At 64.6% G+C, this 114,152-nt stretch carries 107 protein-coding genes, 1 tRNA gene, 1 other RNA gene and 1 riboswitch (2 of these 110 only partly in view); of the genes, 35 read left to right on the forward strand and 74 right to left on the reverse strand.

The window, feature by feature from the left end; genetic code table 11:
- Together nucS and AC6CH3_RS04335 are read left to right on the forward strand one after the other, a co-directional pair.
- On the forward strand, positions 1-28 hold the 3' portion of the coding sequence (gene nucS, locus AC6CH3_RS04330; protein WP_494036357.1) for an endonuclease NucS. Its footprint begins 668 nt before the window's first position; only the last 28 of its 696 coding nucleotides appear in the window; its start codon lies beyond the left edge, outside the window; it ends in the stop codon at positions 26-28.
- Between the two features lie 287 nt (positions 29-315).
- Positions 316-519 (forward strand): cold-shock protein, encoded by a 204-nt coding sequence (locus AC6CH3_RS04335; RefSeq protein ID WP_011692441.1) that lies wholly within the window; start codon positions 316-318, stop codon positions 517-519.
- A gap of 89 nt (positions 520-608) precedes the next feature.
- Here the strand turns inward: AC6CH3_RS04335 and AC6CH3_RS04340 are convergent, their stop codons facing one another.
- From AC6CH3_RS04340 to AC6CH3_RS04405, 14 genes are all read right to left on the reverse strand, one after another.
- Positions 609-3,152, reverse strand: coding sequence for a phosphatidylglycerol lysyltransferase domain-containing protein (locus tag AC6CH3_RS04340; RefSeq protein WP_498131275.1), 2,544 nt, complete (start codon positions 3,150-3,152; stop codon positions 609-611).
- Complete coding sequence (locus tag AC6CH3_RS04345) at positions 3,149-4,447, reverse strand: alpha/beta hydrolase (RefSeq protein ID WP_498131276.1); 1,299 nt, start codon at positions 4,445-4,447, stop codon at positions 3,149-3,151. Before AC6CH3_RS04345 ends, AC6CH3_RS04340 begins: the two co-directional genes overlap by 4 nt.
- Positions 4,448-4,452: 5 nt before the next feature.
- On the reverse strand, positions 4,453-4,884 hold the full coding sequence (locus tag AC6CH3_RS04350) for a DUF2550 domain-containing protein (protein ID WP_498131277.1): 432 nt from the start codon (positions 4,882-4,884) through the stop codon (positions 4,453-4,455).
- A gap of 10 nt (positions 4,885-4,894) precedes the next feature.
- Positions 4,895-5,179, reverse strand: a complete 285-nt coding sequence (locus AC6CH3_RS04355) for a F0F1 ATP synthase subunit epsilon (protein WP_205653639.1) — start codon at positions 5,177-5,179, stop codon at positions 4,895-4,897.
- Position 5,180: 1 nt separating this feature from the next.
- A complete protein-coding gene (atpD, locus tag AC6CH3_RS04360) occupies positions 5,181-6,635 on the reverse strand; it encodes a F0F1 ATP synthase subunit beta (protein ID WP_309106540.1) in 1,455 nt (484 codons plus the stop codon).
- Positions 6,636-6,716: 81 nt separating this feature from the next.
- The gene (locus tag AC6CH3_RS04365; protein WP_205653637.1) at positions 6,717-7,607 is read right to left on the reverse strand and encodes a F0F1 ATP synthase subunit gamma; all 891 of its coding nucleotides are present in this window, start codon (positions 7,605-7,607) and stop codon (positions 6,717-6,719) included.
- A 76-nt stretch (positions 7,608-7,683) separates the two neighbouring features.
- Positions 7,684-9,321, reverse strand: a complete 1,638-nt coding sequence (atpA, locus tag AC6CH3_RS04370; RefSeq protein WP_498131370.1) for a F0F1 ATP synthase subunit alpha — start codon at positions 9,319-9,321, stop codon at positions 7,684-7,686.
- Positions 9,322-9,404: 83 nt separating this feature from the next.
- Positions 9,405-10,232, reverse strand: coding sequence for a F0F1 ATP synthase subunit delta (locus tag AC6CH3_RS04375; protein ID WP_498131278.1), 828 nt, complete (start codon positions 10,230-10,232; stop codon positions 9,405-9,407).
- Complete coding sequence (locus AC6CH3_RS04380) at positions 10,232-10,789, reverse strand: F0F1 ATP synthase subunit B (protein WP_498131279.1); 558 nt, start codon at positions 10,787-10,789, stop codon at positions 10,232-10,234. The genes AC6CH3_RS04375 and AC6CH3_RS04380 overlap by 1 nt, the downstream gene beginning before the upstream one ends.
- Positions 10,790-10,841: 52 nt before the next feature.
- Positions 10,842-11,060, reverse strand: a complete 219-nt coding sequence (atpE, locus tag AC6CH3_RS04385) for an ATP synthase F0 subunit C (protein WP_011692451.1) — start codon at positions 11,058-11,060, stop codon at positions 10,842-10,844.
- Between the two features lie 80 nt (positions 11,061-11,140).
- Positions 11,141-11,941 (reverse strand): F0F1 ATP synthase subunit A, encoded by an 801-nt coding sequence (gene atpB / locus AC6CH3_RS04390; protein WP_498131280.1) that lies wholly within the window; start codon positions 11,939-11,941, stop codon positions 11,141-11,143.
- Positions 11,942-12,032: 91 nt separating this feature from the next.
- Positions 12,033-12,362, reverse strand: coding sequence for a hypothetical protein (locus AC6CH3_RS04395; protein WP_498131281.1), 330 nt, complete (start codon positions 12,360-12,362; stop codon positions 12,033-12,035).
- Positions 12,355-12,852: a Cg1360 family ATP-synthase-associated protein gene (locus tag AC6CH3_RS04400; protein ID WP_498131282.1), complete on the reverse strand. Its 498-nt coding sequence runs from the start codon at positions 12,850-12,852 to the stop codon at positions 12,355-12,357. The genes AC6CH3_RS04395 and AC6CH3_RS04400 overlap by 8 nt, the downstream gene beginning before the upstream one ends.
- A gap of 92 nt (positions 12,853-12,944) precedes the next feature.
- Complete coding sequence (locus tag AC6CH3_RS04405; protein WP_498131283.1) at positions 12,945-14,057, reverse strand: MraY family glycosyltransferase; 1,113 nt, start codon at positions 14,055-14,057, stop codon at positions 12,945-12,947.
- 343 nt (positions 14,058-14,400) lie between these two features.
- On the opposite strand from AC6CH3_RS04405, the gene AC6CH3_RS04410 reads away from it, so the two are divergent.
- Positions 14,401-15,297 (forward strand): glycosyltransferase, encoded by an 897-nt coding sequence (locus AC6CH3_RS04410; protein ID WP_498131284.1) that lies wholly within the window; start codon positions 14,401-14,403, stop codon positions 15,295-15,297.
- On the opposite strand, the gene AC6CH3_RS04415 is transcribed toward AC6CH3_RS04410, so the two are convergent.
- From AC6CH3_RS04415 to argS, 10 genes are all read right to left on the reverse strand, one after another.
- Complete coding sequence (locus AC6CH3_RS04415; protein ID WP_498131285.1) at positions 15,278-16,075, reverse strand: WecB/TagA/CpsF family glycosyltransferase; 798 nt, start codon at positions 16,073-16,075, stop codon at positions 15,278-15,280. The two genes, AC6CH3_RS04410 and AC6CH3_RS04415, sit on opposite strands and share 20 nt — an antisense overlap.
- Positions 16,072-16,764, reverse strand: a complete 693-nt coding sequence (locus AC6CH3_RS04420) for an L-threonylcarbamoyladenylate synthase (RefSeq protein ID WP_498131286.1) — start codon at positions 16,762-16,764, stop codon at positions 16,072-16,074. Before AC6CH3_RS04420 ends, AC6CH3_RS04415 begins: the two co-directional genes overlap by 4 nt.
- 15 nt (positions 16,765-16,779) lie before the next feature.
- Positions 16,780-17,679 carry a peptide chain release factor N(5)-glutamine methyltransferase gene (gene prmC, locus AC6CH3_RS04425; protein ID WP_498131287.1) on the reverse strand — a complete coding sequence of 300 codons (900 nt, stop codon included), beginning with the start codon at positions 17,677-17,679 and terminating at the stop codon, positions 16,780-16,782.
- Between the two features lie 19 nt (positions 17,680-17,698).
- A complete protein-coding gene (prfA, locus tag AC6CH3_RS04430) occupies positions 17,699-18,772 on the reverse strand; it encodes a peptide chain release factor 1 (RefSeq protein WP_498131288.1) in 1,074 nt (357 codons plus the stop codon).
- Positions 18,773-19,037: 265 nt separating this feature from the next.
- Positions 19,038-21,176 (reverse strand): transcription termination factor Rho, encoded by a 2,139-nt coding sequence (gene rho, locus AC6CH3_RS04435; RefSeq protein WP_498131289.1) that lies wholly within the window; start codon positions 21,174-21,176, stop codon positions 19,038-19,040.
- A 400-nt stretch (positions 21,177-21,576) separates the two neighbouring features.
- Positions 21,577-22,542 (reverse strand): homoserine kinase, encoded by a 966-nt coding sequence (gene thrB, locus AC6CH3_RS04440; RefSeq protein WP_498131290.1) that lies wholly within the window; start codon positions 22,540-22,542, stop codon positions 21,577-21,579.
- Between the two features lie 11 nt (positions 22,543-22,553).
- Entirely contained in the window at positions 22,554-23,660 is a 1,107-nt protein-coding gene (gene thrC, locus AC6CH3_RS04445) for a threonine synthase (RefSeq protein ID WP_498131291.1), read from the reverse strand.
- Complete coding sequence (locus AC6CH3_RS04450) at positions 23,661-24,977, reverse strand: homoserine dehydrogenase (protein WP_498131292.1); 1,317 nt, start codon at positions 24,975-24,977, stop codon at positions 23,661-23,663.
- Positions 24,978-26,444: a diaminopimelate decarboxylase gene (lysA, locus tag AC6CH3_RS04455; protein ID WP_498131293.1), complete on the reverse strand. Its 1,467-nt coding sequence runs from the start codon at positions 26,442-26,444 to the stop codon at positions 24,978-24,980.
- A gap of 5 nt (positions 26,445-26,449) precedes the next feature.
- Entirely contained in the window at positions 26,450-28,099 is a 1,650-nt protein-coding gene (gene argS, locus AC6CH3_RS04460; RefSeq protein ID WP_498131294.1) for an arginine--tRNA ligase, read from the reverse strand.
- A 187-nt stretch (positions 28,100-28,286) separates the two neighbouring features.
- Here argS and AC6CH3_RS04465 point away from each other — a divergent pair, with 187 nt between their 5' ends.
- The 6 genes from AC6CH3_RS04465 to AC6CH3_RS04490 all read left to right on the forward strand — a co-directional run bounded on the left by AC6CH3_RS04465 (position 28,287) and on the right by AC6CH3_RS04490 (position 32,931).
- Complete coding sequence (locus AC6CH3_RS04465) at positions 28,287-28,751, forward strand: FMN-binding protein (RefSeq protein ID WP_498131295.1); 465 nt, start codon at positions 28,287-28,289, stop codon at positions 28,749-28,751.
- Positions 28,752-28,802: 51 nt separating this feature from the next.
- Positions 28,803-29,675 carry an FAD:protein FMN transferase gene (locus AC6CH3_RS04470; protein ID WP_498131296.1) on the forward strand — a complete coding sequence of 291 codons (873 nt, stop codon included), beginning with the start codon at positions 28,803-28,805 and terminating at the stop codon, positions 29,673-29,675.
- A 10-nt stretch (positions 29,676-29,685) separates the two neighbouring features.
- On the forward strand, positions 29,686-31,245 hold the full coding sequence (locus tag AC6CH3_RS04475; RefSeq protein ID WP_498131297.1) for a ferredoxin--NADP reductase: 1,560 nt from the start codon (positions 29,686-29,688) through the stop codon (positions 31,243-31,245).
- A 105-nt stretch (positions 31,246-31,350) separates the two neighbouring features.
- A tRNA-Arg gene (locus AC6CH3_RS04480) sits at positions 31,351-31,423 on the forward strand.
- 109 nt (positions 31,424-31,532) lie between these two features.
- Positions 31,533-32,576 (forward strand): M4 family metallopeptidase, encoded by a 1,044-nt coding sequence (locus AC6CH3_RS04485; RefSeq protein WP_498131298.1) that lies wholly within the window; start codon positions 31,533-31,535, stop codon positions 32,574-32,576.
- 61 nt (positions 32,577-32,637) lie between these two features.
- Positions 32,638-32,931, forward strand: a complete 294-nt coding sequence (locus tag AC6CH3_RS04490; RefSeq protein ID WP_400578460.1) for a protealysin inhibitor emfourin — start codon at positions 32,638-32,640, stop codon at positions 32,929-32,931.
- Here AC6CH3_RS04490 and AC6CH3_RS04495 read toward each other — a convergent pair.
- The 6 genes from AC6CH3_RS04495 to AC6CH3_RS04520 all read right to left on the reverse strand — a co-directional run bounded on the left by AC6CH3_RS04495 (position 32,928) and on the right by AC6CH3_RS04520 (position 37,872).
- Positions 32,928-33,347, reverse strand: a complete 420-nt coding sequence (locus AC6CH3_RS04495; RefSeq protein ID WP_498131299.1) for an arsenate-mycothiol transferase ArsC — start codon at positions 33,345-33,347, stop codon at positions 32,928-32,930. The two genes, AC6CH3_RS04490 and AC6CH3_RS04495, sit on opposite strands and share 4 nt — an antisense overlap.
- On the reverse strand, positions 33,344-34,015 hold the full coding sequence (locus AC6CH3_RS04500; RefSeq protein ID WP_498131300.1) for an arsenate reductase ArsC: 672 nt from the start codon (positions 34,013-34,015) through the stop codon (positions 33,344-33,346). The genes AC6CH3_RS04495 and AC6CH3_RS04500 overlap by 4 nt, the downstream gene beginning before the upstream one ends.
- A gap of 35 nt (positions 34,016-34,050) precedes the next feature.
- Positions 34,051-35,442 (reverse strand): FAD-dependent oxidoreductase, encoded by a 1,392-nt coding sequence (locus tag AC6CH3_RS04505; RefSeq protein WP_498131301.1) that lies wholly within the window; start codon positions 35,440-35,442, stop codon positions 34,051-34,053.
- A gap of 176 nt (positions 35,443-35,618) precedes the next feature.
- The gene (trxB, locus tag AC6CH3_RS04510) at positions 35,619-36,596 is read right to left on the reverse strand and encodes a thioredoxin-disulfide reductase (protein ID WP_498131302.1); all 978 of its coding nucleotides are present in this window, start codon (positions 36,594-36,596) and stop codon (positions 35,619-35,621) included.
- A 25-nt stretch (positions 36,597-36,621) separates the two neighbouring features.
- Positions 36,622-37,044 carry an arsenate reductase ArsC gene (locus tag AC6CH3_RS04515; RefSeq protein ID WP_256247991.1) on the reverse strand — a complete coding sequence of 141 codons (423 nt, stop codon included), beginning with the start codon at positions 37,042-37,044 and terminating at the stop codon, positions 36,622-36,624.
- Between the two features lie 144 nt (positions 37,045-37,188).
- Positions 37,189-37,872, reverse strand: a complete 684-nt coding sequence (locus AC6CH3_RS04520) for an arsenate reductase/protein-tyrosine-phosphatase family protein (protein ID WP_498131303.1) — start codon at positions 37,870-37,872, stop codon at positions 37,189-37,191.
- 45 nt (positions 37,873-37,917) lie between these two features.
- Here AC6CH3_RS04520 and AC6CH3_RS04525 point away from each other — a divergent pair, with 45 nt between their 5' ends.
- Positions 37,918-38,658: an aquaporin gene (locus AC6CH3_RS04525; RefSeq protein WP_498131304.1), complete on the forward strand. Its 741-nt coding sequence runs from the start codon at positions 37,918-37,920 to the stop codon at positions 38,656-38,658.
- Positions 38,659-38,721: 63 nt separating this feature from the next.
- Entirely contained in the window at positions 38,722-39,069 is a 348-nt protein-coding gene (locus tag AC6CH3_RS04530) for an ArsR/SmtB family transcription factor (RefSeq protein WP_498131305.1), read from the forward strand.
- A gap of 144 nt (positions 39,070-39,213) precedes the next feature.
- Here the strand turns inward: AC6CH3_RS04530 and AC6CH3_RS04535 are convergent, their stop codons facing one another.
- A complete protein-coding gene (locus AC6CH3_RS04535) occupies positions 39,214-40,182 on the reverse strand; it encodes a helix-turn-helix domain-containing protein (RefSeq protein ID WP_400578474.1) in 969 nt (322 codons plus the stop codon).
- Between the two features lie 81 nt (positions 40,183-40,263).
- On the opposite strand from AC6CH3_RS04535, the gene AC6CH3_RS04540 reads away from it, so the two are divergent.
- Together AC6CH3_RS04540 and hrpA are read left to right on the forward strand one after the other, a co-directional pair.
- The gene (locus tag AC6CH3_RS04540) at positions 40,264-40,431 is read left to right on the forward strand and encodes a hypothetical protein (RefSeq protein ID WP_309986925.1); all 168 of its coding nucleotides are present in this window, start codon (positions 40,264-40,266) and stop codon (positions 40,429-40,431) included.
- A gap of 181 nt (positions 40,432-40,612) precedes the next feature.
- On the forward strand, positions 40,613-44,602 hold the full coding sequence (gene hrpA / locus AC6CH3_RS04545; protein ID WP_498131306.1) for an ATP-dependent RNA helicase HrpA: 3,990 nt from the start codon (positions 40,613-40,615) through the stop codon (positions 44,600-44,602).
- Between the two features lie 23 nt (positions 44,603-44,625).
- Here hrpA and AC6CH3_RS04550 read toward each other — a convergent pair whose 3' ends face one another.
- The 3 genes from AC6CH3_RS04550 to AC6CH3_RS04560 are packed head-to-tail and all read right to left on the reverse strand — an operon-like array spanning position 44,626 to position 47,143.
- The gene (locus AC6CH3_RS04550) at positions 44,626-45,054 is read right to left on the reverse strand and encodes an HIT family protein (protein ID WP_498131307.1); all 429 of its coding nucleotides are present in this window, start codon (positions 45,052-45,054) and stop codon (positions 44,626-44,628) included.
- Positions 45,051-46,244 carry an NAD(P)-dependent alcohol dehydrogenase gene (locus AC6CH3_RS04555; protein WP_498131308.1) on the reverse strand — a complete coding sequence of 398 codons (1,194 nt, stop codon included), beginning with the start codon at positions 46,242-46,244 and terminating at the stop codon, positions 45,051-45,053. The genes AC6CH3_RS04550 and AC6CH3_RS04555 overlap by 4 nt, the downstream gene beginning before the upstream one ends.
- Positions 46,241-47,143, reverse strand: coding sequence for a sulfurtransferase (locus AC6CH3_RS04560; RefSeq protein WP_498131309.1), 903 nt, complete (start codon positions 47,141-47,143; stop codon positions 46,241-46,243). The genes AC6CH3_RS04555 and AC6CH3_RS04560 overlap by 4 nt, the downstream gene beginning before the upstream one ends.
- 89 nt (positions 47,144-47,232) lie before the next feature.
- Between AC6CH3_RS04560 and AC6CH3_RS04565 the strand changes: the two genes are divergently transcribed.
- Positions 47,233-48,315, forward strand: coding sequence for a PLP-dependent cysteine synthase family protein (locus AC6CH3_RS04565; RefSeq protein WP_498131310.1), 1,083 nt, complete (start codon positions 47,233-47,235; stop codon positions 48,313-48,315).
- Here the strand turns inward: AC6CH3_RS04565 and AC6CH3_RS04570 are convergent.
- On the reverse strand, positions 48,312-48,968 hold the full coding sequence (locus AC6CH3_RS04570) for an MBL fold metallo-hydrolase (protein ID WP_498131311.1): 657 nt from the start codon (positions 48,966-48,968) through the stop codon (positions 48,312-48,314). The genes AC6CH3_RS04565 and AC6CH3_RS04570 overlap by 4 nt on opposite strands.
- A 94-nt stretch (positions 48,969-49,062) precedes the next feature.
- Between AC6CH3_RS04570 and AC6CH3_RS04575 the strand changes: the two genes are divergently transcribed.
- Complete coding sequence (locus AC6CH3_RS04575; RefSeq protein ID WP_498131312.1) at positions 49,063-49,563, forward strand: Fur family transcriptional regulator; 501 nt, start codon at positions 49,063-49,065, stop codon at positions 49,561-49,563.
- An 83-nt stretch (positions 49,564-49,646) separates the two neighbouring features.
- On the opposite strand, the gene AC6CH3_RS04580 is transcribed toward AC6CH3_RS04575, so the two are convergent.
- The 5 genes from AC6CH3_RS04580 to AC6CH3_RS04600 all read right to left on the reverse strand — a co-directional run bounded on the left by AC6CH3_RS04580 (position 49,647) and on the right by AC6CH3_RS04600 (position 54,912).
- Complete coding sequence (locus tag AC6CH3_RS04580; RefSeq protein ID WP_498131313.1) at positions 49,647-50,522, reverse strand: metal ABC transporter permease; 876 nt, start codon at positions 50,520-50,522, stop codon at positions 49,647-49,649.
- Positions 50,522-51,337, reverse strand: coding sequence for a metal ABC transporter ATP-binding protein (locus AC6CH3_RS04585; RefSeq protein ID WP_498131314.1), 816 nt, complete (start codon positions 51,335-51,337; stop codon positions 50,522-50,524). Before AC6CH3_RS04585 ends, AC6CH3_RS04580 begins: the two co-directional genes overlap by 1 nt.
- Positions 51,334-52,260: a metal ABC transporter solute-binding protein, Zn/Mn family gene (locus AC6CH3_RS04590; RefSeq protein WP_498131371.1), complete on the reverse strand. Its 927-nt coding sequence runs from the start codon at positions 52,258-52,260 to the stop codon at positions 51,334-51,336. The genes AC6CH3_RS04585 and AC6CH3_RS04590 overlap by 4 nt, the downstream gene beginning before the upstream one ends.
- 175 nt (positions 52,261-52,435) lie before the next feature.
- Positions 52,436-53,506: a hemolysin family protein gene (locus AC6CH3_RS04595; RefSeq protein ID WP_498131315.1), complete on the reverse strand. Its 1,071-nt coding sequence runs from the start codon at positions 53,504-53,506 to the stop codon at positions 52,436-52,438.
- Positions 53,503-54,912 carry a hemolysin family protein gene (locus tag AC6CH3_RS04600; RefSeq protein ID WP_498131316.1) on the reverse strand — a complete coding sequence of 470 codons (1,410 nt, stop codon included), beginning with the start codon at positions 54,910-54,912 and terminating at the stop codon, positions 53,503-53,505. Before AC6CH3_RS04600 ends, AC6CH3_RS04595 begins: the two co-directional genes overlap by 4 nt.
- Before the next feature lie 562 nt (positions 54,913-55,474).
- On the opposite strand from AC6CH3_RS04600, the gene AC6CH3_RS04605 reads away from it, so the two are divergent.
- The 5 genes from AC6CH3_RS04605 to AC6CH3_RS04625 all read left to right on the forward strand — a co-directional run bounded on the left by AC6CH3_RS04605 (position 55,475) and on the right by AC6CH3_RS04625 (position 61,774).
- The gene (locus tag AC6CH3_RS04605) at positions 55,475-59,284 is read left to right on the forward strand and encodes a multifunctional oxoglutarate decarboxylase/oxoglutarate dehydrogenase thiamine pyrophosphate-binding subunit/dihydrolipoyllysine-residue succinyltransferase subunit (protein WP_498131317.1); all 3,810 of its coding nucleotides are present in this window, start codon (positions 55,475-55,477) and stop codon (positions 59,282-59,284) included.
- A 172-nt stretch (positions 59,285-59,456) separates the two neighbouring features.
- On the forward strand, positions 59,457-60,056 hold the full coding sequence (locus AC6CH3_RS04610; protein WP_494035112.1) for a GDSL-type esterase/lipase family protein: 600 nt from the start codon (positions 59,457-59,459) through the stop codon (positions 60,054-60,056).
- Between the two features lie 89 nt (positions 60,057-60,145).
- Positions 60,146-60,973: a DUF4097 family beta strand repeat-containing protein gene (locus tag AC6CH3_RS04615; protein ID WP_498131318.1), complete on the forward strand. Its 828-nt coding sequence runs from the start codon at positions 60,146-60,148 to the stop codon at positions 60,971-60,973.
- Positions 60,973-61,590: a PadR family transcriptional regulator gene (locus tag AC6CH3_RS04620; protein WP_498131319.1), complete on the forward strand. Its 618-nt coding sequence runs from the start codon at positions 60,973-60,975 to the stop codon at positions 61,588-61,590. The genes AC6CH3_RS04615 and AC6CH3_RS04620 overlap by 1 nt, the downstream gene beginning before the upstream one ends.
- Before the next feature lie 109 nt (positions 61,591-61,699).
- Positions 61,700-61,774, forward strand: a complete 75-nt coding sequence (locus AC6CH3_RS04625) for a 50S ribosomal protein bL37 (RefSeq protein ID WP_369299106.1) — start codon at positions 61,700-61,702, stop codon at positions 61,772-61,774.
- Positions 61,775-61,866: 92 nt separating this feature from the next.
- Here AC6CH3_RS04625 and rsrA read toward each other — a convergent pair whose 3' ends face one another.
- On the reverse strand, positions 61,867-62,127 hold the full coding sequence (gene rsrA, locus AC6CH3_RS04630) for a mycothiol system anti-sigma-R factor (protein ID WP_205655327.1): 261 nt from the start codon (positions 62,125-62,127) through the stop codon (positions 61,867-61,869).
- On the reverse strand, positions 62,124-62,852 hold the full coding sequence (locus tag AC6CH3_RS04635; RefSeq protein WP_498131372.1) for a sigma-70 family RNA polymerase sigma factor: 729 nt from the start codon (positions 62,850-62,852) through the stop codon (positions 62,124-62,126). Before AC6CH3_RS04635 ends, rsrA begins: the two co-directional genes overlap by 4 nt.
- A gap of 478 nt (positions 62,853-63,330) precedes the next feature.
- Between AC6CH3_RS04635 and AC6CH3_RS04640 the strand changes: the two genes are divergently transcribed.
- The 11 genes from AC6CH3_RS04640 to AC6CH3_RS04690 all read left to right on the forward strand — a co-directional run bounded on the left by AC6CH3_RS04640 (position 63,331) and on the right by AC6CH3_RS04690 (position 72,110).
- The gene (locus tag AC6CH3_RS04640) at positions 63,331-63,879 is read left to right on the forward strand and encodes a DoxX family protein (protein WP_498131320.1); all 549 of its coding nucleotides are present in this window, start codon (positions 63,331-63,333) and stop codon (positions 63,877-63,879) included.
- 6 nt (positions 63,880-63,885) lie between these two features.
- On the forward strand, positions 63,886-65,280 hold the full coding sequence (aroA, locus tag AC6CH3_RS04645; protein WP_498131321.1) for a 3-phosphoshikimate 1-carboxyvinyltransferase: 1,395 nt from the start codon (positions 63,886-63,888) through the stop codon (positions 65,278-65,280).
- Positions 65,264-66,379: a ribosome small subunit-dependent GTPase A gene (gene rsgA / locus AC6CH3_RS04650; RefSeq protein WP_498131322.1), complete on the forward strand. Its 1,116-nt coding sequence runs from the start codon at positions 65,264-65,266 to the stop codon at positions 66,377-66,379. Before aroA ends, rsgA begins: the two co-directional genes overlap by 17 nt.
- 66 nt (positions 66,380-66,445) lie before the next feature.
- Positions 66,446-67,258, forward strand: coding sequence for a histidinol-phosphatase (gene hisN / locus AC6CH3_RS04655; protein WP_498131323.1), 813 nt, complete (start codon positions 66,446-66,448; stop codon positions 67,256-67,258).
- A 169-nt stretch (positions 67,259-67,427) separates the two neighbouring features.
- Positions 67,428-67,541, forward strand: a riboswitch (SAM riboswitch).
- Between the two features lie 34 nt (positions 67,542-67,575).
- Positions 67,576-68,985 carry an aminotransferase class V-fold PLP-dependent enzyme gene (locus tag AC6CH3_RS04660; protein WP_498131324.1) on the forward strand — a complete coding sequence of 470 codons (1,410 nt, stop codon included), beginning with the start codon at positions 67,576-67,578 and terminating at the stop codon, positions 68,983-68,985.
- Positions 68,986-69,078: 93 nt separating this feature from the next.
- Entirely contained in the window at positions 69,079-69,837 is a 759-nt protein-coding gene (locus AC6CH3_RS04665; RefSeq protein ID WP_498131325.1) for a class I SAM-dependent methyltransferase, read from the forward strand.
- Between the two features lie 31 nt (positions 69,838-69,868).
- A complete protein-coding gene (locus AC6CH3_RS04670) occupies positions 69,869-70,591 on the forward strand; it encodes a metal-dependent transcriptional regulator (RefSeq protein ID WP_498131326.1) in 723 nt (240 codons plus the stop codon).
- 43 nt (positions 70,592-70,634) lie between these two features.
- A complete protein-coding gene (locus AC6CH3_RS04675; RefSeq protein ID WP_498131327.1) occupies positions 70,635-71,084 on the forward strand; it encodes a fluoride efflux transporter FluC in 450 nt (149 codons plus the stop codon).
- On the forward strand, positions 71,081-71,461 hold the full coding sequence (locus tag AC6CH3_RS04680; protein WP_498131328.1) for a fluoride efflux transporter FluC: 381 nt from the start codon (positions 71,081-71,083) through the stop codon (positions 71,459-71,461). The genes AC6CH3_RS04675 and AC6CH3_RS04680 overlap by 4 nt, the downstream gene beginning before the upstream one ends.
- Before the next feature lie 36 nt (positions 71,462-71,497).
- Complete coding sequence (locus AC6CH3_RS04685) at positions 71,498-71,860, forward strand: hypothetical protein (protein WP_498131329.1); 363 nt, start codon at positions 71,498-71,500, stop codon at positions 71,858-71,860.
- A 112-nt stretch (positions 71,861-71,972) separates the two neighbouring features.
- Positions 71,973-72,110, forward strand: coding sequence for a hypothetical protein (locus AC6CH3_RS04690; RefSeq protein ID WP_494035101.1), 138 nt, complete (start codon positions 71,973-71,975; stop codon positions 72,108-72,110).
- 102 nt (positions 72,111-72,212) lie between these two features.
- Here AC6CH3_RS04690 and AC6CH3_RS04695 read toward each other — a convergent pair whose 3' ends face one another.
- From AC6CH3_RS04695 to galE, 15 genes are all read right to left on the reverse strand, one after another.
- Complete coding sequence (locus AC6CH3_RS04695) at positions 72,213-73,196, reverse strand: trypsin-like peptidase domain-containing protein (protein WP_494035100.1); 984 nt, start codon at positions 73,194-73,196, stop codon at positions 72,213-72,215.
- A gap of 184 nt (positions 73,197-73,380) precedes the next feature.
- Positions 73,381-73,749: a transfer-messenger RNA gene (gene ssrA / locus AC6CH3_RS04700) on the reverse strand.
- A gap of 76 nt (positions 73,750-73,825) precedes the next feature.
- Positions 73,826-74,296 (reverse strand): SsrA-binding protein SmpB, encoded by a 471-nt coding sequence (gene smpB, locus AC6CH3_RS04705; protein ID WP_400478720.1) that lies wholly within the window; start codon positions 74,294-74,296, stop codon positions 73,826-73,828.
- 106 nt (positions 74,297-74,402) lie between these two features.
- Positions 74,403-75,839, reverse strand: coding sequence for a peptidoglycan DD-metalloendopeptidase family protein (locus AC6CH3_RS04710; protein WP_498131330.1), 1,437 nt, complete (start codon positions 75,837-75,839; stop codon positions 74,403-74,405).
- Between the two features lie 24 nt (positions 75,840-75,863).
- Entirely contained in the window at positions 75,864-76,778 is a 915-nt protein-coding gene (gene ftsX, locus AC6CH3_RS04715) for a permease-like cell division protein FtsX (protein WP_498131331.1), read from the reverse strand.
- Positions 76,775-77,533 carry a cell division ATP-binding protein FtsE gene (gene ftsE, locus AC6CH3_RS04720; protein ID WP_498131332.1) on the reverse strand — a complete coding sequence of 253 codons (759 nt, stop codon included), beginning with the start codon at positions 77,531-77,533 and terminating at the stop codon, positions 76,775-76,777. Before ftsE ends, ftsX begins: the two co-directional genes overlap by 4 nt.
- Before the next feature lie 186 nt (positions 77,534-77,719).
- The gene (gene prfB / locus AC6CH3_RS04725) at positions 77,720-78,835 is read right to left on the reverse strand and encodes a peptide chain release factor 2 (protein ID WP_494035096.1); all 1,116 of its coding nucleotides are present in this window, start codon (positions 78,833-78,835) and stop codon (positions 77,720-77,722) included.
- Positions 78,836-78,914: 79 nt separating this feature from the next.
- Positions 78,915-79,322 (reverse strand): pilus assembly protein TadG-related protein, encoded by a 408-nt coding sequence (locus AC6CH3_RS04730; protein ID WP_498131333.1) that lies wholly within the window; start codon positions 79,320-79,322, stop codon positions 78,915-78,917.
- 71 nt (positions 79,323-79,393) lie between these two features.
- Complete coding sequence (locus tag AC6CH3_RS04735; protein ID WP_498131334.1) at positions 79,394-79,918, reverse strand: hypothetical protein; 525 nt, start codon at positions 79,916-79,918, stop codon at positions 79,394-79,396.
- Positions 79,899-80,291 carry a TadE family protein gene (locus tag AC6CH3_RS04740; RefSeq protein ID WP_498131335.1) on the reverse strand — a complete coding sequence of 131 codons (393 nt, stop codon included), beginning with the start codon at positions 80,289-80,291 and terminating at the stop codon, positions 79,899-79,901. The genes AC6CH3_RS04735 and AC6CH3_RS04740 overlap by 20 nt, the downstream gene beginning before the upstream one ends.
- Before the next feature lie 6 nt (positions 80,292-80,297).
- On the reverse strand, positions 80,298-80,549 hold the full coding sequence (locus tag AC6CH3_RS04745; protein ID WP_498131336.1) for a hypothetical protein: 252 nt from the start codon (positions 80,547-80,549) through the stop codon (positions 80,298-80,300).
- Positions 80,550-80,645: 96 nt separating this feature from the next.
- Positions 80,646-81,587 carry a type II secretion system F family protein gene (locus AC6CH3_RS04750; RefSeq protein ID WP_498131337.1) on the reverse strand — a complete coding sequence of 314 codons (942 nt, stop codon included), beginning with the start codon at positions 81,585-81,587 and terminating at the stop codon, positions 80,646-80,648.
- On the reverse strand, positions 81,584-82,438 hold the full coding sequence (locus AC6CH3_RS04755; protein ID WP_498131338.1) for a type II secretion system F family protein: 855 nt from the start codon (positions 82,436-82,438) through the stop codon (positions 81,584-81,586). The genes AC6CH3_RS04750 and AC6CH3_RS04755 overlap by 4 nt, the downstream gene beginning before the upstream one ends.
- Positions 82,438-83,661 carry a TadA family conjugal transfer-associated ATPase gene (locus AC6CH3_RS04760; protein ID WP_498131339.1) on the reverse strand — a complete coding sequence of 408 codons (1,224 nt, stop codon included), beginning with the start codon at positions 83,659-83,661 and terminating at the stop codon, positions 82,438-82,440. Before AC6CH3_RS04760 ends, AC6CH3_RS04755 begins: the two co-directional genes overlap by 1 nt.
- 128 nt (positions 83,662-83,789) lie before the next feature.
- Positions 83,790-84,809, reverse strand: a complete 1,020-nt coding sequence (galE, locus tag AC6CH3_RS04765) for a UDP-glucose 4-epimerase GalE (RefSeq protein WP_498131340.1) — start codon at positions 84,807-84,809, stop codon at positions 83,790-83,792.
- Positions 84,810-85,160: 351 nt separating this feature from the next.
- On the opposite strand from galE, the gene AC6CH3_RS04770 reads away from it, so the two are divergent.
- Positions 85,161-88,415, forward strand: a complete 3,255-nt coding sequence (locus tag AC6CH3_RS04770; RefSeq protein ID WP_498131341.1) for a GH25 family lysozyme — start codon at positions 85,161-85,163, stop codon at positions 88,413-88,415.
- 64 nt (positions 88,416-88,479) lie between these two features.
- On the opposite strand, the gene AC6CH3_RS04775 is transcribed toward AC6CH3_RS04770, so the two are convergent.
- The 10 genes from AC6CH3_RS04775 to AC6CH3_RS04820 form a co-directional block, all read right to left on the reverse strand.
- Entirely contained in the window at positions 88,480-90,600 is a 2,121-nt protein-coding gene (locus AC6CH3_RS04775; protein WP_498131342.1) for an acyltransferase family protein, read from the reverse strand.
- 120 nt (positions 90,601-90,720) lie between these two features.
- Complete coding sequence (locus tag AC6CH3_RS04780; protein WP_498131343.1) at positions 90,721-91,311, reverse strand: hypothetical protein; 591 nt, start codon at positions 91,309-91,311, stop codon at positions 90,721-90,723.
- Between the two features lie 181 nt (positions 91,312-91,492).
- Positions 91,493-92,878, reverse strand: a complete 1,386-nt coding sequence (locus AC6CH3_RS04785) for a lipopolysaccharide biosynthesis protein (protein ID WP_498131344.1) — start codon at positions 92,876-92,878, stop codon at positions 91,493-91,495.
- Positions 92,879-92,921: 43 nt separating this feature from the next.
- Positions 92,922-94,076 (reverse strand): aminotransferase class I/II-fold pyridoxal phosphate-dependent enzyme, encoded by a 1,155-nt coding sequence (locus AC6CH3_RS04790; RefSeq protein ID WP_498131345.1) that lies wholly within the window; start codon positions 94,074-94,076, stop codon positions 92,922-92,924.
- A gap of 21 nt (positions 94,077-94,097) precedes the next feature.
- Positions 94,098-95,114, reverse strand: a complete 1,017-nt coding sequence (locus AC6CH3_RS04795) for an SDR family NAD(P)-dependent oxidoreductase (protein ID WP_400578558.1) — start codon at positions 95,112-95,114, stop codon at positions 94,098-94,100.
- Positions 95,111-96,169 carry a sugar phosphate nucleotidyltransferase gene (locus tag AC6CH3_RS04800; protein WP_498131346.1) on the reverse strand — a complete coding sequence of 353 codons (1,059 nt, stop codon included), beginning with the start codon at positions 96,167-96,169 and terminating at the stop codon, positions 95,111-95,113. Before AC6CH3_RS04800 ends, AC6CH3_RS04795 begins: the two co-directional genes overlap by 4 nt.
- 5 nt (positions 96,170-96,174) lie before the next feature.
- Positions 96,175-97,329: a UDP-N-acetylglucosamine 2-epimerase gene (gene neuC / locus AC6CH3_RS04805; protein WP_498131347.1), complete on the reverse strand. Its 1,155-nt coding sequence runs from the start codon at positions 97,327-97,329 to the stop codon at positions 96,175-96,177.
- A gap of 1 nt (position 97,330) precedes the next feature.
- Positions 97,331-98,383 (reverse strand): N-acetylneuraminate synthase family protein, encoded by a 1,053-nt coding sequence (locus AC6CH3_RS04810; RefSeq protein ID WP_498131348.1) that lies wholly within the window; start codon positions 98,381-98,383, stop codon positions 97,331-97,333.
- Complete coding sequence (locus tag AC6CH3_RS04815) at positions 98,380-99,081, reverse strand: LbetaH domain-containing protein (protein WP_498131349.1); 702 nt, start codon at positions 99,079-99,081, stop codon at positions 98,380-98,382. The genes AC6CH3_RS04810 and AC6CH3_RS04815 overlap by 4 nt, the downstream gene beginning before the upstream one ends.
- 2 nt (positions 99,082-99,083) lie before the next feature.
- Positions 99,084-100,133, reverse strand: coding sequence for a hypothetical protein (locus AC6CH3_RS04820; protein WP_498131350.1), 1,050 nt, complete (start codon positions 100,131-100,133; stop codon positions 99,084-99,086).
- Positions 100,134-100,337: 204 nt separating this feature from the next.
- Between AC6CH3_RS04820 and AC6CH3_RS04825 the strand changes: the two genes are divergently transcribed.
- Positions 100,338-101,102 carry an acylneuraminate cytidylyltransferase family protein gene (locus AC6CH3_RS04825; RefSeq protein ID WP_498131351.1) on the forward strand — a complete coding sequence of 255 codons (765 nt, stop codon included), beginning with the start codon at positions 100,338-100,340 and terminating at the stop codon, positions 101,100-101,102.
- Positions 101,103-101,192: 90 nt separating this feature from the next.
- Here the strand turns inward: AC6CH3_RS04825 and AC6CH3_RS04830 are convergent, their stop codons facing one another.
- The 3 genes from AC6CH3_RS04830 to AC6CH3_RS04840 are packed head-to-tail and all read right to left on the reverse strand — an operon-like array spanning position 101,193 to position 103,059.
- Positions 101,193-102,017, reverse strand: coding sequence for a glycosyltransferase (locus AC6CH3_RS04830; protein WP_498131352.1), 825 nt, complete (start codon positions 102,015-102,017; stop codon positions 101,193-101,195).
- A 1-nt stretch (position 102,018) separates the two neighbouring features.
- Entirely contained in the window at positions 102,019-102,372 is a 354-nt protein-coding gene (locus AC6CH3_RS04835) for a DUF2304 domain-containing protein (RefSeq protein WP_498131353.1), read from the reverse strand.
- A gap of 3 nt (positions 102,373-102,375) precedes the next feature.
- Positions 102,376-103,059: a glycosyltransferase family 2 protein gene (locus AC6CH3_RS04840; RefSeq protein ID WP_498131354.1), complete on the reverse strand. Its 684-nt coding sequence runs from the start codon at positions 103,057-103,059 to the stop codon at positions 102,376-102,378.
- Between the two features lie 95 nt (positions 103,060-103,154).
- Here AC6CH3_RS04840 and AC6CH3_RS04845 point away from each other — a divergent pair, with 95 nt between their 5' ends.
- Positions 103,155-105,218: a DUF6541 family protein gene (locus AC6CH3_RS04845; RefSeq protein WP_498131355.1), complete on the forward strand. Its 2,064-nt coding sequence runs from the start codon at positions 103,155-103,157 to the stop codon at positions 105,216-105,218.
- Between the two features lie 103 nt (positions 105,219-105,321).
- Here AC6CH3_RS04845 and AC6CH3_RS04850 read toward each other — a convergent pair whose 3' ends face one another.
- The 4 genes from AC6CH3_RS04850 to glf are packed head-to-tail and all read right to left on the reverse strand — an operon-like array spanning position 105,322 to position 110,110.
- On the reverse strand, positions 105,322-106,047 hold the full coding sequence (locus AC6CH3_RS04850; protein ID WP_309986771.1) for an ABC transporter ATP-binding protein: 726 nt from the start codon (positions 106,045-106,047) through the stop codon (positions 105,322-105,324).
- Between the two features lies 1 nt (position 106,048).
- Positions 106,049-106,924 carry an ABC transporter permease gene (locus AC6CH3_RS04855; protein WP_498131356.1) on the reverse strand — a complete coding sequence of 292 codons (876 nt, stop codon included), beginning with the start codon at positions 106,922-106,924 and terminating at the stop codon, positions 106,049-106,051.
- A complete protein-coding gene (locus tag AC6CH3_RS04860; RefSeq protein WP_498131357.1) occupies positions 106,914-108,926 on the reverse strand; it encodes a glycosyltransferase in 2,013 nt (670 codons plus the stop codon). Before AC6CH3_RS04860 ends, AC6CH3_RS04855 begins: the two co-directional genes overlap by 11 nt.
- Positions 108,923-110,110: a UDP-galactopyranose mutase gene (gene glf, locus AC6CH3_RS04865; protein WP_498131358.1), complete on the reverse strand. Its 1,188-nt coding sequence runs from the start codon at positions 110,108-110,110 to the stop codon at positions 108,923-108,925. The genes AC6CH3_RS04860 and glf overlap by 4 nt, the downstream gene beginning before the upstream one ends.
- A gap of 194 nt (positions 110,111-110,304) precedes the next feature.
- Here glf and AC6CH3_RS04870 point away from each other — a divergent pair, with 194 nt between their 5' ends.
- Positions 110,305-114,152 carry the 5' portion of an FtsK/SpoIIIE domain-containing protein gene (locus AC6CH3_RS04870; RefSeq protein ID WP_498131359.1) on the forward strand. 235 nt of this gene lie beyond the right edge of the window, so 3,848 of the gene's 4,083 nt are visible here — the first part of the coding sequence; the start codon lies at positions 110,305-110,307; its stop codon lies off the right edge, out of view.

The following is a 114,152-nucleotide window of genomic DNA, read 5'->3' on the forward strand; positions in this document are numbered from 1 at the left end:
GGACGACATCGAGTCACGGCTTTTCTGACCCCTGAGTTCGGCAGTGGCGAACCCGGGCACGCGTTTACTTTCGTTTCACCCGAAATTTATCGGATTCTGTGTTTTGCCCGTTGACCAGACCGTGCTGTCATGAAATTCTTAGACCAGTCTTTGTGTAGGTGTTTTTCATGCTCGCAAGACCAAGTTGCGAGCGCGAAGCTCCTGCAATGCTTTCCGGCCCAGCCGGAGCTGCAAGCCAGGATTCTTCTCGCAGAGTGACCAAGACCAGTACGAAGTGTGCTGGCCTTAAATTAGTTCCATAATGAGGAGAAATAAATGGCACAGGGAACCGTCAAGTGGTTCAACGCTGAAAAGGGCTTCGGCTTCATCACCCCGGACGACTCCGATGGCGATGTCTTCGTTCACTACTCTGAGATCCAGACGGGCGGCTTCAAGACCCTCGACGAGAACCAGCGCGTTCAGTTCGAGATCGGTCAGGGCGCCAAGGGCCCCCAGGCCACCGGTGTAACGCTGGTCTAATAGCAGCATCTGCTAATAATGATCCCCGGTATTCAATACCGGGGATCATTTTTGTTGCGTTGCTTTGCAATTGCAGGTCATTGAAATTTCTAACGCACGAGCGTCCTCAGCAGACGCGCGCTTTGCTGAATGGAAAGTCCCGGCAGATATGCGCGGCTCAGGGCGCGGCCGATGGCGGGCAACTGCAGCGGGTCCTGGTAGTACAGATAGAGGGTTCTGTACTCGGGCTTGAAACGTGACTTGAACGTCGCCAGAGACCTGAATCCATAGATCGGTTCGAGTGCCCGCCCCACGACGTCAAGGATGCCGGCCAGCACTTCAGTCTCCTGAGCCCGTCCGCCGCCGCCCGCGGGAACAGCAGGGTCCTGGGCCAGAGGCGAACCGGAGAGCGAGATGACCTCGACTGTTTTCCGTAATTCCAGGACGGCGGATGCAATCAGGAACTCCATCACGCCGGGGAAGCCTTCGCCGCGCCGCCGCATGAAGTCCAGCGTCCAGCTCACCACGTGCCCGCCTTCGTACGCCGGCAGCCAGCTCGTCACGCCGTGCACCAGTCCCTGCCCGTCGACGGCGAGGCAGCACAACACGTCCTCGTCCATCAGCTCGTCGACGCCGCCCAGGGTGAACCCCATCTCCGGAACGGTTTTCTGTGCTGCCCACTCCTCGGAAACTTCACTTAGCTGGGTCCGCAGGGACTGTGGGAGGCTGCTGTAGTTGCCCCATCTCGCGTTCACCCCGAGTTTCTTGGCACGGTTGAGCGCAGTGCGGACGTTTTGCCATTCCTTGCCTTTGAACTCCAGTTCGCGCACCGAGAGCCTCGTCTCCTGGGCTACCGAAACCCGGGAGAAACCACGGTCGCTCAGCATTGGCCATAATCCGTCGGTGCAGGAATAGAAGCACGGGATCAAGGCATGGTCGGCGCAGAAGCGCAGAAAGCCTTCAGCAGCCGCCTCACGCCGGAAAGGGTCGCCGAAGGGTCCTCCAAGGGTCAAGGCGACACTGCCGTGCTGTTGGTACGCGATCCCGGCACCTCCGCCCGGCAGAAACCAGTACTTGTTGGGTTCCCACAGGGCCATCCACGAGAGGGAATCGCCGCCTTGCCTCACCAGTTCCCGCGCCGCCTCCCGGTCGTCCGCCCCCGCGTCGGAGTGATCATGGCTCCCCAGCAGCACCATCCAGACGCCTGCGAGTGCAACAATCCAGAAGATGACTCCCGAATAGGCAAACAGGACGGTTTCCAAGGCACTGTGGTTCTCGAAAACCCGCCGGTAGAGTCCGGGCAAGGGTACCGGAAGGTATTGCCGTGCCAGTTCGCCGGCCAGGACCAGCAGCCCTCCGTCCCTCCGCGGGCCACCGGCGGCGTACCAGGACGCGCTATACAGCGAGGCCAGTGCCAGCCAGGTTCCCCCGACCGTAAACGCCAGCGCCCTCAGGGCTCGGGATGAGGTTTGGATGCGGAAGTGACGGCGGTACGCCAGCAGCAGCACCACCAGAAGTACCGGCACAGCGACCAGCGGCAGAACGTGCACGAACTTTGATTCCAGCGCCGAGGTGTCCTGGGGGGATACGGAACCGGCCATCTGGGCGAAGAGCGCCAGGTACACAGCGGAGAGGGCGGCCACGCTCAGCTGGACGACTATGGCAATCCACAGCGCCAGTTTCCGGCCGCGGCGCATCCCGTCGGCGCAGATCAGCAGCAGGATCACCGGTACGACGGCGAGAGCCAGGCCCAGTGGTCCCCCGAGCCCCTGCCTGTCCAGTTCCAGGCAGCCTGCGTCCAGTGTGCCGCCGCAGTTCTCCTCAAGCTGGCTCAGGGTGGGCAGCGGGTTGAGGACAACGTTGCGCAGCAGGGCAAGCGGACCGGCGGGACTCTGTGCAGCGGCGGTGAGCATTGGCCCGATGGCGAAAATGGCGACCGTCAGGGCGAGGAGGTTGCGGGTTTCGCGCCCGGTGGAACGGTGCCGGTGCAGAACTCCCTGGTCACTCTGGATCCACCATCCTGCGGCCAGCCCCAGCAGTGCCCCGAGCAGCCCCACCACGGCTTCGGGGTGTCCCACGTAGAGCACCAGCAGCAGCGCGCTGGACAGCACTGCAGTGCGCAGCCGCCGCTGCCACAGCGCCGGGAACAGGCCGCTGGCTGCGAGGGAGGCGGCGAGGACAGCGGCGTACGGCCCCATCAGCAGTGCATTCGCCATGGACCCGAGCCACGGGTCACCGGCCTGCTCGGCAACCTGGGTGATCAGGAGGAAGAGTGTCACCGAGGCGAACTGTCCTCCGAAATAAAAGACGGCCGTGCGCACCGGGCCGAGCTTCCTCTCGGCAAACCCCAGCAAAAGCAGGATCATGAGCCCGGCGGCCAGGTAAGCCGCGGGATTGCTGGCGAAGAACATGGAGGTGAACAGCGACCACCAGCGCCCGGCTTTGATGCCCTCAGCATTGACGGCCGCGAAATCAAGCATTGATTCGGGCGGCCCCGCCAAAAAGCTGCCGGTGACAGCACCGGCCGCGACGAAAGCCGTCAGCACGGCAAGAGTCAGTGGTGTGGTCCTAAAGTGCTGCAGGCACACCTTCGCAGCCTGCCGGAGCACCTTGGTGAGAGTGTCACCGGCGCCGGCTTGGGATACTGCCGTCAAGGCGCGATGCCCCAGCGCGGGGCGAAGAAATCGAGCGCATCCTGCATGCCCCTGGACACGGTTTCCCAGGAGTGGCCGGAGTTGGCGATGCGGCGGACTTCAACCTCGAATCCTGCTTCGCGGGCGGCAGCCGAGAGCACGTCCATGTAGCCCGTAAACTCGGGGTCGGCGTCTCCGGCAGCAAAGTACACCGCGCTGCCTTCGAAGGTGTGCTGTTTCATCAGATACAGAGGGGTCTGCGCTTCGAAGGCCTTCGTGTCACCGCCGAAAGAAGCCTCCACTGTCTTCTCCCGTTCCTTGGCCAGCGCTGGTTCCTGTTCACTGGCAAAAGCGAGGATGGAACTGTAGAGCTCCGGATGCCTGGTGCCCAGTTGCATGGCGCACGTGCCACCGAACGAAAACCCTCCGACGCCCCAGTTTCTGCGCTCCGCACCGACGTCGAGCGTCTCACTGATCCAGCGGGGAACATCGACGGACAAGTACGTGTCCGCCTTGGCGATACGGCTGTCCATGCAGAGCGAGTTCCCGGAAGAAGAACCGTTGGGATCCACCACCACCACGACCGGGGCGACTCCATTGTGCTTGGCGGAGAACCTGTCCATGTGGCTGCGCAGGGCTCCCCCGGTCAGCCAGTCGGCCGGCCCGCCGGGCTGCCCTGAAAACAGCACCAACACTGGAAGTACGGGCCGTTCCGGGCTCTGGTACGCGGGCGGCAGGTAGATATAGGCCTCGCGGGCGTCGAAACCCGAACTCGTGCCCGGAATGTCGGCTTTCCGAAGCACCCCTTCGGAGGGCAGGCCTTCGGGCCTCACCCATTCTGCGAGCTGTACCGGCACGGCCCCTCCGGCCTGGCGGGTCAGCCCGGCCTCGAGCGGAGGAATGCGGGCAACGGCTGTGCCCAGAAGGTCCCCCACCGTGCGGTTCAGCCCGAAGTAGGCATTCATTTGCACCGAGGACAGCAGGACGACCCCCAGCATGGCTGCCGTGGCGGCGGCCCTGCCTTTCCAGCCGGCACGGGCGAGCCTTGTGGTCCAGAGCAGCACGCCGGCTACTGCCGGGACGGACCACCCGAGCACCTCGCGCGGGAGCTCTTCGGGGAACGTGGAGAAAACGTAAATCAGCAGCCAGTGAACGGCTGCCACAAGGAGGGCGGCCGAGGCCACGGCAAGAACGGGCACCAGGGGCCAGCGTCTGCCGCGGCGCCAGAGCAGGTGAACCGCACCAGCGGCTCCCACAGCCCAAGCGGCCCAAAAAAAGGGCCCGTCCACGAGCCGGATATCGGCAAGGGCGTCCATGCCGGTTAGCGCCAGGTGCCGATGCCAATAACCGGGCCGGCCTCCAGCCAGGAGGAAAGCCCGGTATACGCGTCAAACTTCATCGCGAGCAATACGTCCTGACCCTCGTACTTGAGTTCGACGATCACGACATCCGGCTGTACCTTGACCAGCTCGGCTTCGGTCGGCTGCCGCCGTCCCACGAGCTCCAGCGAACTGCGCGTGAAGCGGTGCTTGGGCCGCACGCTGAGCGAGAGCAGCCTGAACCACTCCAGCTCCGTGTCCTGATAACGACAAACCCCCATCTGCCAGCTCTTTCGAGCCGTGCAAATGGAGGCGTCAACCGTGCCCAGGGCGCGCCGCAGGTTGTAGCGGCGCACCCCCAAAAGGCACAGTGTAAAAATCAGCAACCCAAACGCGGCTGCTATGGCGATGAACGGAAAACCAGTAACGTCCATCAAGGTCGTGCTAGCGGATCCCCGCAGTGGCCGCGTCGCCCAGCTGGGCGTTGTCAGCAACAATAACCACCCGGTTGTTGTCGACGGAGAAGAATCCCCCGTCAACAACTACAGCGATACGGTCACCGGAAACCGGCTCGATTGCCATTTCACCTTCGGCCAGAATCGCCAGCAGGGGCGAGTGGCCGGGCAGGATTCCGATTTCACCATCGCTGGTGCGGGCCTTGACCATCTTGGCCGCTCCGGACCACACGAAGTGGTCCGCTGCGACAATCTCAACCTCAAGCTCAGCCATATTACTTGGTCTGTTCCTGGATCTTGGCCCACTGGCGCTCAACGTCATCGAGGCCGCCGACGTTGAAGAACGCCTGCTCTGCGATGTGGTCCAGCTCGCCGTCGCAGATGGCGGTGAAGCCCTCGATGGTGTCCTTGATGGAAACCGTTGAGCCTTCGACGCCGGTGAACTGCTTGGCGGTGTAGGTGTTCTGCGAGAGGAACTGCTGGATGCGGCGTGCACGCGACACGACGATCTTGTCCTCTTCGGAGAGTTCGTCAACGCCGAGGATGGCGATGATGTCCTGGAGTTCCTTGTTCTTCTGCAGGATCTGCTTCACACGGACAGCCGTGTTGTAGTGGTCCTTGCCGATGTACTGGGCGTCCAGGATTCGTGACGTCGACGTCAGCGGGTCCACAGCGGGGTACAGACCACGGGAAGCAATTTCACGGGAAAGTTCCGTGGTTGCATCGAGGTGTGCGAACGTGGTGGCGGGTGCCGGGTCGGTGTAGTCATCTGCGGGAACGTAGATGGCCTGCATCGAGGTGATGGAGTGGCCCTTGGTGGACGTGATGCGCTCCTGGAGGAGGCCCATCTCGTCAGCCAGGTTGGGCTGGTAGCCCACAGCCGACGGCATACGGCCGAGGAGGGTGGAAACCTCGGAGCCTGCCTGGGTGAAGCGGAAGATGTTGTCGATGAAGAGCAGCACGTCCTGCTTCTGGACATCGCGGAAGTACTCCGCCATGGTCAGGGCAGACAGTGCAACGCGCAGTCGCGTTCCCGGCGGTTCGTCCATCTGGCCGAATACAAGGGCGGTGTCCTTGAGGACGCCTGCCTCTTCCATTTCAACCCAGAGGTCGTTTCCTTCACGCGTACGCTCGCCTACGCCGGCGAAAACGGAAGTACCGCCGAAGTTGCGGGCAACACGGGTGATCATTTCCTGGATCAGCACGGTCTTGCCGACACCGGCGCCACCGAAGAGGCCGATCTTTCCACCCTTGATGTACGGGGTGAGAAGGTCGATGACCTTGATGCCGGTTTCCAGCATTTCGGTCTGGCCTTCAAGCGAGGCGAACGAAGGCGCCTTGCGGTGGATCGGCCAGCGTTCCGTGGTCTCCAGTTCGGACTCAGCAATGTCCAGGGGCTGGCCCAGAACGTTGAAGATGTGTCCCTTGACTCCGTCGCCGACGGGAACTGAAATCGGAGCGCCGCTGTCAACCACAGACGTGCCGCGGACGAGTCCGTCGGTTGCCTGCAGGGCAATGGCGCGAACAAGGTTATCGCCCAGGTGCTGGGAGGTCTCGAACGTGATGGGGCGGGTCTCACCGTTGAGGGTAATCTCGGCGGTGAGGGCGTTGTAAATCGAGGGGATTGCGTCAGCCGGGAATTCGACGTCGACAACCGGGCCAATAACACGTGCAATACGGCCGGTGGCACCGGACGTTGCGGCTACGTGTTCGGTAGCGGTGGCAGTCATCTCTCTCACTTCACTCAGTAGATGGCGTGGGGGTTAAGTTTATCTGTGGTGCAGGTCGGGCTGGGTCCGAGATCCGGCAGGCTAGGACGCGAGGGCGTCGGCGCCGGCCACGATTTCGGAGAGCTCCTGCGTGATTTCCGCCTGGCGGGCGGTGTTGCGCAAACGCGTGTACTTCTTGATGAGGTCCGTGGCGTTGTCGCCCGCGGACTTCATGGCCCGCTGGCGGGCAGCGAGCTCCGAAGCCGCCGCCTGCAACATGGCTGCGAAAATCCGGGATTCGATGTACCGCGGCAGCAGAGCATCGAGAACCTGCTCTGACTCCGGTTCGAACTCGTACAAGGGCAGCAGGTCCGATTCGGAGGCAGGCTGCTCATCTACAACTTCTAGCGGAAGAAGACGGATGACCGTCGGCTCCTGGGTCACCATGGACTTGAAGCGGGTGTACACAACGTGGATCTCGTCCACGCCGTCCTCTTCGTAGTCCGTTGCGAAATCCTTCAGCAGTGTCGCGCCGATTTCCTGCGCCGTAGCGAACTCCGGTGCGTCGGTGCCGCCGGTCCAGACCCCTCCGTAGGAGCGGCCACGGAAGTCGAAGTACGCCTGTGCCTTGCGGCCCACCAGGTAGGTCTTGACTTCCTTGCCCTCGGCACGGAGAAGCTCATTGAGGCCCTCGGCCTGCTTGAGCACGCTTGCCGAGTAGGATCCTGCCAGGCCGCGGTCAGAGGTAATGACCAGCACTGCGGCGCGGCGGATGTTCTCCGGCTCGGTTGTCAGAGGGTGGTCGATTTCGCTCTGGCTTGCAACGGCAGAAACGGCGCGCGTGATCGCGTTTGCGTAAGGCAGTGAAGCTGCTACGCGTGCGCGGGCCTTGCCGATGCGCGAGGTAGCGATCAGTTCCATCGCCTTGAAGATCTTCCGCATCGACGTCGTCGAGGCGATCTTCTGGCGGTAGACCCGAATCTGGGCTCCCATACTTATCCTTTCCTAAGATCCCGATGGCCGGGACTGCCGGAACCCTGCGGGGTTCCGGCAGTCCCTGCCAACGAAACTAGCGCTTCTGCCTGACGATTTTTTCCTGGTCGACCTGGCCCTCGGAGATGGCTTCATGCTCCTCGTGGCCGGCGCCTACCAGATGGTTGTCGCCTTCGCCGAAGAAGCCCTTCTTGAAGTCGACGATCGCGTCCTTCAGCGCTGCTGCGGTGTCATCATCCAGGACGTTGGTCTGAGCCAGCGTGGTGAGGATGGACGACTTGCGCTTCAGGTGCTCAAGGAACTCGGACTCGAAGCGGCTGATGTCCTCGACGGGAACGTCGTCCAGGTGGCCCTGGGTTCCTGCCCAGATGGACACAACCTGGTCCTCGACCGGGAACGGCGAGTACTGGCCCTGCTTGAGCAGTTCCATCAGGCGTGCGCCACGGGTCAGCTGCTGGCGGGAAGCGGCGTCCAGGTCGGATGCGAACATCGCGAACGCCTGCATGTCGCGGTACTGGGCAAGGTCCAGCTTCAAGGTACCGGAGACCTTCTTCATGGACTTGACCTGTGCCGCACCGCCGACGCGGGAAACGGAGACACCAACGTCAACAGCGGGGCGCTGGTTGGCGTTGAAGAGGTCCGACTGCAGGAAGATCTGGCCATCGGTAATGGAGATCACGTTGGTCGGGATGTAAGCCGAAACGTCGTTTGCCTTGGTCTCGATGAGCGGCAGGCCGGTCATCGAGCCGGCACCGAGCTCGTCGGAGAGCTTGGCACAACGCTCGAGAAGACGGGAGTGCAGGTAGAACACGTCGCCCGGGTAGGCTTCGCGTCCCGGCGGGCGGCGGAGCAGCAGCGAAACTGCACGGTAGGCCTCGGCCTGCTTGGAGAGGTCATCGAACACGATGAGGACGTGCTTGCCGCCGTACATCCAGTGCTGGCCGATGGCGGACCCGGCGTAGGGAGCCAGGTACTTGAAGCCGGCGGGGTCAGAAGCCGGTGAGGCGACGATCGTGGTGTATTCCAGTGCGCCGTTGTCTTCCAGCGTCTGGCGGATGGCCGCGATGGTGGACGCCTTCTGGCCGATTGCCACGTACACGCAGCGAACCTGCTTGGTCACATCGCCGGAAGCCCAGTTGGCCTTCTGGTTGATGATCGTGTCGATGGCAATGGCGGACTTACCGGTCTGGCGGTCGCCAATGATCAGCTGGCGCTGGCCGCGGCCGATCGGAATCATGGCGTCGATGGCCTTCAGACCGGTCTGCATCGGCTCGTGCACCGACTTGCGCTGGGTCACGCCGGGAGCCTGGAGCTCCAGTGCGCGGGTGGTCTCAGCCTTGATCTCGCCGAGGTCGTCGATGGGCACGCCCAGCGGGTCAACGACGCGGCCAAGGAACGCGTCGCCAACCGGCACGGACAGAACCTGTCCAGTGCGGTGGACTTCCTGGCCTTCTTCGATCCCGGTGAAGTCACCGAGGACGATGACACCGATCTCGCGGACGTCGAGGTTCTGGGCCAGGCCCAGGGTGCCGTCTTCGAAGCGAAGCAGCTCGTTCGCCATGACCGAGGGAAGGCCCTCAACACGGGCGATGCCGTCACTTGCGGTGGTAACACGGCCGACCTCTACGCGCTCTGCGTTTCCGGGTTCGTAGGACGCCGCGAACTCGTTCAACGCATTACGGACGTCGTCGGCGTTGATGGTCAATTCGGCCATCTGCAGTCCCTGCTCTCCTGTTTTCGTGATCATCGTTGCTCACGATGACCGGGGTTTCTATCAGTTAAGTTGTGCTTGTCCGGCTAGCCGGCCAGTTGGCGTTGCAGCTCGCCCAGACGGGTGAGGACAGAAGCGTCGAGCACTTCGTCGCCCACCTGTACGCGGATGCCGCCGATCAGCAAAGGATCAACCTTGACGTTGATCTTGAGCTCGCGTCCGTAGAGGGAGTTGAGCCCCGCCTGCAGACGGCTGGCCTGCGTCTCCGTCATGGGCCGCGTGACACTGACCGTTGCAATCCAGCGCTGCTGGCGCTTTGCGGCGAGCTCGGCAAACCGGGCGACGAGCCTGGTTGCCTTGATACCGCGCGGCTGCGACACTGCCTGACCGATCAGGACCTTTGCTTCCTCGCCTACGCCAGGAACGATCCTCTCGGCCAGGGTGATCTTTGCTGCGGCGCTGGCCTGCGGTTCAGACAGAGCACGCTGCACCTCGTGGCTGGAAGCCACAGCCTGGTTGAATGAGAACAAATCGTTCTCGAGCTCTTCCAGTCCGGTGATGCCGGAGGCAGAAACGGCCGACTTGTTTTCTGCAACGGCGATTACCACCGTTGCGGCAAGCGTCTCGAGTGCATCGCCGATGTCTCGCGCCGATGCCCAGCGTGAGCTGGCCAGTCCGGCCGCGATCTCCGCAGCCTCAGTGGAGACCTTCCCGCTGAACAGCTGCCTGATCAGCGCTGACTTTTCCTCACCGCTGCGGGACGGGTCCGTCAGGGCACGGCGCAAGCCAGCCGAGCTGTCCACCGTTCCCAGGATTCCGAAGAGTTCCTTTGCCAACTGCAGCGATGCAAATGGAAGCCTGGCTTCCAGCCCGGTCAGCGCTTTGGTCAGCGATTCGCTCGATACACCTGCCATTACTTTGCTACACCTGCGTTCTGGTTCTCCAGATCAGCCAGGAAGCGGTCAACAACACGTGCCGCGCGCTCGTCGTCGCTCAGCGACTCACCGACGATGCGGCCAGCCAGCGTGGTGGCAAGGGTGCCCACCTCTGAACGCAGGGAGACCACGGCCGCCTGACGCTCGGATTCGATCTGTACGTGTGCCTGCGCCGTGATGCGCGCAGACTCGGCAGCAGCCTTCTCCTTCAGCTCCGCAAGGATCAGGGCGCCTTCGGCACGGGCCTCCTCGCGGATGCGGTTGGCCTCTGCGCGTGCGTCGGTGAGCTGCTGCTTGTACTCCTCGAGCGCTGCGGAAGCCTCGGCCTGGGCCTTCTCAGCCTTGGCGATGCCGCCTTCGATGGCCTCAGCACGCTCTGCGAACGTCTTCTCGAACATCGGGACAACAAACTTGACCACGATGAAAAAGAGGACAGCAAAGCCGGCGAGGACGACGCCCATTTCCCAGACATTGGGAACGAGCGGGTTAGCCGCCGCTGCGCCATCTACGGCGGCTGAGATGATCAGCTGATTCATATTTCACCCGTCCTTATCTACTCGGTTCTGAATGTTCGCTAGTTCTGCTGGACTAGCTAAGAACGAATGCGAAGACCAGACCCAGGATGGCGAGGGCTTCAGTCAGCGCGAGGCCGAGGAATGCGATCGGCTGCAGGACGCGCTGGGCTTCCGGCTGACGTGCCACACCGTTGATGTAAGCAGCGAACACGAGACCCACACCGATACCACCGCCGATGGCGGAGAGGCCGTAGCCGATGAGGTTGAGGGAGCCGTTGATGGAGCCTTCCATTTTTCTTCCTTTCAAGATGCCAACTCTGTGGCAGGTTGTTTGGGTTGCTTCATCCCCGCGAGGGGGAAGTTTAGGGGTGCCTAGTGGCTGTCGGCGTGAATAGCGCCTTCGATGTAGATAGCCGTCAGCAGGGTGAAGACGTAGGCCTGCAGTGCCATGATCAGCGCTTCGAGCATGTACATCGCGATTGCACCGGCCAGGACCAGAACAGAGGTCCCCTTCAGAAGAACGTTTTCCTGCATGACGAGGAACTCAATCCCCGAGCCGGCGATCATGACGATCAGGTGGCCTGCCAGCATGGTGGCGAACAGACGGAGGCTGTGCGTGACAGGACGGACCAGGAAGTTGGAGATGATCTCGATCGGGATGACGATCGGCAGGATGTAGACCGGGACACCGGAGGGAACCGTGGCAAGCTTGAAGTAACGCAGGCCGTTCTTTTTGACGCCGATGGCGATCCAGGTGATGTACACGATGGCGGCCAGGACGTAGGCACCGCCCACGTGGGAGAAGCTCGGCAGCTGGATCAGCGGGATCGCGCCGTAGATGTTGTTCACCAGGATGAAGAAGAACAGCGTGAACAGCAGCGGGACATACTTCATGAAGTCCCTGCCGCCGATGATGTCCTTGGCGATGCTGTTGCGGACGAAGCCGTAGGCCATCTCGCCGGCGAACTGCAGCTTGCCAGGAACCATCTGCTGCTTCCGCGCAGCTAGCATAAAGAATGTAGCGATAATGACGACGGACAGGATTACCAGCAGCATCTGCTTGGAGAATCCGTCATGCGCACCGAACGGCAGGATCGCCGGCAGGTGCATTTCTTCAATTCCGGGAGGCGTGAAGACTCCTGAATTTTGGGCCGGGAGCGCAAGCGCGATCAACGCGTTTCCTCTCTGCAGTGTCCATCGTTGGGCGTTGGTTGGGTTCCGGCGTGACTCATGCTCGCCCTCCCCCTTGTAAAGTTATTTGGCATTACTGGTCCCCGTCCTCGGACGGGCCGCTGGCTGCACCATTCCCACCAGTCGGTTTCTTCGAACTGGTGAGGCCGTGCATATGGGATAAATAGAATCCTCCCGCAGCTCCAAGCAGAGCGCCTGCGAGCACGATCCAGCGGGTTCCCCACAGATAATCCAGACCCCACCCTATCAAACTCCAGACCATGATTCCGCCAATAATGTAGCTGAACACGGCGATTCCAGCGTTGTAACCGCCGTCACCATTCCTGGTGGAGTCGCCAGGGGTGCCGGCCGGTTTGCGGGCGTCGTCGGCAGGGTTGTTTTCGGAGTGGCGCCGCTTAGACATCAGTGGTTCCCCCGTCCGATTGTGGTTTTGGCTGTGGGTCATTGAAGATCTGCAGGCGCGCCTTGCTGAAGCCATAGATTTCGGCACCCTGCCAGAACACCACAGCCACGACAGCCCCGATCAGGAACCAGCGTTCGTGCAGCCATGCCGGCGCTCCGAGAACGAAAAGCACGACCGCAAAGCCTATGACTTTTACGAAGTAAGTCGCGACGAACAGGCCGACGGCGCCGGACGGATTGTTTTTGCCGACAAAGTGGCCGATCAGCAGGCTGATGGCAAAAAATGCCATCACCAGCAGGCCGCCGAACGTGCTCGAAAGCAGCCCGACCCAGCCGTTCAGAATCAGGGCAACGATGCCCGCGAGCAGCAGCGCTCCGCCGGCTGTTGCCGAGCTCAGGCCCAGCAGACCGAGCCACAGCGACTGTCCGGGACCGGATGCGCCAACGGATCCGTTGCCGGACAGAGGTCCGGGCTCGGCGTCGGAGGTCATGCGGTCCCAATCGTTGGAGGCAGGTGAATTAGGTGCAGGACATACCTGCCCCTGAATTCTACACGAGATAGAAATTATTATGGAACCACCGGCTACTGCGGCGTATCAGCGCTGCGGCGGCTCAAATACGGCCAGGCCGTGATGAGCCCCATGCCCAGTGTTGCCATGAGATCGAGGGCCAGCACAATCTGCCACGGGTAGACAGCAAATGCGAGGCCTCCGAACGACAAGACGGCCGCCCACAGGTAGAGCAGCATCACCGCGGTGCGGTGGGAGTAGCCGATATCCATGAGCTTGTGGTGAAGATGCCCGCGGTCAGCGGACCAGGGCGAACGGCCGACGGCGGTGCGCCGGACCACCGCGAGGCCCAGGTCGAGCAGCGGCAGGAAGAGGACGGCAAACGGCAGCAGGATGGGGATGATCGTGGGGATACCGTTCACGCGGTCATAGAGGCCCGAAGTGATCTGTCCCGTTGAGACCACACCGGCGGACGCCATCAGCAGGCCTATCAGCATGGCTCCGGAGTCGCCCATGAAAATCTTCGAGGGAAACCAGTTGTGCGGCAGGAAGCCCAGGCAGCTGCCCACCAGGACTGCCGTGAGGAGGGTTGCCAGGTCGGAGCGGTCCAGGATGGGCGCGTTCCGGTGGACCCAGTAGGCGGTCAGGAAGAACGCGGACCCGCCGATGACCGCAACCCCGGCCGCGAGCCCGTCCAGGCCGTCGATGAAGTTGAATGCGTTCATCGTGACGACGATGAGGCCTGTGGTCAGGAGGATGTTCACAGGGTCCGAGTTAAAACTGATCGGCTCCGGAACGAATGGAATGACGGTCATCCGCACGCCCCAGACAGCCACGACGAGCGCCGCCAGGCTCTGCCCGATCAGCTTGACCCACCAGCGCAGATCCAGGAGGTCGTCAGCGACGCCGACGAGCACGATGACGGCCGCACCCGCCAAGACACCCCAGGGCGCCGCGTTTCCCCGGAAGATGTCCTTCACGAAGAAGGACTGGCTGGCCACAACCAGCGCCACGAGCACCCCGGCAAAGATCCCCAGCCCGCCCAGTCGCGAGACCGGGCTGGAATGCATGTCCCGGCTGCGGATCGGCGCGAACAGCTCAAGCCGGTTGCCGACCAGCCGCGCGCCCCAGGTTGCCGCATAGGACACGGTGGCCGCTGTCAGCATCATGCTCAGGTACATGATCATGGGTTCATCCCCGCCCGGCCGGCGCTCAGGGAGCCTGAGCGCCGAGCCTGGCGGCCGCTCCCGCGGAGGGAGCGCGCAGCGACGCTGTGCTGCATTTTATACCGACGCAGATTCGGGGTCCGGCTGGGGGGACTGTAGGGGCTCGATAGCTGTGGATCTGACGTGCAATAAATGAAACTTCTCCGTCGCCATGCGCACAGACAGGCACTGCATGAGTGCCTGACAGGGCTGTATTACAGTGGACTCTAGTCAAGATACTAATGCCAACGGGTACATCGCTTCGCGTCACACGGCCTCATGCCGGCGGGAAACTTGCCGACGGCCGCGCTGAAAGGATCCCGTAATGCCAGTGTCCGTCGCCGTTGCTGCCGTGACGTTTGACCGTCCCCGTGAACTCGCCGTTCTCCTTAACGCCATCAACAGCCAGACGGCTCCGGTGTCGTCGATCTGCCTTGTGGACAGCGGCACCGTTCCCGCCAGGGAGGTGGCCGAGGGGCACCACAACGTGGACTACATCCGCTCGGAGGCGAACCTCGGCGGAGCCGGCGGGTTCTCGCTGGCCGTCCTGAAGGCCGTGGCCAGCGGTGCTGACTGGATCTGGATGATGGACGACGACGCCGAGCCGGCGGACACCGAATGCCTGGCCACCCTGATCCGGGAGGCCGAGGCCCGGGACCTTGAGGCCGTGGTTCCGCTGGTCGTGGCGCCCGGGCACCCCGACCGGCTGTCCTTTTTCTTCCGGCTGGACGGCAAAGTGACCCACGACCGCGCCGCGCTGGAAAAGGTGGGTTTCCTTCCCCAGGACGGGCATTTCTTCAACGGGGCACTGATTCGTTCAGACGTCTTCTTCAAAGTGGGCCTGCCCGACATGCGCCTCTTTATCCGGGGCGACGAGGTGGACTTCACCATCCGTCTGCGCAAGGCGGGGATCCGGTTCGGCACCGTCACCACGGCGGCGATCAGCCATCCCCACGCCTTCTCCGAAACCCAGCACGTCTTTGGCCCCCGGTGGCACGTCATCGTTCCGGAGTCGGCGTTCAAGCGTTACTACTACTACCGCAACCGCGGCTACCTGATCCGCCGCTACTTCCGCATCAAGTCCCTGACTGCCGACGTCGGCGGCTACCTGGGATACTTCCTGCGCCGCGGTGACTTCCGCGGCCTGGCCGACTGGTTCAGGGCATTTTCGACGGGCCTTCGCGGCAAGGGTTTCGGCCCGCTCAAGGACCAGAAGTTCTAGAGCTCCCGTGGTTGCCCGCTGCCGTCCGGCGTTGCAGGCGGCGCCGGACCAGCAGGCCGAGCAGCACCCACGGTTCACCCAGAACGCGGTACGCAACGCGCCGCGGGTGAAGCACGAGCCGCCAGGCCCATTCAAGACCAAGCCTGCCGAGCCAGCGCGGCGCCAGCTTTTGAATGCCGGCAATCTGCTCGATGGCACCGCCCACGGCGCAGTAGACCGCCGGAGGCAGCGAGCCGAGGCGGCGCCGCAGCACTTCTTCCTGCAGGGGCATGCCCAGGCCAACGAGCACCAACTGGGGCCGCTGCTCCGCAAGCCACGCCGCCGCGGCCTCTTCAATGTCGTCGTTCCAGCCATCGCCGGGCATGCCGGAGACCGTAGCCCCGGGAACGATGCCCTGCAGCTTTGCCACAGCGCGCGCATTGGCCACAGGTCCTGCCCCGAGGACTGCGATCCGCTCCAGTCCGCGGACCTCTCCCAGCGCCGGAATCCAGTCGGTCGAACCCAACCGGTAGTCCATGACGGGCATGGCGTGGTTCTTTCCCCGCCCCCACAGCCACAGCACAGGGGCGCCGTCGATCAGGACAACGTCGCTGTCCTCGTAGAATTTGCGGAATTCAGGTTCGGAATGGAACAGCGTGACGCTGTGGAGGTTGTGTCCGACGACGGTCCGCGTGGTGCCGTCAGCAATGAACCTGTTGAGTACTCCGGTAAGTCCTGCCACGTCCAGCGGAGTGGCTTCGACTCCCAGGACGGGTACCGCCTGGCGCTGGAGCATCATTCGGCTGCAGCGTCCGCACCGGCAGCATGGCCGTTGATGTCGAGCAGCCCGGGCACCACTTCCCTGAGCCGTTCCAGGCTCACGGCGCCTTCCCGCACCACTCGCAGCGGCCGGGACGTGGCGTCCACGATCGTGGAGGGCAGGGCATCGGTTCCCTCAACGGGACGGAATCCGCCTTCCAGATAGACCTCCACCGACTCGGCAAGCTGGGAGCGGGCTTCAAAGGCGGTCTGCGCTGGTGCCTGCCCGGTCCTGTTGGCGGACGAGACGGCCAGCGGCCCGGTCAGTGTCAGCAGTTCCTGCGCCACTTCATCGGCCGGAATCCTGAGCGCCACGGTTCCCTTGGTGTCACCCAGGTCCCAGTCCAGCGAGGGCTGCGCGTGCAGGATCAGCGTCAGTCCGCCGGGCCAGAAGGCCTCCGCCAGCTGGCGCGCCTCAGGAAAGACATCGGTGGCCAGGCCGTCCAGGGCGTTCAGGCGCGGCATCAGCACGGGGGGCGGCATGCTCCGGCTGCGGCCCTTGGACACCAGCAGCATGGTGACGGCCTGCGGCGAAAACGCGTCCGCGGCGATCCCGTAAACGGTGTCCGTGGGAAACACCACGCACTTCTTCTCGAGGATGGCACGCCGTGCGTGAGCCAGTCCTGCGGTGCGCTCATCGTCGGCCATGCAGTTATAGGTAGTGGTCACTGCCTTATTCTTTCATTACTCCGCGCCCGCCGTGGCGAGGACGGCGCTGGTTGCACGTTCCTTGCCGTTGAGGTCCACGTGCGTGGTGACTTCCGTCCACCGGCCCGTCCGGGACAGCATGGCCGCGATCCAGGCGGCCTGGACTTCGGCGTGTTCCATCACGAAGTACCCGCCGGGAACCAGCAGCCGCGCCGCAGAGGCGGCAGCCGCCGTCGGCAGTTCCATGCCGTCCGCTCCCCCGCCGTAAAGCGCTTCGGGCGGGTCGTGGAGCGCCACTTCGGGTTCGTTCGGGATAGCCTCGGCGGGGATGTAGGGCGGGTTGGACACAACGACGTCGAAGGTACCGTTGAGTTCCTGCAATGCGTCCCTCAGGTCCCCGCGGATGAGCCGGACGTTGAGGGGCTGGAGGTTTTTTGCCGCCCAGGCGTGCGCGAACTCGCTGTACTCCACAGCATGGACCTCGGCCTCGGGCACCTCGTGGGCCACGGAGCCCGCAATGGCCCCCGAACCGGTGCCCAAATCCACCACTTTGGGGTGGCGAGCCCCAGCACGGATCAGTGCGTGGAGCCGGTCGATGACCAGCTGGACCACCGACTCCGTTTCCGGGCGGGGAATGAAGACGCCGGGGCCCACGGCCAGCTGAAGGTAGCGGAAATGCGCGACGCCGGTAATGTGCTGCAGCGGAATGCGCCGGGCACGCTCGGCCACCAGTTCCGCATAGCCGGCCGGTGCCGGCGTATCGCCGAGCATCATGGCCCGCAGCCTTCCCAAGCCGACGCCCAGCAGGTGGTCGGCCAGCAGTTCGGCGTCAACCCTGGGGCTCGGAACTCCGGCAGCGGCCAGGAGTCCGGCGGCCTCACGGACGGCATCGCCAAGGGACAGCCCCGACTGGGGCGGATCATGCTCGGACGTCATCTGTTTTTTGGCGGTCCGGCTAGTCGCCGATGGCGTCCAGGCGCGCCTGCTCGTCCATCTCGATGGCAGACTGGATCACCGGTTCAAGGTCGCCGTTCATGACCTGGTCCAGGTTGTACGCTTTGTAGCCGGTGCGGTGGTCAGCGATCCGGTTTTCCGGGTAGTTGTAGGTGCGGATCCGCTCGGAACGGTCCATGGTGCGAATCTGGGATTTCCGCTGGGCCGAGTTTTCGGCGTCGATCTGTTCCTGCTGGTGCGCCAGGATCCGGGCACGAAGAACGCGCATGCCGGCTTCGCGGTTCTGCAGCTGCGACTTCTCGTTCTGCATGGCCACCACGATGCCGGTCGGAAGGTGGGTGATGCGCACCGCCGAGTCGGTGGTGTTGACGGACTGGCCGCCGGGGCCCGACGACCGGTAGACGTCGATCTTGAGGTCGTTCTGGTTGATTTCAAGCTCTTCAGGCTCGTCCACCTCGGGAAGGACCAGCACGCCGGCAGCCGAGGTGTGGATGCGGCCCTGCGATTCGGTGACGGGCACGCGCTGCACGCGGTGCACGCCGCCCTCGAACTTCAGCCGCGCATAAACGCCTTCGGCGGGGTCGTTCGAGCTGCCCTTGACGGCCATCTGGACGTCCTTGTAGCCACCCAGATCCGACTCGGTTGCGGAAATGATTTCGGTCTTCCAGCCGCGCGACTCCGCATAGCGGGTGTACATGCGCAGGAGGTCACCGGCGAACAGTGCGGCCTCGTCGCCGCCTTCACCGCCCTTGACCTCAAGGATCACGTTGCGGGCATCGTCCGGGTCGCGCGGAATGAGGAGCCGGCGAAGCTTCGCAGCGGTCGTCTCGAGGGCGGCCTCAAGCTCGGGCACCTCGGCGGCGAACTCAGGATCCTCGGCAGCCATTTCCTTGGCTGCCGCCAGGTCATCCTGGAGCCCGTGCCACTTGTGATAGGCCTCCACAATGCCGTTAAGCTGCGCGGACCGCCGCCCCAACTTCCGCGCCAGCTTCTGGTCAGCATAGACAGCCGGATCGCCCAGCTGAGCCTGAATAGCATCATGCTCATCAAGCAGGCCCTGTACGGACTCAAACATTTTCAAAACCTTTCAACGCTTGCGTACTAGTTTAGTGACGCAAGACGGACTCAGGTGACACGAGGGCCGCCGTCGGATATTTTGCCGGCCAGGGAGTGGCATCGGGCCTGTCGGAGCGTTGCTGCTGACGTACGCAGTACGTCAGCAGCAACGCGGAGGGGCGGGGCCGGCAAAATATCCGACGGTCCCACAACGCGAAGGGGCGGGGACGGAAAACCCGCGCGGCGAACCACGCGAGGTAACCGCACCCCGCCCCTAAAGCCAGCTACTTGTCGTTATCCGACTTAGCACCAAGCGTCGTCTTCTGAACCTGCATGAGGAACTCGACGTTGCTCTGAGTCTCCCGGATCTTGTTGGTCAGGAGTTCAAGGCTCTGCTGGGTTTCGAGTCCGGAGAGGACGCGGCGCAGCTTCCACATGATCTTGACCTCTTCAGGCGAGAGGAGGTTCTCTTCGCGCCGGGTACCGGACGCGTTGACGTCCACGGCCGGGAAGATGCGCTTGTCAGCCAGCTGGCGGGACAGGCGGAGCTCCATGTTGCCGGTGCCCTTGAACTCTTCGAAGATGACCTCGTCCATCTTGGAGCCGGTCTCGACGAGCGCGGTGGCCAGGATGGTCAGCGAGCCGCCGTTTTCGATGTTGCGGGCGGCACCGAAGAAGCGCTTCGGCGGGTACAGGGCTGCGGAGTCGACACCACCGGACAGGATGCGGCCAGAGGCCGGTGCTGCCAGGTTGTAGGCGCGGCCCAGGCGGGTCATGGAGTCGAGGAGCACCACGACGTCCATGCCCATTTCCACGAGGCGCTTGGCGCGTTCGATGGAGAGCTCGGCCACGGTGGTGTGGTCGTCGGCGGGACGGTCGAAGGTGGAGGCGATGACCTCACCCTTGACTGTGCGCTGCATGTCCGTGACTTCTTCGGGGCGTTCGTCAACGAGCACCATCATGAGGTGGACCTCAGGATTGTTGGTGGTGATGGCGTTGGCGATGGACTGCAGGATGAGGGTCTTGCCGGCCTTCGGCGGCGAGACGATGAGGCCGCGCTGTCCCTTGCCGATCGGGGCAACCAAGTCGATGACGCGGGGGCCGATCTTCTTGGGGTCCGTCTCGAGGCGGAGGCGCTCGGACGGGTACAGCGGAACCAGCTTGGCGAACTCCACGCGGTCCTTGAGGTCCTCGGAGGTCTTGCCGTTGACCGAGGTCACGCGGACCAGGGCGTTGAACTTCTGGCGTGCGGACTGCTGGCCGCGGTCCTCCCCATCGCGCGGAGCGCGGATGGCACCGACGACGGCGTCGCCCTTGCGCAGGTTGTACTTCTTGACCTGGGCGAGGGACACGTAGACATCGTTCGGGCCCGGCAGGTAGCCGGAGGTGCGGATGAAGGCGTAGTTCTCCAGGACATCCAGGATGCCTGCCACGGGCAGCAGGACGTCGTCATCGGTGACCTCGACGTCGTCGACGTCGGGACCCTGGCTGCGTCCCCGGCGGCGGTCGTTGCGGTCACGGAAGCGGTCGTTGCGGTTGCCGTCCCGGCTGTCGGACCGTTCGTTGCGGTCCCGGCGGTTGCGGCGGTTCCGGCGGCTGCCGCCATCGGTGTCGTCGCCGTCGCGGCCGTCATCGCGACGGTTGTCACGGCCGCCTGCGCTTTCAGCAGAGTCGCGGCCACCTCGGGTGCGGCCGGCTTCGCGGCGGTCTGTGCGCTGTGCGCCCTCGCCGGCGTCGCCGCCCTGTTCGCGCGTTTCAGCACCGCGCGTTTCAGCACCGCGCGTTTCAGCACCTCGGGCTTCGCCACCGCGGGCTTCAGCACCGCGGGTTTCAGTCGGAGCGGCTTCGGCCGGGGCCTCGGCTGTTTCGGCCTGTGGAGCCGCTGCGGCGGCCTCGCCGCGGCGGCGGTTCCGGGTGCGCGGCGGGCGGCGTTCGCCGGCGCCTTCGCCGGCTGCGGCTTCGGGGGCCTCGGCCGATGCCGGGGCAGCCGGTGCCTCGACGGCGGCGGGCTCGGCGGCAGGTTCAGCGGCGGGAGTGGAGATTACACCGTCGCTGACAGCGCGGCGGCTGCGGCCACGGCCCCGGGCACGGGTGCCTTCCTGGGCCGGGGCTTCCGTCGCTGCAGCCGGTGCGGCCGGAGCCGTTGCGTCTGCAGCAGCGCTGCTGTCGCCGGTGGTCTTCGCAGCAGTCCGGGCCGGAGCCTTGGGTGCCGAAGTACCCGCACGATGCGCCGAAATGGCAGAGACGAGGTCTCCCTTGCGCATGCGGGAACCGCCGGAAATACCAAGCTGGCTGGCAAGAGCCTGCAGCTGGGCGAGCTTGAGGCCGGCGAGGCCGCTGCTCTTGGCGGGTGCTTCCGTCAACGATCCGGAAGCTGAAGATGGTGTATCCACAGCTGGCGACAGCTCAGTGGTTTCGGTCACGAAGGATCCTTCCCCCTCGACGGCGTCCAGACTGGGAGCTGGACGCGATGATTTGATCTGGGCTGCAGTTCAGATCTGCAGCCGGGATTTTTCGGCCTTGCCGGATGGAATTCGCGGCAGGGCCGGATACTGATCGCCTTCAACGCTCCGTAATTCAGCGGGACGTCGGACTGACGGGTCAGGGAACAGAATGTTTTCTGTAAACCCCGTCAGGCCAAGGAGGCGGCACCGGAAAATACTGCGCATTACGAAGACGAAGCAGCAGCAGAACTGAGCAGGTCAGGACCGGAATAGGCAACATGGCCGATAATCAGGTTCTTGACTGCACGGTCTTGGCTGCAGGGCCCCTTGACTGCAGAGTCGCTGTCTGACTGCATAACTGCGATGACTGAATGCGGGTTTACCGCCGGTGCACTCCCACTTTAGCACCTTCAACGTCCACTGCCAGCTTCATCACTCGCCAGTTGATATCAGGCGTCTTCGCTGCCGTGAACGTATCGATGAAGTGCAGCACATCGGCGGCTTCCGCCTCGCCGTTGGCGAGTACCAGGACGGTGGGCCCTGCGCCGGAAACGACGGCGGCATGCCCGGTTTGGCGCAGTGCCTTGATGAGGGCGGCGCTGGGCCGCATCGCCTCCGCGCGGTAGCTCTGGTGAAGGAAGTCTTCGGTGCCGGCAAGCAGCAGTTCCGGCTTGTTCGTCAGGGCGTGGATGAGGAGTGCGGCGCGGCCGGAGTTCATGGCTGCTGCGTGGTGCCCCACCGAGGCCGGCAGCAGGGCACGCGCGGCTTCCGTGGACAGCTCATAATCGGGCACGGCCACGATGGGGATGACGGCTTCATTCACTGCGGCGCAGGTGCTGCTGTACTGGTCACTGTCCTGCCACGACAGCGCCAGTCCACCGAAAATCGCCGGGGCGACGTTGTCCGGGTGCCCCTCCATTTCACTGGTCAGCTGGAGGATCCAGTTCCGGTCCTGCTGCTCCCCCGCGGGAAGCAGGGCGTTTGCTGCAGTAACGGCGGCCACCACCGCGGCCGCAGACGAACCCAGACCGCGGCCGTGCGGGTTGACGTTCTCCGCCGTGATCTTCAGGCCGTTGTGGCGGTAGCCCAGGCGCGCGAACGCCGCATTCATGGCCCTGACCACAAGGTGGCTGGCATCGCGGGGCAGGGACGCGGCACCCTCACCGTTGAGCTCGAAAACCAGTTCTCCGCTGTCGAGGCTCTCGATCGTCAGGGTGTCGTGCAGCGTCAGGGCGAGGCCGAGGCTGTCATAGCCCGGCCCGAGGTTCGCGCTGGTGGCAGGCACCCGGACAGTAACCTGCTGCCCGCTTTGAATGGCGGGCAGCTGGGCGGTTTGGGGCAGCATGGTTTCCAACGTTACTTGTCTTCCAGTCCCAGCTCGGCGGCGACCGTGACAACATCGTTGGACACCTTGACGGGCTGGACATCGCTGCCGTCTTCCGTCCGCAGGGCCCACTGGGGGTCCTTCAGTCCGTGGCCGGTGACGGTGATGACGATCGTCTTGCCCGAAGGAACCTCGCCGGCCTCATGCTTCTTGAGGAGGCCCGCGACGCCTGCGGCGGAGCCGGGCTCCACGAAGACACCCTCCTTGGAGGAGAGCCAGCGGTGGGCTGCCAGGATTTCGTCGTCCGTCACGGCGTCAATGAAGCCGCCGGACTCGTCACGGGCGGCAATGGCGCCGTCCCAGGAAGCAGGGTTGCCGATGCGGATGGCAGTGGCGATGGTGTCCGGCTCAGTGATGGGGTGGCCGGCTACAAACGGGGCGGCACCCGCGGCCTGGAAGCCCCACATTCGGGGAGTGCGGGTGGAAACAGCGGGAAGGGTGCCGGCTGTCGCGGATTCGAACGGCGCCGAGTACTCCTTGTAGCCCTTCCAGTACGCGGTGATGTTGCCCGCGTTGCCGACTGGCAGCACGTGGATGTCCGGGGCATCGCCGAGGGCGTCCACGATTTCGAAGGCTCCGGTCTTCTGTCCCTGGATGCGGGCAGGGTTGACTGAATTCACCAGGAAGACCGGGTAGGACTCGCCAAGCTTGCGGGCGATGTCCAGGCAGTTGTCGAAGTTGCCGTCGACCTGCAGCAGGGTGGCGCCGTGGGCGATCGCCTGGCTGAGCTTGCCCATGGAGATCTTGCCTTCCGGCACCAGCACTGCGCACTTCAGGCCGGCGGCCGTGGCGTAGGCCGCGGCGGATGCAGACGTGTTGCCGGTGGAGGCGCACACTACAGCCTTGGCGCCTGATTCCACGGCGGCGGTCATGGCCATGGTCATGCCGCGGTCCTTGAAGGAACCGGTGGGGTTCATGCCTTCGACCTTGAGGTACACCTCTGACCCGGTCAGCTCCGAGAGCTTCTGCGCGTGGACGAGCGGCGTGCCGCCCTCACCGAGGGTAATGACCCTGGTTTTCTCCGTTACGGGCAAACGATCAGCGTATTCGCGGATGACTCCGCGCCATTGGTGAGCCACTTAGACTCCTTCTACCCGAAGTACGGATGTAACTGAATTGATGACATCGAGGCCCTTGACGGCTTCGACGGTTGCTGCCAGTGCAGCTTCGCTTGCCCGGTGCGTGACGATCCGCAGTTCGGCCGATTCCACGTTGGATTCTGCGTCACGGTGGATGGTCTGGCGCATCGTCTCGATGGAAACGCCATGCTCGGCGAACAGCTGGGCGATCTTCGCCAGGACGCCGGGCTGGTCGGCAACGTCCAACCCGATGTAGTAGCTGGTGTTGACGGCGTCGATGGGCAGTGCCGGAACGTGGCCCGTGGTGGATTCGATGCGGCCCGGGCCGCCCAGGACGATCCTGCGGGCTGCCGAGACGAGGTCGCCCAGCACAGCAGACGCGGTCGGCGTTCCGCCGGCGCCCTGGCCGTAGAACATCAGCTCACCGGCGTTCTCCGCTTCAACGAAGACCGCGTTGAAGGCTCCGCGGACGGCAGCCAAGGGGTGTTCCCGGGGAAGCAGGGTGGGGTGCACGCGCACCGAGACGCCGTCGCCGCCGTCGGCATCCGTCAACTGCTCGGCGATAGCCAGCAGCTTGATGACGAACCCGGCCTCTTTGGCCGCGGCGATGTCGGCAGCGGTGACACCGGTGATGCCCTCGCAGTGGACGTTCGCAAGGTCGAACCGCGTGTGGAAGGAAAGCGACGCGAGGATGGCAGCCTTTGCTGCCGCGTCCAGGCCTTCGATGTCGGCGGTGGGGTCGGCCTCGGCATAGCCCAGCCGCTGGGCCTCGGCAAGGGCGTCGGCGAACTGGGCACCCGTGCTGTCCATCTGGTCAAGGATGAAGTTGGTGGTGCCGTTCACGATGCCCAGGACGCGGGTGATGCGGTCCCCGGACAGGCTGTCGCGGATGGGGCGCAGGATCGGGATGGCGCCTGCCACGGCCGCCTCGTAGGACAGCTCGACGCCGGCCTTGTCCGCCTCTTCGTACAGGGCGGGGCCGTCGGCGGCAAGCAGGGCCTTGTTGCCCGTGACGACGCTGGCGCCGTTCTGGAGGGCCGCAACGATCAGGGAGCGGGCCGGCTCCAGGCCGCCCATCAGCTCGATGACCAGGTCGGCGTCCTTGACCAGGGTTTCGGCATCCGTGGTGAACAGTTCGCGCGGAAGGTCCACCTCACGCTCGGCGTCGATGTTGCGCACGGCGATGCCCGTGAGCTGCAGGTGGGCACCCGTGCGGGGGGCCAGGGTGTCGGCGTCGTCCGTGAGAATCCGCGCCACCTGAGCCCCGACGTTGCCACAGCCCAACAGGGCCACTTTCAGGGTTCGCAATTCAGTCATTCAGGCTCCCATGTCGCGGTTCAGCAGATCTTCTTCGGTTTCCCCGCGGACAATCAGCCGGGGAGACCCGTCGCGCACAGCGACAACGCCCGGCCGGGCCAGATAGTTGTAGTTGCTTGACAGGGCCCAGCAGTAGGCGCCGGTCCCCGGTACAGCGAGCAGATCACCGGCTGCCACGTCCTCGGGCAGATATACATCTCTAACAACTATGTCGCCGCTCTCGCAATGTTTGCCCACTACTCGGGACAGCTGCGGAGCCGATGCGGAGGTTCTCGAGGCGAGGATCGCGGAATAATCCGCGTCGTAGAGCACCGGGCGGGCGTTGTCGCTCATGCCTCCGTCCACCGACACATAACGGCGGGCGTACGTAACGTTTTTTCCGGCGGCTTCGGCGCCACCGGTGGCGGGGGCGTCCACGCGGACGGTCTTCCGGGTGCCCACTTCGTACAGCGTGAAGGTGCTGGGGCCCACGATGGCACGTCCCGGTTCGATCGAGATCCGCGGTGCTGGAATGCCCAGTCCAGCGCATTCGGAGCGGACGACGGCGGCCATCGCCTGCGCGATGTCGGCCGGCGGGCGGGGGGTGTCCACCGGCGTGTAGGCGATGCCGTAGCCGCCGCCGAGATCGAGCTCGGGAAGGCGGATCGAGTACTTTTCCTGCATCTGCGCCAGGAAGCCAAGGAGCTTCACCGCGGCCAGGGCAAAGCCGTCGGGTTCGAAGATCTGGGAACCGATGTGGCAGTGCAGGCCGAGCAGTTCGATGCCTGAGTAGCTTGTTGCCGCGGCAACGGCTTCCTCGGCCGCAGAGAGACCTGCCTGGTCGGTGGAGTCTCCTGCCATGGACAGGCCGAACTTCTGGTCTTCGTGGGCGGTGGCGATGAATTCGTGGGTGTGGGCGTGCACGCCCGGGGTCAGGCGCAGCATGACCTTGGCCGTTTCGCCCCGTTCGGACGCTATTTTGGCCACCCGCTCCAGCTCGTCCAGGCTGTCCACCACGATGCGGCCGAGCTTCATCTCCAGTGCACGGTGGATCTCGGCGTCCGACTTGTTGTTGCCGTGCAGGCTGAGGACGGCACCGTCAATGCCCGCACGCGCGGCCACGGCAAGTTCACCGCCGGAACAGGTGTCCAGGCGCAGGCCCTCCTCAGCCACCCACCGCGCCACAGCGGAGCAGAGGAAGGACTTGCCTGCGTAGTAGACATCCACTCCCCCGCAGACGTCGGCGAAGGCCTCGTCAAAGGCATCCTTGAAGGAGCGGGCGCGGGCGCGGAAGTCCGACTCGCTCATGACAAACAGCGGCGTCCCAAACTGTTCCTTAAGCGCGCTGACCGGAATCCCGTCAACTGCCAGTTCGCCGTCGGAATTCCGACCGACTCCGGCGGCCCACATGGGCTCGTGGAGCGCGTTCAGGTCCGCCGGCAGCGCCAGCCAGTCCGGGGCGAGGGGGGAAGAGGCGTCTGCAGTCATTCCAGTCACATCCGTTCCGGCGCGGACACGCCGAGCAGGTCCAGTCCGTTGGCAAGCACCTGGCTGGTGGCGTCGTTGAGCCACAGCCGGGTGCGGTTGAGGTCAGTGACGGCTTCCTCGCCCAGCGGGGCGATGCGGCAGGCGTCGTACCAGCGGTGGTAGGCGCCGGCGATGAGCTCAAGGTGGCGGGCCACGCGGTGGGGTTCCCGCAGTTCCGCGGCCTTGGCCACGATGGAGGGGTAGCTGCCCAGGTAGGAGAGCAGCTCGTTCTCGGTCGCATGATGCAGCAGCGAGGCGTCGAAGGCGCTGCGGTCCACGCCCGCCGCAACGGCATTGCGCGCGGCGCCGCGGGACCGGGCGTGGGCGTATTGCACGTAGAACACCGGGTTCTCATTGCTGTGCTTCTTGAGCAGCTCCGGGTCCAGGGTGAGCGGCGAATCCGCCGGGAACCGGGCCAGCGAGTAGCGCACGGCGTCCTTGCCAAGCCAGGAAATCAGGTCCTTGAGCTCGATGATGTTGCCGGCACGCTTGGACAGCTTGGCACCGTTGACCGAGACGAGCTGGCCGATGAGCACCTCGATGTTGAGCTCCGGGTCATCGCCGGCAGCGGCGGCTATGGCCTTGAGCCGGTTGATGTAGCCGTGGTGGTCGGCGCCCAGCAGGTAGATCTTTTCGGTGTAGCCGCGGTCCTTCTTGGACAGGTAGTACGCGGCGTCGGCGGCGAAGTACGTGGGCTCGCCGTTTGCGCGGATCATGACGCGGTCCTTGTCGTCGCCAAAGTCCGTGGTGCGCAGCCAGACGGCACCGCCGTCGTCAAACACGTGCCCCTGCTCGCGCAGGCGGGCTACGGCGCTTTCGATGGCACCGGCGTCGTGAAGCTCCTGCTCGGAGAAGAACACGTCGAAGGAAACGCCGAAGTCGGCCAGGGTGTCCTTGATGTCCTTCAGCTGCGCCTGGTAGGCCGCTGCCCGGATCACGGGAAGGGCCGCCACGTCGGTGAGTTCGCGGATGTCCGGGTGCTGGGTCAGCACTTCATGGCCAAGGTCCCGTATGTACTCGCCCGGGTAGCCGCCTTCGGGCACGTCACGGCCGTGAAGGCGTGCCAGCACAGAGTTGGCGAACACGTTCATCTGCGAGCCGGCGTCGTTGATGTAGTACTCCGCGGTGACTTCCGCACCTGAAGCGCGCAGCACCCTGGCGATCGAGTCACCGAGGGCGGCCCAGCGCGTGTGGCCGATGTGCAGCGGACCGGTGGGGTTGGCGGAGACGAATTCCATGTTGACCGTGTGGCCGGCGAGCGCGGAGTTGGTGCCGTACTCCGGGCCGGCTTCCACGATCGCCTTCGCAAGGGCACCGGCGGCGGCCGCGTCCACGGTGATGTTCAGGAAGCCCGGCCCGGCGGTCTCGACGGCGGACACGCCGTCGATCTCCTGCAGGCGGGCGCTGAGGACGGTTGCGAAGGCACGCGGGTTGGTTCCGGCCTTCTTTGCCAGCTGAAGGGCGATGTTCGTGGCCCAGTCTCCGTGCTCCCGGTTCTTGGGACGCTCCACCAGGACGGCGTCCGGGACGTCCGCCTCGGAAAGGGCGATCTCGCCGGCGGCAACGGCATCTTGCAGGCAGGCGGATATGGCGAGGGAGAGTTCTTCGGGAGTCACCTTCCTAGACTACCGGGGGGCCCGCCCTGCAGCGGAATCCGGGGGGACCCGGGCCCCCGCGATGGCCGCCTCGCCGACACAGGAAATACTAAGGACATTCACAGTTTGAACCCTTAGCCTGATTTCGGCGTCGTCCACGTCGTCCATCAGGTAAGTGCCCGTACCCGTACTAACGAAACGAGACACCGTGCAGCCTTCAATCCGCAAAACTGTATTCGCCGGAATCGCCGGACTGTCCCTTGCCGGCACGGTGGCCGGCTGCGCGCCGTCGGCACAGCAGCCAGCCGCCCAGGAAACACCGTCCTCAACGTCGGGGACCGCAGCATCCGGTCCGTCAGCGCTCGCAACATCCGGCACCGGCTACAAGGACGGCACGTACAGTGCGGACGGCAACTACAAGTCGCCCAACGGAACCGAGACCGTGGGCGTGCAGCTGACGCTGGCCAACGGGACGGTTTCTGCTGTCGAGATCACCGAGCATCCGTCCAATCCGAACACCCGGAAGTTCCAGGGGCAGTTCGCCGGGGGAATCGCAGCACAGATAGTGGGCAAGAGCCTTGATGAAATCAAGGTCTCCAAGGTGGCCGGTTCGTCCCTGACCAGCGGCGGCTTCAACCAGGCCGTTGAGGCGATCAAGGCCCAGGCCATCTAGGCGGGCGCGGGCGGCATGGACTCCACGACGGACAGCAGCAAAGGAGAGCCCATGCCGCACGCCGGCTGGCACGATTTCCGTTTTGACGGCATCGGAACAAGCTGGGAGATCTCCACTCCCGCGCCGTTGGATGCCGGGCTGCGAAACCGAATACTTGCCGAGGTGGAGCGCTACGACTCAACCTGGTCCAGGTTCCGCGGCGACTCGCTGATCAGCCAGGCATCCGCGCGGCCGGCGCGCCTTGAGCTGCCCCCTGAATCCGCCGGCCTCGCAGACCTTTACCGGAACCTGTACTCGCTCAGCGGCGGGGCCATGACGCCGCTGATCGGCGAAAGCCTGGAACAGCTGGGCTACGATGCCGGCTATTCCCTGCGGCCACGCGGAACCGCGGCACCGCCGCCGGCCTGGGACGACGTCCTTGAGTGGCGCGGGACATCGTTGAGCAACAGCGCTCCCGTGGTGCTGGACATCGGGGCTGCCGGCAAGGGCCAGCTCGCGGACCTCCTCGCCGGAGTGCTGCGGGACGGGGGGCTCACCGAGTTCTTTGTCGACGCCAGCGGCGACCTTTTCAACGGTGGAGAGTCGCCCGTGACGGTAGCCCTAGAGCATCCCTATGATTCCAGCAAGGCGATCGGCACCGTACCCCTCGGCCGAGGGGCATTGTGCGCCTCGGCCTCCAACCGAAGGGCCTGGGGCGACGGACTCCACCACGTCCTGGACGGCACCACCGGCAAGCCGGTCCGGACCGTGGTGGCCACGTGGACCAGAGCCGAAACCGCCATGGAGGCAGACGCCTTGGCCACGGCACTGTTCATGCTCCCCGCCGCGGCACTGGAGGCCCACTACCGGTTCTCCTGGCTTAAGGTTTTTTCCAACGGCAGTGCGGAATACTCCGCGGACTTCGAAGGGATGCTGTTCACATGAGGCTGTTCACATGAGTGCCACCACCACCGGGCTGCGGACCTCGCCCGCCACGGCGCTGGACGCCTTCCTCGGCCGCTTTACGATGTACCGGCTGGTCTCCCTTGTCCTCGCCGCACTGGCGGCCTATAGCCTGCTGCTCGACGGCCTGGGCTGGCTGACGTTCGGCATTCCCAACATGATCGCCCACCTGGCGCTGTGCCTCGGACTGACCTACGCCTCCAACCGCGCCCTGGCGGCCGTGTTTCGCGTCCGCCCGCATGCGGAATCGTCAGTGATCACGGGGCTTTTGCTCTACTTCCTGTTTTGGCCCACCCAGCTGGGGCCGGGATTCGCTCCGGTCGACCTGGCCGGCGTCGCCCTGGCCTGCATCCTCGCGTCGGCGTCCAAGTACGCCCTGGCCTGGCGCGGACGCCACGTGTTCAACCCCGCAGCCGCCGGCGCCCTCATTACCGGCCTGACCGGGCTGAACATCGCGACCTGGTGGGCAGGCACACCCGCCATGCTGTGGCTGGTCGTTCCCGGAGTCCTGCTGGTGCTCTACCGGACCCGGAAAATGCTGCTGGCCGCAGTCTTCATTGTGGTGGCCACGTCCATCTCGGCCGGAGATCTGCTGCAATCCGGCGTGGACCCGGGCGGGGCGGTGTGGCAGCCCCTGGCCCAAAGCCCTGTGCTTTTCTTCGCCGGATTCATGCTCACCGAGCCGCTGACGCTGCCTCCGCGACGCTGGCAGCAGGTGGTGCTGGCCGCCGTCGTCGGACTGCTTTTTGCGATGCCCTTCAACTTCGGTTTTGTGGCGAATTCCCCCGAACTGGCCCTGCTTGCGGGGAACCTGCTCGCCTTCCTGGCCGGACAGCGGGGAAGCGTCCGGTTGCTGTTCAGCCACTCACGCAGGCTCACGCCGACGACAACCGAGTTTGTCTTCACGCCGCGCCGCCCTGTCCGCCACGTGCCGGGCCAGTATATGGAGCTGGACCTCCCCCTGGAGAAGCCTGACGGCAAGGGCCGGCGCCGGGTGTTCAGCCTGACGAATTCCCCGGACGCGGCCCACGTGAAAATCGGCGTCGGCACTGCGGACCCCGTCTCGGCCGCCAAACGCGGGCTCCTGGCGCTCAAGCCCGGGGAGGAGCTCACGGCCACCACGGTGGCCGGAGACTTTGTCCTGCCCAAGGGATCGAGCGGTCCGGTCCTGCTCATCGCTGCTGGTATCGGCATCACGCCGTATCTGGCGCATCTTTCCAGCGGGTTGGCCAGTCAGCGGGACACAGTGCTGCTTTATCTCGCCAGGAACGCGTCCGAACTCGCTTATGCGGCTGAGCTGAAGGAATCCGGAGCCACTGTTCTTGCCCGGCTGGCCGACGGCTCCGCTCCCCCTGACTTCATCGAAGACGCCGGCGCGAGGCTGGACCCCGGTGCCCGGCTGGACGGTCCTTCCCTGAAACTGCTTGTCCCGGACATCGCTCAGCGCAGGGTGTTTATTTCGGGTTCACCGGCCAGCGTGGGGTCACTGCGGCGGGCCGCACGGCAGGCCGGCGCCCGCCGTATCCATGTCGATTCGTTTGCCGGATACTAGAAATGTGCAGCGCTCTGCCGGAAAGCACGGTGCCGGTTTTCCATTCGGCCCCACCTTCCTGCTAAGCTCTAGGACGTCCCGCCGGAAACGGCAGGATCCCTGACTGCCCTCGTAGCTCAGGGGATAGAGCGTCTGCCTCCGGAGCAGAAGGCCGTAGGTTCGAATCCTATCGAGGGCACAGGCATAACCCCGCCGCTTCCTTGAAGTGGCGGGGTTTTCTGTATGCCGGACGGCGTGTGCCAGTGCGCCTCCAGAGATTGTCGGGGGCCACTCGTAGGCTCATTCGCATGATCTGTTCAATCATTCCGCCGTACATGTTGAAGCGTCTTGCCACACAGGATTCTCCGCGGTTGACGGCCGTTCGCAGGGCCGCAAAAGAGGCCCTGCTGCACGTGAAGGCCGTGCAGGCGGCCAGGACCGCCCCTGCGCCCGTAACGCCGCCCGCTTTGAGGCAAGTGCGGCCGGCTCCCCCGAACAGGTCCGTCTATGATGCCAAGTCGTCCGAGTCGCTCCCCGGCCAACTCGTCCGGAAGGAAGGCGAAGCCCCCGTCGGCGACCCCGCCGCCGACGAAGCCTATGACGGCCTGGGCCACACCCACAGCCTTTACGCCGACGTTTTCGGCCGGAACTCCATCGACGGCCAGGGCATGCCGCTCAATGCCACCGTCCATTTCGGCAGACTCTACGACAATGCCTTCTGGGACGGCCAGCAGATGGTGTTCGGCGACGGTGACGGTGAAATCTTTGAACGGTTCACCCGCTCCCTGAGCGTGATCGGGCACGAACTGGCCCACGGAGTGACCCAGTTCTCGGCCGGGCTCGCATACCGGAACCAGGCCGGCGCCATCAACGAGTCCCTCTCCGATGTCTTCGGCGCCCTGGTGGAACAGTGCTTCCGGAAACAGTCCACCGCCGACGCCAGCTGGCTGATCGGTGAGGGCCTCTTCACTCCCCAGGTTGAAGGCTCGGCGCTGCGCTCCATGAAGGCCCCCGGGACGGCATACGACGACGACGTCCTCGGCAAGGACCCGCAGCCGGACTCGATGGACTCGTACGTCCGCACCAGCGCCGACAATGGCGGCGTCCACATTAATTCAGGCATTCCCAACCGTGCCTTCTGCCTTGTGGCCCAGTCGATAGGCGGCAACGCGTGGGACGCCCCGGGACAGATCTGGTACGAGACACTGACGGGCGGATCGCTGCCACCGACGGCCACGTTCAGCGTCTTTGCCAGGGCAACGGCGGCGTCCGCAAGGGAACTGTTTGGCGAGGAGTCTGCGGAGCATGACGCCGTGCGCGAGGCGTGGGAAACTGTGAAGGTAAAGCACTAACCCCACGCCGGGGCGCGGCCGCTCCGCGCGTCCCGCAGCCTCGGAGCACCAGGACCCTGCCATGAAGATCACAGTTGAGCGCAGCGGAGGGATTGCTGCACTGACGCGCACCTGGACAGTTCAGGCCACGACGTCCAGCGACAAGAACCACTGGCAGCCCATCGTCGAAGCCTGCCCGTGGGACGCCGTACCGGACTCGCGGAATGCCGGGGAGGGGCAGCCGGACAGGTTCATGTATTCCATCCGGGCCGGTCAGCATCGGGCCACGTTGCCGGAACGGGCGGTGACCGGACCATGGCGGGTCCTCGTGGACACGGCCAGAGCCGCGGCAGAGCAAGCGCCCCACCAAAGCTAGTTCCCGGCGAGCTCCCTGTAGAGCGTCTGGACCCTGGCCTTGATGTCATCCCGGACCAGGCGCATGCGTTCCATGCCCTCGATGCCGCGTTCGGAAGGCTCGTCCGTTTCCCAGACCTCGAAGCGCTTCCCCTCGATCGGTTCAAGCTTGGCCTCGGTGCCCAGGACGATGACGGCATCGACCGTGTCCAGGACCTCGTCGGTGACCGGTTTGGGGTGCTCACCGGTGATGTCGATGCCGAGCTCGGTCAGGGACTCCACGGCCTGGGGGTTCAGGGATTTTCCGGGTTTGGTGCCGGCGGAGTAGACAGCAATGGCGTCACCCGCGAGGTCGTGCATGAGTCCTGCGGCGAGCTGGGATTTGCCGCCGTTCTTGCTGCAGACGAACAGCACGGTCGGAGTCTTTTCGTTGGTCATGGGTGCGTTGTTTCCTTTGGGAGGGAGGCGGTTAGTGAGGCGACGAGGGTTTTGACCCGTTCGTGGATCTGGTCCCGGATGTCCCGGACCGTTTCGAGGGGCTGGTCGGCGGGGTCGGGCAGGTCCCAGTCTTCGTAGCGCTTGCCCGGGTAGATCGGGCAGGAATCCCCGCAGCCCATGGTGATCACCACGTCGGAAGCCCGGACGACGTCGTCGGTGAGGGGCTTGGGGTAGTTTCGGGTCAGGTCCAAACCCATCTCGGACATAACCGTCACGACCGTCGGGTCCAGCTCCGCGGCCGGCAGTGACCCGGCGGACCGGACGTGGATCCTGCCCTTGGCTTCGACGGTGAGCAGGGCAGCGGCCATTTGGGACCGTCCGGCGTTCTGCACGCAGACGAACAGGACATCGGGAACCTCGGACGCGGCTGCTCTTTTGGATTTGGCAAGGGCTGCCAGCCGGTCGTTGGCGAAATGTTCTGTGGTGGCGGCCAGGTAGGCGGTGATTTTCGCGGTGCGTGCCAGTGCAGTGTAGGACTCGAAGACGTAGCGTTCGACGGTTTCGGCGGCGAAGATCCCGGCGAACCTGTCGGCGAGCCGTTCACTGATGCGGTGCAGGAGGTCGGTGTTGTCCTGCAGGCCAAGGCCGGTTTCGCGGTTTTCAGTCATGACAGCTCTCCAAAGGGTGGATTCGTTGAGCGGGTTTATTCGTTGCTGCCGGAGCGGCCGTGGGCCAGACCCGTCGGGAACCCCACCAGCACCGGTTCGGGCGCGGCGCAGCAACCGGACTCTGAAGAGGCGGAGTCGTTGACTGCCAGTGCCGCGGCGGGAACGTCACAGCTTGTGCCGGCGTCGGTGGAGCAGACCCCGGTTTCAGGGAGCTCGAGGTGGACAGTGTCGGCTGATTCCTGGTCGCCGGCGAGGGCCGCGGCGACGGAGCGGACCTGCTCGTAGCCGGTGGCCAGCAGGAAGGTGGGTGCGCGGCCGTAGGACTTCATGCCGACGATGTAGAAGTCCTTGTCCGGGTGGGCGAGAAGTTTGGCCCCGTGAGGCGGGACGGTGCCGCAGGAGTGGAATTCGGGGTCGATCAGCGGGCCAAGTTCCAGCGGCGCTTCTACCGCTGGGTCCAGGTTGAGCCGAAGTTCGCGCAGGATGTCCAGGTCCGGGCGGAAACCGGTGCATGGGACGATGATGTCGGCCTCCAGCGTGCGGCCATCGACAGCTTCGACACTTACGCCCGACTCGAGAGTCTTCAGCGAGCTGATCCCGAAGCCGGTGTGCAGTTCGATCTTTCCGGCCTCCACGAGCCGGCGCACCCGGCCGCCGAGCTGGCCGCGTGCGGGCAGCCCGTCGAGGTCGCCTCCGCCGTACACTTTCGCGGCCGAGTTGCCCCGGATGGCCCACAGGATCCGGGTGTCCGGCTCGTCCCTGGCGAGGTCAGCGAGGCTGATGAGGGTGTTGGCGGCGGAGTGCCCGGCGCCGACAACGAGGACACGGCGCCCGGCGAAGGCCGTGCGCTCCCTGCCGGTGACGTCGGGAAGCGGCGCGGAGATCCGGTCCCGCGCTGCGTCCTCACCGATGGCGGGAAGGCCGGAGGTGCCCAGCGGGTTGCGCGTGGACCAGGTTCCGGAGGCGTCGATGACTGCTGCCACGGTGTGATCCCGGGTTTCGCCGTCCGTGTGGTCGGCCCGGACCACGAACGGCGCGGTGTCACGGTGACGGACGTGCGTCTTGTCCAGTCCCTGCCGGGTGACGGCGATGACGCGGGCCCCGGTCTGCAGGCGCGTGGAGATCTGGGGTAGCGCAGCCAGCGGCGCGAGGTAGTTGTCGATCAGCTCGCCACCGTACGGCAGAGCTGTGGGTCGGGGTGATTCCCAGCCGGTGGCTTCCAGGAGGCGGGCGGCGGCGGCGTCGATGTTGAACCGCCACGGCGAAAAAAGACGGATGTGGCGCCACTGCTCAATGGCCGCCCCCGGCGAGGTGCCGGCTTCAAAGATCAGCGGTTCGATGCCCTGTTCGAGCAGGTGGGCCGCGGCGGCCAGGCCGACAGGGCCGGCACCGATCACTGCGACCGGGAGGTTCTTCGCTGAATCCATGGTGTCCTCTTTCATCCGTAGCGGTAGTGCGGGTGTGTTCGGTTGGCACCCGCCGGCCGGGTGGGGCCGGCAGGTGCTTGGAGAGGGCGGTCAGCAGCAGTCTTCGTCGTCGCAGCAACCGGAGTCGCCGCAGCATCCGCTGGTCATTGAGCTCACCCCCTCCCCTGTTCCGGGTTTCAGGCGTGGGTCGGTTCTTCCACCAGTGCGGTGGCGATGCTGTCCGCATCCTCAAGCGCGGCGAGGTAGCGCTCCGCGTCGAGGGCCGCGGCGCAGCCGGTTCCCGCGGCCGTGATGGCCTGGCGGTAGCGGTGGTCCACGGCGTCCCCGCACGCGAACACACCGCTCAGGTTGGTGCAGGTGGTGGGCGAGTCCACCTTGATGTAGCCCTCCGCGTCCAGGTCCACCTGCCCGGCCACCAGCTCCGTGCGCGGCACGTGCCCGATCGCCACGAAAATCCCGGTGGCGGCCTGCTGCCGGGTTTCGCCGGTGCGGGTGTCCGTCAGGGTCACGCCGCTGACCTTGCCGTCGCCGTGGATGGCGGTGACGGCCGAGTTCCAGGCGAAGCTGATCTTCGGGTTGTCCTTGGCCCGCTGCGCCATGATGCGGGAGGCGCGCAGTTCGCCCTTGCGGACGACGACGGTCACGGACTTTCCGAAGCGGGTCAGGAAGGTGGCTTCCTCCATGGCGGAGTCACCGCCGCCGACGACGACGATGTCCTGATCGCGGAAGAAGAACCCGTCGCAGGTGGCGCACCAGGAGACGCCGTGGCCGCTGAACTTCTTCTCCTCCGCCAAACCGAGTTCCTTGTACGCGGAGCCGGTGGCCAGGATGACCGCGGGCGCCTCGTGCGCCTCGCCGCCGCCGGTGACCACCCGCTTGAGGTGCCCCTTGAGCTGGACGTCCGTGACGTCGTCGAACACGACCTTGGCGCCGAAGCGCTCGGCCTGCTGCTGGAGTCCGTCCATGAGTTCGGGGCCCTGGATCCCGGCCGGGAAGCCGGGGAAGTTTTCCACCTCGGTGGTGTTCATCAGCGCACCGCCGGCGGTGACCGAGCCGGCCAGCACGAGTGGTTCCAGGCCGGCCCGGGCAGCGTAGATTGCGGCCGTGTAACCTGCCGGTCCCGAGCCGATGATGATCAGTTGTTCCTTGCTCATGCCGTGCTCCTCAGGGGTTCTCGGTCTACTTGGCGGCCGGGATCAGGGAGTCAATCAGACCTTCAATGCGGGTCTTGATCTCATCCCGGATGGGGCGGACGGATTCGACGCCCTTGCCGGCCGGATCCTCCAAGACCCAGTCCTCGTAGCGCTTGCCGGGGAAGTACGGGCATTCGTCCCCGCAGCCCATGGTGATCACCACGTCGGATTCCTTGACGGCCTCGGTGGTGAGGACCTTGGGGACCTCGGCGGACATGTCGATACCGAGTTCGGCCATGGCCTCGACGGCGGAGGGGTTGATTTTGTCGGCCGGCTGGGATCCTGCGGAGCGGACCTCGATCTGGCCCTTGCCGAGGGTGGTGAGGAACGCAGCCGCCATCTGGGAGCGGCCGGCGTTGTGGACGCAGACGAACAGGACGGAGGGCTTCTTGGCGGTTTCGGTGCTCACGGGTTTTCTCCTGGAATCGGTTGGGTTGATGGTGTGGTGTACGTGTGACGGCCTTGGCTCCCAACCGAACATTGATGATGATCGATATAGAGAGTATCCGGCCATAAATCGATGAATGTCAATATTTGGCTTTGGTGAAGCTGCTTAACCCGGTCCGGCCGCGGTGACGCGGGGCGCGAGGTCGGTAATACGGTGGGCGATGTCATCAAAGGCCTTATCGAAGGCTTCTCTGGTACCCAGGCGGAGGGGGTCTGGGACGGACCAGTGAATTCCGCCCAGCCAAGTCAGTTCCTCGTGGGCGCTGTCGCAAACGGTCACGACAAAGTCCGCCTCCCCCGCGACATCATCCAGGGAACGGGGTGCAACGTTGGGAAGGTCCAGGCCGCGGCGCCGGGCGGCTTCGACAGCCCCGGGGGCGATGCGGTCCGCGGGATGCGTTCCGGCAGAGGCTGAGGGAACGCTGCTCGCTTGCCGCCAGAGAGCTGCGGCCAATTGAGAGCGGGCGCTGTTGCGCGTACAGACGAACAGGATGCGACGGGCGCCGTGAACTGCCCCGGGCACGAGTCCATCCAGGGCCCCGGCCGCCAGCCGGAGGTAGCTCCGCCGCTTGTCCGCTTCCGAGCGGTGCCGGATTGCCAGTCCGGCCTCTTCCAGTGTTCTCAGGTGATGCGAGAGAAGGTTTGAGGACATGCCCAGCTCGGCCTGCAGTTCTGTGGGAGAGAAGTCCCCCAGCGTCAGAAGGTCAACGATGCGCAGGCGTGCGGGATCAGCGAGGGCCGCATGTTTGGCTACCCGCGCTTGAAATGTGTCGACTGCCTCAATATCCATTGATTCAATTTTGACTGAGTTAATTCTTTGCGTCAAGCTGGTGCCATGACTTCAAACCAGCCGCCTCTGTGGCGCCGCGCCGTCGCTGAACTGCTCGGCACCGCCCTGCTCGTTGCCATCGTCGTCGGTTCCGGGATTGCCGCCCAGCAACTCTCCCCCGGTGATGTGGGCCTGCAGCTGCTCCAAAACAGCACCGCCACGTTTCTGGGCCTGACTGTGCTGATCCTGGTGTTCGGGCCGGTGAGCGGGGCGCATTTCAACCCCATGGTTTCTTTGGCCGACTGGTTCTTGGGCCGGCGCAGCGGCTCCGGACTGACTCTGCAGGACGTTGGCGCCTACGTGGCAGCCCAGGTTGTGGGCGGCATTGGTGGCAGTGTGCTTGCCAACGCCATGTTTGAAGTCGGGACGTCCATTTCCACAAAGGACCGGGCAACCGCAGGGCACCTGCTGGGTGAGGTCGTCGCCACCGCCGGGCTCATCCTGCTGATCTTCGCCCTCGCCGCAACCAATCGCGGTGCCCTCGCAGCACCCGCAGTGGGCGCCTACATCGGCGCCGCCTACTGGTTCACCTCCTCAACCTCCTTCGCCAATCCCGCGGTGACCGTCGGCCGCATCTTCAGCGACACCTTCGCTGGCATCGCACCGGGCTCCGTACCCGCCTTCGTCAGCGCCCAGCTGCTCGGCACCGCCATCGGCCTGGGCCTGCTGCTCCTGCTGTTCCCAACCGCTGCCCGTGCCGCGGACGACGTCGTCATCCCGCACGGCAGCCAGACAATCAAGCCTTAGGCGGCGGCTGGTCGCCCCGGCTCCATACATTGATGGATGTCAATATCGAGGCATAATGGGTAGATGACCTCACTGCCCCTGCTTGAACCAGCCACGGAGCCCGCCTGCTGCCCGCCGGCAGCGCCCACGCTGGGCGCTGCTGAAGCGCAAGACAGGGCGGCGGTGTTCAAGGCCCTGGCCGACCCCAACCGGCTGCGGCTGCTGTCCATCGTCAAGGCCGCGGAGAGCGGAGAGTCCTGCGTCTGCGACCTCACGGAGCCGCTGGACCTTGGCCAGCCCACCGTCTCCCATCACCTGAAGATCCTCGTCGACGCCGGGCTGCTGCACCGTGAAAAGCGCGGAACCTGGGCCTACTACTCGCTCATTCCCGGCGCCCTTGAGCGCGCGGCAGGGTTGCTGGAGAGCCTGTGACCACAGCGGGCCGTCAACGATGACAAGCCGCACCATGCGTCAGGCCAGCGCTGAATCCCGGAAGCGGGCGCGCCGTGGAGTGGTAGCTGTAGCCGGTGGGCGTCTGGACTCAGACAAGAAGGAGTGGCGCCTTCGGCAGCTTCACTAGCCGGCCGTCGTCAACTGGCCGCGGAACGCCCTGCGGTAGGACTGCGGGCTCGTGTCCAGCACTTTGGCAAAGTGGTGGCGCAGCAGCACGGGATGGCCGAACCCGGCCTGCCGGGCCACTTCATCGATGTTCAGTTCAGTGGATTCAAGCAATTCCTGCGCCCTTAACACCCGCTGGGAATTCAGCCATGCCGCCGGCGTGGCGCCCGTCTCGGCACGGAAGCGGCGGGCGAAGGTCCGGGGCGACATATGCACCCTGGCGGCAAGTTCATGGACGGGGTGCTCCTCGTCCAGGTTCTGCACCATCCACCGCAGGAGTTCCTCCATCGGCTGCGATCCGCATTCCGGCATGGGACGGTCAATGAACTGGGCCTGTCCGCCGTCGCGGTGTGGTGGCACCACCATGTCCCGGGCTATGGCTGCCGCCACGGCTGCGCCGAGCTCCACACGGACCAGATGCAGGCAGGCGTCTATGCCTGCCGCGGTTCCGGCGCTGGTAATAATTTGGCCGTCCTGGACGTAGAGGACATTTTCGTCCACCTGGACGTTGGGAAACTTCGCTGCCAGCTCGCCGGAGTAATGCCAGTGAGTCGTGCAGCGCCGCCCGTCCAGCAGCCCCGCCCGGGCCAGGGCAAAAGCGCCGGAGCAAATGGACATGACCCATGCACCCCGCGCATGCGCCGCCCGAAGGGCCTCCAGCACTTCCTCGGGGACGTCTTCGTCCCGGCCGTAGGGCGTCATGATCACAAGGTCCGCGTCCGCTGCGGCCTCGAGACCCAGGCTGACGTGCATGGTCAGGCCGGATTTGAGGGGGATGTCCCCCGGTTCCGGCGCGCAGACCCGAAAATCGAATTTCGGGACGCCGGTGCCCCGGTCCGAACGGTCGATGCCGAACACCTCAAAGGCGGTGCTGAACTCGAAGATGGAGAAGTTGGGAACCACGATGACTGCCACTGACTTGAGCATGAATCCAGTATGGCAGAAATTTGTTCTTTATAGTCATTTCTGCCACTTTTTTCCTTACCCCGCGAGGAGAACCATGGAGCTATGGAAATCTTCGGAATCGCCCTCGTTGTCCTGATCCTCATCTCAGTGGTTGCTTCCCTTACCGCCGTCGTGCGGGACGGTCGCGGACACACGCCGCCGGAATACTCGATCCGGGACTGGTCCGCACTCGACCTGCCCAGCCGCAACTACACGGTGCGCAACTTCTAGGTGTGCACACGCTCCCAATACCCGCCGCCAACAGCAAAGGACCCGGCTCATGCCGGGTCCTTTGCTGTTGCAGGTGTCAGCCGAGGGCAATATCCGAAGGGTGGACCGCCAAGGCCTGGGGCGGCGACCCCGCCGGACGGTCCGTAAAGCCCGCGCCGGCCGCAGTAGACTGGTTCCAGCCATGACTTTTACTATCTCCTACCGCGCCGAGCTGCCGGTCTCCGAGCGCCGCGAGGACCTGATGGCCGCCATCGCTGCCAACCAGGTGACCATCATTGCCGGCGAGACCGGTTCGGGGAAAACCACCCAGATTCCCAAGATGTGCCTTGAACTGGGACTCGGTGAGAACGGCCTGATCGGCCACACGCAGCCGCGGCGGCTGGCTGCCCGGACAGTGGCCGAGCGCATCGCCTCCGAACTGGGCGTGGAGATCGGCCAGGAAGTCGGATTCCAGGTCCGTTTCACCGGAGAGGTCAGCCGCTCCACGAAGGTCAAGCTCATGACCGACGGCATCCTGCTGGCGGAAATCCAGCGGGACAAGCTGCTCCGCAAGTACAACGCCATCATCATCGACGAAGCCCACGAGCGCAGCCTCAACATCGACTTCATTCTCGGATACCTCAAACGGATCCTGCCGCAGAGGCCCGACCTGAAGGTGATCATCACCTCCGCCACGATCGATCCCGAACGCTTCGCGAAGCATTTCGGCTCCGACGATGCAGCCGCCCCGATCGTGGAAGTGTCGGGGCGCACGTATCCCGTGGAGATCCGCTACCGGCCGCTGTCGCAGCCATCGGGCGGCGCTGACGACGAGAACGCCTCCGACGACGAGCTCGAGGAGGACCGGGACCCGCTGGATGCCGTGTGCGACGCCGTCGACGAGCTCGCGCTCGAAGCGCCCGGCGACATCCTCATCTTCTTCTCCGGCGAGCGCGAAATCCGGGACGCCGCGGAGGCACTGAACGCCAGGATCCAATCCAACCGGCGCCTCGCCGCCACGGAAGTGCTCCCGCTCTTCGCGCGGCTGAGCCTGCAGGAGCAGCACCGCGTCTTCAACCCCGGCAGCAAGCGGCGGATCGTGCTCGCGACGAACGTGGCCGAGACCTCACTGACCGTTCCAGGCATCAAGTACGTCATCGATACCGGTACCGCCCGCATCTCGCGATACTCACACCGCACCAAGGTCCAGCGCCTGCCGATCGAACGGGTTTCGCAGGCCTCGGCAAACCAGCGCTCCGGCCGCTGCGGCCGTGTGTCGGACGGAATCGCTATCCGGCTCTACTCCGAGGAGGACTTCGAATCCCGGCCGCTCTACACGGACCCGGAAATCCTGCGTACCAACCTGGCCGCGGTAATCCTGCAGATGACCGCCATGGGTGTGGCACGCGGGCCCAAGGACATTGAAAGCTTTCCGTTTGTTGAGCCTCCGGATTCCCGTGCCATCAACGACGGCGTCACCCTGCTCCGGGAGCTCGGCGCCCTGCGCACACCAACAGCGGGCACACCAACAGCGGGCACACCAACAGCGGGCACGCCCAAGACAGGGGCAACCGCCGCAGACAACGGTTCCGGGCGCAACGCCGGCGGCCTGACCGCCGTCGGGCAGAAATTGGCGCAGCTGCCGGTGGACCCGCGGCTGGGCCGCATGATCGTTGAAGCCGGAAAACGCGGCTGTGTCCGCGAAGTCATGATCCTGGCGGCGGCACTGACGATTCAGGACCCGCGGGAGCGCCCGACCGACAAGCAGCAACTGGCCGCGGAAAAGCATGCCCGCTTCCGCGATGAGAATTCCGACTTCACCGGCTTCCTGAACCTGTGGAACTACATCCAGGAAAAGCAGCAGGAGCTCTCTTCCACCCAGTTCCGCCGGCTGTGCCGCAATGAGTTCATCAATTACCTCCGTGTCCGCGAATGGCAGGATCTGTTCGCCCAGCTGCGCCAGCTGGCCCGGCCCCTCGGCATCAGCCTGGACAACAAGCGGCAGGCCGACCCCGTCGGCAATCACGAGGGCGTCCACATCAGCCTGCTGTCCGGGTTGCTGAGCCATATCGGCATCCTTGATGAGCGCAAGCGGGAATACGCGGGGGCGCGCGGCAGCCGCTTCGCCATCTTCCCGGGCTCGGCCCTGTTCAAGAAGTCCCCCACGTTCGTCATGGCCGCGGAACTGGTGGAGACCAGCCGACTGTGGGCCCGGGTCGCGGCGAAGTTTGAGCCGGCATGGGCCGAGCAGGTGGCCCCGGACCTGGTCAAGCGCAGCTACAGCGAGCCGCACTGGTCCACGAAAATGGGCTCCGTCATGGCGTACGAGAAGGTCACGCTGTATGGCGTGCCCATCATCGCCCAGCGTCGGATCAACTACGGCAAGGTTGACCCCGTTCTTGCCCGCGAGCTTTTCATCCGGCATGCGCTGGTCGAGGGCGACTGGAAAACCCACCACAAGTTCTTCCACCGGAACCGTGCGCTGCTCCAGGAGGTCGAGGAACTCGAAGCGAGGATGCGCCGCCGTGACCTGCTGGTGGACGACGAAACCCTCTTTGAGTTCTACGATGCCCGCGTGGGCAAGGATGTTGTCTCGGAACGGCACTTCGACCGGTGGTGGAAGGAAGCCCGGCAGCAGGACCCGTCCCTCCTTGACTTCGACCAATCGCTGCTTCTCAGTGAAGACGCCGATGCCCTGGATGAATCCGCTTATCCCAAGACCTGGCTGCACAAGGGCTTCGAGCTGCCACTGAGCTACGAATTCCACCCGGTGGCGCCCGGATCGCCGCCCAACCCCTCCGACGGTGTCACCGCCAAGGTGCCGGTGCTGTTCCTGAACCAGCTTGAGGACGCCCCCTTCCGCTGGCTGATTCCCGGCCAGCGGGTGGAGCTGGTCACCGCGCTGATCAAGTCCCTGCCGAAGCAGGTCCGGAAGAACTTTGTTCCTGCTCCGGATGTCGCCCGGCAGGCGGTGGCCGCCTTGGAGGCCGAGTTCGATCCTGCCGAGGACGATCTTGAGTCAGCCCTCGAACTGGTGCTGCGGCGGCTGCGGGGGCACATCATCCCGCCGGGTTCCTGGAACTGGGAGGCTGTTCCGCAGCATCTGCGCGTGAGCTTCCAAGTGGTGGACAGCCGCGGCAAGGTGCTGGACGAGGGCAAGGATCTTGAAGCGCTGCAGGAGCGGCTTGCACCAGCCACACGGCGTGCCATCGCAGAATCACTGGGCGCCACACCTGCCACCGCGGGGCCGCGCACCGCCAAGAAGGGCCCGCAGGCTTCAGCCCCGCCGGCCGGTGACGGCCGCCCGCGATCAGCACAGGGTTTCACGGAACAGTCCGGCCTGACCAAGTGGTCCGTCGGCACTGTGCAGCGCGAAGTCAGCGTAACGGTCAAGGGGCATACTGTGACGGGCTACCCCGGGCTCGTGGACGAAGGGAAGTCCGTGGCACTGCGGGTGTTCCAGTCCGCTTCCGAGCAGCAGGAGGCCATGCGCGGCGGCGTCATCCGCCTGCTGGCCCTCAGGGTGCCCTCGCCGGACCGGTATGTCTTGGAACATCTCAACAACACGGAGAAGCTGACCTTCAGCCAGAACCCGCACGGGTCCGTGTCAGCCTTGATCGCCGACTGCGCGCTCGCGGCGATCGACAAGCTCACCCCGGCGGAATTGCCCTGGGATCGGTCCTCCTTTGATGCTCTGTATGAGCACGTCCGCGCGGAACTGATCGACACCGTCTTCAGCGTTACCGCCGTCGTGGAACGCGTTCTCGCCAGCACGCGGCGGATCCAAAAGCAGCTCAAGGGCACCACCAGCCTGGCGCTCATCAGCGCGCTCAACGACGTCAGGAGCCAACTGGAGCAGCTGGTGTTTCCCGGGTTCGTCGCCCGGACCGGCTACGCACAGCTGAGCCAGCTGCCGCGCTACCTCGCCGCCATTGAAAAACGCCTCGAAAAACTGCCCGGCAATGTGCAGCGGGATGCCCTCAGCATGGCGGCGGTCCAGCGTCTGGAGGATGAGTACGACGACGCCGTCTCAGCCCTGCTGCCGGGCCGCCGGGCGGGGGCTGAACTCACGCAGGTGCGCTGGATGATCGAGGAACTGCGGGTAAGCCTGTTCGCCGTCGAGCTTGGCACCGCCTACTCCGTCTCGGAGAAGCGGATCCGTGCCGTGCTGAACAAGGCCCTCGCAGCTTAGCTCGCTGTTCGGGAGTCGTTGTCCTAGGCGTCGGGCACGAACTCGCTGTAACCGGCATTGCGCAGCCCGGCGCGGAGCTTTTCGGCGTTGGCGTCGAGCCGGGCAGGGTCCGGATTGTGGTCCGCTGTGGCGAAATCAAATTCCGCCATGCTGTTGGACGGCCAGACGTGGACGTGCATGTGGTTGATCTCGTAGCCGGCCACGATGAGGCCTGCCCGGGCTGCCCCGAACGTCTCCACCTGGACCGCCCCGATGCGGCGGGCCACCTCCATGACCTTGGCCAGGGTCTCCGGCGATGCGTCCGTCCAGCGGTCCACCTCCTCTGTGGGCACCACGAGGGTGTGGCCGTCGGCCAGCGGGCCCATGGTCAGGAACGCCGAGACGTCCGGCTCGCGCCAGACAAAACGTCCCGGGATTTCCCCGTTGAGAATCTTGGTGAACAGCGTGCTCATGCGTCAGCCCTTTCCGACGGTGCCTGCAGGGTGGTTGTATCCAGGACAAAACGGTACTTGACGTCGCCCGCGACCATCCGGTCATACGCGTCATTAAGCTGGTCGGCCCCGACAATCTCGACGTCCGACACCACCCCGTGCTCTGCGCAGAAGTCCAGCATCTCCTGCGTTTCGGCGATGCCGCCGATCAGTGAGCCGGCATATGCAATGCGGCGCCTGATGAGTGCGCCGGGGTTCACGGGCGGCATGGCCTCGGAGGGCAGCCCCAGCTGGAACAGCGCCCCGTCCCGGCGCAGCGTGCGGAAGAACGGGTTCAGGTCATGCGGTGCCGCGACGGTGTCGATGATGAGGTCGATGCTGCGGTTCGCTGCCGCCATGGCGTCCGCATCGCTGGAAAGGATGACGCCGTCGGCGCCAAGGTCCAGGGCCGCTGAAACTTTGGACTCCGACGTGGTGAAGACCTTCACTTCGGCGCCCATGGCTTTGGCAAGCTTGACGGCCATATGGCCCAAGCCGCCGAGGCCAACGACTCCCACCACATCACCCTCCTCGACGCCGAAGTGGCGAAGCGGCGAGAACGTGGTGATGCCGGCGCACAGCAGCGGCGCCACCGCCGCGGTGTCGAGGTTCTCCGGTACCCGCAGGACGTAGCGGCGGTCCACCACTACGGATGATGCATAGCCTCCCTGGGTGACTGCATCGCCGTTGCGGGCATCCCTGGCCCCGTAGGTGCCGGTCATGCCCCGCTCGCAGTACTGCTCGAGTCCGTCGAGGCAGCTGTCACATTCGCGGCAGGAGTCGACCATGCAGCCCACGCCCACGAGGTCGCCGGGGGCAAAATCGTCCACGTCCGAACCCACACGGCTGACCTTGCCCACAATTTCGTGCCCGGGCACCAGCGGATAGTTCTGCGTGCCCCACTCACCGCGCGTGGCATGCACGTCCGAGTGGCACAGGCCGCAGAACTCAATGGCAATTTCGACGTCGTCAGCCTTGGGCGCCCGCCGGGCCACCGTCAGCGGCACAAGGCCGCTGGTGCTGGAGACGGCGCCGCGGGCGGCTGCCAGGCGTCCCTGCCGGAGGCCCGCCGCTTCGTCCGGGGCAGCGTCCGGAGCCGCGTCCGGGAAAATCCCGTCGGCGCGCGGAATGTGCAGGGCAAGCGGAGGCGGTACGGGGCGTCCAGGAGTCATACTGCGACGCTACCCTCCGCAGGAGGAACAGTGCCAGCCGGGGCAGTGCCAGCCGGGCCGGTGCCAGCCGGGGCACCCGTCTCGACGGGCAGGGAAGGATCGTTGGACCACTCCGAAAAGGACCCGGGAAACAGTGCTGCGGTGATCCCTGCGATTTCAAGTGCCGCGATCTGGTGGGCGGCGGTGACACCGGAACCGCAGTAAACCGCCGTCGGGGTTTCCGCATCCGCGCCCAGCCGGGCGAACCGCTGCCGGAGGTCGCGCGCCGGAAGGAAACGCCCGGCGTCGTCGAGGTTTTCGGTTGTGGGGGCGCTGACAGCGCCCGGGATGTGGCCGGCACGCGGATCCACCGGTTCCACCTCGCCGCGGTACCGTTCACCGGCACGTGCATCGAGCAGCACGCCCTGGTTGCCCCAGTCCGCCGCCTGTGCCCGGTCGATAACGGGCATGGCGCCGTCGGTCAGCGTCACATCGCCGGGGGCTGCTTCCTCCGGCCCGCCCTGCAGCGGCAAGCCGGCCCGACGCCAGGCGGCCAGGCCGCCGTCAAGCAGGCAGACGCTCCGGAAACCGGCGTTGCGGAGCATCCACCAGACGCGGGCCGCGGACGTGTTGCCGGCGTCATCATAGGCAACCACCACGTCACCTGTGCGGATGCCCCAGCGGCGGGCGGCGGCCTGAAGGCTGGGCAGCGGAGGCAGCGGGTGCCGGCCGCGGGCGGGGTCTGCAGGTTCAGCCAGCTCGGTGGGAAGGTCAATGTACACCGCACCAGGTATGTGGGCGTCGAGGTAGTGCCGGCGGCCGTCCGGATCGCCCAGCTTCCAGCGGACATCCAGCAGTACAGTGCGCTGGGCGGATGCAAGCCGTGCGTTCAACGCAGGCACGTCCATGAGGGTATCCACCAGGTCTCCTTCCGATTGGACCGGCACCTTGCCGGCAGGCAGCAACAACTCTAGCCGCCGATCAATCCGGCCGCCGGTAGGCTGATGCGGTGAGCAAAGTACCCAGCGGCGCCCGGGCATGGGCTGACGAGGCCGTCCGTAAAATCAGTGCTGAGAACAACCGCTCGGCAGACACGCACCTCTATTCCGTGCCGCTGCCGGAACACTGGGGCGTCCAGCTCTACCTCAAGGACGAATCAACGCACCGCTCCGGAAGCCTGAAGCACCGGCTGGCCAGGTCCCTGTTCCTGTTCGGTCTGGTGAACGGCTGGATCACTGAAGGAACCACCATCGTGGAGGCGTCCAGCGGCAGCACCGCAGTCTCCGAGGCCTACTTCGCGCAGATGTTGGGGCTGCCATTCATAGCCGTCATGACGCGCACCACCAGCTCCGAAAAGATTGAACTGATAGAGCAGTTCGGCGGCGCCTGCCTGCTGGTGGATCATGCCTCCGAGGTCTATGCGGCCGCGGCGGAGGTGGCAGCGACCAGTAACGGCCATTACATGGACCAGTTCACCTACGCCGAGCGGGCCACGGACTGGCGGGGCAACAACAACATCGCCGAATCCATCTTCGGGCAGCTCGCACTGGAAGAGCATCCTGTCCCCCGCTGGATCGTAGTGGGCGCCGGAACGGGCGGCACCAGCGCAACCATCGGCCGGTACCTGCGCTACCACCGGCATGACACGGGGCTGACAGTGGTGGACCCCGAGAACTCGGCGTTCTACCCGGGCTGGCGCAGCGGAGCCGCAGACTTCAGCACCGGCCGCCCCTCGCGGATCGAGGGCATCGGACGGCCACGGATGGAGCCCAGCTTCGTGCCGGCGGTCATCGACCGCATGATCCAGGTGCCCGATGCCGCATCCGTCGCGGCCATGCGCCACCTCCACGGGCTGGCGGGGCTCCATGCGGGACCCTCCACGGGAACCAACCTCTGGGGAGTCTGGCAGCTGATAGCAGAGATGATCGCCGCAGGGCAGCGCGGCAGCATTGTTTCGCTCATGTGCGACGGCGGCGACCGCTATGCGGGTAACTACTACAGCCCGGCGTGGCTCGCAGCGCAGGGGCTGGATCCTGAGCCGCATGAGCGAACCATCCGGGAGTTTTTCGATTCCGGGGTCTGGAACGCTTAGACGTCCACAGATTCCCGGGCGGAAAGATGGGTGAACTCCGTGCCGTATTTGGCACCCAGCCGCTTGACGTGGCCTTCCACGAGTTCCAGGCCCGTGCGGTTGAGCAGCGCGTCATGGATCGGAAACGCCCGCGGCGCGCGCACTCCAATGACGAAGTCCACCACCTCGCTGACCTTGTTCCACGGCGCATGAACCGGGACCAGGAGAGTCTTGACGCTGATGCCGTCCGGGATGATGAAGGAGTCACCGGGGTGGTACACGTTTTCGTCCACGAGGTAGCCGATGTTGGCCACTATGGGAACGTGCGGATGAATCAGTGCATGCTGCCCGCCGAAGCTCCTGATCCCGAACCCGGCGGCGTCGAACGACGTTCCGGGAGCAACCGTGTGGACGCGGGACACGGCATCGGGTGCTTCCTTACGGAGGTTTTCGGCCACACCGCCCGGTGCAAACAGCTCCAGCTCACGGTTGTCCTTAAGCGCCGAGGTCACCACGGCCACATCGACGTGGTCAGGATGCTCGTGGGTGATGAGGACGGCGCGGGCGCCGTCGAGCGCTTCGGCGGACTCGGAATACCCGCCGGGATCGATGACCAGGACGTGTCCGTCTTTTTCCAAGCGGACACAGGCGTGCGTGAATTTGGTCAGCTTCATCCGGCCAGCCTAGGGAACCGGCCGATAAGTGTCCACGGGCCTCCGGCTGGTAATCTTGAACACGCAAGTATCCCTTAGCGAAGCGAGTCCATTCATGCCACACGGCGCCAGCGCTGAAGGCAGGCCGCTGACCCCTCTGGTTGCGGCTGGCGGGAAAGAGCAACGGGTCACCAAGCAACGGCTGGCGGTAAGTGCCGCACTGGATGAGCTGCATGACTTCGTGAGCACCCAGGAGTTGTACCGGATCCTGCAGAACCAAGGGGTCTCGGTCTCCCTGGCCACCGCCTACCGTATCCTGCAGTCCCTTGCCGACGAAGGCCTCGTGGACGTACTCCGCAACGGCGACGGCGAGGCCGTTTACCGCCGGTGTGCCGTCACCGAACACCACCACCATCTCCTCTGCAGGAGCTGCGGCAAGGCCGTGGAAGTGGAAGCGCCTGCCGTGGAGACCTGGGCCGCCAAGACAGCCCAGGAGCACGGCTTCACCGAGATGGCCCACACCGTCGAGATCTACGGCCTCTGCCCCGCCTGCTCGGCGCGGAAGGCCGATTCTGCGGCGGCTGATTCTGCGGCGGCCGATAAAGAGGCCGAATAACACAGCGCTGAGCAGGGCGCTCAGCAGCAGGAAGAGGGCTTGCTGGCCGTCAGGCTTGGCTGGCCGTAAGGCTTGGCTGGCCGTCAGACAGTCCGCAGAACCCTGCCGTTGAGCCCGCGTTTCGCGCGGACGCTGCCGATGACCCGGCACACGACGTAGATCAGGAAAGACAGCGTTGTTACGTAGGGGCTGATGGGAATGCGGCCGCCCAAGGCAAGGAGGATGCCGCCTACTGTCGCGACCATGGCGAACACCACGCTCAGGATCACTACCAGCCGCGGTGAGGACGTCACACGCAGGGCAGCCGCCGCGGGCGTAATCAGCAGGGCCAGTACGAGAAGCGCCCCGACGATCTGGATTGAGAGCGCCACGCTCACGCCCAGAAGGACCATGAACACCAGGGCAAGCAAGCGGACGGGCACGCCGCGCGCCTCCGCCAGTTCAGGGTCGACGCTCGCGAAGCTAAGCGGCCGCCAAATAGCGATCAGGCCCGCCATCACCACCATGGCGGTGCCGGCCAGGGCCTGCAGCTGCACCGTATCCACCGAGACAATCTGGCCGGTGAGCAGGCCGAACTTGTTCGCCGCCCGCCCTTCGTACAGGGACAGGAACAGGATGCCCAGTCCCAGCCCGAAGGGCATGATCACGCCGATGATGGAATTCTTGTCGCGTGCCCTGACGCCCATGAACCCGAGCAGCAGCGCCGCCGCCACGGACCCGATCAGGGAGCCGAATACGACGTCGGCCCCGATGAGCAGCGCAAAGGCCGCCCCGGCAAACGAGAGCTCTGAGATGCCGTGCACGGCGAAGGCGAGGTCGCGCTTCATCACGAACGTGCCCACCAGGCCCCCGAGCAGGCCGAGTACTGCTCCGGCCCAGAGGGAGTTCTGGACGAGGACCAGCAGCTCGCCGTAGTTTTCGAAGTTGAAGACCGACTGCAGAATGCTTTCCGGATCCATCAGACGCCATCCCCAGCCGCGGCGCGGGCATCGTCATGGTGGTGCGTCGTGGCATCCGGCAACCCGACGACGACGATCCTGCCGTTCGCGTGGATCACGTCGACGTGTCTGTCGTACAGCTCCGACAGGACGTCGGTGGTCATCACCTCGTGGGGCGTCCCTACGCTGAACCGGCCGCCGGCGAGGTACAGGATCCTGTCGACATAGTCGATGATCGGGTTGATTTCGTGGGTCACGAACACCACGGCGCTCTCCTGCTCGTGGCATTGGTCATTGATGAGCGCACTGACGGCCTGCTGGTGATGCAGGTCCAGTGAAAGGAGCGGCTCATCGCAGAGCAGCACTTTCGGGTCGGTGGCGAGGGCCTGCGCCACCCGCAGCCGTTGCTGCTCTCCCCCCGAGAGTTGCCCCACCGGGACCTTGGCATATTCGGCGGCCCCCACGAGCTCGAGCAGTTCATCAATCCGGCGGTCCGCCTTGGCGTTTCCGAGCCGGACCCCCCACCTGTGGCCATCGACGCCCAGCCCCACAAGGTCCCTGGCCCGCATGGGCGTGTCCGGAGAAAAAGGCTTCTGCTGCGGGATATAGCCAATAAGGCGGCTCCCCCGTTCCACCGGATGCCCGCCGAGGGAAGCGGTGCCGGAGTGCAGTTCCTGAAGCCCGAGCAGCACTTTAAGGAAGCTGGTTTTTCCGCTCCCGTTAGGCCCCAGAACCGCAAAGAACTCCCCCGGGTGGATGTCCAGGTTCAGGTCTTCCCAGAGTGCCCGCCTGCCAAACTTCAGGGAAGCTTCCCGCAGGCTGATCACTGGATTCAACGCTTCTTCGTCTCCAGGGCTTTATCGATGTTCTGAACATTGTCCGTCATCCACTCCAGGTAGGTCTTGCCGTCGGGCAAGGTTTCGCTGAACTGCACGACCGGGACACCGGCCTTTTCGGCCGCATTTTTCACGGCCTCCGTTTGCGGACCTTCGGTTTGTTCGTTGTAGGCGAGGAAGCTAACATCCGGCGAAGCCGCCAGCTGGGTCGCGGCCCGCAGCACCGCCGGGGGCACGTCGCTGCCCTCTTCGATGGCGGCCGTATATTCTTCCGGAGTGCGGTTTTCCAGGCCGGCCGCTTCCAGCAGATAGAGCGGGACAGGTTCCGTCACCGCGACGCGGGAGGCGCCGTGGGAAGCCTTGACCGCACTGAGTTTGCCCACAAGGTCGCTCAGCCGCGACTTGAAGGCAGCGGCATTCGCTGTGAATTCTGCTGACGAACCGGGCGCGAGCGCTGCGAGCCTGGTGGCCACGGCATCGGCCAGCCGCCCCATGGCCGGCACGCTGTACCAGACGTGTTCATTGAACTCGCCGTGCTCGTGTGCGTGGCTGTCTTTGCTGCTTTCCGAGTGGCCGCCGGATTCCTCCGGCGCGAGGCCTGAAACTTCCATGGCACTGACAATGTTCTCGTGAGGGATTTGGCTGTCGTCCGCCATCTTGTGGATGAAGTCGTCGTAGCCGCCGCCATTCTCCACGATGAGGTCCGCTTTGGAGATTGCGAGCCTCTCCTGGGCGTTGGCCTCATACGAGTGCGGGTCCTGGTTCGATTTCGTGATGATGGCCTTGACGTCTACTTTGTCGCCGCCAATGGCCTGGACGATGTCGCCGTATACATCCGTAGACGTGACGACGGATACGCCGTCCCCAGCCGGCGCCGAGGAGGTCGTCGGGGATGCTGCCGGGGAGCCACAGGCTGTCAGCATCAGGCCGGCACAGGCGACGGCTGCAGTCAGGGAGGGACGGAGGGCACGTCGGGTAGGGCGCAAGGGATAACCTCGGTTCTGGGTACGGTTTTGCGGAATCTGCAACCCCGCAAGTCCAGTGCCTAAATGGGAATGATTCCTGTTTAAGGATGCCTAACGGAAGCTTCCGCTCCTGCTATTCACCATCGGTCTGCCCCAGACGGCGTATGCCCTTAGCCTGGGTGGCGTCACGGATCTCGCCCACCAGTTGCTCGATGACGTCCTCCAGGAACAGCACCCCCTCTGTCTGGCCGTCGGGGCCGATCACGCGGGCCAGGTGCGAACCCGTACGCTGCATGACGGACATGGCGGTCTCAATCTCCGCGTCGCGCGGGAGGTTGGCCAGCGACCGGATCCGGCTTTCGGCAATGGGATGCTGATAGCCGGATTCAGGAATCGAGAGCACATCCTTGATGTGCAGGTAACCGGACAGCATGTCGTCTTCGTCCACCATCGGGAACCGCGAGAACCCGGTCCGGCTCACGGCTTTCTCAAACTCGCACGGCGTCGCCGAGGTCTTCAGCATGACCAGGCGCTCCAGGGGAACCATGACATCCGCGGCAGTATATTCCGAAAACTCGAGTGCGCCGGTAATCAGGCCCGCATCATCATCCACCAGTCCATGACGGGTTGACTCCTGCACGATGGAATGGACTTCCTCCAACGTAAAAGAGGAGTTGACCTCGTCCCTGGGCTGGATCCGCATCAGCTTGAGGATGTGGTTCGCCGACCAGTTCAGCGTAACGATCACGGGGTTCACTATCCGGGCGATGAACATGAGCGGCGGGGCCAGGAGCAGGGCGGCTTTATCGGCCACGGAGACAGAAATATTCTTCGGCACCATCTCCCCGAACGTTACGTGCAGGAATGTCACCGCCATCAGCGCAACGCCAAAGGCGGCGACGTCGGCAAGCTCCTTGGGCACGCCGAGCGCTTCCAGTGGAACAGCCAGCAGGTGGTGGATGGCCGGTTCCGCCACCAGCAGGATCAGCAGCGAGCAGACCGTGATGCCGAGCTGCGCACAGGCCAGCATCAGCGAGACGTTCTCCATGGCCCGCAAGGTGGTCTGGGCACGCATGGAGCCGGCGTCAGCCAGCGGCTCGATCTGGCTGCGCCGTGCAGACATCACCGCAAACTCGGCAGCCACGAAGAAAGCGTTGCCGAACAGCAGCAGGACCAGCCAGAGAATTCCAACCCAGTCGCTCATGCCGCTCCGCCGTTCCTTGAGGGGCTGTGCCTCGACGAACCATTCCTGACCGAGCCCTTGCGAGGACGGCCGGTCTCCGCGGACGCGTCGACGGCGGAGCCTTCGCTGGGCTCGCGGTCCGGCTTGAAGCAGATGCGGTCGATCCGGCGGCCGTCCATGCGGGTGACGCTGAGGGTTCCACCGCCCACCGTGACCGTATCCCCCACTGAGGCTATGCGGCCAAGCTCGCTCATGACGTAGCCGCCCACCGTTTCATAGGCTGCTTCGTCCGGAACACTGAGTCCGGGAATCTGTTCAGACAGTTCATCCGGCCGCATCAGGCCGGGGAAGTACCAGTCCCCCGAAGCGCTCTGCAGCAGACCCGGCCGAACCTTGTCATGCTCGTCAGCCACTTCCCCCACAATTTCCTCGACGAGGTCCTCCAAGGTAGCGATGCCTGCAGTTCCGCCGTACTCGTCCAGCACCACCGCAAGCTGCAGGTTGCCTTCCTTCAGCTCTGCCAGCAGGGCGTCGAGGTGGATGGTCTCCGGGACGCGGAGAACGTCTGTCATGATCGCGCCGGCCTCCAGGTTCTGCCGGCGTTTGGAGGGCACTGCAATCGCTTTCTTCACGTGCACCAGTCCGCGGATGTCGTCTGCAGAATCGCCGATGACGGGGAAGCGCGAGTATCCGGTGCGGCGTGCGGCGTCGACGATATCCGAGACCGGCTGGTCGGCGTCGATGGTTTCGACGCGGATGCGGGGGGTCATCACATCGGCCGCCGTCCGGCCCGAGAAGTTCAAGGTCCGGGCCACAAAGTTTGCGGTACCCGGATCCAGGGTCCCCATGGCCGCCGACCTGCGGACCAGGGAGGCAAGTTCCGCGGGCGTCCGCGCCCCTGAGATCTCCTCTTTCGCTTCAAGTCCGAAGACATTCAGCACCTTGTTGGAAAATCCGTTAAGGAGAAGGATGGCCGGCTTGAAGATGGCGGTAAACATCAGCTGTGGCCGCGCCAATGCCCGTCCAATACGGAACGACAGGGCGATCGCCATGTTCTTCGGAACAAGTTCGCCAAGCAGCATGGAAAGCAGCGTGGCGATCACCATTGCGAGGACAAGGGAGACAGATTTGGCCACCGCTTCCGGGAGACCCAGCACAGCCAGCGGCGCATGCAGCAGCGCCCCGACCGACGGTTCCATGACATAGCCCGTCAAGAGGGTGGTCATGGTGATGCCGAGCTGGCAGCTGGACAGTTGCGTGGACAGCGATTTCAGGCATTTAAGGAGCGGGACTGCCGCGACGTCGCCGTCATCCACGGCGCGCTGCACCGTGGGCTGGTCAAGCGCTATGAGAGAGAATTCGACGGCGACGAAGAAGCCGGTGCCGAAAATCAGCAGGAAACCCGCTGCGAGAAGAAGCCACTCCATTTAGCAGCCTGCCTGGGCCGGCACGGGGCTGCTGCTCCGGGAGCCGGGGCGGCACACTGGGCGCTTCGAACGGCCAGGCGGAGGATGGTCGGCCGGGGCCTGCGCTGCTTTCAGGGAGGTCCCGGCGAAGTGCAGCGACTGACTTTGACGGGATCGTGAACGGGGTTTGCCGGCACTGCGGGTGGGCTGTGCGGGAGTGCTGATGTTGCTCCGCTGACAGCCCCCAGGCCGGCACCTAGATTTACTGTCCATAAGAATTGCAGTCTACAGGAGCACAGGCGGGTCCGGCGGTGCGAACGGCCCCCAGCCCGGCCTGCTGGCGGGATTCCGGAACAGCATTCACGGCCACTGCGGACGGACAGTTTCGGCCGGATTTTTGCCGGACCCACGCCACAAATCAGCGGCAACATGATTTGGGTCACGCTTATTGGCGGTTAACCATCGAACGTAACTAGACTGGCAGAGGTCTGGGTTCATAGGACACAGAAACTGGTTCGATTGTTGTGCCGTGGCACCTTGGCAACCAGAGGGAATTCAAACTCATGGAAGAGGCGTATTTCAAGTGCCAGAGCAGCCTAGCCACCGTCTACCAGAGGAATTTGGCGGAAATGAGTGGCTCGTTGACGAACTGTACGAGCGTTACCAGCAGGACAAGAATACGGTCGATGCAAAATGGTGGCCCCTGTTCGAATCTTTTGACAGCAGCAACGGCCCGACGTCCAACGGCGCCCCCGGCGCGGCAGTGCCGCCGGCCCACCCAGCTACGCGCGAAATGCCGGTTGTAGCGCCCCCGGCTCCGGCCAAGGCCCCGGCCTCCGCAACTCCTGCTCCGCAAGCACCTGCAGCCGCGCCGGCAACGTCGCCGGCCGCACCTGCGAAGAAGGCCCCGGCCACGGTGGCCCGCGACGGCGCAAAGAAGGCCGAGGCGGGCACCGGCGCCCAGCCCATTCCGGCGCAGCTCCCCAAGAACGTGAAGGCGCCGACCGCGCCGGAGGAAGACGTTGTCTCCGTCCTTCGCGGTCCAGCCAAGGCCATTGCAACCAACATGGTCACCAGCCTCGAGGTGCCCACCGCCACGTCCGTCCGGGCGATTCCGGCCAAGCTGCTGATCGACAACCGCGTCGTCATCAACTCCAACCTGGCCCGCGCACGCGGCGGCAAGGTCTCCTTTACCCACCTGATCGGTTACGCGGTCATCCGGGCGCTGCGCCAGTTCCCCTCGATGAACGTGTACTACGACGAGGTGGACGGCAAGCCGGTAGCCGTCCAGCCGGCCCACGTGAACTTCGGCATCGCCATCGACATGCCGAAGCCTGACGGCACACGCCTGCTGATGGTGCCGAACATCAAGAAGGCTGAGACCCTCAACTTCTCGGAGTTCTGGCACACCTACGAGGACCTCATCAAGCGTGCCCGCAACGGCAAGCTGACCGCTGAGGACCACCAGGGCACCACGGTCTCGCTGACCAACCCGGGCGGCATCGGCACCGTGCACTCTGTTCCCCGCCTGTCCAAGGGCCAGGCCGCCATCATCGGCGTCGGCGCCCTTGACTACCCTGCCGAGTTCCAGGGTGCCAGCGAGAAGATCATTGCGCACAACGCCATCAGCAAGGTCCTGACGCTGACGTCCACCTATGACCACCGGGTCATCCAGGGCGCAGGCAGCGGCGAGTTCCTCAAGCTGGTCCACCAGCTCCTCCTCGGTGCCCAGAACTTCTACGACGAGATTTTCGAATCCCTGCGCATCCCCTATGAGCCGGTGCGCTGGAGCCCCGACCTCCAGGTGGACCCGTCGGACCAGATCAACAAGGTTGCCCGCATCCAGCAGCTGATCCACTCCTACCGCGTCCGCGGTCACCTCATGGCGGACACCGATCCGCTCGAGTACGTCCAGCGCAAGCACCCGGACCTCGACGTCCTCACCTACGGGCTCACGCTGTGGGACCTGGACCGCGAATGGCCCACCGGAGGCTTCGGCGGCAAACCGCAGCTGACATTCCGCGACATCCTCGGCGTGCTCCGCGACGCGTACTGCCGCACCACGGGCATCGAGTACATGCACATCCAGGAGCCTGCCGAGCGCAAGTGGTTCCAGGACCAGCTGGAGCACCCGTACTCCAAGCCGAGCCGTGAAGAGCAGCTGCGCATCGTTTCCAAGCTCAACGCCGCAGAGGCCTTCGAGACGTTCCTGCAGACCAAGTTCGTCGGCCAGAAGCGCTTCTCCCTCGAGGGCGGCGAGTCCCTGATTCCGCTGCTTGACGCCATCATCTCCGATGCGGCCGACGACGGACTGGACGAGGTTGCCATCGGCATGGCCCACCGCGGCCGGCTCAACGTGCTCACCAACATCGCCGGCAAGACCTATGCTCAGGTCTTCCGCGAGTTCGAGGGCACCCAGGATCCCCGCTCCGTGCAGGGTTCCGGTGACGTCAAGTACCACCTGGGCACCGAGGGCACGTTCACCTCGGACAGCGGCAACGAGACCAAGGTCTACCTGGCCGCCAACCCGTCCCACCTTGAGGCCGTGGACTCCGTGCTGGAAGGCATCGTCCGCGCCAAGCAGGACCGTCTGGACCAGGGCGAGGCCTTCCCCGTGCTGCCCATCATGGTCCACGGTGACGCGGCGTTCGCCGGCCAGGGCGTCGTGGCTGAGACCCTCAACCTCTCCCAGCTGCGCGGCTACCGCACCGGCGGAACCATCCACGTCGTGGTGAACAACCAGGTCGGATTCACCACGGCCCCGTCCTCGTCCCGCTCGTCCACCTACTCCACGGACGTCGCCAAGATGATCCAGGCACCGGTGTTCCACGTGAACGGCGACGACCCCGAGGCTGTGGTCCGCATCGGCCAGCTCGCCTACGAGTTCCGCCAGAAGTTCCACAAGGATGTTGTCATCGACATGGTCTGCTACCGGCGGCGTGGGCACAACGAGGGCGACGACCCCTCGATGACCCAGCCGCTGATGTACAACCTCATCGAAGCCAAGCGATCGGTCCGCAAGCTCTACACCGAGTCCCTGATCGGCCGCGGTGACATCACCGAGGAAGAGGCAGAGCAGCTGCTTCGCGACTACCAGGAACGCCTCGAGCGGGTCTTCGCCGAAACCCATGCGGCGCAGACTTCTCCGATTCCGATCATCACGGCGGATTCCGCCGCTGTGTCGGACATCGAGCGCCCCCAGGCCCAGCAGTCGGACTTCGGCACGAACGCCCCTGCGTCCACGGCAATTTCGGCCGACACGCTGGCCCGGATTGGCAAGGCTCACCTGGAAATCCCCGAGGGCTTCACCGTCCACGCGAAGCTCAAGCAGCTGCTTGAGAAGCGCGAGCAGATGTCCCGCGAAGGCGGCATCGACTGGGGCTTCGGTGAGATCGCTGCCTTCGGTTCGCTCATCATGGAAGGTTTGCCCGTACGGCTCGCCGGCCAGGACTCGCGCCGCGGCACTTTCGTTCAGCGTCACGCCGTCTTCCACGACCGCGCCAACGGCAACGAGTGGCTGCCTCTTGGCAACCTCTCCGACGACCAGGCCAAGCTGTGGATCTATGACTCCCTGCTGTCCGAATACGCGGCCATGGGCTTCGAATACGGCTACTCCGTGGAGCGGCCCGATGCCCTGGTGCTCTGGGAAGCACAGTTCGGTGACTTCGTCAACGGTGCGCAGACCATCATCGATGAGTTCATCTCGTCCGCCGAGCAGAAGTGGGGCCAGCGCTCATCACTGGTGCTGATGCTTCCGCATGGCTACGAGGGCCAGGGGCCGGACCACTCCTCCGCCCGCATCGAGCGTTTCCTGCAGATGTGCGCCGAGGAAAACATGATCGTGGCCAACCCCACGACGGCCGCCTCGCACTTCCACCTGCTGCGCCGCCAGGCCTACAGCCGTCCGCGCAAGCCGCTCATCATCTTCACCCCGAAGCAGCTGCTGCGCCTCAAGGCTGCCGCGTCGGCCGTGGAGGACTTCACCACCGGCGGCTTCCAGCCGGTCATCGGTGAGCATGAGCAGCTGCAGGCGGACGCCGTCGAACGCGTCCTCCTCGTCTCCGGCCGCCTGTACTACGATCTGCTCTCCACCCGGCAGAAGACGGACGACAAGACAACCGCCATCGTCCGTGTGGAACAGCTCTACCCGCTGCCGCACGCGGAAATCGAAGCGGAACTGGCCAAGTACCCCAACGCCGAAGTCGTCTGGGCGCAGGACGAACCCGCGAACCAGGGTCCGTGGCCGTTTATGGGCCTGAACCTGCCGCAGGCACTGGACCGCAAGATCCGCCTGGTCTCGCGCCCGGCGTCGGCATCCACGGCCGCCGGTTCCATGAAGCGGCACGCTGCCGAGCAGGACTCACTCCTGAAGCAGGCATTCGCGCGCAAGTAGCAGTACAGCTGCCCGGCCGGACGGTGACATACCGTTCCAGCCGGGCAGTTCTGTTTAATCGGCATGAGTTAATGGACACAGCCGGGGAAGCCCGAACAGTATCCGGATCAGGCCGTCGAGCAGGGGTGCCCGGCAGTCAGGGCAAGCCCTCAATATAAGTGAAGAGGTAGTAGTGGAAGACAGGAAGCTGCGCATCGCAGCTGTTGGAGATGAACTGCTGGCCGGCCTCGGGGATCCCCGGGCCCTGGGCTGGCTGGGCCGCGTCCTGGCCCGCACTCCACAGGACGGCATGATTCTTGAGAGCTACGCCCTCCCCTGCCCGCAGGAAGGCACCGAGGGCCTGGCGGCCCGCTGGCTGGAGGAAGCCGGCCGCCGGTTCAGTGACCTGCATGAGAACCGCCTGGTCATTGGCCTGTCGGGGCGCGATGTGGAGTTCGGCCTGTCCACTGCCAGGAGCAGGCTGAATCTGGCCAACATCCTTGATTCCGCAACCCAGAAGCGGCTTGAGGTTTTTGTCGTGGGACCGCCGCCCACCCTGGACCCTGCCCAAAACCGCCGGCTCGGAGAACTCAACACCGCGTTCTCGGATGTCACCACCCGGCGCAAGCACCTCTACGTGGACACCTTCACGCCGCTGCTCAACCATGAACAGTGGCGCCAGGACCTGGCCGCGAACGGTGGCACTCCCGGTCAGGCCGGTTACGGGCTGATGGCCTGGCTTGTGCTCCACCGCGGCTGGTTCCAGTGGCTGCGAGTGGACACTCCGGACTAAGGATGCTCCGCTTGCGATATATCTTGATCGCGGGTCAGGACGGATGTATGGTTGCCGCATAGTCACGATATATCGCAACTGGAGGAGTCATGGCAGACAGTTCCTGGACCGTCACCGGCCCGCAAACCATTGACGTCGACGGCGTCTCGTCGCTGAAGCTCGGTATTGTCCGCGGCCGGTTCGACATCGTCACCCATGCGGAAAACGTGGCCCGGATTGAGGTGTCGGACGTTCACGGCGACCCACTGGCGGTGTCGGTGACAAATGGCCGGCTGGAGGTCAGGCACCAGCTGCATGGCCCGCAGGGCTGGTTCAAGAACCTGATGGGCGCCGTCAACAACAGCAGCGACAACTCGGTGGTGGTCAGCATCGCCCTGCCCGCCGGCGTCGAGGTCGAGGCCGGAACAGTCAGCGGCGACGGACTGGTGTCGGGAATTACCGGCCACACCAGGCTCAACACCGTCTCGGGCTCCGTCATGTCGGACGGCACGTCCGGTGACCTCCACGTCAACACTGTCAGCGGCGAAGTCATAGCCCGGAACCACCGGGGCGTGCTGACGGCGAAGAGCGTCTCGGGCGAGGTCACGGCGTCGGGCCGGTTCACCAACATCCGGGCCCACACCGTCAGCGGCCACATGAGCTTTGACCTCCAGGACTTCACCCACGATTTCGGGGCCAACTCGGTTTCCGGCGACCTCACCATTCGGCTTCCGCACGACGTCGGGGTCGACATCGTGGCCAAATCAGCCAGCGGGGCAGTGGTGATCGATAACCAGAAGTACGTCCTGCCCGGAGGCACGGTGCAGACCATCACCGGTCCCGATGCGAAACTGATGCTGGTTCGGACCAACTCGGTATCCGGGAAGACGTCCATCTTCCACAGCCCGGCTCCCGCGGATGCAGAAACGGGGCTCTGATGCCACCGGTCTTTGCCCACGGGGCTCTGCGACTCTATCTGCTCGCCCTCCTGGAGTCCGGCCCCAAGCACGGCTATGAACTGATCAAGGCGCTCAGCGAGCGGTTTGGCGGCACATACTCCCCCAGCGCCGGCACCATCTATCCGCGGCTGGGAAAGCTGGAGGAAGAGGGCCTGGTGGCCACGCAGTCGGAGGGCCGGCGCACCAACTACCGGATCACGGCTGCCGGCCTGGCCGAGCTCAACAATCGGAGGGACGAGCTCGCTGGCGTGGAAAAGGACATTTCGGCGTCGGTACGGAGGCTGGCGGACAACCTCCGCGCTGACATCCGCAGTAATATGCGCGGCCTGCGAGCGGATCTGGCTGCCTCCGCGGAAGCCGCCCGGTCGACTGCAATGCCGGCCGGCACCCGTGCGTCCGCCTCATCCCGGCACTCCCCTGATGCCCAGCGAATGCTCATGGAAGCGGAAATGCTGCTTCAGGCTTTCAGGGACGACCTGCGCGTGGAACTCCGCACGCAGGCAGTCACCCAGCCCATCACACCGGTGACGCTCGAAACCGTCAGGACGGTCCTCGACCAGGCACGTATCTCGATCCGGAATTCCCTCAAGGAATAAGCTTGCCCGGCACCCCCGCGTCCCACAATGCCGCCGGTTCGCGGCCCGTCCCCTGATGTGGGAGACTTGAGGGCAGCTCTTTCGAGTACCGATATTAAGGAGGCCAGCTATGAGCAAGCGTGCACGTAAACGTCGTGACCGTAAGCGTGGCGGCGCTAACCACGGGAAGCGCCCCAACACCTAAGCCACGGCTTGAACCGAAGCTTAAATGCAGTGCCCCCGCAACCTGCCGGTTGCGGGGGCACTGCGTTTAAGAGATTAGGGACCGGGCCTGCGTCAGGCGTCCACTGGCCGGATGTTGTGGATTCTGTCCAGGATCGCGTTTTTCAGATTTGCCGGAGCGGCTTCGGTGCACGACCGCTTGACCATGTTGCGGATGACGCACTCAAGGTCATACTGCTCCGTGCATTCCGGACACTCATCAAGATGATGCTTGATCTCCGCAATGTCACTGCGGGTCAGGGCACCATCCAGATACTCGTAGATACGTTGCATCCGGGCGTCGTCGCAATCGCCCAATCCCTGGCAGTCGCTCATTTCCTGTTCTCCTGTTTGTTGCTTTCTGCTGCTGCATTGTGGTCGGCAGCAGCTTTGAATCCCCGTTCGGCGGCGTAGTCAGCCAGCATGTCCCGCAACATCTTTCGGCCGCGGTGGAGCCGCGACATGACAGTGCCGATGGGAGTGTTCATAATGTCTGAGATTTCCTTGTACGCGAAACCCTCAACGTCCGCGAAGTAGACGGCCAGCCGGAACTCCTCCGGGATCTCCTGCAGCGCGCGCTTGACGTCGGAATCAGGCAGGTGGTCCAGGGCCTCGGCCTCCGCGGAACGGAGCCCGCTCGACGTGTGCGACTCGGCCCGGGCGAGCTGCCAGTCCTCGATGGTGTCCGAATTGGACTGCAGCGGCTCACGCTGACGCTTCCGGTAAAGATTGATGTACGTGTTGGTCAGGATCCGGTACAGCCATGCCTTCAAATTGGTGCCCGGCTTGTACTGGTGGAACGCAGAAAAGGCCTTGGTGTAGGCCTCCTGGACGAGGTCCTCCGCGTCGGACGGGTTTCGTGCCATCCGCATCGCAGCCGAGTACAGCTGGTCCACATACTGCATGGCGTCGCGCTCAAACCGGACCCGGCGTTCTTCCGGGCTTTCGGTGGCGACATCAATTTCCTCCACCGGCGCCGCGGCCTGCGGAGTGCTGATGTCCTCGGCGCCGTTCCCGGCGTCCTCTTGCGTGGCCTCTACGGCCGGATCCACGGTGCTCATTGCCTTCAAGTCTACTGTCACCCGCCGGACCGGCCCGGAGCCGCTGCCGGCCAGGGATCCGGCGCCATAGGAAACAGCGGCAGACTCCTCCTGCGGCATGCCGAACTCACGCACCTCAAAGTCGGCCACGTCGATTGGTCCCCGCAAGCCCACAGCGTCTTTCACCAAAGTCAAAGCTCCATCTCCACTTCACGTGTTCTGCATGGCCAGCGCAATCCTGCACTCCGCACTCCGCGGCCGTTCCGGCCCCGCGAAGCCGTTCCACTACCGCGGTGCGGTTTCACATTCCGCCATATGGGGCTGCCCGGAGGGGGCACCCAGCCATGCTTTCATCCCGGGAACAGCCTGGGACCGTCGTCCCGGCCATTTCGGACCTGCACAGCACAACGGTGTCCGGCGGGCAAATATTCCGCAAAAGTGCAAGACTAGAACCGACTCCGCCGCAGTCACCGCGGCTCGTCCATCCAGGAGGAAATTCATGTCCTTAGTCCGTTTTCTCGCCCGCCCTATGCTGGCTTCAAGTTTCGTCCTCGCCGGCGTGGACAAGCTCAGGAATGCGGACGACACTGTGGAACAGTTGTCCCCCCTGCTGCGGCGCGCATCTGATGCACTTCCCTTCCAGACCAGCGAGGCTGTCCTGGCCCGGGTCATCGGCGGCACCCAGGTGGGCGCGGGCCTCCTGTTCGCGACAGGCAAGGCCGCCCGGTTGTCGGCTGGCCTCCTGGCCCTCATCTCAGCCCTGAACGCGTTCGTTGAATGGCGCAGCGCCGATATCAGCAGCAAGGAAGGCCGTGACGCCCGCCGCACCCAGCTGCTCAAGAACGTCACCCTGACGGGCGGCGTGCTGCTGGCCTCCGTGGACACCGCCGGCAAGCCGAGCCTGGCCTGGCGCGCCGAGCACCTCGCCGCTGATGCCCGGAAGACCGCGAGCCACCTGGCGTCGGACGCGCGCAAGACCACCGGGAAGAAGCTGCACAAGGCCGACAAAGCCGTCCGCAGGGCAGTCGACCATGCAGTGGGGGCCTAGGCAGGAATGACTGGATCCATCACGGACCCGACCGCCGGCCACACCGGCGATGCTGAGCTTTGGCCTGCACCGTTTGCGGAGCGGCCCGTTGACGCCACGGTGCGCGTCCCCGGTTCGAAGTCACTGACCAACAGGTATCTCGTCCTGGCAGCCCTGGCGGACGGGCCATCCCGCCTGCGGGCGCCGCTGCACTCACGGGACTCCGCGCTGATGATCGAGGCGCTGCGCCAGTTGGGCGCTGACATCCGTGAGGTGCCGGGTGACAGCCCCTTCGGCCCGGATCTCGAAGTGACGCCCATCCCGTCAGGTTCCGGTGCAGTGGACGCCGTCATTGACTGCGGCCTTGCCGGCACGGTCATGCGCTTCGTGCCGCCCATGGCGGCACTCCGCAAGGGTGTATCCGTTTTCGACGGCGACCCGCACGCGCGGGAACGCCCCATGGGCACCATCATCGACGCGCTGGCCGCGCTTGGTGTCAGCGTCCGCGGCGAAGCCGGCGAAACGCCGTCGTCACTGCCTTTCCGGGTTGAGGGGACGGGACAGGTCAGGGGTGGCCATCTGGTGATCGACGCGAGCGCGTCATCGCAGTTCGTTTCCGCGCTGCTCCTGGTCGGTGCACGTTTCACCGAGGGTCTGCACCTGGAACACTCCGGCCACTCCGTGCCGAGCCTGGACCACATCAGCATGACCGTGGCTGTGCTGCGCGGAGTGGGCGTGGAGGTGGACGACTCAACACCGAACCACTGGATTGTCAGCCCGGGCCCGATCCGCGCCTTTGACGAACGCATCGAACAGGACCTGTCCAACGCCGGGCCCTTCCTCGCTGCGGCCCTGGCATCGGGCGGCACCGTGCGCATTCCGGACTGGCCTGCACCCACCACCCAGGTCGGGGACCTGTGGCGGAGCATCCTCCCGGCGATGGGTGCCACCGTGACGCTGGAAGCCGGAACGCTGACCGTCACAGGCGGCAGCGAGATCCGCGGCGCGGACTTCGCCGACACCAGCGAGCTCGCCCCTACTGTCGCGGCGCTCTGCGCCCTGGCCTCCGGCCCGTCCCGGCTCAGCGGCATCGCGCACCTTCGGGGACACGAGACGGACCGCCTGGCAGCGCTGGCGGCGGAAATCAACGGCCTTGGCGGCGACGTCCACGAGACAGACGACGGGCTGGTGATCCGGCCCGCAAAGCTCCATGGCGGCGTGGTCCGCAGCTACGCTGACCACCGGATGGCCACCGCGGGCGCCATCCTTGGACTGGCTGTCAGGGGCGTCGAGGTCCAGGACATCGGCACCACAGCCAAAACCATGCCGGACTTCCCGCAGCTGTGGGCGGACATGGTCGCGCAAGGCACCCACAGCGGGCAGGGCAACGCCGCAGGGACCACCGGTGGCACGCAGCACTGAGTCCTGGGACGAATCCGACGTCCGCATCCGGCCCAACAAGAAAGGCTCCCGGCCCCGTACCAAGGACCGGCCCAGCCACGACGACGCCGTGACGGGACGCATCATCACCGTTGACCGCGGCCGCTACACGGCGGTTGTCGGCGAGGACTCCGGCGACGAACGCACCGTCATTGCCGCCCGGGCGCGTGAGCTCCGCCGCTCCCCCGTGGTGGCGGGGGACTTCGTGTCCCTCGTCGGAGATGTGTCAGGAGCTCCGGACACACTGGCCCGGCTCGTGAAGATCCAGGACCGGAAGACGCTGCTGCGCCGCAGCGCCGACGACACTGATCCGGTCGAACGGGCCGTCGTGGCCAACGCGGACCAGCTGGTGGTTGTTGTGGCGGCAGCCAATCCGGAGCCCCGGACCGGTTTCATCGACCGTGCGCTGGTGGCCGCCTACGATGCCGGCATCGAGCCGCTGCTGCTCGTCACCAAGGCCGACGTGAAGGACCCCTCGGAACTGCTGGACAACTACCGGCACCTCGATTTCCCGGTCATCATCAGCCGCACCGCCGACTCGGCGGCTTCCGGCATCGATGCCCGCTCCGACGACGGACTGTCCGCCCGCCTCGACATAAACGCCGTCTCCGAGCTGCGCGCCCATCTGGACGGCAAAGTCACCGTCATGCTGGGCCACTCCGGCGTCGGCAAATCCACCATGGTGAACGCCCTGACCGGCGCGGAACGTGCCACCGGGGGCGTCAACGCCGTCACGGGACGCGGCAGGCACACGTCGTCGTCGGCCCTCGCGCTGAAACTTGCCGACGCGCCCTCCGGGAGCTGGATCATCGACACCCCGGGCATCCGTTCGTTCGGCCTGGCCCATGTGGATCCGGACCGGATCCTGCATTCGTTCCCCGACCTGGAGCCCGGCACGGAGGCCTGCGAGCGGGGCTGCAAGCATGATGCCTCAGCCGTGAACTGCGGCGTGGACGCCTGGGTGGAGGCCGGCAATGCAGGACCTTCCGGTCCCGCGCGCCTTGCCTCCCTGCGCCGGCTGCTGGGCACCGATCCGCGCATGGAAGCCCAGGAAACAAAGGAACTCGGAAGCGTCAGCTGAGCCGCACGGCGCCTCCGGCCAGCGGACATCCCCGCCCCGCCGGTTCTTTGACGGTAGTTTGGAACCATGACCCAACCCGCTTCGAGCTACAACGACGACCTGCGCCTGGCCCATGTACTGGCGGATTCCGTGGACGACCAGACCATGAGCCGGTTCAAGGCGCTTGATCTTCAGATCGAAACCAAGCCTGACCTGACACCCGTGACGGATGCCGACAAAGCCGCCGAGGAATCCATCCGCGGCCAGCTGTCCCGTTCCCGCCCCCGCGATGCCGTCCTCGGCGAGGAGTTCGGCAGTTCCGGCCACGGCTCCCGGCGCTGGATCATTGACCCCATCGACGGGACCAAGAACTTCGTCCGCGGAGTCCCGGTCTGGGCCACGCTGATCGCGCTCGTTGATGAAGGTGAGCCCGTGGTGGGCCTGGTGAGTGCGCCCGCACTTGGAAAGCGCTGGTGGGCGGCCAGGGGCGCCGGCGCCTATATGGGCCGTTCGCTGGCCGCTGCCACCCGGCTCAGAGTCTCCAACGTCTCGAAGCTCTCGGACGCATCGCTGTCCTACTCCAGCCTCGGCGGCTGGAAGGAGCGGGGAAACCTGGATGAGTTCCTTGCCCTCACTGAGGACGTGTGGCGGACCCGTGCCTTCGGGGATTTCTGGTCCTACTGCATGGTGGCTGAAGGCTGCGTTGACATTGCCTGCGAACCCGAACTGAACCTGTACGACATGGCTGCGCTGGTGCCCATCGTCACGGAGGCGGGCGGCCGTTTCACCTCCCTGGAGGGAACCGACGGTCCCTTCGGCGGCAACGCCCTGGCCACCAACTCGATCCTTCATTCCGAGGTTCTCAAGCGCCTCAACCCGCAGTTGGACGATCTGCTGTAGTTCGGCCCAGCGCGCTTTCGGGGAATATTCGACGTCGGACTCCGTCCTCGGTGCGGGGTCCGACGTCGTATGTTCGGCCAGTTGCCCGAATTTCGGACGGCTGTAACAAACGGCTTAACAATTGCAACCGCTTTTTCATCGGCGGGCGGGTGTTCTAGGCTTTTCTACAGGTCACGAGTGCCAGCGTAAAACCCCGGTTTGCTGGCCGGCAACCCTCCATTCGCGGTGGGGTGCCCCGGGTGACGACCAGGCCGGTCCGGAACGGACCCGGCAAGCGCGGATCCCCGTCACAAGGGGTCCTTTCACAGCGAGGTCCCATGACTACTGCAACCTTCTCCTCCAACACTGGCGCCGGCCTGCTCGACGATCGGTTTGCCGCTGCCGGACGGCCGCTGGCGGCAGTGACCGGCGCTGAAATCCAGGCCCCGCTCATCCAGGGTGGCCACGTGCGCTATGCCAACCTCGACTATGGAGCGTCGGCGCCTGCACTCTCCGTAGTCTCCGCCTACCTCAACGAGATCCTGCCGTTCTACGCCAGCGTGCACCGCGGGGCCGGCTACGCCTCGCAGATCAGCACCTCTGTCTATGAAAATGCCCGGAACATCGTCCGCGAGTTTGTCGGCGGCCGCCCGGACGACTCCGTGATCTTCACGCGGAACACTACGGATTCGCTGAACCTGCTGGCCGGCTGCCTCCCCGTGGAGGACCACGGCCACACCGGGGAAGTCCTGTACCTGGACATCGAGCACCACGCCAACCTGCTGCCGTGGCAGGGCGTGCCCCACCGCAGCGTGGTGGCGTCCGAGACCCTTGAGGCCACCATCGACAGCCTTCGGGCTGAACTCGAGCAGGGCGACATCATCCTCCTTGCCGTGACCGGCGCTTCCAACGTCACCGGCGAGATCCTGCCGATCCGCCGCCTCGCCGCCCTGGCGCACGAATTCGGCGCCCGGATCGTGGTGGACGCTGCGCAGCTCGCGCCGCACCGCCGCATCAACATCGCCGCGGACGACGTCGACTACCTCGCCTTCTCCGGCCACAAGCTGTACGCGCCTTTCGGTTCCGGCGTCCTGGTGGGACGCACCGACTGGCTCGACGCCGGATCCCCGCACCTTGCCGGCGGCGGCGCAGTCAGTGAAGCCCGGCTCGACGGCGTCAGCTGGACCACCGGCCCCGCGCGGCACGAAGGCGGCTCGCCCAACGTCCTGGGCGCAGCCACCCTCGCACGGGCGGCCCAGGTGATCGCCGCCCTGGACCAGGAGCAGTGGCACACGCACGAGGCCGCCATCCGGTCCTTCCTCGTCGAGGGCCTGCAGAAGATCGACGGCGTCACTGTCCACCAGATCTTCTCGGACACCGACCCCGACACCGACACCATCGGCGTGGTCAACTTTTCGGTGGAGGGCTACGACGCCGGACTGGTGGCTGCCTACCTGTCTGCCGAGCACGGCGTAGGGCTGCGCGACGGCCGCTTCTGCGCCCACCCGCTCCTCAAGCGTCTGGGCCTGCCCTCGGGTTCCCTGCGCGCCAGCTTCGGCGTCGGGTCACGGCTTGAGGACGTCCAGCGGCTCCTCGCCGGCATCGAGGAGCTGCGCCGCAGCGGCCTCGGCTGGGACTACGTGGTGGACTCCGGGCGCTGGGTTCCCTCCAACGACACCCGCACCTACCCGCATTGGGCACCGAACACCCCCGGCACCGCGGGCGCTGCGCCCTGCACCCTGGACTGAGCGGCACCCTGGACTGACGGCCGCCAGACGGCGCAGTCACAAATGCGGTAAATTCGAAGGGTCAATTTTTACCCTGCCCTAAGGAGACGGCGCGTGGCACGCGGTGGCCCTAAACTCGACCACGGGCGGCGGCAGGAGCTCGGTCAAAGCTTCCAGGACGGCGGCGAGCATTACCACCGTGTTCGGCCCGGCTACCCGGCTGAGTCCGCGGATTGGCTGGTCCCTTCCGGCGCACGGACGGCGGCCGATATAGGGGCAGGAACCGGCAAGTACACGGAGCTGCTCGTGACACGCGGCCTGCATGTCAGCGCGGTTGACCCCTCCCCAGACATGCTTGAGCAGCTCCGCAACGCCTACCCTGCGGTGGAGGCGCTGGAGGGAACCGCGGAGGACACGGGACTTTCCGGATCGGCATTCGACGTCGTCACGGTGGCGCAGGCATGGCACTGGTGCGACCCGCTGCGTGCCAGCAGCGAGATCGCCAGGATCCTGCGGCCCGGCGGTGTGCTTGGCCTGGTCTGGAACCAGCTGGACACATCCGTGCCCTGGGTCCACAGGCTCTCGCGCATCATGCATGCCGGTGACGTCCACAAGCCGCACTTCCGGCCCCCGCTGGGTCCGGAATTCGCGGGACTGGAAAGCCACCTCACCCGTTGGGAGGACCCGGTCACCACTTCCGACGTCGTTGAGCTGGCGAAGTCGCGCAGCTACTACCTCAAAGCCAACACGGCCAGCCGGGCCAGGGTCACCGCAAACCTGGACTGGTACCTCCAGGAGCATCTGGGGCATACCGAAGGCGAACTGCTGCGCCTTCCCTACCTCACTCAGACGTGGCGGGCTGTCAGGGCATGATGTCGTCCGTGCAGCGGGTAGGCTTGGATCCGTGAAGACCAGTACGCCATCCTCCTCGATCGAGGACTACGTCAAGGTCATCTACTCTTTCACTGAGTGGCAGGACAAGCCGATTACGTCGACTCAGCTGGCGCAGCGCCTTGGCGTCGCAAATTCGTCGGTCTCGGAGATGGTGCGCAAACTCAAGGACCAGGGGCTGGTGCTGCACAAGCCGTACAGCGCCATCACGCTGACCCCGGAGGGAGTGCGCCTCGCCCTGGCCATGGTGCGGCGGCACCGGCTCATCGAGACCTACCTCGTCCAGGACCTCGGGTACAGCTGGGACGAAGTGCATGACGAAGCTGAACTCCTCGAGCATGCGGTGTCCGATACCTTCATCGAGCGGATGGCCGCCAAGCTCGGCAACCCCTCCCGGGATCCCCACGGTGATCCCATCCCCTCCGCGGACGGCACCGTGCAGGTACCGCTTGCCCACCGGATGAGTGAACTCGACGAGGGACACACCGGCCGGATCACCCGCATCAGCGACGAGAATCCGGAGCTGCTGCGCTACCTCGCCTCCGAGAAGATCAACCTGGATGCCGACGTCGAAGTCAGGGGCCGCCGGCCGTTCGGCGGCGCGCTCGTGGTGCGGATCGGCTCCCCGGGGCCGGGAGCAATCCGCGAGGTTGACCTTGCGGATGAAGTCGCCTCCGCCCTGTGGGTGCACAGCGAGGACGTGCACCCGGGATGCCGGATGGCCGGCGCCCGATGAGCGGGCACTCCCTCGCCGCAAACGCGGTGGCGGACGCTTCCGCATGAAGGCCCGTGCCGCCGCGAGTCAGCGCGTGGCGACGGACACTGGTGGCCACGGCTGGAGGGTCTGGGCCGCCGTCGCTGCGGGAGGACTGGTGGGCACCGAGCTGCGCTACGGGCTCGGCGTGTTGTTTCCTGAGCAGTTCGGCACCGTGCCGTGGACTACTCTAGGCATCAATATCGCCGGAAGTTTTGTTCTTGGCATGCTCACGACCATCTGGATCGCCCGGCCGCAGACTGCCTTCTGGCTCCGTGCCGGCATAGGACCGGGACTGCTGGGATCCTTCACCACCTTCTCGGCACTCGTCGCATCGGTGGACCAGTTGGTACGCGGCGGGCTTCACACAGTGTGGCTTGCCTATCTTGCACTTTCTGTACTGCTGGGACTTGGCGCCGCAGCGGCTGGCTGGAAGGCCGGCAAGGCAATCGCCGGGAACGGTGGCCATCCGTGATCGTTGCGCTCGCTGTGCCATTGCTGGTGGGGATCTTCGGCACCGCCGGTGCCCTCATACGGTTTACGGTGGACGGCTGGCTGGCGGGCCGTCCATCACGTCGCCGCCACTGGCCGTGGGCCACGTTGCTGGTCAACATCGCGGGATCCTTCGTCATCGGAGTATCCCTTGGCCTGAGCAGCAGGCTCGGGGCTGAATGGCATGCGGCGCTGGCCACCGGCCTGGCTGGCGGACTGACGACTTTCAGTTCCTGGACCACTGCCACCGTGCGGCTGGTGAGCGAAGGCCGCCATGCCGCCGCAGCCCTGAACATCGGCAGCAACCTGCTGGCCGGTCTCGCGGCTGCCGCAGCGGGAATTGCGCTCGCTGGCGGGTAGGCCCCGCCGCTCAGGCTTACCGTATCGTGGACTGTGATGATAAGCAGACGCGATGCGGCAATTGCCCTTGATGTACCACTGGAAATGGCCCAGCGCCACGGCATTCCCAGCCGGATGACCGAGGCCGCGCTGGCCGACATTCTCGACAATCCCCCGCAGTGGCTGCTCCAGTCCAGGGCAAACCGGACGGGGAAACGTCCGGTCTGGGTGCATCTGCGTTGCGATGTGTGCGGTTACACCGAGGCCGCCAGGCCCAAGAAATGGTGGCCCGAGTTCACGTACGTCAGCTGTAACCATCACAGTCCGGCTGATATCCCGGCGCCCGCCCCCGGGTGCGTGAGGAGCGAGTTCGACGGCGTGGGCAGCCGTTTCGTGGGAATCTCCGACGTTCAGGTGTAAGCCGCAGGCTTCAACCTCCACCGCCCTCTACGGGGCATTACATTCGGCGTGAAACAGGCGTAATTTTACGTAAGAGGGGCTCACTCCTGCCCCTCGTACGAGGGAGCACGCCATGCCGGACAAGTCGCCACACACGCATCAGCAGAAAAAAGCGGGCAAGACCATCAAGCAAAAACGCGCGGACAAGAAAGCGAAGGGGCCTATTGAGGGTCCTCCGGATCCTGTTGCGCACCTGAAGAAACGGTCATAGCCGACCATCATGCAACAAAAGAGCGGGACCGGCTTCCGGTCCCGCTCTTTTGTGTCCAAGCCGCCTTATGTTCCAGCCTTTTGTGTCCTGGCGTTTTGCGTCCTAGCCGGTTTCGGCCATTTCCGCCGGCACTGCTGTTATCTCCAGCTCGTGGCCGTCACGGAGGACCACGAGGGTCATGGGTGCGCCGATGGCGTCGGCAAAGAGGAGCTTCTGGAGGCTTTCGGCGTTACTCACCGGACGGGTGGATGCCCGCAGCAGCACGTCCCCGACCCTGAGCCCGGCTTTTTCTGCCGGGGAACCCGGCAGCACTTCGACCACCCGCAGGCCCTCGCGCTGCCCGGTGCGGACTACCTCATTGGGGCCCAGCCTGATGGGGGTGCTGACAACGCCAAGGTAGGCACGGCGCACCCGTCCATCCGCCAGGAGGGCGGAGATAATCCGGCGGGTGGTCTTGTTGATCGGTACGGCAAGTCCCAGCCCGGCGCCGGCAACCGCCGTATTGATTCCGACGATCCTGCTGCGGGCATCCGCCAGGGCGCCGCCGGAGCTGCCGGCGTTAAGGGCGGCGTCGGTCTGGATGACGTCCTCAATGACGCGACGGTTACGGCCGGCCCAAACGGGAATAGCGCGGCCCAGACCGCTGACCACCCCGGCGGTCACAGAGCCCGCGAGGCCAAGGGGGTTGCCCACAGCCACAACCAGCTGCCCCACGCGGAGGGATTCCGCGTCCCCGAATTCTGCCGGTGCAACCCGCGGCGCACGGCCGCGGACCACGGCAAGGTCGGACAGGGGGTCCGCTCCCACCATCTCAAGATCGGTACCAGAGCCGTCGGCGAAGACGGCGCGGCCCTTCTGGGTCCCGGCCACAACGTGGGCGTTTGTCAGCAGGTATCCGTCCTCCGTGAAGAGCACGGCGGAACCGGCTCCCACGCGGAACCGACCGCTGCGCCGGGTTCCCGTCATTTCGATGGCCGCGACATGCGGTGTGACGGTACTGGCGACCCGGATCACAGTTTCGGAGTATGAATCCAGGGCGTCGTCGCCCCTTTCAGGACCTGATGCCTTTGCCGGCGCCGTAGACATGGCGCGCCTCCCTTGCAGGTAGCTCTTGGGGATTAAGTGCTACCTGTCACAACTCCCCCGGCCTCCGGGCTAGTCCCCGGAAGGCTACGCCCTCGGTGAACAGCCAGCGGATGGGCCATCGGGCGGATGGTTAAACAGCTACAGCCCGGACCGAGGTCCGGGCTGTAGCTGTTCGGTACTGAAACAGTGGAGATGGGGGGAATTGAACCCCCGTCCGATGTCGTGTTGTCAGGGCTTCTCCGGGCGCAGTTTGCGTCGGATTTTCTCGGCCCCAGCCGTCCTGCAAACAGGCGGCTGATCCGGGCCCAGTCATCTAAGAGTCCCGTTTACCCCGATGACGGGGGCAAACAGCAGTGGCTATCTAAATGACGCCAGGATCCGGGGCGATAGCAACCTCGGGCTGACGGACTGTCTTACTGCTTAGGCAGCAAGAGCGAAGTCAGTGCGCTTAGATTCGGCACTTATTGGTTTGCAGAAAGCGTTTACGAGATAATTCTGCATCCTCGGCCCGCTTCACCTGTCGCGACTAACATCGTCGAAACCGATCATCCCCGTATTTTGTTACCAAACCGGCGGGAACGGATTCCTACCGACTACCTATCATAACGCATCCCCGCTGCAGATAATTCCTAGCGGCGGTTGCGTTCCCGCATCACCCGGAGGGCCTCGCGCTTGTCCTGCTGCTCACGGAGCGTCTGGCGCTTGTCGTAGTCCTTCTTGCCGCGGGCAATGCCGATCTCGACCTTTGCGCGGCCGTCGAGGAAATACAGCTGGAGCGGCACCACAGTGAAGCCCGATTCCCTGATCTTGTGGGAAATCTTGATGAGCTCCTCGCGGTGGAGCAGTAGTTTCCGGCGGCGCCGGGCGGCGTGGTTGGTCCAGCTTCCCTGGTTGTACTCAGGGATGTGGATACCCTCCATCCACAGCTCGTCATTGTAGAAGGTGCAGAAGCCGTCGACCATGGAGGCGTGGCCTTCCCGGAGGGACTTCACCTCGGTGCCCATCAGGGCTATGCCTGCCTCATAGGTATCCAGGACATGGTAGTCATGCCGGGCCTTCCGGTTGGTGGCCACTACCTTACGGCCACTTTCTTTCGGCACGGTAGAACTCCTCAGATCTTCAAAAATTGGCTGCCTGGGTGACCCAGGGGACAGTCATTCCAGTGTACGGCAGCGGGCCGGGGCTGCGGACGCCGTGGACCCGAGGTCAGAGCAGGCGCATGGGGTCGACCGCTTCACCGTTCAACCACGTCTCGAAGTGCGAGTGGCAGCCGGTGGAGTTGCCGGTGGTACCCGAGTACGCGATCAGCTGGCCCTGGCTGACCTGCTGCCCCGCCGACACCACGACGCTTGAGTTGTGGTAGTAGATGGTAGTGAGTGAGTTGCCCTGCACCACGCCGTGGGAGATCTTCACGTTGTTTCCGCCGCCGTCATCGGCCCAACCTGAGGAGAACACGGTGCCCGCCGCCGGCGCATAAACCGGTGTGCCGCAGGCTGCGCCGAAGTCGATGCCGGTGTGCATGTAGCCCCCGGAGCCGTAAAAATCCACAGTGCCTGGAGGCGTTGCCCGCCAGCCGAATCCCGACGTGATCGGAACGCCGTCCGAGAACGGGTGGCGGAGGCCAAAGGCCGACGGCGGACCTGCCACGGGCGGCACGTACGGCTGTATGATCCGGGCACGCGCAGCTGCTTCGGCATCACCGCGGGCACGGGCTTCAGCTTCGGCGCGGGCACGGGCGGCAGCAGCGGCGGCCTCGGCGATGCGTCGCTGTTCAGCCAGCCAGGCTTCGCGCAGCTTCCGGTCCCGCTCGACGATTTCGGCCGCGACGGCCTGCTGCCGGGCCTTGACGGTTGCCAGTTTCTTCTGGATTCCGGGCTTGGCCGCTTCAAGTTCTTTGTTGAGGCGCGCTGTGTCCGCGATGAGCTTATCCACCTTGGCCTTCTTGGCGGCTGCCTCGTCGCGGGCGACCTTTTCCCTGGCCAGCGCCGCATCGGCTTTGGCTTTCAGGTCCTTGATCTCCGCTTCGACGGCCTCCAGGCGGGCCTGCGAATTCACGTTCGTGGCGTTCTGCTGTGTCAGCTTGTCCATGGCGGAGTTCTGGCTGCGCATGGCCTGGTCCGCCAGGTCAATCGTGTCGGTGAGGCTGCCCGTGTTGTTCGAACCGAAGAAAAGGGTCAGGTTCGACGGGACGCCCCCTGATTTGTAGGCCTGCGTTGCGATCTGGCCGATCAGCTTCCTGGTATTGGCGATCTTCTGTTTATCCGCGTCAAGCTGCTGGGTGATCTTTGCCTTGTTCTGCTGGGCAAGATCAACGCGGGCAGCCAGGGCCTCCACTTCCTTCACGGCGCTTGCCACGCGTCCCTGGGCCTCAAGCAGTGCCTGCTGGGCGCCGGGCAGCTGGCCACGGAACATCACGAGATCCGCGGCGGCTTTGGAGATCTTGGCATCAACGAACTCGAGGGACTGCTGGACGCGGGACGCTTCGGCCCTGAGGGCGTCTTGCTGGTCTTCCAGGTCACCGGCGAACGCCGGGGCTGAGGCTCCGAGCCCGGCCGCGAGCACTACGGCGAGGGCGGCGCTGATGAACCTGCGTTGGCTCCCCGCAGGGATGCTCGGCAGGGACCGGCCGGGCTTCGCGATCATGGGGATTCCTTTTAAGTTCATGGACTACACCCTCAAGTATCGGCGGAGTGTCAAGAGCGACGAAGTGCCGGCCAGAACCACGCCCAGTCCGACGAGGGCCGGGGCAAGCAGCAGCGTCTGGGCCGGGGAAATGAATGCCGTGTCGGGGTACTGCTTGGACATGTATTCGCCCAGGAAGAAATGGGCCACCGCCCAAAGGGTGCACGATGCCAACGTTGCTCCAATCACCGCAGCGATGACGCCCTCCAGGATGAAGGGCAGCTGGATCACCGTCTTCGAGGCGCCCACGAGCCTCATGATGCCCGTCTCGCGTCGTCGGCTGAACGCCGAGAGCCGGATTGTGGTGGCAATCAGCAGGATGGCGCAAACCGTCATGACACCCGCGATGATGACTGCAACGAGTGAGGCGGCGTTCATGACCGAAAACAGCCGCTCCAGGACCTGGCGCTGGTCGATCACGGTTTCCACACCCGGCTGGGAGGAGAAGGTCTCACTGATGATCTGGTACTTTTCCGGATCCTTCATGTTGATCCGAAAGGAGGCGGGAAGCTGGTCCGGGGTGACGGAGTCGACGATGGGAGAGTTTGAGAACTGTTCCTTGAAATGCTTGTAGGCATCTTCCTTGGACTCAAACTGGAAGTCGTTGATGTACTGGGACACCGCCGGTGACTCAAGGAGCGTCCGTAAATTGTCCTGCTGCTCGGGTGTCGCTGATCCGGAAGCGCAACCGGCCGCCGTCGAACCTTCACCACAGAGGAAGATGGCCACCTGGACTTTGTCGTACCAGTAGCCCTTCATCTGGGTGATCTGCAGCTGGAGCATGCCCGCGGCGCCGACGAACGTCAGTGAGACGAAGGTGACCAGGATGACCGAAACCACCATCGACAGGTTCCGCCGCAGGCCGCTGCCGATTTCTCCGAGGATGAACTGGAGCCTCACAGCCTGCTCTCCCCTGCCTCGTCGCGTCCACTGGCATCCTTGAGCCTGCGGGACTGTCCGACGACGGGAATCATGGACGTATAGAGGGCGCGGGCCTCGTCACGGATGACCACGCCGTTCTGGAGCTCCACGACGCGCTTGCGCATCTCGTTGACTATGTCGTCATCGTGGGTCGCCATGACCACGGTGGTGCCGTTCTGGTTGATCTTGTCCAGCACGCCCATGATGCCCATGGACGTGGTGGGATCCAGGTTGCCGGTGGGCTCGTCAGCCAGCAGGATGCCGGGCCGGTTGACTACGGCGCGGGCGATTGCGACGCGCTGCTGCTCGCCGCCGGAAAGCTCGTGCGGCATGCGCTTCTCTTTGCCTTCCAGGCCGACGGTCTTGAGGACCTCGGGGACGGTGTCCCGGATGACGCTGCGGCTCTTGCCGATGACCTGCATGGCGAAAGCGACGTTCGCGAACACATTCTTCTGCGGAAGCAGGCGGAAGTCCTGGAACACGACGCCGATTCCGCGGCGGAGCCTCGGCACCCGCCAGCTCGAGATGTTGGCGACGTTCTGCCCCGCGACATAGACGGCGCCGGACGTGGCACGGTCTTCCTTCAGCACCAGGCGCAGGAACGTCGACTTGCCGGATCCGGATGCGCCGACGAGGAAGGCGAATTCACCACGGTCTATCTCAAGGGTGACCGAATCCAGCGCGGGCCGGGTTGTCTGGTCGTAGACCTTGGTGACATTTTCGAAACGGATCATGATCCTATGAACCCTGCAGGGCCTTGATGGCCTGGTCTGCAACCGGTGCGGGGGCTTTCGCTTGGGGAAGGAGAGCTCCGGCTTCTCGACTATACCTACGGGCCAAGGCGCTCCCGGGGGAGTCAGGAGGGCGTGTCGCGGTATTGGGGCCGAATGTCCGCGGCGGAGCCGTGGGGTCAATGAAGCTTACTTTTCGGCGTTGCGGTTGTCGGTGCGCCAGCGGATGCCGGCTTCGATGAAGTCGTCGATCGCGCCATCAAACACTGCCGAGGTGTTGCCGACTTCGTGCTCGGTCCGCAGGTCCTTCACCATTTGGTACGGATTCAGGACGTAGGAACGCATCTGGTCGCCCCACGAAGCCTTGACGTCACCGGCGAACGCCTTCTTCTCGGCGTCCTCCTGCTCCTTTTTGAGCAGCAGGAGCCTGGACTGGAGCACGCGGAGGGCGGCGGCACGGTTCTGCAGCTGGGACTTTTCGTTCTGCATGGACACCACGGTGCCTGTCGGGATGTGGGTCAGGCGGACCGCGGAGTCCGTGGTGTTGACGGACTGGCCGCCGGGGCCCGAGGACCTGAAGACATCCACGCGGATCTCGTTGTCCGGGATCTCAATGGAGTCGGTTTGCTCGATGAGCGGAATGACCTCCACGGCGGCGAAGGACGTCTGACGGCGGCCCTGGTTGTCGAAGGGGCTGATGCGGACCAGCCGGTGGGTGCCGGCTTCGACGCTCAGGGTCCCGAAGGCGTACGGCGCGTTGACTTCGAAGGTCGCGGACTTGAGCCCGGCCTCCTCAGCATAGGACGTATCCATGACCGTGGTGGGATAGCCGTGGCGCTCGGCCCAGCGCAGGTACATCCGGAGGAGCATTTCCGCGAAGTCGGCGGCATCCACACCGCCTGCCCCGGCGCGGATGGTCACCACGGCCTCGCGCTCGTCGTATTCACCGGAGAGCAGCGTGACGACTTCCAGTTCCTCCAGGGATTTGCGGATCGACTCAAGTTCCGCCGCGGCCTCACCCATGGAATCGGCGTCGTCCTCGTCCTGGCCCAGTTCCACCAGGACCTCGAGGTCGTCGATGCGCGAGGCCAGCCTGGTCAAACGCTCGAGTTCGGACTGGCGGTGCGAGAGGCGCGACGTGATTGTCTGAGCGGCTGCGGGGTCGTCCCAAAGATTCGGTTCGCCGGCGCGCTCGCTCAGTTCTGCAATGTCTTCCCTCAGCGCCTCGACATTGGTGACGTTTTCAATGGAGGTGTAGGTGGCGCGCAATGCGCGGATCTCTGCAGAAAAATCAATTTGAGCCATGGTGGTTTAAGCCTACGCTATCCGCCTCCTCCGGCCGGACGGTGCACCTACGCCTCTCCCTGCGGTGCGGCACTAACCTTCAGCGCGTGAGCCTGGACCGCGCAGTGGACGACGCCTCGATCCTTATCCCGTCCGGCACGAGGAAGTTCACCACCGGCGGATGGACTGCGGCGCTGAGAACCACGACGGCGGTGGAGCCGTCGGGCGAGCCCGTCGCCGGAGCGACGGTAAGCCCGGAATGGCGGGCAAACCCGCCATTCCGGTTGAGGTAGTCGCTGGCCACGTTCCTGACACGGTCTCCGCTCAGTGCGGCACTGGGAGTACCGCCTGCCGTTTCCACCTCGCCCAGGGTGAAGCTGCCCGCAGCCGCAACCGATGCGCCGTCGGCCAAGGACAGGAGCTTCTTGTGCTCGATGTAGAGACTGGATGCGGCCATCACCACGGTGCTGACCAGGAGTGCCAGCATGACAAAGCCAATGACGAGCACGGTTATCTGCCCGTCCTCGGCGACCGCCTTCCCGGACGGCCCGGAGGATGGCGGGCGGCGCGCGGGGCATTTCAACGGAATCTGCCCACAATCTGGGTTGCCGTGGCGTTCAGTTGGCTGGCATTAAGGTGGAACGCGTCACTAAAGGGGACAAACGGCAGGGGCACACTTAGGTGCACGGTCACGGTCACTGCAGAGCCCGCGGCCATGCAGTCGCCACGGTCGCACCTCACTTCAACGCGGGCGTTTTCGGCAGCATGGCCGTAGTCGGCGATGGCCATGACGGCCGCCTGCTCTGCTGCTGCCCTGCCGGACGATTCGTCGGGCTGGGCCACGAATACCTTGGCCGCCTGGTCTGCTGCCCCGACCACGGCAAACGAACCTCCCTGTATCTGGCCGACGGTGATGATGAAGTACACGACCGGCACCATGAGGAGCAGCCCCAGAAAAGTGAACTCCACGACTGCACTCCCGCGCTCGCCCTGGTCGTCAGCCGGAGATGCCCGCTCATCTCCCAGTCCTGCGCCGGCTCCGTTCTCGGTTGGCTGCGCCACGGGGTGAGGCCAGAACTGCGGCTCAGTTGTTGATCGCTGCATGTCCACTTACTTCCAGCAAGTCGCGCGGACCGATCAAACCGATCACTGGCATCGGCGCCCTGACGGTAACCTCCAGGGCGCGCAGCCCCTGAAACGTGACCTCGCGTGTCTGAATGTCCTGGGCGAAGTCGGCGTTGAGTGCCGTTTGGATGAGCTCGCCTGTGCGCTGGCGCGCGTCGGTGACGCTGCGGTCGGCCAAGGTCCCGTACCGGGCGCCCGACGCCGCAGCATCGATCAGTGTGTTCCGGACGTGCAACACGAGCGCGAGCTGGATGATGGCGAGAAAGAACATCGTGAGCAGCCCACCCACCAGGACAAAGTCGACGACCGCAGAACCTCTCTCACGCTCGGAGTGGGCGGCGGCGACCGGCATCATCGCCTATTTTCCGACCGTGTCCATTGCCTGAATGAACATGGCCTCAAGCGCCGGTCCGGCGAGTGCGAGCAGAGCCGCCACCAGCACCGCCGACATGAGGGTGATCATGACCCATCCCGGAACGTCTCCCCGTTCGGCGTGATCACGGCTGTGGGGCTCACCGCGGCGATGTTGCCGGACCGAGGCCGCAGCTCCCCCGACGCGCAGCCCCAGCGCGCGCACTAATGCAATTCCATGCCTGGCGATGTGTGTCATTTTGATTCCCGTTTCTTTTCTTTGAGATGGCGAGTACTGGCTAAGGACAACGCGGATTTCCGCAAGGGGTCAGGACTAAAAGGCCCACGGACCACGTCACAGGTTCAAATTCAGGGCGGCCAGGCCCGGGAACACCGCGAAGACCACGGTGAGGGGCAACACGCCGAAGACAAGGGGCACCATCATCGCGATCTCTTTCTTGCCGGCAGACTCCATCAGGTCGCGCTTTGCGGTATCCCTGACGTCCTGGGCCTGGGCCCTGAGCACGTCGGCCAAGGGCGTGCCCCTCTCCACTGCGACGATGATTCCGTCCACGAAACGGACGAGCGGCCCGAGATCGGTCCGTGAGGAGAACTCCTGAAGGGCCTCCACGAGGGGTTTTCCGGCACGCGTTTCAACGAGCACTTTCTCAAACTCCCTGGAGAGTTCCCCGCGGGCGCTTCTGCAAACCCTGTCCAAAGCACCGGTGGCACTCTCCCCCGCGCCAACAGCGAGCGCCATCAGCTCAGCAAGGCTGGGAAACTCAGCCATCATTCGGCCCTCCCGCTTCCTGATCTGCACCCCCAGCCAATAGTCGCGGAACAGGAACCCGCCCGCCGCGCTTCCTGCTGCAATGACGACGGCCAGCACCGGGCTGAATCTCCCCGCCATGGCACCGAGAACTATCATCCCGACCGTGACCACGAAGGCACCCACGGCCCAGAGAAGCTGTTCGGCGCGAAAATGAACCGGCGATTTGCTGATTCCTGCCTGCGCCAGCCTGCGGGCCAGGGCTGAGGACCCCAGGTTGAACTTGCCCAGCTTTGCCAGCCCGTCCCTGATCAGGGGACGCACGATACGCTCGAGCGGCCCGAAGGGCGTGAGATTGTGGTCAGCTGCCCTGAGCAGCCTGGATTCCATGTTCTGGGCTTTGAGCTGCGGCTCTATCCGCTCCGCAAAGGAGACGGGCCGCATGAACGGAAGGCGGACCAGAAGTAGCCACAGGCCGGCGCCGAGGAGCAGGCCGCACGCGATTTCGGCTGCAGGGAGGGTCGTCATCGCAGGACCCTCTCCTCTGCAGGAAGCGCACCAATCCGCAGCATGATCGAGTAGCACACCAGGGAAACCACCAGCCCTCCGAGCAGGACTGCTGCACCCATGGTCGTGTTGTAGGCAGCCACGGCCTCCGGGCGGCTCACCAGCAGCACCATGACCAACCAGGGGGCCGCGACGGCGAGCCGGGCGGCGTTGACTGTCCAGGACTGTCGGGCTTCCAGTTCACTCCTGGTTCTGGCACTTTCCCGGAGGAACTCGGCAAGTGTCCCCAGGAGCCTGCCGAGGTCTGAACCGCCCACTTCCCTCGTGAGCCTCAGCGCTTCGATGATGCGATCTGCCACTGGATCAGCAAGACGGTCCTTGAGCTTGTTCAGTGAAGCATCGAACTGGCCACCAGCCCGGTAGTCGGAGCCGAAATCACGAAAGACGTGACGAAGTTCCTCCGGCCCTTTCTCGCCCAACTGGATGAGGGCCTCCGGCAGCGATAGACCCGCCCTGATCGCGGATCTAAGGTGATCAACAACGTCCGGCCACAGCCGCCGCAAAACCGCAGCCCGCCGTCGGGCGCGCCACCTGACCGCCATGATGGGAAGCCAGGCTCCGAACAGCCCGAAACAACATGAAACCGGCCACGACTTGCTGACGGCAAAGAAGGCCAGCATCACGAAAAGCCCAAGCCCCAGGCAACTGCCGACGAGACCGGCGCCCGTCACTTTTTCAACCCCGGCCGCAAGCAGCAAGTCGTGGAGGCGGCTGGTCCGCGGTTCCTGCCTGACGCTTTCCGGTCGTTCCCAGGCCGACCACCAGATGAGAAAGAGGCCCGCCCCTGCCAGCACGCCAAGCAGCGGAGCCATCAGCGCGACTCCAGCAGTGCCGCAACGTCGTAACCCGACCGGGCGAACTTTTCCGGCGCGGGCATCGAGCTGGCGTTCGGCTGCAGTTGTCCGTCGACGAGGGAAAAGACCATGGACGATTCGATAACGCCGTTCTCGACCCGCCTTCCCAGGGACAGAATCTCAGTCACCCGCCTGCGTCCGTTCACCTGTCGGCTGCAATGGACTACAAGGTCGATGCAGGAGGCGACGGTGGGCACAACGAAGGCACTGGAAATGTTGTCCCCCGCCAGCAGCGGAAGGGTGCAGATCTTCGTCACGGCATCATGGGCCGAATTCGCATGGACCGTGCACATTCCGGGAAGGCCCGAATTCAAGGCGATGAGCATGTCGAGGCTTTCGGCTTCCCGGACCTCTCCGACCACCAGGCGGTCCGGGCGCATCCGCAGCGCCTCTTTGACCAGCCGGCGCAACGGAATCTCCCCCTCGCCTTCGAGGTTGGGCTGGCGACACTGAAGTCCCACCACGTCACGCAGCGGAAACTGCAGCTCAAAGATTTCCTCCACCGTGATGACCCGCTCGCGGCTGCCGATGCTGGCAGCAAGGCAATTCAGCATGGTGGTCTTGCCGGCCTGGGTGGCGCCCGAAACCAGGATGTTGAGTCCGCTGGCCACCGCGGCTCCAAGGAACCGGGCGGACTGCGGTGTCAGGGTTCCGAGGTCGACGAGGTGCTCGAGACGGCTCGCCTTGACTACGAACTTGCGGATGTTTATGGCCCAGTGCCGCCTGGTCACGTCAGGGATGACCACGTGCAGCCGGGAGCCGTCCGGCAGCGCTGCGTCGACAAACGGCGAGGACATGTCGAGGCGCCGTCCCGAGCTTTTGAGCATCCGCTCCACCAGATCGCGCACCTGTTGGTCGGTGAGGCTGAGCGACGTGAGCTCGGATTCGCCGTTGCGGGCCACGTAGACCTCGTTTGGCGCGTTGATCCAGATTTCCTCGATGCCCGGATCATCGAGCAGAGGCTGGAGGACGCCGAATCCTGCCACGGCGTCAAAGACAAACCTTCGCGCGGTGTCAGCCGAGCCAAGCGGAGGCAGCGGACCCATCAGGGCGCGCTCGTCATAATCGCTGACAGCCGCGTCAACGAGCCGCCGGACCTCCCCGGCCTGCCGGAGCGGATCCAGGCCCCGCCGACGGATAAGCTCCCGAACTTCGTCCTCGACTATCCGCACAGCATCCATCAGGCCCCCCGTACCCCTGCCACCCCCAGCGGAGGCAGTGCAATTGGGTTAAAGCTAAGGGATCGGGATCACGAGGCATAGTCAAACAGCCAAGTTGTGGATAAGTCAGGGCACGCCCCGGGCAGGGACTACTCGTCCCCGCCGTAGCCGAAGGGGTTGGAGCTTTGCCAACGCCAGTGGTCCTCACACATCTGCGCGAGATCGCGATGCGCCGACCAGCCCAGATCTGCGAGGGCGGCAGAGGCATCCGCGTAGCTGACAGCTGCATCCCCGGGCCGCCGCGGTGCGAACTCGTACGGAATCGGGTGCCCGGCCGCAGCCCCGAACGCGTCGATGACTTCCAGCACGGACGAGCCGCGGCCGGTGCCGAGGTTCCAGCGGAAGGACCCGGTCTTGGTTTCCAGGTAGCGGAGGGCGGCGAGGTGGCCGGCAGCGAGGTCCATCACGTGGATGTAGTCCCGGACGCCGGTGCCGTCCGGCGTGGGGTAGTCGTTGCCGAACACCATGACCTTCTCCCGGCGGCCCACAGCCACCTGGGCAACGAACGGCAGCAGATTGTTGGGGATCCCGCGCGGGTCTTCCCCGATGCGTCCCGACTCGTGCGCGCCCACGGGATTGAAGTAGCGGAGCAACGCTATGCTCCACCGCGGATCCGCGTCGCTCAGGTCGGAGAGGATGTCCTCGATCTGTTCCTTGGTGCGGCCGTAGGGGTTGGTGGCGTCCAGGGGTGATTTTTCAATCAGGGGAACGTGCTCGGAGGCGCCGTACACCGTGGCGGACGAACTGAACACCAGCCGGCGCACTCCGGCCTTCTCCATGCTCTCCAGCAGGTTGAGCGTGCCGACGACATTGTTCCTGTAGTACCACAGCGGCTTCTCGACCGACTCCCCCACGGCCTTTAGCCCGGCGAAGTGGATGACAGCGTCGAAGCCGCCTTCCGCGAAAACGGCATCGACTGCATCGGCGTCCAAAAGGTCGCCTTCCCGGAATGCCACCGCCTTGCCCGTGAGCTCTTCAACGCGATGGACGGCCTCGACACTGGAATTCATGAGGTTGTCGAACACCACAACCTCATGTCCGTCCTCGAGCAGACAAAGTGCGGTGTGCGATCCAATGTACCCGGCCCCGCCGGTGACCAAAACCTTCATGGCCCCCAGTCTAGGACAGCCAGCTACTCCCGCTTGTCTATGACAGGGCGCGGGGGCCTGGGCCGGGCCTCACGCTGGCGCCTCAACGCGATCAAGAGCCACAAATCACACAGATGCCACATTAGTCCCAGTCGTCACTTCATTACCACAAATGCTAGTATTGCTGCGAACATCGCTGCAGGTGTGAAGAGGGCTCAGCTCGGGGGGAAGTCCAGCATCTGGGGCCACTTCGGCCCGCAGCTTCACGCTGGGGGTAGAACAATGAACCGTTCCTCGACTTGCAAGCACTCGGCAGCGCTTGCGGGAGCCAGACGCCTGGGCCTCTCAGGCATCTCCACGCTTCTGTGTGCAATGCTGTGCATCGGCGGTGTCCTCCCCGCCCAGGCCGCCCCGTCGCCGGAAGCCGAACACTCGACCGGCGGCATGACTGCTCCGGGCGTGGCGACAGCTGAAACCACGGCGACTGATGGTGCCACGGCATCCGCCGAAGAACCCGCGGCCCAGGCAATCGACATGGAAGCCCTTCGGGCGGAAATGGGACAACACGGCTCATACATGGGCCAGGGCGCCAAGAGCCGCGCTGCCACCTTCGAGAGGCAATTCGAGAAACAGCACGGAACGCGGTCGGCAGATACTTTTTCCGCGCAGGCAACCAACACCTGGATGGCGCCGGGCATTCAGGGCCTGGACGTCAGCAGCCACCAGCCGACGGTCAACTGGCCTGCCCAGTACAACATGGGTGCCCGGTTCGCGTACGTTAAGGCGACGGAGGGAACTACGTACCGGAACCCGGTGTTCGGGTCCCAGTATGCGGGTGCGTCGAGTGCGAGGCTGATCCGCGGTGCCTATCACTTCGCCCTCCCCAATGTTTCCGGCGCAGCGGAGCAGGCAAACTACTTCGTCAACAACGGCGGCGGCTGGACCGCGGATGGCAAAACCATGCCGCCCCTCCTCGACATCGAATACAACCCGTACGCATCGCTCGGCAATTCCTGCTACAACATGAGCCAGACGGCGATGGTCAACTGGATCAAAGCCTTCTCCAATCAGGTTCTGGCGCGAACCGGGCGCCTTCCGATGATCTACACCACCACGGACTGGTGGCAGACATGCACGGGAAACTCGTCGGCATTCTCCCGGCAGCCGCTGCATCTTGCCGCATACTCCCGGTACGTTGGCACCATGCCCAACGGCTGGGCGACATACAGCGTGTGGCAGTACAGCGCCACGGGTCCGTTCGCCGGTGATTCCAATGCCTGGAACGGCACGCTGGCCACGCTGCAGAAATTCGCCTCGACAGCAGATGGCGCAATACCCGCTCCCTCCATCACATCGCTCGGGGACGTTGTGGCCGTGGACAGTTCGGGAGTCCTGTGGGATTACCCCGCTACGGGAAACGGCACGCTCAAGCCCAGGAGGCAGATCGGAAGAGGCTGGACAGATGTCCGGTCCGTCAACGCGATCGACTGGAACGCCGACGGCGTCCTTGATCTCGTTGCGCAATGGACGTCCGGCCGGGTCAATGTCTACCTCGGTGTGGCTGCAGGCGGATTTGCCACGGGCCCCGTTCTCGCGGCATCCGGCTGGAGCAACTACCAACTGACCATCGGCTATTGGCTGCGAGGCAGCTACTTCCCCCACATCATCACCCGCGACGACTCCGGCGTCCTGAGGCTCTGGCGAAACAGCTCAGGTGCTGGACTCGGCGCAGCAACCACGATCGGCAACGGTTGGAGCAAGATCAACCTGACAATGATCGATTTCGACGGCGACGGCAATCAGGACATCCTGGGCCAGGACCCGGCCGGAACGCTGCGCCTCTACCGTTCCGGCGGAAATGGCGCCTTCGTGGCAGAGCCTCGAAAGGTGCTGGGCGGTGGCTGGCACAACATGACGAGCGTCACCGTCACCACCAATTTCAAGGGGTCCGGGACAAACGGCCTCATGGCGAGGAGTTCCGCCGGCCAACTGACCTACTATCCTGTTCCGGGCAACTCCGCCTGGGGAGCGCCGGCGTCCATCGGTTCTGGCTGGAACGGCTACCTCATCGCCGGCGGTGAGAACATCAACCTCGAGGTTGCCCCGCCACCCGCCCAGGCGACGCCCTCGATCCAGGCCTCCACCGACGTCGTCACGGTCGATACGGCAGGTGACCTCTACCGTCATCCAACCGGCACGGGCACCGTCGGCGCCGGAACCAAGACCGGTGCAGGGTTTACGGGTCTCTCCTCCACCCACGTTACCGACTGGAATGCAGACGGGCTCTATGACTTGGCAACAGTCAGCACCGGCGGGGCCCTGAATATCCATTTCGCCCTGCCGGCCGGAGGCTTCGCAGCCCCGGTCCAGGTGCTCTCCGGGCTGGCAGGTTCCGTGGTCACCATCGGGCCTTGGCAACGGGCAGCAAAATACCCCGGCGTCATTGTCCGCGGGGAAAATGGCACACTCCAGTACTACCCGAACGATGCCGGCGGAATGCTTGGCCAGCCAAGCATTGCCGGCTCAGGCTTCGTCCGCATGCACATTGTGATGACAGATGCGGACGGTGACGGCAACCAGGACATCGCTGCCGTGGACCACGCCGGGGTGATGCGGATTTACCGCTCCAACGGGACGGGCTCCTTCATCGATGAGGCCCGGACTGTCATGGGTTCCGGCTGGAACACCATGAGCAGTATCAGCCCGGCACGGGCCTTCGCCTCGGCTACATCCAATGGCCTGCTCGCCCGGGACCGCTCAGGGCAGCTGTTTTACTATCCACTTGTTGCAGCCAAGTTCGGGACGCGGAGTTCTCAGGCCGGCAACTGGAACGACCGCTTGATTTCCGGGAGCGCCAACCTCGTCGCCAGGGCCTCGCTGAACGGCACCTCTGACATCCTCACGATAGATGCCCAAGGAAAGCTCTGGAATAATCCGGCACACGGCAGTGGGTCGGCGGCAAGCGCCTATCTGATCGGCGCCGGCTGGTCCGGTATCAAATCCCTGCATGTAGTCGACTGGAACTCCGACGGCGTCGCAGATGTGCTTGCGCAACGCTCTTCGGGTTCCTTGGCTGTCTACTTGGGCGGGGCGTCTGGAGGCTTCTCTGGCCCTCAAACGCTCGCGGCCGGCGGCTTTGCCCAGACGAACATCGTTGCGGGTCCCTGGTTGAAATCCGGCACCTACCCAGGGCTGGTGGGCTACGGAACTGACGGGGTCCTCCACTACTGGGGCAACAGATCGGGCACCGTCCTTGACGCGCCTGTAAGGATCGGCCGCGGCTGGAACTCGCTGACGTTGGCCATGATTGACTTCGATGCCGACGGCAACCAGGATCTGCTGGCCGTCGACCCGTCGGGGGCCATGCGGCTGTACCGTTCCACCGGGCAGCAGGCCTTCATTGCGGAACCACGGAGAGTCGTCGGGGCTGGCTGGCAGTCGTTCCGGCAGTATTCTGGAACAACGGGCCTTGGCGGCAGCGGATCCACGGGATTGGTCGCCGTTCAACCTTCGGGACTTACGTATTACTACCCCGTATTGCCCGGCGGCACCTGGGGCGCCCGCTCGCAGTCCGCGTTACTCGGCCCAGCCACGACCGTGTCGATGACAACGCCCTCCAAAGGCTAGCTCCGAAAACGCCGCAGCCATCAGCTGACGGCCACCTGGTTGGCAGTGACAGGACAAGCGGTTTCTATCCCAGGGAACGCTCGATGGCATCCCTCAAATACGGGGCCAGCGTCCGTGCGTAGGTCGACGTCATGTGGTGGCCGTCGAAATAGACCACGACGTTGCCGATGACGCTCTGGCAGCGCCCGCTGGAACAGAAGTATTTGTCCATGTTCGCGGTGGCGATGGTCGGAAGTTTCAGCTTGGTCACAGCTTGGGTGAGAGGGTCCGGCTGGTGCCACTGTCCGACAGTTCCCGAGCAGGCCGCGTAGTCAGGCTCATGGAGTGAAAGGCAGTCCGGCACGGAGCCTGTGGTGGCCTGAGGGTTGGGAGTGTCCTTGAGTACCAGTACACGGGTGCCCGCGGCGGCCCACTTCTTCAGGTAGCTTTCATACCCTGCGGCGGCGGCTGCGAGGTTGCCGGCACCGCCGGGAGCCCCGTCCACCGGCCGGGCGACCCGTTCTGAAGTTACGACAAGATCGTAGGCGTCACCGGACGTCTCCCGAAGAACCCATTTTCCCCACTCCGCACAACCGGCCCCGGCCTCAGCCGTCGAGAACTTCAACCTGGCGTCTGTGGCGTTGCAGGCAGAAGCAAGATACGTCGTAATCGTCCAGCCACGCTCATCTGCGAGGGTCTGAAGGGCCGGCAGCCACTGGCCCGCGTGCGAGTTTCCGACCAGTGCCACACGCGTCGGTCCTGATCCGTAGGTGCATACCGGACGTTCTTCGAACGTCGGTTCGAAGGACCAGCAATTGTCAGCGTAAGCGTCAGATTTGTCGTTGATGGCGGCTTCAGGAGCCGGAGTGACCGGTCCGCTGGGTTCGGCCGAACAGCCCCCTGCAGTGTTTGCCAGCGCTGCTGCACCGAAGCATTGGTTTCCTTCCTGCGAAAGAGCCGCCACCTGGCCGGCTGATACATCGGTGCGGTGGCGGACTTCGGCGATCTGTGCCGCCCCCAGCAGGACAACCACTGCCATGCCGGCCGCTGCCGCCAGGAAAGTAGTGCTGAGCTTCTGGCCGCGCGGGGCGGTACGGAAGCGGTCCTCAACGAACTTCTTGGTCAGCCAGGACAAAACCAGGGTGAGGGCCAGGATGAGGCACTTATCCAACAGGCTGAGGCTTCCTCCGCTGACGTAGGGAACCAAAACGATCAGCGGCCAGTGCCAAAGGTAAACCGAGTAGGAGAGGTCGCCCAGCACCCGAACCGGCCGCTGCTGAAGGATCAGAGTTGGGGAATGCCGCTGCTGGGCATCAGCCCAGATGACGGCCGCCGTTCCAGCCACCGGAAGAAGCGCGGTGTAGCTGGGAAAAGGGGTGCTGCCCGTATACAGGACCCCGGCGGCCACGATGGCCGCAATGCCGGCCCAGGCAAGCAGCGAGTCCCGGGAGCGGGGCTCCCCCGCCGTTCGCGAGGCGGCGAACGTTGCGACGAGGCCGCCGGCGGCCAGTTCCCACATACGCGTGGGGGTGACGAAGTAGGCGCTGGCCGGCGTCACGGCGGTCGCATAGATGGAGTAGGCCAGGGAAATGGCGAAGACTCCGCCAACAAGTATTTGTGCCGAGGTTGTCCGGTTCCGCCCCAGCCGGGCAGCAAGCCAGAAGACTGCAAAAAACAGGACGGGCCAGACCAGGTAGAACTGCTCCTCTACCGACAGGGACCAGAAATGCTGTACCGAAGAGGCGGCGTTTTCCGCAGCAAGATAGTCCACGGAACCGGCGGCCAGGGTCCAGTTCTGGACATACAGTGCTGAGGAGATGATTTGGGTGGCGGTGTCTTCCCAGCGCGATGAAGGCGCAACGATCCGGGTTGCAACGGCCGCCACACCCAGGACGAGCAACGACGCGGGAAGCAGGCGCCGCACGCGCCGCCGCCAAAAAACTACCAGGTCACGGCCACTCAAGATGGGACTTGAGAGGATATGTGAGGTGATCAGGAAGCCCGAAATAACAAAGAAGACATCCACACCCACGAAACCCCCCGTCAACCGGTTCGGCCACAGGTGGTAGAGGACAACCATGCCCACCGCCAAGGCCCTGAGTCCCTGGATATCAGCGCGGATTCGTCCCGGGGAGCCCGCGGCTTTACCGGACTTGGAGCCCGCTGCAGGATCGGCTCGCTGGAGCGTTGCGGGATCTGCGGTCACGTGGGAAGCTCCTACTTTTCGGGTCAGGGCGGCAGTTTTCGGCCAAGGCAATCCCATCTACGATACCCGCTGGGACCCCGCGCCCGCATTTCGAGCGCCGGCGCGGGCGCCCGGGAACCGCTATTTCTGCAGCGGCGCCGCATCCTTGCTGCGTGGGAGGAAATGCCGCTTCAGCCATTTGCCGACCCTGTGGAAGTGGCGCTCCACCAGGAGATAGTAGGCGTAGGCGAGGAGGTTGCAGATGACCAGCGACAGAAGAATCAGCTGCCACGCTGCCAGCACGGAATGCAGGTAGAACCAGATGTACGTGATCACGGAGAAGTGCACGAGGGCCATGTAACCGACTGGGACCGCGATGGCGAACAACAGAAGGGCAACCCGCAGGAACCCCATCCGCGTCCCGTTCAGCACAATGAGTGCCAGGATCCCGAACGCCACATAGATCCACCATTCCGCGACCACGGACCAAAGAGGGGCACCGGTTCCCATGGGACCCACGTCGATCCAGGAAGTCGAGGTCCGGGCGGCAGCCTCTTGGAGCACGGGGTGGTTGAACAGCATCGTGAAGCTGCCCGCAATGGCTTCGGGACTCAGGTCGATTGTGATGAACGGCAAACGCCTGGAGCCGTGGAACACGAGGAAATCCGCCGCGACAACCAGTGCAACAGCCGGCAGAAGAGCGTAAACGACCCGACTGGATGTAAAAGACACGCTGTCCGGGGACCATAAGAATGCCCGGTACGAAGATGTTGAGGGCGTGACCCAGCACGACGGCCTGGGCCGAAATGCCGCGGGCGAAGTCAAAGAAGACAATAGTGCGCGGGGCCGGTTTGGCCGCCCCATGTTCCGTGGCGGAGCCGCGGAGCCACCGTTTCCAGGCTGCGGGTGCCCGTCATTGTGAAGCCTTTCCTGTCCGCTTTGCCCTGCGCTGGTGCCATAGTGCCAGTCCGCCCGCTGACGCCACAGCCACCACGGCTGCCGTGATGATGCCGGACACGATGTCCCGCGGCACCATCAAGAGCACCACGACATACCCCGCCGCGGCAAGACAGCACAGCGCATAGGTGCGCATCGGCCACCCGCCGGGGGCCCGCCGTCGTGCGACCAGAAAGTAGACACCGCCCAGCAGGAAAAACGAGCCGGCAGAAGTCACCGCCATCAGCACCAGGTTGCCCCTGGAGGCCGGCCAGAGGGCCGCCAGGGCCGAAACGATCAGCACCAACGGCGTCACGACCGCCAGAATCCACGTCACCTTGTCGGCGAACAGCAGCGAGGAGGCGTTCAGGTACAGCAGGTACCCCAGGGCAATCAGGGGCATTATCTGTGCCACGGGAATGAGATCTTCCCGCCCGACCGCCATGACGTGGGTGACCACGTTGGCTCCGCCGCTCGCTACGACGACGATTGCAAGTCCGGCGAAACTGGCAGTCTTCATCACCGAGCGCATGCGCTCCGGCCTTTCACCCGGCTTGGCCGACATGATCGCCGGCACCCAGGCGTTGTTCAAAGCCCCCAGCATCGTCACCGTGCCCAGGACAAAGATCTGCACCTTGCCGTAGTCGCCGGAAACGCCCTCGGCCGCCACGGCTGCCAGCAGGAAGGCGGCGCCCTGTGTCAGCAGCATCATGGACCCGGTGTGTGGCAGGACTGGAAGGCCGATGAGCAGCGCCTCTTTGGCGGCGCCGGGAACAGAGAACGGCGGCGCCGGCCGGGCCACAAACAGTGACGCGACCGCTGTCAGGAAGACCGCGGCTCCGAAGCCGACCATGAACACACTGGCGGAAGCACCCACCAGGAGCATCGCAACCAGGCCCACGCCGTAGGCGGCCACTGATGAACCCAGGCTCAGCAGGACAAACGCCACCGGGCGGCCCTGCGCCCGCAGCAGCGCCTGGGCGGCCAGCACCGTGGCAAGCAGGCCCATGGTCAGCAACGCAACGGTGAAACTGAATGTGCCGTCGCTGCCGCGTGCCAGCCCCCAGTAGGCAGCCGCCGCGAGGACGCCCACCACAGCGCCGAACAGGCTCAGGAAGCCGCTGATCGAGCGGGCTTTGGCTGCGCCGTCGTGATCGAACCACGTCTTGGTGATCGCCAGCGGCAGCCCTGCGGCTCCGAGCACCACGCCGACCTGGATGACGGAGACGGCCAGGAAGAGTTCCTGCCACTCGGCATCGTCGTTGAGCACACGGAGGGCGAACGGCTGCACCAGGAAGATGCCCAGCCCCTGCATGAGCGCACCGGCCAGATACAGGACGGAGTTTCTACCGGTTCTTTCCATGGCGCTGCTGTTCCCGGACTCGGCAACATCTGCCCGCCCGGAGCTACTCACCGCTGAGTTTGAGCCACTCGTGGACCCGTTCGATCACGCGGGACTGATCGTCTTCCGTGAGATCGGTGGAGCACGGCAGTGAAAGGCCCCGGGCGAAGAGGTCCTCGCCGATGGCGCCGTCGAGGGTCAACTCATGGCTCAGCGGCGGCTGCATATGCAGCGGACGCCACAGAGATCGTGATTCGATGTTGACCTCGGCCAGGAAGTCCTGCAGTTCGTCCCTGGCCCCGGCACCGCGCGATGCCGGAACGAGCACCGAGTACAGCCAGTACGTGGATTCCTGCCCCGGGAGCCGCGGCGGGGTCTCAATCTCAGTGCCGTCGAAGGCATCCGCGTAGCGTGCGGCGATTTCACGTTTCTTCGCCACAAACCCGTCCAACCGTTCGAGCTGTGCCACTCCGAGAGCCGCCGCGATGTTCGTCAGCCGGTAGTTGAAGCCGATTTCGTCATGCAGGTAGCCGCGGTCCGGAAGCCTGGCCTGCGTCGACAGGTGCTTGGCCTTCGCTGCCAGTTCGGGATCGTCGGTGGTGAACATGCCGCCGCCGCCGGTGGTCATGATCTTGTTTCCGTTGAACGAGAATGCACCCATGTGCCCGACGGTCCCGACGTGGCGGCCTTCCAGCGGCCCCTCGGTCCACATCGCGCCCAGAGCCTCCGCGGCATCCTCGATCAGGATGATGCCGTATTCATCCGCAAGTTCCCGCGCGGCCTGGGCATTGGCGGGCTGTCCCAGGATGTGCACGATCTCGATGGCCTTGGGCAGTTTCTCCCCCGCAGCCGTCCTGCGCTCGATCTCCCGGCGCAGGCTTGCAACGTCCATGCACCAGGACTCGGCCAGCGAGTCCACGAGAAGCAGGTCGGCGAACTGGTAGGACGCCGCGTTGGAACTTGCCATGAAGGTGAAGTCCGACACAGCGACCAGGTCCCCCGGCTGAACGTCCGCCAGGCGCATCGCAATATGCAGGGCCGCGGTTCCCGACGCGCATGCCACGGCGTGCTTGGCGCCGACGTAATCAGCGAACTTCTGCTCGAATTCGGAGACGAACTGCCCCACGGAAGAAACAAACCCGCTGGCGACGGCTTCGTTCACGAGTTCGGCTTCACGCTCACCGATATTGGGTACAGCTAGGGGGATACGGCTCGCCACAATTGACCTTTCTGGCAAAAACTATCGGGAGTATCGTGCGGCAGCGGAAAGGTCCACGCCGCGGGCCTTGATCCATTCGGCGGATTCGCGCAGTCCCTCTTCGAGGCTCACCTGCGGTGCCCAGCCGAGCTCGGCCAGCGCCTGCGACGGGTCCGAAAGAAGGTGCATGACTTCGCTGGCTTCCGGGCGGACGCGCTCGTCCTGGGTGATGATTTCCGCCGTCGATCCGGTGACCTTGCGGGCCATTTCAACGAGTTCCCCGATGGAGACGTCATAACCGGTGCCGAGCTGGATGACCTGGCCCTCCAGCGGGATGTCCGCGCTGGCTGCCTTCACGAATCCGTCGGCGGTGTCCGTGACATAGGTGAAGTCGCGGCGGGGGGTCAGCGAGCCGAGGTGGATCTTGTCGGCGCCGGCCACCATCTGCTGCAGCACTGTGGGAATGACCGCGCGTGCGGACTGCCGGGGACCGTAGGTGTTGAACGGGCGCAGCACCACAACGGGAGTCTCGAACGAGCTCGCCCACGCCTCGCAGAGCTTGTCGGCGGCGATTTTCGTCGCGCTGTATGGGGACTGGCCGCGGAGCTCGTTTTCGATGGTGATCGGCACGGTCTTGGGGGTGCCGTAGACCTCGGATGTGGAGGTGTTCACCAGCCGCGGCACGTTGTGGCGGCGCACGCCCTCGAGGACGTTCAGCGTGCCCACGACGTTCGTCTCCACGTAGGAGCGGGGTGCCTCGTAGGAGTAGGGAATTGCGATAAGGGCCGCGAGGTGGAGGACGACGTCCGAACCGGCAACGAGGTCGGAGACGTACTCCGCGTCGCGGATGTCGCCGAGGCGCAGGTCCACTGAGTCACGCTCTTCGGGGCTCAGGTCATCAAGCCACCCGTAGGAACCGTTGGAGTTGTAGACGCAAAGGGCACGCACGTTGGCGCCCTGGGCGATCAGCCGCTGGGTAACGTGGCTTCCGATGAAGCCGTCCGCACCCGTAACAACCACGGTCTTGCCCGTAAGGTTCTGCTGATTCAAGGTGATCACTGGCCTTTCGCTGTTGCTAGGTCTTTGGGGGTTCCGACGTCGATCCAGTCGGATTCGATCGGCCATGCGGCCACCGTCTTGGACTGCTCAATGCAGGCCTGGACGAGGTCCGGCATGGAAAAAGGTTCAAGGTATGGCACCAGCGCGAGCGCCTCCGGCGATACGGCGTAAATCCCCGTGCTGATTTCGAATTCAATGCTCGGCTTCTCGACCACAGCGGAGATCGAGCGGTTCTCGCCGATGTCCAGGACGCCGAAGGGCACCTGGTGGACATACGGCCGGGCGGCAACGGTCACGCTGGCGTTCTTGGAAGCGTGGAAAGCGAGAAGCTCCGCAGCGGAGTAGCGCACCATAAGATCCGCGTTGGTGACCAGCACCGGCTCGGAGATGTCGGGCCGTTCGTGGTGGAGCAGCCCCAGGGCACCGGCGGTGTTGAGGGGCTTGGCCGGGTCCTCGTGCAGATACTTGATGGTGCAGCCGAGCCGAGAGCCGTCGCCGAGGTGGTCCATGATTTTTTCCGCCAGGTACGCCACGGAGACATAGATGTTCGTGACGCCAGATTCCACCAGCCCCAGGATGATCCACTCGATGATGGTCCGATCGGCGACGGTCATCAGCGGCTTCGGGGTGTCCTTGGTCAGCGCGCCCAGGCGCGTGCCCTTGCCACCGGCCATGATGACGGCGATATTGCTCAGGGACGTCCGCCCCACAATGTCGTTCAGCGTGTGCAGCCCGACGAGTTTGCCGGAGTCGTCAACGACCGGAACTTCGCTTATACGCAGGCTGCGCATCAGGTCCAGCACCGAGGCGCGCGTGGCATCGGGCCCAACGACGTGCGGTGCCCGGTTCGCGTACTCGTGGACGAGTCCGTCGAGTTCGGCCCCCTTCAGCAGGCCGCGGCGGATGTCGCCGTCGGTCAGCACTCCCTGGAGCTTGCCCGCTTCGTCGGTGACGAGGGCGATCGCGGACGCACCGCGGTCGATAGTCTCCAGCGCCTGCCTAACGGTGGCGTCCTGCCCGATGCAGACGTTGCCGAGGGGCCCGTCAATACTCATACGTGTCATTCTCCAGCGCCGATGTCAATGAAGGCCTTGGTCAGCGGCGTCCGTCCGCTGCCAACCACCACGCGTTCGATCCGTTCTGACGAATGCGAGTCCCCATACGGATTGACCACCTGACGGGACAATTCCTGGAACTCCGCGCTCAAAGCCTTTTCAATACTAGCGTGGATCCCCGGACGCTCGTCGCGGCAGTGGATGACGTTGGCGCCGCATTCGCGGCCCTTTTGCCGATCCCCGACGTTGACGACCGGCACCGAAAAGGTCGCAGCCTCAAGAATGCCCGAGGAGGAATTCCCCACTATGGCATCGATGGTGGCCATGACGCGGGGATAGAGCGGCCCCAGGCTCTCGCGGACGATCGCGGTGCCGGCGGCGGCAATGTCCTCCAGTTCGGCAACGATTTCGTTGCGCCCGGCGTCAAAGCCCGGATATGTCAGAATCACCGTGCCCGCCGCGGCAATGGCTTCGTCGAATACCTGCCGCGCCAAGGCACCGGCGTTCCCGGACATCTCGGCCGTGGGCGGGTGGTACGTGACCATCAGCAGCGGTCGGACCAGGGGCCGGCCAAACTCCGCGCGGAACTCTTCCTCGGTCAGGGGATCCGGCTTCCTGAACCGGTCGAGCCCGGGGGCGCCTGTCTGGTGAATCCGCTCGGGCGATTCGCCAAGCTGGGCCACGCGGCGCGCGGCCCCGGCCGTGCTCACGCAGTGCTGGTCCGCCAGTTTGGTCACCGCGTGGCGGACGCGCTCATCGAGCGCCCCTTCCGTGACTTCCCCGCCATGGAGATGCACGAGCCGCACGCCTGAGATGACCACTGCCGGCGCCACGTACAGGAGTTCCCACCGGTCGCCAAGAACAACGACGGCGTCTGGCCGGTTCTGCTGCAGCAGTTCAGCCATGCTGGCGGACAGTTTCGGACCCAGTGCAAGCTGGCCCAGCGCGGACGCGTCGTCCAGGTGGAGCCCCAGGTCATGGTGCACGAACGCACCATCCTGCAGCCCTGCTTCCCGGAGCCGGCCCGCGGCTGTCCCGGCCGGGAACCCCACGGCAGTTGCCACGTGCAACTCCACGTCAGGATTTCCGGCCAGCTGCACCAGGACGGGGGCGAGTGGGAAGAGATCCGCCCGCGTCCCTACGAATCCCAGCACCCGCATGTCAGGCCAGGTCCTCTGCGGTCATCGGCGTTCCGGCCTTGATGGCACGGCCAGCGGAGCGGCCCACGACCTCGGCCGAAGGACGGAGACCGCCCTCCGGACGGAGGATGGCGACGTCGGCCTCCGTGATCACAGCGCCTGCCGCGATGTCCCGTACGGCGTGGAAGGAGCGCCGCACCAGTCCCGCGTTGGCTTCCTCGCTGGGCATTCTGCGCTTGTTGCCGTCGCCAAGCGCCCGGTAGACGTCACGGACGGAGCGCACATAATCCTCGAACTCGGCACGCTCAAGTGAGGCGGAGTGGTCTGGACCGTTGCGCGTCTTGTCAGTGGTGATGTGCTTTTCCAGCAGCGTCGAGCCCAGAGCCGTGGCGGCGATGGCCGTCAGCGAGCCCGGCGTGTGGTCCGACCAGCCGACCTCGACGCCGAATTCCTTCCGCATCGCGGGAATGGCGAGCAGGTTGGCCTCATCCAGGGGCGCGGGGTAGGCAGAGACGCAGTGCAGCAGGACGGTCGCGGGCGCCTTGGATGTCGCCTCGAGCGCCGCGGCGATCTCCTCTCTGGTCCCCATTCCCGTGGAGACGATCATCGGAATGCCGAATTCCGCAATCGCGGCGAGATAGGGAGTGTTCGTCAGCTCCCCGGAACCGATCTTCAGCCCCGGAACGCCAATGTCCGCGAGCATCCGCGCGCTGTCGTAGTCGAAGGGTGTGGAGAGGAAGGTGATCCCCCGCTCGGAGCAGTGGTCCCGCAGCTCAACCCAGGCAGTCTCGGGCAGCGTCAGGCGCCTCAGCATCTCGGACTGGGACTCCGCGAACCCTGCCTTTTTCTGGTAGGGAGTGGTATCTGCAGCTTCCGTGACCAGGGATTCAGGCTTGAACGTCTGGAACTTCACCGCGTTGGCACCCGTGTCGGCAGCCATGTCGATCAGTTCATGGGCAACTGCCACGTCACCGTCGTGGTTCACTCCTGCTTCGGCAATGATGAAGACTTCCTCGTCGGAACCGATGCGGTGCGGACCGAACGTCACATGCTGGGCTTTGGATTCGATGGTCACAGGGTTGCGCCTTTCTTGGATGTCAGTTCCCGGGCCGGAACACCGATGTAGGTTGCTCCCCCGGCGAGATCACGCGTCACGACAGCGCCCGCACCGATGACAGACAGTCCTCCCACAGTGCAGCCGGGAAGGACCCGGGCGCCTGACCCAACAAATACTCTATTGCCCACGAACGAGGCCCCCAAAAGGACTGAACCGGGGGCCAGGTGCGTTCCGGATCCGACCCCGGCCTCGTGTTCGACAATTGCACCGGTGTTGACGATGACGGCTGAGCCGATGTCCGCCAACGGGCCCACGTGGGCGTGCTCACAGACCTGCGAAAGAGCCCCGAGGTGGGCGGTCGGATCAACGGTGGCACTTGCCGCGACCAACGGAACGGCAAGATGAACCAGCTCCGGCGAAGCGATGATCGATTCGGCGACGCGGTTTCGTACGCCGTTGTCCCCAATGCCGACGGCGATCGACAGGGAATTTTCGGCGGCGAACCTCAGTGCCTCGTCGTCGTCGAAAAACACCGCCGGGGTGCGGCCGTCTGCCGCAGTGAACGGGCTGAGGCTCCGCTCCGACGCTGCGGAGTCCCTGGCCGCCCCAGCCAGCCCGGCGTCAGAAACGGCGGCCACATAGTCTTGGCGGCCGTTCACGATCGAGGCAAGGCTGCGCGCGTGCCCGGAGGCCCCGAGGATCAGCCAGGCGCCCACCCCTAGAGTCGGCCCGACTCTTTGAGCCTGACCGCTTCGACGGCTACCGCCGGCGTGAGCTTCGGCAGCGGGGACGGCAGGTGCTTGAGCGGGTGGCGGAGGAAATGGACCGGGGACAGGCCCGCTTCGCCGCTGTGGGCACCTTCGGGGCGTTTCCGCAGCCCGAGGACAGCCTGGGCCTTTTCCAGCGGACCACTGGCCCAGTAATCCCAGAACGCGCCGAAGGAGGGGCTGTTCCAGCCGAGCAGGCTTTTCAGTTCGTCCGGCGACTTCATGTCCTGCACACCGAGTTCCAGGTCTGCTATGCGCTTGAGCTGAGCGTTGTCCGGTGACGGCTCATAGAATTCCGGCCACAGCTCACGCATCCGAAGGCCGGGATCGGTTTCTGCGTTCGGGCCGAGCTGGAAGTCCGGCCCGTAGATCTCGACGTCAGCGCCGGCAGCGGCGGCGTAGAGAAGGGCCGTGGACATGCGGTTTGACACGACCTTCCCTGCGGACCCCACCATCCCCAGGATTCTTCCCAGGAACTGAGGGTCGCGGCGCTCGCCGGCGCTGATGATCTCGTGCCCCGCGTCAGTCCAAGCGCGGTAAATCTCGGGATGTTCCAGATCTTCAATATGCAGACAGACGGCGGAAGGCCCCTCTCTCCGGAGCACTTCCTGTGCAAACCCGCCATGGTCGCCATTAACCTTTACGAGCGCCGTGCCATGGACCGGGAGAACGATGGTGCCTCCTGTACGTTCCGGCAGTGCCTTGGCCGCACGGGCGGCGTCAAGAAGGTAGAGGAAGGGTGCGCCCACGGCCGTCACCATGCTCGACCCGTCAGGGAAGCGGTTTTCCGGAGCACCCACATCAAACCCGCGCGAAGCTGACGTCCATATCAGTCGTTTCCGGTTGGCGCCTCGGTCATTGAAATCCGCAAACTGCGCCAGCACCGGCGACTTCACGGTCCATCCATGTTGCAGCAGTCCCGGAATATGGCGGATTTCTGACAGTCCGCAATAGTTGGCCAGGACCGAGGAATGGCCGTAGTAATGATTTTGGATGTCCATATAAAGTAGCGGCACCTCAGAGAAAAGTCGGACAGATGGTTCTCATATATTACGTGCAGCTCGACCTTGGCGCGTGTACGGAGCGCAGTCGGGCTGTCAGAGCCTCTGTTCATCACCGTCTGGAAACCGTTAGCCGGTAGGATGAAAACGATCTTAGACAGCACATGGGGCTGTCTCACATGACGACTTAGGTTAGAGAGCACCATGAATCCAGATTCCGTACGCCCTCGTGTTCTAGCGGTCGTTCCCGCTCGCGGGGGATCCAAAGGCCTGCCCGGTAAAAACATCCGCCCGCTCATGGGTAAGCCATTGCTGGCCCATGCGGTTACGTTGGCCGAACAGCTGGGCGACAACGTGAGGTGCATCGTTTCCACTGATGATGAACACATTGCCGAGGTCGCTCGCGAAGCAGGCGCCGACGTTCCTTTTATCCGGCCTGCCGAACTGGCCTCGGACCTTGCCTCATCAAGTGCCGTGCTTCGCCATGCGCTGAACATGGCAGAGAGCATCTACTCTGAGGTCTTCGACATGGTGCTGCTCCTTGAGCCGACAAGCCCTACCCGAACAACGGAAAAGGTTCAGGAAGCAATAAACCAACTGTCCAGCAACCCTGAACTGGACGGTGTCATCGCGGTTTCTGAACCATTCTTTAATCCTCTGTGGGTGGGTGTCAGGCCCAGCACTGAGGGCCCGGCACTAGAGCGTTACTTCAAGGAAGGAACGGGGATTGTCCGCCGACAGGACCTTCCCCCGTACCTGCGGATCAACGGTAACTTTTACGTGTGGCGTTCAGACTTTATCCGCAAACTGGAGGACAGCTGGTTCGATGAGGGTGTGCATGGGTACGTCCAGATCCCTGAACTGCATGCCTTCAGCATCGACGACGAACATGAGTTCCACTTGGTCGAAGCGGTAGTGGCCGCTGGTCTGGCGCCCTTGCCCGGGGCTGCCGCGCAGGCTGGAAAATAGTCCGGCCGTAGATGCCCAGGTGATCGTGCGAGACGCAGGTACCAACAGGCTCAAATAGAAGCTCGCGGGAATCGGGCGGAGCCGCCGGAACTAGCGGGAGGCCGCTGTACGGATGCGGCGGATCAGGCCCGGCGGCAGATAGTACATCATGTACAGCGCGGCACGGAACGCTGTGTCGCGGACCAGTTGGCTGCCCGCTGACTTCCCCAGCAGCTGGGCGAGGTTCTTGCGGCCGGCATAAACCGTCTTGACGTAGGAAGCACGCGGATGGACGCCCCGGCTGGTTTGGTTCGGGTGGATGCGGTACTCCACGACGTCGGCATCGAGGACCGCCATGCGTCCGCGCAGGGCGAGCCGCAGCCAGAGGTCGTAATCTTCCATCTGCCTCATCGGGTTATACCCGCCTACCGCCCGATAGTCAACGGCACGGAACATGATCGCCGACTGGACCAGCACGTTCTGCTCCAGCAGCTTTCCCCGGACGTCAGCGCCGGATGCGTGTCCGAAGGCTCCGATTCGAGCGCCCTCCTCATCAATCCACGGTGCCTGGCCGGTGACCGCCACCGTGTCGGGATGCTCACGCAAGTACGCCATCTGCCGGGCAAAACGGCCCGGCAGTGCGACGTCGTCGGAGTCCAGCCGGGCAATGAACTCGCCCCGCGCGTGCTTGCACGCCTCGCGCAGGGCATGCCCTACGCCTTGGGAATTCGTGCCGTGGACCAGCCGCACACGCGGGTCGGAGGCCCATTCCCTGCCCGGGCTCAGCTCCACCCCGTCAAGGTAGAGGATCAGTTCGAAGCTGGCGCCCTCCTGGTCCAAAACTGACTTAACAGCCCGGTCCAGCCATCTGTGCATGCTGTTGGTCGGAATGATCAGCGAGACATCCACCGTGGGTTCTGCCGGTCCTGCGGCCATCCTATTTGCCGTCCGTTTCCCAGACTCTCGGAGTCTCGTCGATGGCGATCCGCCGCGACAGCTTGGTCAGCGAAATCTCTGTCTGGCGGAACCGCTGGTACGTGGTGGCCATGAAGATCAGCAGCCATACAACCACGCCGTAAAGCACAAGGTCGGTGCCACGGCCGATCCCGAACCAGGCCGCGACGGTGGTCAGCAGCTGCGGAAAGAAAATGGACAGGGCGGCCACGAAGGTGAAGACCATCAGCATGAGGCGTCGAATCGCCAGATGCCTTGCGTTGGACCCGCCCCGCATCAGGATCATCGCGACGAGGACGACGGCGAGGACCAGGATGACCTGGATGACAATTAGCATTTATTACCTCAAAAACAGTTCCGCGAGAATGTTGACCGAGTTCAGCAGGGACTGGCCCTTGGCCTTCGAATAATCCGTGTAGATGATCTCCACGGGGTGTTCCACATAACGTGGCTTCAACGTGGCCAGCCGGTTCACGAGTTCCGAGGCATGGGCCATGCGGTTCTGCGTCAGGTTGATGTTGCGGGCAACATACGGATTGAAAGCCCGGAGCCCGTTGTGGGCGTCGGTCAGGTCCAGGCCGGTGGAAAGCTTGGATTGCAGCGCGGCCGTTTTGAGAACGATCCGCTTCATGGGTGACAGCTTCGTCCGGTCATCCAGGAACCGGGAGCCGAGCACGATGTCGGCCTCATCGTTAAGGACGCGGTTCGCCATCGCGAGGGCGTCAGAAACTTTGTGCTGCCCGTCGGCATCGAAAGTCACAATGCACCCGAGCTCCGGATCCTGCAGCGCATACTCGATGCCGGTCTGGAGCGCGGCCCCCTGGCCGAGGTTGATGGGGTGCTGCACCACCACGGCACCGGCCTCACGGGCGATCTGCGCCGAATTGTCCGAGCTGCCATCATCAACGCACACTACGTACGGGAAAACGGGCAGGAGACCTCGGATTACATCGGCGACAACGGTGCCTTCGTTGTACATAGGAATGACAATCCACGTTCGATTCACTGGAATAGTCTCCCACATTGAGGCGAGGGGCCGGGGACGGCGCTGAGCGCCTCGGCTGCTTACAGTATTGTTGGCCACTGGCCATATTTCCCTGAAACCGTCGAGGAGCGACCATGCCCTGGGTGACATTCGTGCCCGTTCTACTGCTTGCCGCAGTGATCTTCCTGGGGCCTGGGCTGTTGGTCATGCGTGCGGCAGGTGTAAGGGGTCTTCCGCTCTTCGCGGTCTCCGGTCCGACGACGGTCACGCTCGCCAGCGCCGTTGCCGTGGCGGCTCCGTACGCCGGCATCCGCTACGGCATCATCCCCGTCGCTGCTTGTGCGCTGATCCTCACTGTCACGGCTCTCGTGCTGCGCTACGTCTTGGCCATGCGCGGCCTTGTATTTGGGGCCCAGCCCCGTAAGTCGTTCGACAAGACCGCGGAGAACAATGGCGCCACGGGGCCGACCCTTACGTCAGTACAGGAGTGGGTCAGGCGCGGTGCAATCGTTGCCGCCTTCGCCATACCGGCGGTCATCATCTCTGTGCGGTTTGCGCGGATCATCGGCGCACCCGGCAACATCTCGCAAACCTATGACAACATCTTCCATCTGAACGCCATCGGTCACATCTTGATCACCGGATCAGGCTCGTCCCTGACGCTGGGAAACCTGACCGAAGCGTCTGCGGCGTTCTACCCCGCTGCATGGCATGACCTGATCGCACTCGTCGCCTCAACAGCGTCAGTCTCAGTCCCGGAAGCCATCAGCGCCGGCAATATCGTTATTGCCGGCGTCATGTGGCCACTGGGAATGATGTACCTGATCAGCCGGATCTCCAGTGGACATGTCCTGCCCATGCTGCTGACGGGTGCTCTGGCCGCGGGCTTCAGCTCCTTTCCGTACCTCATGATCGACTTCGGCGTTCTGTACCCCAACCTGTTGGCGATCGCGATCATGCCCGTGGCACTGGCGCTGGCCATTGACCTTCTGGGCCTCAACCCAACCAAGCGGCGGATCGTGCCTGTGCTCTGTCAGGGGGTTCTCATCCTCCCCGGCTTGGCCCTGGCCCATCCGAGTTTCGTCGTGGCCCTGTTTGGACTGGCCCTCCCGCTGCTGCTGACGAAGCTCGTCCGCCTCGCCGCCGGCTTCAGGCGCAGAGAGGCCACTGGCCGGCAGTTGATCGGCTTTGCCGTCCTGACAGCCGTATTCATTCCGTTGGTCATCATCGTGTGGGACATGGCCGGCCAGAGCCTCACGTCTTCACGGTGGAAGCCCTATCAGACCGTTTCCCAGGCCATCGGTGAAGTTCTCGGCGCCGGCCCCCAGGGAAGGCATGTTTCCCTGGTGATGTTCGTGATGCTCGTCGCCGGACTTGTCGCCTCCATCGCACGGCGAAAGCTCGTCTGGGCGCTGGGAATGGCCTTTGTTGCTGCCGGACTCTTCATCGTGGCGTCCGCGCTTCCTCCGAGCGAGACCCGGCACTTCCTGACCGGAGTCTGGTACAACGACTCATTCCGCCTCGCCGCGATGCTGCCCGTCGTCTTGCTGCCCCTGGCCGTTCTGGGTGGCGAAAGCATTCTCCGTGGAACTGCCGCTGCGACCACGAGGCACCGGGTGGGCGAGACGGCCAGCAGGATACTGCGTCTTCCCGGCGCGACCGCCCTGGACAAGATTGCGCCCGCCGCCGTTCTGCTGGTGGGAGTTTTCGCCATTGCGGTGGGTGCGCAGTTCGGTGCCGTTGGAAAAGAACAGGTGCTTGCCTCAGCCAACTACAGGACCGGCCCGCATGCCCCGCTGGTGTCCAGTGACGAGCGGGCGCTCCTGGACCGTCTGCCCAGCCACGTTCCGGCCGGGGCCAGCGTCTACGGCGATCCCTGGACGGGGGCGTCCCTGACGGAAGGCTTGGCTCTTCGGCGCTCGGTATCCCCGCATATCGTGGGCAGGCGGACACCGGAAGAACTCATCATCATGAGCAGGATCGATGAGGCAGGAGTCAACCCGGCAGTGTGCCCGGCCGTGAAGAAATTAAACGTCCAGTTCGCGCTCATTTTCGACGACCGGGAAGTGCACGGCGGAGCGCACCCCAACACTGCAATGGACAAGGCTGAAAGTGCTCCCGGCCTAAAGCTCGTCGATCAGCAAGGACCGGCCAGGCTTTACCAAGTGACCGGTTGCGGCCCGCTGGGCAATCCGTAGGAGCTCTACCGGCAGGAATAGCCCCGTGCGTCCGATGGACGCACGGGGCTATTCTTTAGCTACCGCACAGCCGGCCATGCTCTCAGGAGGGATGTGACCTTTCCTAGGCCCGCAGCGTGGCCACCGCTTGTTCGATCGGGCCGTCAAACGTGACATTGCCCCGGTCGAGCAGGATCCCCCGGTCGCAAATCCGCGACACGAGATCCAGATCATGGCTCACCACGACCAGGGTTTTCCCTTCCGCGGCTAGCTCCTGGATCTTGGCGATGCACTTCCTCTGGAAGGGCTCGTCGCCGACTGCCAGGATTTCGTCCACCAGGAACACCTCGGGATCGGTATGGACGGCCACTGAAAATGCGAGCCGGAGGTACATGCCCGACGAATAGAACTTCACCTCGGTGTCAATGAACTTGCCGATTTCGGCAAATTCAACGATGGAGTCGAAGCGCTCCTTGATCTGTTCTTCGGTCATGCCAAGGATGGCCCCGTTGAGGTACACGTTGTCCCGGCCTGACAGGTCGTGGTGGAAACCCGCACCGACCTCAATCAGCCCCGCAACCCTGCCGCGCGTCCGCACGGTCCCGTTGTCGGGCACCATGACACCTGAAATGTGTTTCAGCAGAGTCGACTTGCCGGAACCGTTGAAACCAAGGAGGGCCACGGCCTCCCCCTGACCGATTTCCAGTGAGACGTCATGCAGTGCGTGGAACTTCTCCGAAAGATCGCCTTTGCGGCCCTTGGCGAGCCAGACGATGGCTTCCTTGATGGACCTCGTGTGGCGCAGGACGAACTGCTTGTTGATGTTCTTGACTTCGATGGCGGTGGTCACGTTAGAGCTCCTGTGCAAAACGGCCCTCAAGCCGGCGGAAAGTCAGCTGGCCGATGAGCAGGATGCCGGCGGAGACAAGCAGCGCAACCGGCAGCCAGACAGACAGCAGGTGCGGAGGCAGCGGAGCGCTGCCGTCCGTCGTCGGAAGCCAAAACGCGTAGTGGAATGATTCCACGCCCACCGTAATGGGATTGAACTGGTACACCGTGAACCAGAACTCCCCCAGCTTGTCCGCAACCATCGTCCAGGCGTACATCACGGGCGAAGCCCAGGTCGCCACCATGAGGAGCATGTCGACAAAGTTCTCCGAGTCGCGAAAGTAGACGTTGACTGCGCCGAACAGCAGGCCGAGGCCTGTTGCGAGCAGGCCGACGATCGCGAAGCCGCCCAGTGCGGTGGCCAACTGCAGGAAGGACGGGTGCCATCCTGCGTAGAGGCATGCGCCGACGAGAATGACGAGCTGCGGAAAGAAGTGCACGGCAGAGACCCATACCGAGGCGACGGGGAACAGCTCCCGCGGAAGATAGATCTTCTTGATGAGCCCGCCGTTGTTCACGATAGAGCGGGAGGCGTTCCCCAGCGCCTCGTTGAAAAAGTTGATCAGCACAATTCCGGAGAACAGATAGATCGCATAGTTGGGAAGGCCGTCCGGGTTCCTGGGACTGCTCTCAAGTCCCAGGAACACACCGAGCGCAATGTAAAACACGATGAACTGCACACCGGGCTTCACATAGGACCAGAGCAGCCCAAGCACGGAACCCCGGTACCTGACCTTCAGTTCTTTGCGGACCAGAAGCTTCAGCAGGAACCTCGTGCGAAAGACCTCAGCGAGCCCGCCGCCGACACCGGGGCGGGCCAGCTCCGTGCTAACGCTCATCTACGCGTTCGCTATGTGCGTCAAAGGTCTTCTTCCACGTGTCAAGCGACGTAATCTCAGGCAGCGCGGCCTTGTACTCGGCACTGAGCTTTTTCCAATCCTTCAGCAGCAGTGAGTGCAGGCGCGCACTCTCGGCGAGCATGGAGCGGAGCTGCTTCGGGTCACGTTTGTACCATGCGGAGCCAGTGCCTTCGGCGTTTGTGACGACAGCGGAATCGTACTGGGACATGCGCCACCAGCGGTTGTCCTGGTGAGCCACATTCGCCTGGGGACGGACCCTGCTCGACGGCGTAACGGGCTTCACCAATTGGCGCAGCACGGTCTTCGCGGCGATGGGGATCAGGCCGAGTTTGTTCGGCTCGCGGACACCGTGCCCGTGCTTCGGGGGCTTGTCCAGCTTCGCGGCAGGGAAGGTATCCGGATCAGTGGCAATCACCGAGTCCGGGTACTCCTTCATCATGTCCCGGATTTCAGGCAGCTTCTTGGCCAGATGCCCGTGAAGCTGCCCGGGTCCCCGCAGGAGGTCCCGCAGCGCCATGTTGCGCCCCCGTGCGGTGGCGTACTGCATGGAGACCAGGTGCTTGATGTCTGCGTAGTGCGACTCGCGGACGATCCGGCCGCCGAACTCGTAGGGGCTGTGGATCAGCGCCGCAATGAACCTGTTGCGGGCGTGGAAGTATGCCTGCCAGCCCACGAGGTCGTCCTTGTCGATCCAGGAAACATGCCAGACCGCCGCGCCGGGCATGGAAACGGTCGGATAGCCATGTTCCTTGGCCCGGAGGGAGTATTCGGCGTCATCCCATTTGATGAACACCGGAAGGGCAAGGCCGATTTCTCGGATGATACGCGTGGGGATCAGCGACATCCACCAGCCGTTGAAGTCAACATCAGCCCGGCGGTGGAGCCAGCTGGTCTGACGCAGGTTGGTGGACTGGAAGTCGTGGCCCAGCAGCATGTCCTCACGGGACTGTTCCCAGAGGAAACGCCAGGGGTTCACGATCTCACCGAACGTGTGCAGCACCGTGCGGTTGTACAGGTCAAACATGTGCCCGCCGACGATGGTCGGGGTCTTGCACAGGTCTGCGAAGGTGAGCATCCTTGAGATGCTCTCGGGCTCCACTACGACGTCGTCGTCCATCAGCAGCACATAGTCGCTGCCGTTCTCGACTGCCTCGTACATGCCGCGTGCGAATCCGCCGGAACCGCCCAGGTTGTCCTGGTTGATGATCCTCAGCTTGCCGTCCAGCGCCGCGGCCACCTCGGCGAAACCGTCAGCATCGGACACTTTCTGCGTCCCCTGATCGACAACCACGAGCTCTTTGACGTGCTCCAGGGCATCCGGGTTCTCGGACAGCAGCTTGAGGTTGTTGATGCAGAATTCGGTCTTGTTGAGGGTGGTGATCTGCAGCGTCACACTGCCCTGCTGGCTGTCGTCGCCTTCCGTCAGCCACTCAGCGTTCTGGAGCACCAGGGGCTCGGACCCGGCCACAAGGTCGAACCAGTACCAGCCGCCGTCGCCGAACGGGGCGAGGGTCAGGTCAAAGGTGCTGACGGAGCCGCCCTCGACCTTACGGGAATCAACGCGCTGGAGCGCACCGCGGGCGTTCGACTTGTAGACGATAACGGAGCCGGAACCGGAAGTGGAAACCGACAGCCGGACACTCTTGACGGTGGTCCAGCGACGCCAGTAGCTCGCGGCGAACGCGTTGAAGTAGCTGCCGAACGAGACACGCTCACCCGGGCGGACCGACGTCGAATGACGCGTCAGGAAGTCTTCCACGTGCGCTTCCTTGCTCGGAGCGCTGACGGTCTGGGTCTTGGTCCTGCTGTTTGCCTCAAGGTTCGACGTAGGCAGCTGCACGCCGGTTGCGGTTCCGGTGTCAAGGTACAGAGGCACGGTGTCCATCTGGCTCTGGCTCGGCAGAATAACCCGCTGCAGGACCCGCCAGGACTGGCCTTCCTCGCTCACGTGCAAGGCCTCGGTCTTGGTAGCTGTGCTCATGCGTCCACGCCTCCGCTTTCAAGTTTTGTTCCGCTTTCAAAATGCGGACGGATCTTGTTGTCGAACATCGTCAGGGCCGATCCGATGGCCATGTGCATGTCGAGGTACTTGTAGGTGCCGAGGCGTCCGCCGAACAGGACATCCTTCTCGGCTGCTGCCAGGTCGCGGTACTTCAGCAGCCGCTCCCGGTCCGCGGGGGTGTTGATTGGGTAGTAGGGCTCGTCGCCCTTCTCGGCGGAGCGGGAGAATTCCCGCATGATGACGGTCTTCTCACTCTGGTAGTCCCGCTCCGGGTGAAAGTGCCGCGGTTCGATGATGCGGGTGAAGGCGACGTCCCCGTCGTTGTAGTTGACCACAGAGGTTCCCTGGAAATCGCCGACGTCGAGAACTTCCTCTTCGAAGTCGATGGTCCGCCAGGACAGGTCGCCCTCGGCGAAGTCGAAGTAGCGGTCCACGGGCCCCGTGTAGATGACCGGGATGTTTCCGACGACCTTGTCCTTGCTGTACTCGTGGGAATCGTCGAAGAAGTCGGTGTTCAGCCGTACTTCGATGTTCGGGTGTTCCGCCATCTTTTCGATCCATGCCGTGTACCCGTTGGTCGGCAGGCCTTCATACTTGTCGTTGAAGTACCGGTTGTCGTAGTTGTAGCGGACCGGAAGCCGGGAAATGATGCCGGCCGGGAGATCCTTGGGATCCGTCTGCCACTGCTTGCCGGTGTAGTGCTTGATGAACGCTTCGTAGAGCGGCCGTCCGATGAGCTGGATGCCCTTGTCGTTCAGGTTCTGGGGATCCGTCCCCGCGAGTTCGCCGGCCTGCTCCTGAATCAGGGCCTTTGCCTGTCCCGGGGTCAGGTTGGCGCGGAAGAACTGGTTGATCGTGGCCAGGTTAATAGGCAGTGAATAGACCTCGCCCTTGTGGACGCCATAGACCTTGTGGACGTAGTTCGTGAAGGTCGTGAAGCGGTTCACATACTCCCAGACCCGCTCGTTGGAGGTGTGGAAGAGATGCGCACCGTAGCGGTGGACCTCGATTCCCGTCTGTTCTTCTTTTTCGCTGTAGGCGTTCCCGCCGATGTGGTGGCGGCGGTCGAGGACGACGACCTTCAAGCCCAGCTCAGTGGCGGCCTGTTCTGCGATTGTCAGGCCGAAAAAGCCTGATCCTACGATGACGAGGTCAGCAGTCACTAAATCTCCTGGTTCGAATTCGGGCAGGCCAATGTTGTGCATTACCTGCTGCACTAGCCTACCCGAGTCTGGTCGCCCGGCCGTTTGGAGGCCGCAGGGGACGTTATCCACATAGGCCATTGCACCCGCATACTTGCGGCGGCGCCGGCGTTAGCGTGGTGCCTGAATTTCCCTCAGGAACGGAGGCCCGGCAGGTGGATCTGCACTTCACCCTGGTTCGGGGCCCCGGCTCCGGCGAGGCCGCCGCGCCGGAAGAACTGACGGCGGCGGTCCCTGAGGGGTCTTCGGGAACAGTGCTGGACCGGGAGCTGGCCCGGGGCTTCCGCACCCGTCGGCTGACCGTGAATGGCCTGCCGCTTCCTTCCTTGACCGTGGGGCAGGCACCCCTGGTCACCGGTGCCGTCCTCGTGGACGGCGGGCACCACCCGGAAGGCCGCCCCAGCCGGTCTGCGCGCGTTGCCCCCGCCACCCTGATGCTGGCTGTCCACAGCGGCCCTGCCGCCGGAACAGTGCTGCCGCTGCGCCGCGGGAGCTACCTGATCGGGCGCACCCACGCTGATCTGACACTTCCTGACCCGGACCTGTCACGCGAACACGCACGAATCGACGTGTCAGATACAGCCCTGACCATTGAAGATCTCGGCAGCGCCAACGGCACCGAAGTGGATGGCCAAGTCGTCCGGAATGCTGCCCTCTCCACCAGCTCCCTCATCCGCTGCGGGCGGTCCACCATGTCCGTAATGGTGGCCGGACCGCCCGGGTCCTCGAACGCACTCCTGGGTTCCGCCGGTCAGTCCATAGCCGAACCGTTGACGGTACCGCGGCAGGCGGGGCAGGAAAACCGGGGAATGCTGTTGCTCAGTGCTGCGCTCCCGGTTGCTGTCGGGGTGGGGCTGGCGCTGCTGACCGGAATGTGGATGTTTCTGGCATTCACGGCAGTATCCGTGGTGATGCTCCTGGCGCCGCTCATAGCGGGCCGCCGGCAGCGGCGCAGGATGCGATCGGCAGTTGCCGAGGCAGCGGCCGAAGATCGGGAACGACGACGGCGGTCGGCGCCGTCGGCTTCGCAGCTGGCCCTTGAGGCGGCGGGAACGGTGATAACCGCCGACGCCCCGCCGGACGTCTCGGGCGTCTGGCTCCGCCTCGGGCTGGCGGAGCAGGATGCGAATGTATGGGTAGACCCACCGGATGTGGAATTTCGGCCCCCGCCGCTGGGGTCAGTTCCGCTGCTGCTGGACCCGCGGCTGCCCGTCGTCACCGTGCGGGGGGTTGAAACCGAAGTGTCCGGACTGATGCGTTCGTTTCTCATGCAGCTCACGGGATATCCGATGGCCCGCGGAACACGGGTCACTGTCTGCGGACCTGTGTCGTCGCTGCCACTGGCTGCGAGATACCTTCCCAACGTCACTCTGCACGTTGCCCCCGGGGACGTTGAGAGTACCCTCGCCTGCGCTTCGAACGGGGACGGCGACGCCGGAGCCTTCCTGCTCACCTCCCCCGCAGGAGCGGGCTGGCCCGACCAGCTGGTTGAAGCGGCACGGCGGCACAGGTGGCGCGTCATCAGGTTCACAGATTGCGGTCCGGACGTTTCGGCTGCGCCGGCGACCCCAACTGCCCCGGGACCGCCTGAGACATGTATCGAGCTGACCGGGCAACAGGCTGTGTTTCGCTCCGCCGGCAGCAGCCAGGGCTTCACCCCCGATCTCGTACCTCCAGAGGTCTTTGCCCGATACTGCCGGCAGGCCAGCCAAACCAGACGCGCAGCTGATGAGCACTCCATGCCCGCAGCGTGCCCGCTCAGTGACATTCTTGACCTGTCAGCAGAGGCGGCCGACGGCAGATGGTTGAGGGGACGCCTTGCACTCGGGCTGGCCATACCCATTGGTCATAATGCAGATGGTCCGCGCATCCTGGATCTTGAGGCCGACGGCCCGCACGTCCTCGTTGCCGGCACTACCGGCTCCGGAAAGTCGGAGCTCCTGCGAAGCCTGACCGTGGCCTTGGCGCTCAGCTATCCCCCGGACCGGGTCAACTTCCTGTTCTTCGATTTCAAGGGCGGGTCCGGGCTGGGACCGCTGACGCCGCTCCCCCACTGCGTGGGCATGCTGACCGACCTCTCAAGAAGCGAACTGGACCGGACGATGACATCACTGCGTGCGGAGGTCCGCCGCCGGGAGCGCCTCCTCGCGGAGGTTCAGGCACCGGACCTCGCGGCCTACCGTCTGTCCAAGGCCCATGACTTGCCTCCTCTCCCGCAGCTGATCCTCGTCATCGATGAATTCCGGATGCTGGTGGACGACGCTCCCGCGTCCCTGCACGAGCTGATGAGAATTGCCACCATCGGCCGCTCGCTGGGAATCCACCTGATCATGGCTACGCAGCGCCCGCAGGGCGCACTCAACGCCGATATCAGGGCCAACGTCACCACCAGCATCGCCCTCCGGGTCCAGTCCGCCCATGAATCGGCCGACATTATCGGCACCGGCGCCGCAGCCGCGATCAGGGTGGAAACGCCCGGCCGGGCTTATCTTGCCAAGGGGACGCAAGAGCCCGGGGAGTTCCAGGCGGCTGCGCTCTCCATCCCGGCCGCCGAGCCCGGGCACGGCACGGCCACTGTCCGCCGCACGACGGACTCCCTGCTCCTGGCCGCGACCCCGGCAGCGGACGGGGTCGCCCCGCCCACACCCGCCGCCGCGGCCAATCCCCTGGTCGAGGTGGCGGCGGCCTTATGGGCAGCACGGGGCGGCGCTGCTGTCAGAAGCCCTGTCGCCCCGCCGCTGCCGGCCGTTCCGACCTTTCCCGGCAGGGCAGATGACCCCAGCGCCCGCCCTGTCTCCTCCGCGCTGCCCGGAGCCGCCGCTCCTCCCCGCGGAGGCTGCTGCGTGGAGCTCGGCTGGCTGGACCTGCCGCAGCACCAGGAGATTACCCGACTCTTCTGGCGCCCTGTCATCGATGGGCATCTTGCCCTGGTGGGCGGCACGGCCGGTGATGCGGCCCGCGCGTTGTCGCTGGCTCTGAACCAGTTGGCGGTGCATCCGGAGGAGTCCCATCTCTACGTCCTGGATGCCGACGGCTCGCTGTCCGGAATAAAGGCCTCGACGCGGACCGGTGCCGTGGTGGGGCTGCACGATTTGCGGCGGGGAGTGCGGGTGCTGGAAAGGCTTCGCCAGGAGATGTCCCAGCGGCTGAGTGGTGCGGGGTCCTCTGAGGCCACTCCCCTGATTCTGGCCATCTCGGGGTGGGGATCGTGGGTCTCCGCCCTGCGGGCTGGTCCTTTGATGTGGGCTGAAGACCTGGTCCAGGACATCGTCCGCGACGGATGCCGTGCCGGTATTGCTGTGGTCATGTCGGGAGAGCGGGAATTGGCCATGGCTCGGTTCCTTTCCGCCATACCAAGCCGCGTCTACTTTCCCAAGGGCGCAAGCGATGAGAGCCGGTTCACATGGCCCAAGATGCCCGAGATCCCGGATGTCCCCGGACGTGCCGTGGCCTTCGGATCAATATCCGGCGGCGCTCCGGCAGTCTGCCAGTTCCACGCCGACGGCGGGCTGCTGCACCATCGCTCAGGGAAGCAGCCAGGCCTGCAGGCCGCGCCTTTCCCGGTGGAGGCGTTGCCTTCGCGTCTTCCGGTGGACAACCTGCTTGCCCTGATCGGCAGTGGCACCAGCCCTGCTGCCGCGGAGACGGCCCGCCGTCGGGAAAAGTCTCTGAGAAGTTTCAGCCGGAGCCGGCAGCTGTACATCGGTGTGGGCGGCGACGATCTTCGCCCTGCAGCTGTGCGGCTCCCGTCCGGCGGCGCCCTCGCCATTCTGGGCAGCCCCGGGTCGGGAAAAAGCACGTTGCTCGATGCTATTCCCGTCCTTAACCGTTCAGCGGCGGCCTGGCTGCATCCCGACGCCAATGCCAGCCCTGCCGGGTACTGGGAGGAAATCCACCGCGAGGCACTGGCAGGACGGCTGGCCGGGGATGCTGTGCTGCTCGTTGACGACGCCGACCAGCTGCCCTCCTCCGTCAATCAGCAGTTGCTTGACGTCAACGCCCT

This window comes from Arthrobacter sp. GQ119 (genome assembly GCF_059759125.1).

Coding starts and splice junctions, on each gene's coding strand:
- AC6CH3_RS04335 (WP_011692441.1), top strand. CDS start 316: ATGGCACAGGGAACCGTCAAGTGGTTCAACGCTGAAAAGGGCTTCGGC.
- AC6CH3_RS04345 (WP_498131276.1), bottom strand. CDS start 4,447: ATGGACGCCCTTGCCGATATCCGGCTCGTGGACGGGCCCTTTTTTTGG.
- AC6CH3_RS04350 (WP_498131277.1), bottom strand. CDS start 4,884: ATGGACGTTACTGGTTTTCCGTTCATCGCCATAGCAGCCGCGTTTGGG.
- AC6CH3_RS04355 (WP_205653639.1), bottom strand. CDS start 5,179: ATGGCTGAGCTTGAGGTTGAGATTGTCGCAGCGGACCACTTCGTGTGG.
- atpD (WP_309106540.1), bottom strand. CDS start 6,635: ATGACTGCCACCGCTACCGAACACGTAGCCGCAACGTCCGGTGCCACC.
- AC6CH3_RS04365 (WP_205653637.1), bottom strand. CDS start 7,607: ATGGGAGCCCAGATTCGGGTCTACCGCCAGAAGATCGCCTCGACGACG.
- atpA (WP_498131370.1), bottom strand. CDS start 9,321: ATGGCCGAATTGACCATCAACGCCGACGACGTCCGTAATGCGTTGAAC.
- AC6CH3_RS04375 (WP_498131278.1), bottom strand. CDS start 10,232: ATGGCAGGTGTATCGAGCGAATCGCTGACCAAAGCGCTGACCGGGCTG.
- AC6CH3_RS04380 (WP_498131279.1), bottom strand. CDS start 10,789: ATGAATCAGCTGATCATCTCAGCCGCCGTAGATGGCGCAGCGGCGGCT.
- atpE (WP_011692451.1), bottom strand. CDS start 11,060: ATGGAAGGCTCCATCAACGGCTCCCTCAACCTCATCGGCTACGGCCTC.
- AC6CH3_RS04395 (WP_498131281.1), bottom strand. CDS start 12,362: ATGTCTAAGCGGCGCCACTCCGAAAACAACCCTGCCGACGACGCCCGC.
- AC6CH3_RS04400 (WP_498131282.1), bottom strand. CDS start 12,852: ATGACCTCCGACGCCGAGCCCGGACCTCTGTCCGGCAACGGATCCGTT.
- AC6CH3_RS04405 (WP_498131283.1), bottom strand. CDS start 14,057: ATGATCATGTACCTGAGCATGATGCTGACAGCGGCCACCGTGTCCTAT.
- AC6CH3_RS04410 (WP_498131284.1), top strand. CDS start 14,401: ATGCCAGTGTCCGTCGCCGTTGCTGCCGTGACGTTTGACCGTCCCCGT.
- AC6CH3_RS04415 (WP_498131285.1), bottom strand. CDS start 16,075: ATGATGCTCCAGCGCCAGGCGGTACCCGTCCTGGGAGTCGAAGCCACT.
- prmC (WP_498131287.1), bottom strand. CDS start 17,679: ATGACGTCCGAGCATGATCCGCCCCAGTCGGGGCTGTCCCTTGGCGAT.
- prfA (WP_498131288.1), bottom strand. CDS start 18,772: ATGTTTGAGTCCGTACAGGGCCTGCTTGATGAGCATGATGCTATTCAG.
- thrB (WP_498131290.1), bottom strand. CDS start 22,542: ATGCTGCCCCAAACCGCCCAGCTGCCCGCCATTCAAAGCGGGCAGCAG.
- AC6CH3_RS04450 (WP_498131292.1), bottom strand. CDS start 24,977: ATGACTGAATTGCGAACCCTGAAAGTGGCCCTGTTGGGCTGTGGCAAC.
- lysA (WP_498131293.1), bottom strand. CDS start 26,444: ATGACTGCAGACGCCTCTTCCCCCCTCGCCCCGGACTGGCTGGCGCTG.
- AC6CH3_RS04470 (WP_498131296.1), top strand. CDS start 28,803: ATGCCGCACGCCGGCTGGCACGATTTCCGTTTTGACGGCATCGGAACA.
- AC6CH3_RS04475 (WP_498131297.1), top strand. CDS start 29,686: ATGAGTGCCACCACCACCGGGCTGCGGACCTCGCCCGCCACGGCGCTG.
- AC6CH3_RS04485 (WP_498131298.1), top strand. CDS start 31,533: ATGATCTGTTCAATCATTCCGCCGTACATGTTGAAGCGTCTTGCCACA.
- AC6CH3_RS04490 (WP_400578460.1), top strand. CDS start 32,638: ATGAAGATCACAGTTGAGCGCAGCGGAGGGATTGCTGCACTGACGCGC.
- AC6CH3_RS04495 (WP_498131299.1), bottom strand. CDS start 33,347: ATGACCAACGAAAAGACTCCGACCGTGCTGTTCGTCTGCAGCAAGAAC.
- AC6CH3_RS04500 (WP_498131300.1), bottom strand. CDS start 34,015: ATGACTGAAAACCGCGAAACCGGCCTTGGCCTGCAGGACAACACCGAC.
- AC6CH3_RS04505 (WP_498131301.1), bottom strand. CDS start 35,442: ATGGATTCAGCGAAGAACCTCCCGGTCGCAGTGATCGGTGCCGGCCCT.
- trxB (WP_498131302.1), bottom strand. CDS start 36,596: ATGAGCAAGGAACAACTGATCATCATCGGCTCGGGACCGGCAGGTTAC.
- AC6CH3_RS04520 (WP_498131303.1), bottom strand. CDS start 37,872: ATGGATATTGAGGCAGTCGACACATTTCAAGCGCGGGTAGCCAAACAT.
- AC6CH3_RS04525 (WP_498131304.1), top strand. CDS start 37,918: ATGACTTCAAACCAGCCGCCTCTGTGGCGCCGCGCCGTCGCTGAACTG.
- AC6CH3_RS04530 (WP_498131305.1), top strand. CDS start 38,722: ATGACCTCACTGCCCCTGCTTGAACCAGCCACGGAGCCCGCCTGCTGC.
- AC6CH3_RS04535 (WP_400578474.1), bottom strand. CDS start 40,182: ATGCTCAAGTCAGTGGCAGTCATCGTGGTTCCCAACTTCTCCATCTTC.
- AC6CH3_RS04540 (WP_309986925.1), top strand. CDS start 40,264: ATGGAAATCTTCGGAATCGCCCTCGTTGTCCTGATCCTCATCTCAGTG.
- hrpA (WP_498131306.1), top strand. CDS start 40,613: ATGACTTTTACTATCTCCTACCGCGCCGAGCTGCCGGTCTCCGAGCGC.
- AC6CH3_RS04550 (WP_498131307.1), bottom strand. CDS start 45,054: ATGAGCACGCTGTTCACCAAGATTCTCAACGGGGAAATCCCGGGACGT.
- AC6CH3_RS04555 (WP_498131308.1), bottom strand. CDS start 46,244: ATGACTCCTGGACGCCCCGTACCGCCTCCGCTTGCCCTGCACATTCCG.
- AC6CH3_RS04570 (WP_498131311.1), bottom strand. CDS start 48,968: ATGAAGCTGACCAAATTCACGCACGCCTGTGTCCGCTTGGAAAAAGAC.
- AC6CH3_RS04575 (WP_498131312.1), top strand. CDS start 49,063: ATGCCACACGGCGCCAGCGCTGAAGGCAGGCCGCTGACCCCTCTGGTT.
- AC6CH3_RS04580 (WP_498131313.1), bottom strand. CDS start 50,522: ATGGATCCGGAAAGCATTCTGCAGTCGGTCTTCAACTTCGAAAACTAC.
- AC6CH3_RS04590 (WP_498131371.1), bottom strand. CDS start 52,260: ATGCTGACAGCCTGTGGCTCCCCGGCAGCATCCCCGACGACCTCCTCG.
- AC6CH3_RS04595 (WP_498131315.1), bottom strand. CDS start 53,506: ATGAGCGACTGGGTTGGAATTCTCTGGCTGGTCCTGCTGCTGTTCGGC.
- AC6CH3_RS04600 (WP_498131316.1), bottom strand. CDS start 54,912: ATGGAGTGGCTTCTTCTCGCAGCGGGTTTCCTGCTGATTTTCGGCACC.
- AC6CH3_RS04615 (WP_498131318.1), top strand. CDS start 60,146: ATGGCAGACAGTTCCTGGACCGTCACCGGCCCGCAAACCATTGACGTC.
- AC6CH3_RS04620 (WP_498131319.1), top strand. CDS start 60,973: ATGCCACCGGTCTTTGCCCACGGGGCTCTGCGACTCTATCTGCTCGCC.
- rsrA (WP_205655327.1), bottom strand. CDS start 62,127: ATGAGCGACTGCCAGGGATTGGGCGATTGCGACGACGCCCGGATGCAA.
- AC6CH3_RS04635 (WP_498131372.1), bottom strand. CDS start 62,852: ATGAGCACCGTGGATCCGGCCGTAGAGGCCACGCAAGAGGACGCCGGG.
- AC6CH3_RS04640 (WP_498131320.1), top strand. CDS start 63,331: ATGTCCTTAGTCCGTTTTCTCGCCCGCCCTATGCTGGCTTCAAGTTTC.
- aroA (WP_498131321.1), top strand. CDS start 63,886: ATGACTGGATCCATCACGGACCCGACCGCCGGCCACACCGGCGATGCT.
- hisN (WP_498131323.1), top strand. CDS start 66,446: ATGACCCAACCCGCTTCGAGCTACAACGACGACCTGCGCCTGGCCCAT.
- AC6CH3_RS04660 (WP_498131324.1), top strand. CDS start 67,576: ATGACTACTGCAACCTTCTCCTCCAACACTGGCGCCGGCCTGCTCGAC.
- AC6CH3_RS04675 (WP_498131327.1), top strand. CDS start 70,635: ATGAAGGCCCGTGCCGCCGCGAGTCAGCGCGTGGCGACGGACACTGGT.
- AC6CH3_RS04685 (WP_498131329.1), top strand. CDS start 71,498: ATGATAAGCAGACGCGATGCGGCAATTGCCCTTGATGTACCACTGGAA.
- AC6CH3_RS04690 (WP_494035101.1), top strand. CDS start 71,973: ATGCCGGACAAGTCGCCACACACGCATCAGCAGAAAAAAGCGGGCAAG.
- AC6CH3_RS04695 (WP_494035100.1), bottom strand. CDS start 73,196: ATGTCTACGGCGCCGGCAAAGGCATCAGGTCCTGAAAGGGGCGACGAC.
- AC6CH3_RS04710 (WP_498131330.1), bottom strand. CDS start 75,839: ATGATCGCGAAGCCCGGCCGGTCCCTGCCGAGCATCCCTGCGGGGAGC.
- ftsE (WP_498131332.1), bottom strand. CDS start 77,533: ATGATCCGTTTCGAAAATGTCACCAAGGTCTACGACCAGACAACCCGG.
- prfB (WP_494035096.1), bottom strand. CDS start 78,835: ATGGCTCAAATTGATTTTTCTGCAGAGATCCGCGCATTGCGCGCCACC.
- AC6CH3_RS04735 (WP_498131334.1), bottom strand. CDS start 79,918: ATGCAGCGATCAACAACTGAGCCGCAGTTCTGGCCTCACCCCGTGGCG.
- AC6CH3_RS04740 (WP_498131335.1), bottom strand. CDS start 80,291: ATGCCGGTCGCCGCCGCCCACTCCGAGCGTGAGAGAGGTTCTGCGGTC.
- AC6CH3_RS04745 (WP_498131336.1), bottom strand. CDS start 80,549: ATGACACACATCGCCAGGCATGGAATTGCATTAGTGCGCGCGCTGGGG.
- AC6CH3_RS04750 (WP_498131337.1), bottom strand. CDS start 81,587: ATGACGACCCTCCCTGCAGCCGAAATCGCGTGCGGCCTGCTCCTCGGC.
- AC6CH3_RS04755 (WP_498131338.1), bottom strand. CDS start 82,438: ATGGCTCCGCTGCTTGGCGTGCTGGCAGGGGCGGGCCTCTTTCTCATC.
- AC6CH3_RS04760 (WP_498131339.1), bottom strand. CDS start 83,661: ATGGATGCTGTGCGGATAGTCGAGGACGAAGTTCGGGAGCTTATCCGT.
- galE (WP_498131340.1), bottom strand. CDS start 84,809: ATGAAGGTTTTGGTCACCGGCGGGGCCGGGTACATTGGATCGCACACC.
- AC6CH3_RS04770 (WP_498131341.1), top strand. CDS start 85,161: ATGCTGTGCATCGGCGGTGTCCTCCCCGCCCAGGCCGCCCCGTCGCCG.
- AC6CH3_RS04785 (WP_498131344.1), bottom strand. CDS start 92,878: ATGGAAAGAACCGGTAGAAACTCCGTCCTGTATCTGGCCGGTGCGCTC.
- AC6CH3_RS04800 (WP_498131346.1), bottom strand. CDS start 96,169: ATGAGTATTGACGGGCCCCTCGGCAACGTCTGCATCGGGCAGGACGCC.
- neuC (WP_498131347.1), bottom strand. CDS start 97,329: ATGCGGGTGCTGGGATTCGTAGGGACGCGGGCGGATCTCTTCCCACTC.
- AC6CH3_RS04820 (WP_498131350.1), bottom strand. CDS start 100,133: ATGGACATCCAAAATCATTACTACGGCCATTCCTCGGTCCTGGCCAAC.
- AC6CH3_RS04825 (WP_498131351.1), top strand. CDS start 100,338: ATGAATCCAGATTCCGTACGCCCTCGTGTTCTAGCGGTCGTTCCCGCT.
- AC6CH3_RS04830 (WP_498131352.1), bottom strand. CDS start 102,017: ATGGCCGCAGGACCGGCAGAACCCACGGTGGATGTCTCGCTGATCATT.
- AC6CH3_RS04835 (WP_498131353.1), bottom strand. CDS start 102,372: ATGCTAATTGTCATCCAGGTCATCCTGGTCCTCGCCGTCGTCCTCGTC.
- AC6CH3_RS04840 (WP_498131354.1), bottom strand. CDS start 103,059: ATGTGGGAGACTATTCCAGTGAATCGAACGTGGATTGTCATTCCTATG.
- AC6CH3_RS04845 (WP_498131355.1), top strand. CDS start 103,155: ATGCCCTGGGTGACATTCGTGCCCGTTCTACTGCTTGCCGCAGTGATC.
- AC6CH3_RS04855 (WP_498131356.1), bottom strand. CDS start 106,924: ATGAGCGTTAGCACGGAGCTGGCCCGCCCCGGTGTCGGCGGCGGGCTC.
- AC6CH3_RS04860 (WP_498131357.1), bottom strand. CDS start 108,926: ATGAGCACAGCTACCAAGACCGAGGCCTTGCACGTGAGCGAGGAAGGC.